Origin of the sequence: Halobacillus seohaensis, assembly GCF_042663045.1 — a bacterium.
In the GTDB taxonomy this organism is placed as follows: Bacteria; Bacillota; Bacilli; order Bacillales; family Halobacillaceae; genus Halobacillus_A; species Halobacillus_A seohaensis.
The window spans coordinates 1-115,343 of the sequence record NZ_JBHSZV010000013.1; the positions used below are offsets into that span (position 1 = coordinate 1).

A 115,343-nucleotide genomic window follows, 5' to 3' on the forward strand; every position below is an offset into this window, starting at 1 on the left:
GAACTGACTGATCGGTAATATTCGATGGCTCTCCATCTTTCCAAAGATCTAGTTTTTCATAGAGCTTACGTAAGAGATTCTCATACTCTTTTAGTTCACTATCATTAGCTTCCGGAGCTAAGAATCTATAGAATGTGGTTAGTTTAGATAAGTGCTGTGTAAATGACGTGTACTCGTCTTCAGCCGTTTGATAGACTTGCAAGGGATTAATGACTCCATCAGATCCATCTAGGGCAATTTGTTTTCCACCTAAGGCCTCCGTCAACTCCGCAAACTCTCCTGTTACATCAAACGTTCGCACTTTATAGCCTTTAATCGCGTTATCTAGCATAATTTTCTTGAGTGTCGTTGATTTCCCTGCACCCATGGCACCGACCATCACTCCATTAAAACTTTTTCGCTGCTGATCACGGTGAAACAAATCAAAAACAACATTACCTCCTGTCAGCGTGGTGCCATAAAAGGTGCCATAGGGATCGTTTAAACTCGTAAAATGGAAAGGAAAACCACCGGCTAATCCTAAAGCCGGAATCGGTTGTCCCTCCCGTTTGTTACGATAGGTAGATTGGTCACCATAACTAGATAGAAGCGCTTGCCATTCATACTCCTGTTCATTTAAGAAGATGGATCCTCGAAAGTTTTCATCTTCCAAGGTCGATAAGACTTCTTTCACTTTATCTTCTAATTCAGCTTTCGTTCGAGCGCTAACGTAATGCCGGAGATGCACACGCTTAATGATTTCTCCTTCCTCAGATACTTGGTTATAAAGTTCTCTCAAATCATCGTAATTGTTTTGGGCGTCGATAATCCCAGCGTTATCTTTTTCATTGATGATACGAGAGCTTTGTTCGGCCATGCCTTTATTTAAGCCATCACGTACTTTGTACCGATCATCTGATACAATATCCATCGTCGTAATCACATTCTCCATGTTGAAAATGGGCTCTAACCAAAAGTCCGATACGTTCTTCGGAAAAGAATACACATGGACGCATGCTTCATAACCGTCTCCTTTTTGAATGAAGGACTCTTGAAAGTTTAACCCTCCTTGTGGTTGTACATGAGCTAGTAAATACGGATTGTATCCCCTTGCCTTCGTTTTCTCTTCATCTGTTTTTGGTTTTAAAAATGAAAACAACGTCCCTTACCCCCTCTTTTCCAATTTAGAATTCTGATTGTGAAGCTTATACAGCAAACCCAATTTCTTTTCATCGGTTAATTCAATCATGGGTGCAACTCGTCCTAGATATCTTCGACAATTATTGCGGTATTCCGATAACTGTTTAAAACTTGCAGCATAAATATATAAATAAAACTCTCGGTTCGTTCGATGGGTTTCTAAAAACTCCAATTCATGACGTTTTTTTAGTAAAAATCGTTCATATAAAGGGGCTGTATTCTGAGAAATCTTATAATTAACGGCGTCCAATTGCTTTTGCATATCTACCGGGAAATTCATCGAAACGATTTTGATATCATGAGCGTACGATTGAAAGAATTTAGCCATCATCATGATGTCGTATTCTGTTTCCCGGGTAGAAGGTGAATAAATGTCTTTGCTTTGCAGCTGCATCACATCCAAATATCCCTTATTTTCTTGAAGTTCAAAGGAACCGTCAGCCGTCATCTCACGAATAGAAAGGATATCTGCCACAGAAGATTTGGCCATCGTTCGTTTTTTCTTACGTGGCTTCGACCCTTTGCATTTTCTTTTTCGTTTTGTAGATGATTGTTCCTCAAAAAGAGCTTGTTGTGCTTCATGATCTTCAGAAAACACAGGCCCACTACCTTGGTTTAAAGTCATTTTCAGACGCCCCTTTCTCTTTTTCCTCCGTGTCCATCGCGCAATAAGTAATCCGGTTCCGAGAGACAGCTAACATCAATGCTCTAGCCATGCGTAATTTCGGATTCGTCTTTGGACGGATCAACCAGGACACCATCAACACAACCCAAAAGATGGCGTAGTACCATACCAAAGAGGGGTGAACGACATAACGGAAGGTAAAACCAACACCTCCCAGAATTAATACAACAAGTAAATCTGTAAGGTAAAACAGACGATTGATCTTAAGTTCACTTCCAATTTCAGACGGGACTTTATAGTGCAAGGTCATCTCTCCTTTCCAAAACAAAAACGCGAACAAAGTTAAGACCTTCGTTCGCGTTGCTTCATTTTGCTATTACGGTTTTCAGTAGTATTGCGTGATAAATCGTAGGTCCGTTTGGCACCTTGAACCTTAGGGTTATGATCCAGACGATTCTTCGTCCGATCTTTCAGGTATTTTCCGATGGTTCGCTGTTCCGCGCGGTGCTGGTTCGGCATTTGCTCTTGGCCATTATGGAGAGAAGAAGATTGACTTGACTGTTGTCCCTGTTCCGTATCTTGCTTCTCTGTTTTAGGAGGTTGGCTATCTCCTTTCATAGACTGCATAGGACTCGGCTCTTGCCTTTGTTGTTTCTTCCCTTGATTCATGTCGCTTTTAGTAGGGCTAGGTGATTGTTTGTTTTGTTCTGACCCCTGTGACTTCCCTTTACCTCCAGCCATGCCGGCAACAGCACCAGCAGCACCTGCTCCCGTATTCATCACGGCACTTGTCCCTCCACTAGCTATAGCACCAGCAGCTTTCTTAGCAGGTGGTCCCAGCGTTTTAGAAGCTAGATAACCTCCCATTGCTACATGCCAAGCGTTTTTCAGTCCAGCATCAATACCAAAGAGTTTCTGGACAATGTTCGGTCCATCAATCACAGCTAAACTCCCAGCAATAAGAGCAACTAAATAACCAATCCCCTCTAAATTCTCGCTTATGAATGTCGTGTAAAACATATACACGCGTAAACTTAAGAAAATCATAATCAGCGAAGCAAATATACTTCCGATGTTTTTAATAATCATTTTCAAACGTTGTCCGGTAGATATATCTACATAAGCCATAATGAGCGCCACAATATGATTAAAGCCCAGTTCAAAACAAAGTTTGGCTATCTTAATGGAGATTAGGACCATTGTAAAAGCCATTACACCAAGCGTTACGATAGCCGTAAACCAATCGACATGCCATCGGTAATAATTTTCCGGTAAGAAATCAAACAGTCCACTTTTGCCCAACTCGACTAAACCTTCTTCTCCGTTCGATTCTATCCCAACTTTATTCATAATTATCTCTTTTCCTTCGGATGATAATTGATTACCGTTTGCTTTCTCAAATTCTCTAGTGATGGTCTCATTAATTGATATTTTATCAATATTGGTCGGACTGACGTGGTGTTGTTCTTTCACATCTGGGGTTTCCCACTGGTGTTCATCATAGATTGCAACATCCGTAATATAGTCCTTCATCACTCGATCAGAGGTTGTAAAGGATTCGGTGTCGACCTGAGCCACATCCACTGCCTCTTCTGTGAACTTATTGACTTGTCCCATTCCAAAAGTTAAAAGAGAAATAGTCATAATGGAAATGAAAAGGTTCATAGGAATATCAGCACGGTTCTTCTCTTTATTGAAGATCAATCGAAATCCAATCATGGCTAGTGAAAAAGCAAGCAATATATAGAGTACCGGTTGAATCGTATTGAGGAAGCTTTGAACTGGTGCACTCATAAAGAAATCCGTCAACGTCAACACGTTGTTCACCAATCCTTCTAAGCTATCAACAATCATTTTCAAGAATAATAGAATGCCCCACCCCATAATACGTAAGCCCGATATAAATATGTTGTTAGTTGTCAGTAGATCGGAAAACTGCAATAGTTTTTCTAAAAGCTCTTCATCTGACATGTTTCCCCTCCTTAAATAACCTATGCAAAGGCTTCCCCTGCTTCCTCTGAATTCATCATCTCTTGTTCCTCTCTTAATCTATCGATCTGTTTACGAATATGGTTATACACTTGTCGACTAATCTCCTGCCCCTCTCCAAGAAGTTGAAGAGTGTATAGAAAAGACTCCATAAGCTCCTTATTCATTTCTTCCTCACTATGCTCTAGAAGAGGAGCAATTTGCTGTTTAATCATATCAAGGGTACTCTTATCAAAAAATTGCCCCACTTTCTGTTGTTTCCATGTTTCCTTATCAAAGACTGGATTCTTGATAGATCCATCTTCCGATGGAAGAGTTTGAGAATCCAGCTTGTTTTCCTTCTCATTTATTAGTTGAGAAACATCTTGAAAGTCCATAACTAAATCCTTCGGATCAATATGGCGGTGTGGCGTGTCAATTTCTTCTTCGGTGATGGATCGACTGGTGTCAAAATGATGATTCAGATACGTATGAGCATATTTCATACTGTGTTTTCCAGTGTTGTAGATGGGAAATGCTCGGATCTTTCGTCCCTTCTTGTCACGACGCATCAATACACGCCGAACTACTGAATCCCCTTCATCCAATTCCTGGAGTTCATTAGCTGTGAAGAGATCTCGCCCTTCTGTACTCTCCGTCTTGGATTTATCTAACGAAAAGGTGGATCCCGAACGTGTTTGCGTATTTAACGTTTGTTTACCTAGCTTAGAAGAAAAATAGGAGGCCGAATCATAATCGGCACTTAAGATGTAAATTTCATTTCCACAGTTTCCACGGATGGTCGCTTGACCGTCTTCCCCATACAAGTCCTTCAATTGAGCATAGGATTGAACAACCAGGTGAAAACGAATGTTTCTTCCGAGACAGACCGTTATTTTATTATTCATATCAGCAATTCCTGGCATGTTCCCGAATTCATCCAACATAAAGACGACTTCACGCAAACATTTCTGCCCTTTGGCAATCGATGCGTTCTTCGATAACACGTAGTACAGCTGACTAACAAAGATCGACGGGATTGCGTGCGTCGAAGTGTCATAATCCGGGGTAACCATAAAGAGGGCAATGGGTTTGGTAAAGTAGCAAACCCTTTCCACAGTAAGATCACTTAAAAAATCTGGGGAAGTGGAAAAGTAAACCTCTCCGGATTCTTCATGGACTTCCTTCACTTGAATAAATAATTGACTCCTTTGTTTTTCTTCATGGTATTTCCTTTGGTCTTTCATTTGTTTCCATCTTTGTTTCGCGGATAAAGGCTCTTGATCTTGCACAATAGTTAGGATGTCTCCCTCTTTCAACTTTGAGGAAAAGTTAATTGTCCAGGTGCCACTCTCCCCAGATTGATTCGTTTCTGTTATACCGTCGGGAAACGTAACAAATACTTTCGAAAATGGAGTCCCTCGACCTTTAACGGATTGACCAAAGCCCACTTTTTTCAAATCCAATGAATTTTTCGCTGTCATCTTGGCCGTTTCACTCATCGTAAATTTCGTTAATCCATTCATGGCCGTCGTAAAAATACTAGATCGTGTATTTCCTTTGGAAAAGTTGCTCGTCGCATACTGTTCTTTGGCGACATGTGATTGAGGCAACTCCTGAAAATACTCATCCAAAGCATTGTACTCTTGTCCCTTTTCATCCACTTCATTTTTTGTTCCTAGTTCAGACAACATATTGGCGACAGTGTACATGGTGATTTTTTCTTCCGTTCCTTCTGTGATGCTTTTTTCCGTAATAGCAAGAATCATGGCGTTCACGAGAGATTTGGCTGAATCATCCCACATCGGCTCTTTCGCTTGTGGGTTGTGATAGAGCATATGGGTAATCGTTTCACACAATGTTTGGGCCGTGGAAAAATCGCCATCTTGATAGGATTGTTTGACAAGCTCTAGTAAATTAAAGCTCATGCTTTGCATTGGATTCATTAAATTGAGAACATCAACTTCATACCCTCGATTCTCAAGGGTTTCGCGACTGGAAGCGAATAACTCCCCTTTGGGATCGTTAATGACTAAAGAGGGCTGCTCCTCAGCACGAGAATAAGCATCGATGGTGGGAATCACATAGGTTTGACCTTTCCCACTTCGTGTCGTACCGATAATTAAATTATTTACGGGCGAAGGATCAATAAAAGCTTTCTCTCCCTTACGAGCTAATACAGGGCCACCCTGACCTTGGTAAGTATGTTTCCGATCAGGGATGGCTTTGTATTGTTGTTGAATTTCCTTGCGTGTTGCGAAACGCTGTGAACCTTTTTCATCCGTTCCAATTTGTTTAAAGTTGCTTTGCAGTTTATAGACCATGTGCGCGACACCCAGCAGACCGATAAAAACGACGATGCTATAAAACCACGGATACTCTTTCAATTGAAGGTCTGTAAAATAAGACGCTTGAATAATCAAAGGTTTACTAAAATCAGGGAATGTTTGAACCGTATCCCACATAGCAAAAACAACATTCAACATAAATGTGGCTATTAGCATCGTCGCCGTAAAAAAACAGATGCTTAATGGTATAAGCACCTGCTTTTTTGCGATCGTTTTCAAAATGGATCAACTCCCTTAAAAGTTATTTTGTTCTTTCTCTAAGGATTCTTTCTTCTCCTCTAATGAATTGATTTTATTCTGGTCCTTATCGTCTGACTTTTTCTCGGTTTCTATTTGGTTATTAAGCTTGGTCAGTCGTAATTTCAGTTCTTCATATTGGTTAATTTCATCATTCAACTCATCACTTTTGGCTTCGCTAGCCATTTTTTTCGCTTCCTCTGTTTGATTGAGTTTTAAATAGGCCCACCCTTTTTCTTTATAACGTTCTTGCGTCATAGGTACATCTTCCACGTCTAACGCTTTTTCGTAATCTTTTTTGTGATACGCCAGTTCAAACGCACCAGATGGGCTCGGGTAGTTTTCTTGAAATTTTTCCAGTTCATCGATTCCATGTATTTGCATCACCTGACTAGATAGGAAGGACACTCTTCCCTTTCCTAACTGATTCACAGCTTCTTCATAGTTCCTGTTCGACACAAGAAAATGAATCAACGCTTCTTGTTCCATCTTGCTAAGACTTTCTTTGTCTTGCAACTTCCCAATCGCTTCACTTTTTTCCCCAGTCATAGCCATTTCATATCCATGTTTTATGGTTTTCACCTCGTTCAGTTCCTGACTTCTCTCTTTCAATGCTTGCGATTGGTTAATCATTATCATAGCTAAAGCAATGGATGTAATGATAGCCACTACACCCAAGCTAACCAGAGAAACCGTGATTATCTTTCCCCGCTTGCTATACGACTTCCACCAGTAGGAGTTGTCTGTATCCTCTCTCGATAATTCCGTCAGGTCTATTTGATAAGACGTGGGTGTATGGGACGTTAGTTTTTGTAGGATAATATCGCGTTCCGTCTCTTGTTGTTGATCCTTCATGGGGATCTGTATAAGCTTCTGGCATATATGATCATAGATGTTAGTAGTTTCTCCCGCCCCTACAATATAGGTTCCGTTATACAGTTTATCGCCCTCTTCGTTAGAAACCATAAAGTCTAGAGCGACCGGCTCAGTGTTTTTCTTCTTCCATTTCGCGTCCAGCTCGGCTGTTTTTTCTACTACTTCATGAAAAGAGTAAGGATGAAAACTAGTAATCTCTCCTTCTAATTTTGAGGTAAATAATACTTTCATTCCTACATCGCTCCTTTAAAAGATCACCTGGTTGTCAATGTATTCGGCAATGGCTGTGGCACCCATCAAAACTACAAGGCCGACTGCACCTCCTATAAACCAAACAATGGAACTTTGACGCCCTCGAACGCCTCCCCATATAAGGTGGTAGGCTCCGATCCCGAAAGCGATAGCTGCTGAAATAATACCAAGTAGCTGCATCGCGGTCAGGATAGAAGCTCCTGTTGATTGTAAGTTACTAATTGCTGACAATAGGGCATAACCCTCTAAAATCCCCATCACACATACTCTCCTTTTAGTAATGTTTGTTTTCTTTTACATCATTCAAGCCTTTGTAATGCATGAGTGATTTCATTACAAAGGCTTGATTTTCTTTAATGTATTCCTGGTGTTTTTCGTGTAACCAATCGTTATAAGAAAGGTCTTGAATGGTTAAAAGTGTTTGAACAAGATCTTTGGATTGTTTGAGTTCACGGTTTTTAGCTCCCACTTTATCACCTCCCTCAAAGGAATTTAGACATAAAAAAAGAAGCGATCTTTTTAGATCACTTCGCTTAGGATGCTGTCTCATTAATAAATTCTTGAATTGCTTTCTCTTTTTCATCATCAGATGGATAGTCAACACTTCTTAAGGAGACATACTCTTTTAAAGTTCCATCTTTATACATTCCTAGAGTTTGAAATTGAATATCCTTTAAACCTAATTCTTCAGGCTTTAAGTTATTATCAATCATCTCCTTCGACTTAGCATTTATTTCTTTTATATTCATTGAATCAGTTTTTTCTTCAACTAGTTCTATATTATCTTTTCTCTCTTCTTCATCTTCAGTGTTATTAAGCAATATATAAGCTGTCTTTTTATCTTCGATGTGCTTTTTAATTTCATCTGGTGATAAAGACTCGACTTGACCTGTAACTCCCTGAGTTCCACAACCTGCAAGGATAAAAATCAATATTAATCCAGCCAAACCACCGATCCAACGTCTTTTCATCAGATCATTCCCCTCTAGAGTCGCTTTGTATAACGATTCTAACACCTACTCAAACAAAAATCCACATTTTGGCAGGGTATAATATCCGTCGCGCGTGTATATTATTAGAGATTGTTTATGGCTAGATACAATCAACCTTATGCAGACTGCATCATGTTAAACATGATGCTCTACAATGTACAACGTTTCTAGCATATACGAAGAACTTTATGTATCTAAGTCTACTTTTGAAAGTTTCTTCGGTAATTAACCTCACCTTCAACAAGCCCGCCATCATTGATACAACGCTTACCAGGTCACTAGATGCGTTTCACGTAACACGCATCGAACGATACTCGACCACTAGGAATGTTCTGCGACCTTTCCTAGCATAGATATGTGATTTTCAAAGATCAAAAGTGTGCTGTTTAAGCACGTCTTAGAATCGTTAAATCTTATACCACTTGTTGTAGGTCACTATTAGGATTTCGACGTTTGGCAATCGTCCTAAAATGTTCATCTTTCACGGTTCGAATACGATAATAAACGTTTGCCAATTTTTCAACATGGCCTTTTCTATCAACAGCCCAAAGACCATGAACATCATACCTTTTCCCTTCAAAGGTTTTTATGCTGTCAGCTTTAGAAGAAATGTCATAAAAAGCAAAGTGTTTTTTTGAATTCTTCATAAAATAACCTCCCTATATGGATTTAGTAACATCTAAGTGGTTTTATGGATCCCCTACTACCCTTAGTTCTGATTTAGACTGTAAGGCTTCTATCGCCGAAATCGATCCTTCATGAATCGCTTTAATGTCCTTACTAGATAAGTCATATCCATACCGATTCACGTCCAGAATATATTCCGGAGCCTTCTTTAACTTGATCCCCAAATCTATAATTCTAGCTACTTCCTCAAGACTTGGCTGTTTCTTTGGATCTTTATCTTTTGATTGCTGTTCACGTGTTTTAAACCACTCCGGCAAGATCTCTTGGTTATTTGAACGCTTGGAAAACGAATCTCTGCGATTCTGCTGCTGATTTTTTTTATATTCCACTTCTTCAGCCTTTGCCTGATCAATTGTTTGAATTCCTTTGTGGACCCATGACTGAAGAATGCTCTTCACATAGCCCCAGCTTAGTTTATTACGGTCCACGGAGCGTTTCATAGCTTCCATAGTCAATAAATCTCCAATTTCCTCTATCCAAGATATGATTTCTTCAGAAATTTGTGGTCGGATCACACCAAAGTTATTTTGATAAAATTGAATGGCCTCACTATTTGCTTGTCCAGAAATAGTAGAGGTAGTTATATATTCTTTTACATTCTTAACTTCTTTAAGTTCTTGTTCATTCTTGTATGTGTCTTTTTGCTGTCCTTCTGATGGTAAAGTGCTGTCTTTTTGTTGGTTATTTGTTGTCTCTTTGTTGTCGTATTGTTCTTCATTAGACTGATAGATCGCCCAATTATCAACGGATATAACACTATATTTGTTGGTGGAATAAGTAGTAATCACACCATCTTCCTGTAAGATTTTCAGATAATCTCGAACGGTCGATTCATTCATGTTTAACTCAGATGCAGCTTTCTTCCTCCCAAATATAAATTCACCTGGTTTCAATTGAACCTTTTGTCTTCCAACTCTTGCTTCTGCTTGTTTATGACTTGATTTTGTTAAGCAGTAAATAAATATCTTCAGCATCTTCTCATTATCAAATATTTCACTATGAAGAATCTTACGATGAAGCTTTACCCATCCTTGCATATATGTCCCTCCTTACTTCAGTAAATAACATTTATAATTACCTCCTTTTGCTCTATCAGGTCACATACCCTTTTGTTTTTAGTTCACATAGAGTAGACAAGTAAAGAGTTGAATCGTTCACCACATCAGCATATCTCTTGCAGACCGTTTAATGTATTGAATTTCCATAAAATGCATAAACTCTAGATTTTTACCTATTTACTCGAGTCAAGCGCTAAGTATGGGCATTATATTTCTAAATAAAATAGTAAATCCTGGTTGTATTTTTCTTTCCTTGCACTTGAGTGTTCTCGCTCTTGACTTCCAAATTGCCTGGGCACTCGATTATTCTTCATTCCCCCTTCCAAGTTACGAGTTAATAATCACGAAATATTGCTTCTTGTTCATCTAGCCACGTAATCAAAAATTCTTTTGTTTTCTGAGCCGGAAAATAGTATTTACCACCAACCTTTACTTTCGGAAAACGTTCATCAAAAAAGAATCGTTCCTTAATGGTGTTCCAACTCATACATGTTCTCCTTTTCAACTCATTGGTATCCCAAAAAACCAACTCGGTATCAAGGTTATTGACCGTTTCCTCAATCTCCCTTTTTAACATTGCTTTGACTTCCTGATCGTTGACATGAACACTTAGCATATTTCACCTACTCTCGCTTAGATTTTTCTTTTCCTTTATGGTTTTATCTGAGAAACTGCAACTACCTAACTCTCTAGTCGACATACAACCGTAAACCATATTATGTTTTAGTCATTTCCTAAGATAGCTTTTCAGTTATCCCCCTTTCTTTTAAGAACCCACGAATCACCCATATTTTAAAGAGTTAACTCTCTCCCGTTGTAATTTCTAACTTGTTAATGTGTTTAGGTCTATTTCCAGTTGATTGGTCACTTTTATTAGCGTTTCAAAACTAGGTGTGTATCTGCCGTTCTCTATATCTGATATATAGTTTCTGGAAATCCCTACTAGCCCTGATAGTTCCGACTGAGTGAGGTTTAAACCCGTTCTCGCTACTCTCAAAACATCACCAATTTTTTCTCTATCCATATTTTTCTACCTCCTTGGCAATAATATACTTGTATTTCCGTCATGTTGTAAAGTCTGATGAATGATCACTACAGATTATTTAGCTGAATTTTCAGTTTAATGCTTGTATTTACGTCTTATATCTACTTATTCCTGGTTTATACGTCAAACGAACATTGTATATCCGTACTTTTTTGGTTATACTGATCTGTAGAGTCGGATATACCGACTTTTAAAAGTCAAAGGAGGTGATTAAAATTTCCAAGAAAAATAACATTAAGTATTTTAGGAAAGAAGCTGGCTACACCCAGTCTCAGTTAGCAGAAAAGGCCAATTTATCAAGATCTTATTTGGGAGACATTGAAAATGAAAGATATAACCCTAGTATAGATACCTTAAGATCGATTGCTAGTTCACTTAATGTTTCACTTCAAAAGCTATTAGAAGATCCCACAGAGGAAGACGATTTAAACCCTAAATCTAAACAAATCATTGATAGTCTAGCTAGAGCTAAAGACCTTGACGATTCCGACTACGATCATATTGCAACTCATGTGGAGGCGTTGATTAGATATGCGAGAAGTAAAAAGAAAGATGATTCCTAAAAAACCTCGATTTAATTACAGTCGTTCAAAAGCAAAAAAATTCTTACTCAATAACACTAGTTTCACCAGTTTCCCTGTAGACCCTTTTCAGGTATATCGGGATCAGGGATGGCTACTGTTCACCTGGAGTGAGGCTAAATCAATATTAGGTAGTAACGACCCTTTAAAATTAAAAAAGACTGGTGCTGAAGCAAGAACTTCAATCACCAGAGGGGGAAACATCTATATAACTGTATACGATGATACAATCGTTCCTAAATCACGCGTGCGTTGGACAGCAACACACGAAATAGGTCATATTGTTTTAAATCACCTTATTGAATACGAGAAAACAGCTATTAATAGAGGTGGTCTATTTAAAGAGGAGTATAAAGTGTTAGAGGTAGAAGCAGATACTTTTGCCGCTGAAGTCTTAACACCTTTTGCCGTTCTTAAAGAAAGTGGTATTACATCAGCTCACAATATAAAGAAAATTTGTGATGTATCATCAAAGGCCTCATATTACAGAGAAACAACATTCAAAAAAGTGAAAAAGGAATTTGATATTTCTGATAGGAGACTAGTATCGAAATACAAATCCTTTATCCACGAAGTCTTACACGGTTAGACCAGTAATAACTGTGGGCCTGTTTTTGTCAATAAGAGTATTTTATCTTGTGTAGATCAAAGTACGTTTTTACAAAAAGATTTAGGGAGAGTACTGTATTGATTTACAATCACTTGATGTTGACAAACATATTAAAGCAAATATATGTCTACGGTGTGGAAACGAAAATACCCGTAGCGAGAACCGTTAAACATATGGCGCTTTATTGACTAACAGGTATTCAGGATATGGCAAAGGTATTCATTATGACGATGACGACCTTGTAATGAACAAATTGTATTGTGGGAAAAAACGGATTGGGACAACGAGTCTGTGCAAAGCGGAGAAAGTACGTACATTGTGTTCATTGCATCTCAATAACCACATCTACGGCCAAAGTTTCTTAAAAAGCCGATCCAACAAGAAACAATGTACGGTTAGGGCTGAAAAAGAGATAGCACTATTTATTATCGACAAACTAAATTTTAAAGAAAGGAATTATTATTATGGGAATTGGATATAGACAACACGGTAAGAAGAACTGGGAATACCGTATTCGATATAACGACCCCCTCTCAGGAAAGAATAAAGAGATGTCTAAACGGGGTTTTGAGACTAAGCCTCAAGCCCGTTTTGCTGCACAAGAAATGGAAAAACAGCTACTAAATAACTATGAATCAGCTACGGATACGACTTTATTGAAGGATTTTTTACAGGAATGGCTTCAAGATTATAAGAGAGATGTAGTTCGTAAAAATACTTACGAGCTGCATAGTAGAAACATTGAAAAACAGATCAAACCTTATTTTCAACAGATACTGTTAAAAAAGGTCAAACCTGTAATGTACCAGAAGTTTCTAAATCATCTCTTTGACCAGGGGTACAGTAAACGAACTAGAGAGATTATACACGGAACAATGTTTAACGCCATGGAAAAGGCATTACATCTCAATAGAATTGAAAGAAATCCGTGTACCGGAGCTACTATAAAAGGAAATTACCAAAAGAAAGATGTGTCGTTCATCGATTCCTCAGATATCCCGCTCTTTTTACAGGAAGCGTATTATTACGGGTATATCTACTGGATTTTTTTCAAGGTGATGATCGAAACAGGTATGCGCAAAGGGGAAGCAGCTGCACTTCAATGGAATGATATTGACCTAAAGCACAACACTATAGTTATTAAAAAAACGCTTGATTTCCAAGCGAGTGAAGATGATGATTTATTTGGTGATCCTAAGACATTTAATTCAAACCGTAAAATTACGATTAGATCTTCCTTAGCTAACGAATTGCATTTTCACTTAAAACAACAAAATCAAAATAAAGTTGCAGTCAACGAATTATATCACCACGATTTAGGATTAGTTTTATGCAGGAAAGACGGAAATTACTTACCTAAATCTAGTCTTTACAATGCATTTTCCAAGATATTAAAAAACAGTAATCTTCCATCCTTGCCTATTCATTCGCTAAGACATACACATGCTGTCCTATTAATGGAATCAGGAAACGAAATGAAATATATTCAGGAGCGTCTTGGGCATGGTAGTATCCAGATAACATCCGACGTGTATTCCCATATTTCAAAGAAGATCGATACCCAAAGCATGAATCGGTTTGAAAATTATATGAATAATATCTCCACTTAATTTTTTGGGGTGAATTTGGGGTGATAAGTAACACTGGTAAATACATTTAAAACACCCCATAAAACAAAACGCCCTGACGCTTAGAGCGCCAAGGCATTTAACAGTTAATAAGTTTGTAGATATTGCTCACGTTCCCAAGGGTGTACTTGTGTACGGAACATATCCCATTCAATTTCTTTCGCTTCAACAAAATGTTCAAAAAGGTGCTCCCCTAATGCTTTAACCATGATTTCGTCTTGTTGAAGAGTCTCTAAAGCATCATATAGAGTAGCAGGCAAGTCTTGAACGCCGTGTGCTTCACGTTCTTTTTTACTCATCACGTAAATATTACGGTCCACTGGAGACGGAGCTTCCAGTTTATTTTCAACACCATCAAGTCCTGCTGCAAGAAGAACAGCCATCGCTAAATATGGATTAGCTGCTGGATCTACACTACGTACTTCAATACGTGTACTTAAGCCACGAGAAGTAGGTACACGTACAAGCGGACTACGGTTTTGACCAGACCAAGCTACGTAACATGGAGCTTCATAGCCAGGTACTAGTCGCTTATAAGAGTTTACCGTTGGGTTGGTAACAGCAGTAAAGTTTGTTGCATGCTTAATAATACCAGCCGTAAATTGGTAGGCTACGTCTGAAAGTTGTTCTTTACCATTCTCGTCAAAGAATGCGTTTCCATCCTCGTTAAATAAAGACATATTGGCATGCATACCTGATCCGTTAACACCGAATAATGGTTTCGGCATGAATGTTGCATGAAGACCATGTTGGCGAGCGATGGTTTTAACAGCTAATTTAAACGTTTGTATATCATCACAGTGTTTAACAGCGTCAGAATATTTAAAGTCAATTTCATGCTGTCCTGGAGCTACTTCATGGTGAGAAGCTTCTATTTCAAAGCCAATTTCCTCCAGCTCTAGAACAATATCACGACGACAGTTCTCACCAAGGTCAGTAGGTGCTAAATCAAAATATCCACCTTTGTCATTTAACTCCATCGTAGGATTGCCTTTTTCGTCCAATTTAAACAAGAAGAATTCTGGTTCTGTTCCTATGTTGAATGCAGAAAAGCCAAGTTCTTCCATCTTCTTAAGGTTACGCTTTAAGTTATAACGAGGACAACCTTCGAAAGGTGTTTTATCCGGGTTATAAATATCACAAATAAATCTTGCAACTTTCCCTTTTTCTGAAGTCCAAGGGAAGACAACAAATGTATCAAGATCCGGTACTAAGTACATATCTGATTCTTCAATACGGACAAAACCTTCAATTGAAGAACCATCAAACATCATCATTCCATCAATTGCTTTATCTAGTTGACTTAAAGGAATCTCTACGTTTTTGATAGTACCTAACATATCAGTAAATTGCAGACGAATAAATTTTACATTTTCTTCATCAATCTTCTTGTAAATTGCTTCTCTAGTAAATCCCATCTAATTCCTCCTGTGTTACGACTATTAATGGAAAAATCTTGACATTTCTCCTTGTCTTAAACTCGCTTTACCTTGTCTTCCCGCGGTGAGTAATTCTTGCTGTAGCATACGACGAAGTTCTCGATCGGTAAGTTCATTATGCACTTCCTCGACTTCTTTTTCGTCATAATCCTCATTCTCCGGCTCATGGGTAATCGATAACACTTGCTTAATTCCAGCCATGTTGATCCCTTTTTCAATCAATGATTTAACCTCTAGAAGACGATCAACATCATTAAAGGAAAAGAGTCGACGATTGCCGTCAGATCTTGCTGGGTTTACGAGCTTATGCTGTTCGTAATACCTAATTTGCCGGGCTGAAAGATCAGTCAAGGATTGTACAATCCCCATCGGGAATAACGGCATGGAACGACGAATTTCATCACTCATCGATTTGCCCCCCCAATATAGAAATTCTAACTTAATTATACGATAAGCTAGCAATATGTCAACATATGTGACGAAAGTTTACATCGAAATATCCGACTATTTTCTAATTGGAACTATTTATTCGACCTACTGCTCTTGTAACTGCAAGCTTAACATGCGCATAAGTTAATCCACCTTGTACAAAGGCCGTGTAAGGTGGACGAAGAGGGCCGTCAGCCGTAAGCTCTAGGCTCGCTCCTTGAATAAACGTACCGGCTGCCATAATAACTTCACTATCGTAACCTGGCATAGGACTAGGATGAGGTTTTACATGTGAATTTATTGGGGAAGCAGACTGAATGGATTGGCAAAATGCAACCATTTGTTCAGCTGTACTAAAGTTAACAGACTGAATTAAATCTGTACGAAAATCATCATATTTAGGAGAGGTTTTAAAGCCTAATTCTTCTAAGAGTTTAGAAGTAAATATAGCTCCTTTAAGCGCTTCTCCAACAACATGTGGGGCAAGGAAAATACCCTGATACATTTCCTGAAGCATATTTAAGCTTGGACCTGTTTCTTTACCTAAACCAGGTGCGGTCAGACGATAACTACATAACTCAATTAAATCTGCCCTACCAGTGATATAACCACCAACTCGGGTAATGCCTCCACCTGGATTCTTAATTAGCGATCCAGCTATAAGATCTGCTCCTATTTCAGTAGGTTCTTTTAATTCTACAAATTCCCCATAACAATTATCTACAAAAATAATAACCTCTTGATTTATCGATCGGATAAATTCAATCGTTCGTTCTATATCATCTATTGGAATAGATGGACGGTCTTCATAACCTTTTGAGCGCTGAATAGCAATGACCTTAGTTTTTTCTCTCATAGCCGCCTTAATCCCTACATGATCCGTTTTGCCGTTCGACAAGAGAGAAATTGCATTATATGTAACTCCGAAATCATTTAACGATCCTGTATCTTTTTCACCTTCAGAGCCAATGACCTCTTCTAAAGTATCATATGGATCCCCTGTAATATAAAGTAATTCATCACGGGGACGTAATACGCCAAATAGCGCTGTAGTAATCGCATGAGTGCCTGAAATCAACTGAGGTCGAACAATAGCATCCTCCGCTCGGAAAATTTCTGCATAAAGAGCTTCGAGTGTATCACGACCAAAGTCATCATATCCATACCCAGTGGTAGGATTAAAATGCGAATCAGATATCCTCAATTTTTGAAATGCATTTAGTACTTTTTCTTGGTTCGCTTCTACAATAGTTTGTACATTTTGGTGGTAAGGTTGAATTACCTGTTCCACCTTATTTACGATTTCTTTCATTTTAACTAACTTCCTAACTTTGTATACTTAATCTCATCGGGTGATCAGGATGAATATAACCTTTGATGGCATAACTTTCATTTTCTTCTAAGAATTCCATTGTATCTATAATGGTTTGAGATTTGAGTCTTTGAAGTTTACCACCTTCTGAAGCATGTACGTGTATATGATAAGTGTGCCACTCTTCTTTTAGTACCTCCTCAACCTTGTTAGTGATTCGCTTATTATCAATTGGATCATGAACACTAACAGTAACGGATGGAAAGGTATGAGGTATAAAATCCTCTTCTAATAGATCCTTTTTATTATAGACTGTGATTGTCGGAAGTTGACTAGCATCTAACTCCTCTAATAAACGATTAACCGTTTTCTCTTGCTCTAAATGATCAGGGTGAGAGGCATCAACCATATGAAGAATAAAATCTGCTTCTGTCACCTCTTCCAAAGTGGAGCGGAAGGATGCAATTAGTGTTGTCGGTAAGTCTTGTATAAACCCTACAGTATCTGAGACCAATGATTGAAACCCAGAAGGTAAACTAATCTGCCTTGTTAAAGGGTCTAGCGTAGCAAATAGCAAGTTTTCTTCAAAGGAATGACTATCTGTTAACCGGTTAAAAAATGTAGACTTTCCTGCGTTAGTATATCCCACTATCGCAATCTGAAAAGCAAAGTTTTCTTCTCTACGTTTTCTGTATTGGTCCCTTTGTTTTACTACGTTCGCAAGCCTTCTTTTAATATCATCAATACGACGTCGAATATGGCGTCGATCCGTCTCAAGTTTGGTTTCACCTGGGCCTCTTGTACCAATTCCCCCTCCTAACCTCGAGAGTTCTGTTCCTTGCCCAACTAACCGTGGGAGTAAATACTGTAACTGAGCAAGTTCTACTTGCAGTTTACCTTCCTTTGTTCTAGCCCTACTAGCAAAAATATCTAGAATGAGCTGACTTCGATCAATTACTCTACGTTCCAAACGATCACTTATATTACGTAATTGACCGGCAGAAAGTTCACCATTAAAGATAATAAGTTGCGCATCTATTTGTTCAGCATCCTCTTTTATTTCCTCTAATTTCCCTTCCCCTAGATAGGTGGCTGGATGAATGTGGGCCCTGTTTTGGATTATCACTTTACTGACTTCCCCTCCAGCTGTTTCGGTGAGGGATTGAAGTTCTTCTAAGGAGGAGTTGAAACGAGCTTCATCTTGTCTCGGTTCTTTTCTCGCTACTAATATCACTTGTTCTTTTTGCAATTTAACAACCACCCTTTCCTCAATCATCGTTCACTCTTAATATTTTAGCAAACATATATGCATCATTATAAGTAGAAGTTCACTTTCTACCCTTTTTTGTCACTCAAAATGCAAGTCAGACGATTCAAGCATTATTAAGTCTGTTTTATCCCAGTCTTCCCTATCTGCTAAACGGTACGCATGTTTTCGGATAGCTTCTTCGATCACATTTCTTACATATCTCGCATTTGCGAAGTTTTTAGGCGGGTGATGACTGGCCAGAACCAGATGGTCATACAATTTTTTCTTCGATTGTGGGGTAAGGGCATAGTCTTTTTCTTGTATCATGACCTTAGCAATAGCTAACAACTCAGAAGCTGTATAGTCTTGAAAAGCAAGTTGTAATGGAAACCTTGAAGCCAAACCTGGGTTAATTTCCAAAAAATCATCCATTTCCAAGGGATAACCAGCCAAAATGATGATTAATTGATCATGATAATCCTCCATACATTTTACAATAGTATCAATTGCTTCCTTGCCGAAATCCTTATCTCCACCTCGAGCTAACGAATAAGCTTCATCTATAAATAAAACTCCACCTAACGCCTTCATAACCAAATCTTTTGTCTTCTGGGCGGTGTGTCCGATATATTCTCCTACTAGCTCACTGCGATCCACTTCAATAAAATGACCATTTTCTAAAACGTTCATTTCACGAAAAAGTTCTGCTACTTTCCTGGCTACCGTAGTTTTCCCAGTTCCAGGATTCCCTTTAAACACCATATGCAAGACTTGCCCGTTATTTTTCAGACCAAGTTCTTTTCTCTTTTGTTCAATTAACACTTGGGCATAGATTTCTTTAATTTGATGTTTTAAACCACCCAATCCAATAATATTTGAAAAATAATCATCAATAATCCGAAAAGAAGGGGCACGAGACTTTAGTTTAGGCTTCGCTGAAGCCGCAGCTTCACTTTTTCTGTACCCTTCTCTAAGAACAATGTTAATCGTGCCTTGGCGAGTCAATTTCGCTTGTTGATCCACAAAGATCCCTCCATTTCCATGTATCATACGCGCTTTTAGAAAAACCGTGACAAACGCCCAGGAAATAAGAAAAGAAAAAAACGAGCGCCAGGAGCGCTCGTTACTCTTTATCAAGCGTAATATTTTTCGCAGGGGCAAAAGTCGAAATTGCATGTTTAAATATTAGTTGCTGCTTTCCGTCTGTTTCAAGTAAAACAGTGAAATTATCAAATGCTTTAATGACACCTCTTAATTGGAAGCCATTAAGCAAAAACACGGTGAGTTGCATACGTTCTTTCCTTAATTGATTTAAGTAATTATCTTGAATATTGACTGACTGGGCCATACATCTTCCTCCTCTTTTCTATCTATATTAATACCATTCTAGCTTTCTTCGAGCATTCCTGCTAATTCTTGCAATATATTTTCAATTTTATCGTTTTTTTCCATAAGATTCATACTATACCAATGAACATTTAATTTGTTTTTAAAATAAGTGAACTGTCTTTTAGCATATCGACGCGAATTCCTCTTAAGAAGTTCAACTGCACGTTCATAACTATATTCTCCTTTGAAATAAGGGATGAATTCTTTATAACCAATAGCTTTCATCGACTGACAACCTTCTAAACCTTCATCATACAGAGAATAAACCTCTGCCAGTAAACCCTGATTTAACATTAAGTCAACTCGATCATTAATTCTCTTATATAACTGCGAACGATCCATCTCTAAACCAATTAAAATCGGTCGAAAAGCTGACTCTTCTTTTTGATCTTCTTTATAATCACTCAGAGTCTTTCCGGTTGTTTCGTAAACTTCCAACGCCCGCAAGACTCTTCTTTTATTATTAGGGTGTACTTTCTCTGCTTGCTTTGGGTCAATCGAAACTAACCTTTTATACAAAGCATCCATGCCTAACTCTTCTGCTTCTTTTTCTAATTTATCTATCACTAATTCATCGCGTTTATCATTCGAAAAATTATAGTCATATAACGTGGCTTGTATGTATAACCCAGTACCACCAACAATAACAGGCAGTCGGCCACGATCAGTTATATCTTTAATTAAAGCTCGCACTCTCTGTTGAAACTCAGCTACGGAAAACCCCTCGTAAGGTTCTTTTATATCGATCAAATGGTGGCGCACCCCATTCATTTCATGTTCTGCGACCTTAGCAGTACCGATATCCATCTTTCTATAAATTTGCATGGAATCACCGCTTATGACTTCTCCATTGTATTCCTTAGCTATCTCAATAGCTAAGTTAGACTTTCCAACAGCCGTTGGCCCGACAACACTAACAACAATCGGCTTCAAAAAAATCCCTCCCTTACTTATTCCATCCTCATTATACATGAAACGCTCTGGAATCATACATAACGCAGCAAAATAACGGAATCCGTTACACCTACTAACGATATCCGTTAGTATAACTAAAAGAATTCGTTAGTTTCTATATCGACATTCGTTAGTTATGTGCTAAAATATAGGAAAGGAGGAGTGAGAAGTGGTTAATCAACGAATTCGTTCCTTACGAAAGAAACGTCGCCTGACTCAAACGATGTTAGCAGATAAAGTCGGGGTGTCTGCTCAAGTCGTATCAAATTGGGAAAGGCAATATACCTCCCCGGATCTTGAGGACCTTTCAAAAATTGCTCACGCCCTTCATACTACGGCCGATTATTTATTAGGATTAAGTGATGAAATAGAAGATGAAATGAGAGAAATTAAACAATTCTTGAAAGATAAAGGATTTGATCGTTCTGTTATTTTTGATAAAGAGTCCTGGCTTCAAGTTCAGGCAGATGAGATCAATCAAATAGAGAATTATTTTCGGTTTCTTCTCCAGCAAAAACAACCATCGTAATTTAATTATGTTAACTATAAAAAGCATGCCCCCTATTTATAGGGAGCATGCTTTATTTCTTATCCTTATTTGTTTTTTACATGACGCGCTTAAACATTTTTTCCATTTCATATTCAGAAAAGAATACAATAATTGGTCTTCCATGCGGACAAGTAAATGGATCTGTTGAGGATCGTAAATCTTCAAGCAATCGGAACATGTCCGTTTGATTTAAATAGTGATTGGCTTTAATTGAGCGTTTACAAGACATAAGAATGGCGGCTTCTTCTCTTAATTTAGCAATACTGAGCTTATCTTCGTTCATCAATTGATCAATAATTTCTTGGATCACTTCTTCTTCAAATCCTTTAGGAAACCATTGGGGATGGGAGCGAACAATATAGCTTTGACCACCAAATGGTTCAAAGAACAGCCCTACTTTTTCTAATTCTTCTTTAAATTCTTCAATTCTTAAAGCTTCATGCCGTTGGAAATCAAAAGTCATAGGAACTAGTAACTCTTGTACTTCGTGTTCAACCAAACCTATTTGGTCACGAAAGAACTCATACTTTATTCTTTCTTGAGCCGCATGTTGGTCAACGATATACATTCCATCTTCATTTTGCGCAAGAATATACGTGCCATGCAACTGCCCAATTGGATGCATCGTGGGCACACGTTGATTTCCACTTTGTTGATTATCAACAAGCTTAATGTTTTCTTCTTGTAATTCAGCTACCTCGTCTTGTTCGCTTGGTTGCTCCATTCGCTCTAAAACAGAATATTGTGCCTCGTTATAATCATTTACCTCTTCATGATCGCTAGAAGGAGTAACCGATTCATAAGATGATGGAGCTGGAGACTTGTCACGTTGTGAATCATAAAGGTTTAAGCTTTCCTGACGATTATAAGTCTTTTCTGGCCTTTTATTCTTCTCTACCCTCGGGATAAGCGTTTGCTTTCTAAACGTTTCCCGAATGGTCGACTCGATTAACTCATACAATTCTTTTTCTTTACTAAACCTCACTTCTAATTTTGCTGGATGTACGTTAACATCCACTAAAATCGGGTCCATTTCTACTTTCAAAATAACAATTGGACTTTTTCCGATAGGCAACAATGTGTGATAACCTTGTTGAATCGCTTTATTTAAAGGAATATTACGGATATATCTCCCGTTAATTATTGTAGAAATATAACTTCTGGACGCTCGGTATACTTCTGGTTTGGCCACATACCCTTTTATTTTAAAATCCTTCGTTGCAGCTTCGATCGGAATCATGTTTCGGGCAACATTCATGCCATATATTTTTGCAATAACTTGCAGTACGTCCCCTCGACCATTCGTTCTAAATAATTCCTTATCGTTATGCCTACAGATGAATTTCATTTCTGGATTAGCTAATGCCATACGGTTTAGTACGTCAGTAATGTGCCCAAGCTCCGTATGAATCGTCTTCATATACTTTAATCGGGCAGGAGTATTAAAAAACAACTCATCTACTGTGATATCTGTTCCTTTTCGAGCGTCACTTTTATCCTCTTTTGTGATTTTTCCACCTTCAAGTTCAATCTTTGCACCAGCTACGGTACCCAGAGAAGTTTGAAGTGTTAATCGACTAACGGCCGCGATACTAGCTAAAGCTTCCCCCCTAAAACCAAGCGTGCGAACATGGAAGAGGTCATTTTCATCCTGAATTTTACTTGTTGCGTGCCTATGGAATGAGCGGATCGCGTCATCAGGATCCATTCCATCCCCATTATCTGTAATGCGAATCCTTTGTAATCCGGCTTCTTGCAGCTCAATCTCCACCCAAGTGCTATTGGCATCAATACTATTTTCAACTAACTCTTTCACTACTGATGCGGGGCGCTCGACCACTTCTCCAGCTGCGATCTTATTCGCCAAATGATCAGGCATTAAGTGTATGTGTGCCATACAAGGATCCTCCTTTACGATTTCATCTGCTTCTGTAACTGATAAAGTTCATTCATAGCATCCATAGGAGTCATCTCCATCAAATTTAAACCTGCCAAATGTTTTTCAAGTTTTGAATTTATTGCAGGAGTTGAAGGTTTCTCTTCCTCTACAAATAAACTTAATTGTTGTTCATTCGTTACACTTACTTCTTGGGAACCATTTTCCAACGTAGATAACAAGTAGGAGGCGCGTTCGATAAGCTCACTAGGTAGATTCGCGAGTTTTGCAACATGGATGCCGTAACTCTCGTCAGCAGCCCCGTCTTGAATTTGATGAAGAAAAATAACGTTCCCTTCATATTCCTCTGCCCGAACATGAATGTTTTTTAAACGAGCCAACTCTTCTTCGAGAGACGTTAACTCATGATAATGGGTGGAAAATAGTGTCTTCGCACGAATGTTCTCATGTATATGTTCTACGATGGCCTGAGCTAAAGCCATACCATCGTACGTACTTGTTCCCCTGCCGATCTCATCTAATAAAATTAAGCTATGCTCTGTAGCGTGACTAAGCGCATGATTAGCTTCTAACATTTCTACCATAAATGTACTTTGTCCTGACACCAGGTCATCAGCCGCTCCAATTCTAGTGAAAATTTGATCAAAGATTGGAAGAGATGCGGATTCACACGGAACAAAGCTTCCCATTTGAGACATAATCGACGTAAGAGCTAATTGTCTCATATACGTACTTTTCCCTGACATGTTCGGCCCTGTGATTAACAGAACATCTTTTGATTCATCCATAAAAATATCATTAGGAACAAATGATTCATTCCTCATTACTTGTTCCACCACAGGGTGCCGTCCTTGTTTGATATCTACTAATCGTTTCTCATTAAATTGCGGTCTTACATAACTTTGTTGATCAGCTGCTTGAGCAAACCCTTGCAATACATCAATTCGACTCATTTGTTCTGCCAGAAATTGTAACTTTTGAACATAATCTTTCACTTGTTCTCGAACTTCAATAAACAATTGATATTCTAATTCCACACTCTTATCTTGAGCTTCTAATATCAACGTTTCTTTTTCTTTGAGCTCTGGTGTGATGTAACGCTCAGCATTCGTTAACGTTTGCTTCCGTTCATAACGACCTTCAGGTAAATTAGGAATATTAGGCTTCGTTACCTCGATGTAATAACCAAACACTCGGTTGTAACCAATTTTTAACGATTTAATTCCTGTTGCCTGACGCTCTTGACCCTCTAACTCTGCGATCCACTTTTTCCCATTTATCGAAGCATCACGATACTCATCAAGCCCGGAATGATATCCATCACGAATCATTCCTCCTTCTTTGATGGTAATCGGAGCATCTTCACTCAAGCTTTGTTCCAATATTTCTCTCAGTTTAGGAAGAGGATCAATTGATTCATGTAATTTTCCGACCGAAGGATGATGAAATTGTTTTAATGTATTCATCAATTCCGGGATGGCTGTTAAGGAATGTTTGAGTTGTATTAAATCACGTGCATTCACATTACCAAAAGCTATACGACCAGCTAACCGTTCTAGGTCATAGACCATTGTCAATTGGTCTCTAAGTGTTTCACGTTCAAAAAATTGATCGAGCAACCCTTCTACTTGATCATGTCTAGATACAATCTCACTTTTGGATAATAACGGACGCTCCAACCATTTTTTCAGAGTACGAGATCCCATCGCTGTTATCGTTTGGTCGATGACGGAAAGTAAACTCCCTTTTTTACCTTGTCTTCTTAATGTCTCCACTAATTCTAGATTTCGTTTCGAATACATATCAAGAGACATATACTGCTTGAGTTCAATGGTGTTGACTGGACGCAGATGTTCGAGGGAGCGCTTTTGTGTCTGCTGGATGTAATGCAGTAAACGCCCGAATCCTGCTAAAAATTTATCAGAATGAAGATCTTCAACTAAATTGTGAAACTGTCCATCGATATCGGTAGTATTACTATAGGATACGGTAAAGCCTAGGCGTTCTTTAAACATCGTCTGCCTTTCTTCATCGAAGGCTTCGTCTATGACTACTTCTTTTACAGGACGATTAAATAATTCACTTAATACAGCTTCAAATCCTTCAGTAATAAGAGCAATGCTATTTTCGCCGGTGGTTAAATCATTATAACTAACCGTAAATGTTCCATCATCGAACTCACTAACTGAGGCTAAATAATTGTTTTCCTTCTCATCAAGCATACTCCCCTCCATGACGGTTCCAGGGGTAATAAGTTGAACGACTTCCCGCTTGACTACACCTTTTGATATTTTTGGGTCCTCTACCTGTTCACAAATAGCTACTTTAAACCCTTTTTCAATAAGTTGCTTTATGTAGTTTTCTGCCGAATGATATGGTACTCCACACATAGGAATCCGATCTTTTCCTCCACCATCACGGCTTGTTAAAGTTATCTCCAACTCTTTAGATGCAGCCAGAGCGTCATTAAAGAACATCTCATAAAAGTCACCAAGTCTGTAAAATAAAAATGCATCTTTTTGCTCGGCTTTAATTTTTAAATATTGCTGCATCATAGGTGTATATTCTGCCATTCTTAAATCCTCCAAAACGAACATAAATTGATGTATAGTATGAATAATCATTTCCGAAGCGAGATTGACCCAGAAGTGACATGCTCTCGGTTTTCCGTCCTTTGATAATCTTAACATCAGATAGAAATATTATATCACATTCATACTACTGGCTTGAATGAAAGGATCTTAAACAAAAAAAAGAATGCCCCGCTGAAACAGCAAGGACATTTTTATTAATCTTTATGATGACTACTGCTGCTACTGCTAGGCAAGAAATCTGTCTCGATTGCCGAAAAATCATCGGATGATAGCTCGTAATCAAAATCATCATTGTCGCACCCATTAGGGTCTACACGCACACATAATTTTGTTTCTCCAATCACATCTACCACAAACTCCCGTTCAACTTCTACGACGATCTTCTGACCTTGTGCTGCAATTTTACATTCTAAACAATTTGGTTGTTGGATTGCTTTTGCAACAACCTCAACTTCATCGTTAATACAGTTCTCATCTTTAACAACTAGTGGAACATGGTCACAATAATTCACGCGCTCTGTCACGACTTCAGTTTTCGTATTATCGTTATACGAATACCATACGTTAATGTCGTAACTGCCGGAAACTTCCACATTATCTCCTTTTTTCTTCGCATTGTAAATATGATTAATAACCCAACAACCTAGAATACTTGTTGGTCGATGCGAAGGACTAATAGTGTGGGTTGCTTCAATGAACTTCTTACCTTTTCCACAAACTGCTTTCGTAATAATTTCCCTGTATTCGCGTTCGAAAAATGACATAGGAAACACTCCTCCTTATTCTACCACCCATCCTATTCTAAATTGGGCAAATGGTGAACATAATCTAGATGACTTCAGGACGTTTGTATTCCATTCTATGCACCAGCCTATAAAATTGTACAAAAAAATCCGTTAGATAAAATTTTATCTAACGGATTCGTACAATTTATTAGCTACAAGCACTGTCACTTTTTTTGGATCCGGTCTCGCCATTAAGGATATCTCCGCCTGTTGAGCGAATCACTTCATTGGTAACTTCACGAGAAATTGTACTTGAAACCATTTGTAAAATATCATTAATTACCATTTGAGTATCTTTAAATTCAGCTACTACTGGAATACTATCCAGTTCATCCTGTAGATGGTCAATTTCTTTTTCAATTTTTTCTAAAGCTTCTGTTTTACCATAGGCTTGAAAATTAACAGCTTGTTTTTGAAGAGCTTTTATTTTTTTAATATAAGATTGAACTTTTTCGTTGTCGTTTAATTTTGCTTCAATTTGCTTAAAGCGATCGATCTCTTCAATATCTGCCATCATTTTGGCAAGCTTATGCGCTTCATCAACAACTTGCTTTCTAGTATATTGAGCCATTTATTTCACCTCTGCCGTTTCTTCAATCATTTCCCCGTTAAGAGACCAGGTTTTTGTTTCATTAATTTTCACTTTAACAAGATGACCAATTGATGAACGAGGTCCTGTGAAGTTTACCATTTTATTTCTTTTCGTGTAGCCAGCAAGAACATCTTTATTCTTCTTACTTTCACCTTCAACTAGCACTTCAACGATTTCGCCTTCATACTCTTTCATTGAGTCTGCAGACTGCTGATTTACAAGTTTATTTAAACGCTGTAAACGTTCCTTTTTCACTTCCATCGAGACATTATCGCTCATACGTGCTGCTGGCGTACCATCACGAGGAGAATAAATGAAGGTGTAAGCTGCCTCAAACCCTACTTCTTCGACTAATGTTAGCGTATCCTCAAACTGTTCATCCGTTTCGTTCGGAAAACCGACGATAATATCTGTTGTTAACGTAGCTTCAGGCATCGAAGTACGAATTTTTTTGACGAGATCTAAATATTCTTCACGAGAGTATTTACGTCCCATAATTTTAAGTACATCAGAATTTCCAGATTGTACAGGCAAGTGAATATGGTCAAGCATATTGCCGCCTTTTGCTATTACTTCAATTAGATGATCATCGAAGTCACGCGGGTGAGATGTTGTAAATCGAACCCGTGGAATATCAATGGTGCGTAATTCGTCCATTAAGTCTCCTAAACCATAGCCAATATCAAGATCTTTACCATAAGCGTTCACATTTTGCCCTAGTAAGGTAACTTCTTTGTATCCTTGTGCAGCTAAATGGCGAACTTCCTGGATAATGTCTTCGGGAAGACGACTTCTCTCTTTACCACGTGTATATGGGACAATACAATACGTGCAAAATTTATCACATCCGTACATAATGTTAACCCATGCTTTGATTTTTCCTTTTCGGGAGCGAGGAAGGTTCTCAATGATGTCCCCTTCTTTGGACCATACATCAATGACCATTTCTTTTCCAAACATGGCTTCTTTTACTAATTGAGGCAGTCGGTGAATATTGTGTGTCCCAAAAATCAAGTCGATAAATGGATGTTTCTGAAGAATCCGATTAACAACTGATTCTTCTTGTGACATACAGCCACAGATCCCGATAATTAAATCTGGATTCTCTAGCTTTAATGGCTTTAAGTGGCCGATCTCACCAAACACTTTGTTCTCCGCATTTTCGCGAATAGCACAAGTGTTTAATAGTATGATATCTGCTTCCTTTGTGTCGTTCGTTGAAACATAGCCCATTTCTTCAAAAATTCCGGCCATAACTTCAGTGTCGTGCTCGTTCATTTGACAGCCATACGTTCGTATCATGTATTTACGTCCGTTACCTGCCTGACTCATATCCTCAGGGATGGCAAAGTCATAATGTACCTTCACATCTTCTTTTCGACGACGCTGAGCTTTCCTAAGAGATGGAGGCTGGTAAGTCGTTTCAAAATATTGCATGAAGTCATCGCTTGTCTTTTCTTTAATTCTATCTAGGTTATCCTGGTCGGATTTTACGTCCGCTGGCTCTCCCTGTCGAATTTGTTGAGACATTTCATTTCGTTGTTGTTCGTTCATTTCGATCTCCTTTCAAAAAGAGCATGGTAACTGTGTCATTATATCAATTTTCTATCTGTTTTTTAAGAGAAAAGCAAAAATAATCATGATTGTCACACAATCCTCTTTTTTTATAGACTATATTATATCTTACTATTGATATTAAGATGTGAAAAATAGTAGCTTCTATATTTAGGGGATTGCTTCTCTTATTCAACATTCGCCCCTGATAAATAAGGATAGTTCAATGCCATATGAGAAGGGTGAACATAGTAGGACTTATGATTTATACCATTGATTAGCACTTCAACATAGTCGAATCTATAGTCGTTGTATTTGTTGCATGATGATAAAGCTATGAGTTTTGAAAGATATCTTATACTATATTCTGTTCTAAAGGTTTGGAATAAAATCATCTGTATATATTTTCACTCCTACATTCTTACTCTTCATTTGATAAATTTTCATAGTCATAGCTTATCACACTTCGATAGGATAGCTATCTAGCTACTGGGTCACTTTAATGCTTGATGATAGCTCTTTAAAGACATTTGTTCAAGGGAGAAAATATCAACATGATCGTTTAAGGTAACCTTTTTTATAAGAACAGCCACAATGATTTTTTCTATCATTGTGGCATGACCCATTTATATAATAGCTAGTTTTTTCCCGACAGTTTCAAAGGCATCTAAAGCTTTTTGTAATTCTTCTTGTGAATGTTCAGCTGTCACTATTGTTCGTATTCTTCCTTTACCTTTTTGTACGGTAGGAAAGACGATACCTTGCGCAAATACTCCTTCTTCAAATAGTTCATCAGAGAATTTATGAGTTAGAGCATCATCACCAATCATGACTGGAGTAATGGGTGTTTCACTTATGCCTATATCAAATCCAAGCGACTCAAGGCCATTTTTAAAGAATTTCGTATTATCCCATAGTTTATCAATCAATTCAGGTTCTTGAAGTAATACCTCTATCGCTGCCTCATTTGCTGCTGTTACCGCAGGCGGGTGAGAAGTACTAAACAAAAATGGACGGCCTTTGTGAATTAAATATTCTCTTAATGTTTTCGTACTCGCTACATACCCACCAAGCACCCCAATGGCTTTACTCAAGGTACCTACTTGAATATGAACACGTCCATCCAAATTAAAATGGTTGACGGTTCCGCGACCGTTATCACCTAACACACCACTCGCATGGGCATCGTCTACCATAATTAAGGCATCGTACTTTTCTGCTAGTTCAACGATTTGTGGAAGGGGTGCGATATTTCCATCCATAGAGAAGACGCCATCAGTGACAACAAGACGTGTACGGAAGTCAGAACTTGCCTGTAAAGCTTGTTCCAATGACTCCATATCTACATGCTTATATATTTTACGAGAAGCTTTCGTTAATCGAATGCCATCAATGATGGAAGCGTGATTCAATTCATCAGAAATGACGACATCTTGATTAGTCAAAATCGATGAGAGAATGCCTTGGTTCGTTGTGAAACCAGATTGAAAAACAAGAGCAGCTTCCGTGTGCTTAAATTCAGCTAACTTCTCTTCAAAGTTTTCATGCATTTGCAATGTACCTGCAATTGTGCGTACAGATCCTGTTCCAACACCATATTCTTCATTTGCTTTTTCCGCTGCTTCTTTCATTTTTGGATGTGATGTTAACCCTAGGTAGTTGTTGGATGAAAGCTGAATAACTTCTTTACCTTTAATTGTAACCTTAGATCCTTGAGCAGATTCAAGTGGAATTAATTTTCTAAACGTGCCTTCTTCTTTCATTTCGTCTAACTGTTCTTGTAAGTATTCAAAACCTTTCACGTGAAATCCTCCTTTTGTAATTTATGGATGTAATACTACTTTACCGCATTTACCTTCATTCATTAATTGAAAACCTTTTTCAAAGTCTTCTAGTTTAAAATGGTGAGTAATGATGGGCTTAACATCCACTCGGCCAGAATGGAGCAGTCGAGATACTTGTTGCCACGTTTCGTACATTTTACGACCCGTTATCCCTTGAACGTGAACCCCTTTAAAAACAATATCATTTGTCACATCTATAGTTACTGGGGTCGTTGGCAGACTTAAGATTGACACACGACCTCCGTTGGTAATCATTTTAAACCCTTGGTCCATAGCTACAGGATGACCACTCATCTCGCAAACGACGTCAAGCCCATGTCCATTAGTAAGTTTTTTGGCTTCCTCGACAGGATGGCTCACTCCTGCATCAATTGTTGATGTAGCTCCCATCTCTTCAGCAATCTTTAAACGATAGGGATTTAAATCGATGGCAATAACTTGAGAAGCACCTGCTGATTTAGCAACACCTACTGCCATTAACCCAATAGGTCCGCACCCTATAATCGCAACTGATTTGCCCGCCACATCTCCATTTAAGACGGTATGCACAGCATTTCCCATCGGCTCTTGTATAGAGGCGATATCTGTTGGAAGGTCTTTAGGATTAAGCCAAAGGTTGCTGGCCGGTAAAGCCACATACTCCGCAAAACATCCTTGGGTATCTACCCCTATAATTCTAGTATTCTCACAAATATGATATTGTCCAGTTAAACATTGAGGACAGTGTCCGCATATCAAATGGGTTTCAGCACTTACATAATCCCCAGTTTGAAAGTTGCTAACGTTATCTCCAATTTCTACAATCTCTCCGGAAAACTCATGACCAAAAACGTAGGGAGGATGAACTCGACTTGCTGACCAATTATCCCAATTATATATATGTAAATCCGTTCCACAAATAGATGTTGCCTTAACACGAATCAATACTTCATCTTCGCGAATGGCAGGAATCGAAACTTCTTGCAACTCTGCTCCTGGTCCCCGATGATGTTTGACTATCGCCTTCATACTTCCACTCACAGTGAACACCTCTTTTCCTTTTAAAAGTGAATTTAATAACATATTATCATGGATAATTTATTACGCAAGTATGTGTGTCTACTGTATAAAAACAATTGAACATCAAAAAAGCCGCATCCTTATTGTGAAGGAATACGGCAACTTTTAATTTTTATAGATTAAAGTTTAACGAGGTTCTATAATCAGCTTGATCGCTGTACGTTCCTCCTCATCAATCATAATATCTGTAAATGCAGGAATACAGATTAGGTCAATTCCACTAGGTGCTACAAATCCTCGAGCGATCGCAACTGCTTTGACTGCTTGATTTAAAGCACCCGCTCCAATGGCTTGCATCTCGGCTTTTCCCCGTTCTCTAACTACATTTGCCAAGGCTCCTGCTACTGAATTAGGTACGGATTTAGCTGATACTTTTAATACTTCCATTACTAGCTCCTCCTTCATTTACTATAGTTGTTCCATAACCACTATATTCTTGAAGTTGTAGAATATTCCCTTTTCATTATGAAGGAACTTTTTGCAAAATTCAAATAATCAGTCAAAAAACGGGCGATCGTCGTTGATCTGAACGCGTTGCACTTTTTTAGATTGACCGGTTTGATCGTCAATATCAACTAAGAAACCACTTAGTTGCTTCCTTCCCTCTTTTGGCACCTCAAATCGAACAGGTAAGTTTGTTAAAAAGCGCTTGATGACCGCTTCACGTTCCATTCCTAAGATACCGTCATAAGGACCGGTCATCCCAACATCAGAAATATATCCTGTACCCCTTGGTAATATTCGCTCATCCGCCGTTTGTATATGGGTGTGTGTCCCTACATTTACACTTACACGTCCATCGACATACCAGCCCATAGCTTGCTTTTCACTAGTAGCTTCTGCATGAAAATCTAGAAAGATGATAGGTGTTCTCTTTTTCGCTATTGCAATCAATTCATCTATTTTTCTAAACGGATCATCGTTCGGTGATAAAAAAGTTCTCCCCTGCAAGTTAATAACAGCTACTTCTGCTTTTGGTGTTTTAACAAAAGTGAGTCCTCTTCCAGGCGTGCCCTCCGGAAAATTAGCAGGTCGTACTAAATACTCTGCATCATCAATAAAATCAAATATTTCTTTTTTATCCCAAGCATGGTTTCCTAGCGTGACAGCTTGTGCACCTTTTTCTAAAAATCTACGATAAATCTTATCTGTGATTCCTTTTCCCGCTGCCGCATTTTCACCATTTACAATAGTTACAGAAGGTTGATATTTTTGCTTTAATTTTGGTAGATAGTCGTCTACCATTTCGCGGCCCGGGGCCCCTACGACATCTCCGATAAATAATATTCTCATGTAGAGTAAGCTCCTTTATATGATGTTAAGTTTTTTTAAATGAAAATGAAGCGGTCTCTTAAGACCGCTTCATTTATTACTTCGCATATTCCACAGAACGTGTCTCACGAATAACTGTGACTTTAATATGACCTGGATAATCAAGTTCATCTTCAATCCGATTTCGAATATTTCGAGCTAGACTCGTAGCTGATAAATCATCAATTTCATCAGGTCGAACCATTATACGGACTTCACGACCGGCCTGAATGGCAAAGGATTTCTCAACTCCGTCGTATGACTCAGAAATTTCCTCAAGCTTTTCTAAACGCTTAATATAGTTTTCTAATGTCTCACTACGTGCTCCAGGGCGAGCAGCTGACAGTGCATCTGCTGCAGCAACTAGAACCGCAATAATGGAAGTGGGCTCTTCGTCTCCATGGTGAGAAGCAATCGCATTGATAACAACATCATTTTCCTTGTATTTGCTACCAAGCTCTTTACCAATCTCCACGTGACTACCCTCTACTTCATGATCAATTGCTTTACCAATGTCATGGAGTAATCCAGCTCGACGTGCAAGATTTTCATCTTCTCCGAGTTCTGCAGCTAAAAGACCTGATAAGTAAGCAACTTCAGTAGAATGCTTCAACACATTCTGACCATAGCTTGTACGATATTTCAAGCGGCCAAGAATTTTAACTAGATCTGGATGGAGATTATGCACTCCAACCTCAAAAGTTGTTTCTTCCCCAACCTCACGAATGTGATCGTCCACTTCACGTCTCGACTTATCAACCATTTCCTCAATTCTAGCCGGGTGAATACGGCCATCCTGAACAAGTTTCTCCAAAGCCATTCGAGCTGTTTCTCTTCGAATTGGATCAAATCCTGATAGAATGACAGCCTCTGGGGTATCATCAATAATAAGATCAATACCTGTTAATGTTTCTAACGTACGGATATTTCGTCCTTCTCGACCGATAATTCGGCCTTTCATTTCGTCATTCGGCAAATTCACTACTGAAACTGTTGTTTCAGCTACGTGATCAGCAGCACAACGTTGAAGGGCAAGTGAAAGGATACTCTTTGCTTTTTTATCCGCTTCTTCCTTGGCACGATTCTCCGCTTCTTTAACCATCAGAGCTGATTCATGGGAAACTTCTTGTTCCACTCGTTCAAGAATCACTTGTTTAGCCTGGTCAGCAGTTAAGCCTGAGATGCGTTCAAGTTCTGTTTGTTGCTCTTGAACCATAGCTTCCACTTTGCTTTCCATTTCTTCAATTTGTTGTTGTCTCTCGGCGAGAGTTCCCTCTTTCTTTTCGAGTGATAAATCACGTTGATCTAATGTTCCACTCTTACGATCAAGATTCTCTTCTTTCTGTGTTAAACGGTTTTCGGTTTTTTGCAATTCTAATCGGCGTTCACGAATATCGCTTTCTGCTTCTTGACGAAACTTTTGATTCTCATCTTTCGCCTCAAGAAGTGCTTCTTTCTTAGCAGATTCCGCATTCCGATGACCTTCCTCAACAATTTGTTTAGAAAGCTGTTCGGCGCTGGAAATTTTCGCTTCCGCAATAGATTTCCGAATAAGATAACCAACAACAGAACCGACGATAAGGGCAAGCAAAATGAAGATGATGGATAACATATCCATAGTTTCACCTCCTCTTGCTATAAGCTGGTCCGTTTGTCGGCATGTACAAACGATTACGATTCATTTTCAGTTTCATTTCATTAAAATAAAAGGTATAAATATGAAAATGATACACATTCATTTTATGCCCGCCACAGCGTAATGTCAAGGAATCGTCAAATCTTGCCGACCTTTACACATAATATTTTTAATAATCTATATTTTAATATGAAAGTAACTCTAGTCTTTAAACAAGAAAAACCTCAAAATTTTATATAAAAAAGCAGAGTCTTTTATCAAAGAATACCTCCTAAGGTAACTCTAAAAATGACTCCGCTTCTTAGAATCATTAGACGTCTAATGATTCTTGATTTTCTGATTTCTTCTCTTCTTCTTCTTTTGCCGGGCCGTCCATATTGTAATGACTGCGAACTAGACCTTTAATTTCTTGATAAATCGCTTCATTGGTTTTTAAGAATTGTTTGGCATTTTCACGTCCTTGCCCCATTCTATCACTATTGTAAGAATACCAGGAGCCACTTTTTTGGATGATATCCAGGTCAGAGCCGATGTCTAGAAGTTCACCTTCTCTAGAAATCCCTACCCCATACATAATATCTACTTCCGCTTTTTTGAAAGGTGGGGCTACTTTGTTTTTGACTACTTTTAATCTCGTTTTATTCCCTACCATTTCATCTCCCTGTTTCAGGGTTTCAGCACGTCTCACTTCTAGTCTTACAGATGAATAGAATTTAAGTGCACGGCCACCTGGTGTTGTTTCAGGGCTTCCGAACATCACACCGACTTTTTCACGAATTTGGTTAATAAACATAGCTGTTGTTTTTGATTTACTAATCGCACCAGAAAGTTTTCTTAACGCTTGAGACATTAAGCGAGCCTGCAGACCTACGTGAGCATCTCCCATCTCACCCTCAATCTCAGCTTTAGGTACTAGTGCTGCTACAGAATCAATAACAACTATTTCAACTGCTCCGCTTCGAACAAGTGCTTCCGCAATCTCTAGAGCTTGTTCTCCTGTGTCAGGCTGTGATAATAGTAGTTCATCTATATCGACACCAAGAGCACGTGCATAAACAGGGTCAAGTGCGTGTTCGGCATCTATGAAGGCCGCTTGTCCACCTTGTCTTTGCGCTTCAGCGATAGCATGGAGAGCTACTGTAGTTTTACCAGATGATTCTGGTCCATATATTTCAACAATTCTTCCTCGAGGATACCCACCTACACCAAGAGCCACATCAAGGGCGAGTGATCCACTGGAGACTGTACTAATTCTTTGTTCCGCTTGTTCTCCCATTTTCATAATAGAGCCTTTACCGAACTGTTTTTCAATTTGTCTTAACGCCATATCTAAAGCTTGCTTACGATCGCTCATAATATTCCCCTTTCAAAATTACTATACCTATCATAACTTGTTTTTTTCATTTTGCCAACTAAATAAGCGAATAAACGTTCCCTTTTTCATCATAATTCAATAGGCAAAAAAAGAACCATATTCAAGGAAAAAAACTGTTTTCCCCCTTGAATATGGGGTCATTATTGCGATTTTAACTCATGAAAAAGTAGTTCATATCCTTTATTCACTGTGCGGCTACGAATTTTATCCCTGCTACCATCAAAATGGTAGTTTTTAACGATCGCCTCTTTTTCTCCTACCTTCAAACCAATATAAACAATTCCAGGAGGATGACCTTCACTATAATTTGGACCTGCTACACCTGTAAAGCTAATAGCAATATCAACTTTTAAAAGATGCTGTACTTGCTCAGCCATCATCTTTGCACACTGCGAACTCACAGTTCCATACTTTTCAATGAGCTGTTTGGGAACTTGAATAACTGACTGCTTAGCGGACGGTGTATAAGCTACTAGTCCACCTTCACAAACAGAAGAAGCCCCTTCTAGTTGAATCATTCGCTCTATAAACTTTCCACCCGTTAAACTTTCCGCCGAACCTAAGTTTTCTTCCCTCTGCGCTAAAAGATCCTGGACAGCTTCTTCGATAGTAATACTATCACTGCCGAAGTAATACTGTCCCACACGGCTTAAAATTTCTTTTTTAATAGAGGCTATTTTTAATGATGCACGGTTTCCTGATGCCGTTAAGCGAATGGCCACATCACCTTCACCTGCTAAAGGAGCAATCGTGGGATTTGTTTGAGACTCAACTAAATCAGCTAGTTCACTTTCTAAAGAAGATTCTCCAATACCAATAAAACGAAGCATTTCTGATTTGATCTCCGACTCTAACTTAAAGGTTTCTATTAAGTAAGGGAACACCCGATCATTCATTAAACGCTTCATCTCAGAAGGTACACCTGGTAAGAAGATAAACGTGACACCATTGTATTGAATTATTTGTCCAGGGGCCATCCCTTCATCATTTTCAATTACTTGGGCACTGGCTAAAACTAGAGCTTGTTTTCGATTGTTTATTGTCATCGTACGATTATTTTTATCGAAGTATCCTTGGATTTTATTCATTGTATGTTTATGCTCAACTAATTCATCATGAAAAAGCAGCTTAGCAGCATCTCTTGTTAAATCATCCTCCGTCGGACCAAGTCCGCCTGTGACAATGACTACGTCAGATCGTCTGCTTGCCTCGTCAAAAGTGTTAACAACTCTTTGTAGATTATCACCAACGACGCTGTGAAAATAGACAGACGCGCCATAATGCGCCAATTCTTTTGAGATCCACTGGGAATTTGTGTTTGCAATTTGACCTAATAAGAGTTCAGTTCCAACAGCAACTAATTCTGTTCTCATTTGGAATACCTCATTACGTGCCAATTTTTCACAAAATAATCATAACCAGAATAGACCGTAATGATTAATGCAGCATATAAACTAATCGTACCTAATGGTAGATCAATATAAGCTAATGGCCAGTTATGCAACAATAAGAGAGAGATAGCAACGATTTGAATCCACGTTTTTAATTTCCCCATTTGGCTGGCGGCCAGAACACTGCCTTCTCCTGCTGCAACAAGACGAAGTCCCGTGACTGCAAATTCCCTGCTAATAATGAAAATAACAATCCAAGCCGGAGCAAGACCAATCTCCACTAACACAATAAGGGCTGCACTAACGAGTAACTTGTCTGCTAAGGGATCAAGAAATTTCCCCAGATTCGTAACTAAATTGTATTTACGGGCAATGTAACCATCAATCCAATCCGTAGTTGAGGCTACAATAAATAAAATCGCACCCGCTAAATGTGCAATTGGAAGTTCTCTATCTCCCATTTGAATCTCGCCCCATTCAAATGGAGCACTCATTAAAATAATAAATATAGGAATTAAAAATATCCGAGACAGTGTAATCTTATTTGGTAAATTCATCGTATTGAACTCCTTAGTTACATATTTAAAGCTGTCCTCAGAGAAAAAGAAGAAATTTCTTCCTTATTCCCTTGGACAGCCTCTTTTACAGTGAATTAAATCTTATCGATAATTTTTGTGTTAAGTTATCAGTTGGAAACTCAATTTCTTCTCCATTCAGCTTCACCGTAATACCGGGTACAGAACCTGTACGGATATAAACTTCATCAAACTTGCTAATATCAACAATAATATCTTCATCTTCCGCAGTATATAGTCCTTCCGCGAGGCTTTCTCCACCTTCAGGAGCATTTACTGCAAGATAGCTTTCACCGTTGATTTCAATCGTTAACTCTCTTTCATCCGCTCCAGTGACTTCATATACATGTTCTGGAAAATCACCTGTACCAGTTTCTTCTAGTGAAGCTTCAAGCTCTTCCGATTCTTCACTGCCCGTTTCTTCTTCACGACTGTTCTCGTCTGAATCGTCAACACTTGGTTCTGTTTCCTCCTCAGATGAATTTGTTTGGTTCTCTTCTTCATCATCCGAAGGTTCGGTGACATTTACTTGGTCCTGGCTACTTTCTTCTTCATTCATATTGTTATTACTTTCAGGATTAGAATTTTGCGTTATAAAATACCAGACGACAAAGAGCAAACCTATAATAAGTACAATGGTTATCACAGTAGGAAAAACTTTTGAAAAACCTCCACCTTTTTTTGAACTACTGTCACTTTTAGACTTTTGTACACGACTATAATTGACTATCGGTTCTTCTTTATTTGAAGGCAGCTCATTTTCATGCTCTTGCATTATTTGTTCAGGGTCTAATCCTACTGCTGAAGAGTATTCCCTAATAAAAGCTCGGGTATAAAATTTACCTGGTAATACGCTAAATTCATTATTTTCAATAGCCTGGAGGTATCGCTTTTGTATTTTCGTCGTGCTCTGTACCTCGTCTAATGATAATTGTTTTGCTTCTCTAGCCTCTTTTAGGCGTGAACCTATCTCCATACTAACACCATCCATTATCTAAAAATCAAACATTGAGAAACCATCATTTGATTTCGCTTCTCTTTCGATTGTTTCATAAGTAATTACTTCATCTTCGTTATTTCTAAGTTCGATAATATAGTCAAAATCACCTAGTTTATATTCGGTTTCTTGAACGAAAATATCAGGATGCTCAATGACTTTCGTAACCGGAAGCCGCATAATTTCCCGAACTAACTGCCAATGCTTTTCACTGGCTCTTCGGGCGGAAACAATTCCATCTATAATATACAAGTTATCTTCGTTATATTCCTCTTCGATTAATTGACTTCTAACCGTCTGCTTTAATAAGGTACTTGAAACAAATAACCATTTTTTATTGGCACACACGCTTGAAGCTACGACAGACTCAGTCTTCCCAACTCGTGGCATTCCACGAATTCCAATTAACTTATGTCCTTCTTTCATAAATATTTCAGCCATAAAATCTACTAACAATCCTAAATCTTCACGATTAAAACGAAACGTTTTTTTATCATCAATATCTCTATGTATGTAACGACCATGCCTCACAGCTAATCGATCTCTTAATTTAGGTTTGCGCAACTTAGTGATTTTAATCGTATCCATCGTATTTAAAATAGAACGCAGTCTAATGATTTGGTCTTCACTTTTACAAAGCAAAAGCATGCCTCTGTGCGAATTTTCCACACCGTTAATTGTAACAATATTTATAGCCATCATTCCAAGTAATGAAGAAATATCTCCTAGGAGTCCTGGGCGATTGTATTGAATCTCATATTCTAAATACCATTCTTTTTTCTCCATAATCCATCTCCTCTGGAAAAATGTCGAATTTTACAGAAAAATTTAGATTAACTCTCTCTTTTTATATCATAAATGATTTTACCCTAATAAGAAAGGCTACAAACAGATTTAGTAAAAAAACCGTACAGGGATGTACCCTGCACGGTTTAATTTACTATTATGATTGTGTTCCTTCATTTTGTACAAGTTTTACCATCATATTAGCAATTGCATGTTGTTCCTCGGTATCAGCCACATTCCATAATTCTCTTAAAACGGCTTCTTGATCATTTTTTGCTTCTACTTCTGTAGCTAAGTAACCACCAATTTCAGTAGCTATTTCAGAGACAGCCTTCTGATTCATCCCTTGGCCTTCTGCCTGGTGCAAACGATCACCTAAAAAATCTTTCCACGATTCAAAATTATCAAGTACAGACATTACGTATACCTCCTCAGATGATTTTTCATCTTTAGTATGAGGCAAAATCATAATAATTATACAAACATTCCTTAAAACCAGCCGCCGTTTATCCGCAAAATATGTCCTGTGATATAACTGGATTGATCTCCTAATAAAAACGCCACTCCATTTGCTACTTCTTCACTTGTACCAGCTCTTCCTAATGGAATTTCTTCGAATATACTATTTGTTTCCCCTGAAGACAACTGGTGATTCATTTTTGTAGAAATAAAACCAGGAGTGACAGCATTGACTCGTATACCACTTGGGGCTACTTCTTTAGCTAGTGCCTTTACAAAACTAATTTGGGCTCCCTTAACCGTACTATACAATACTTCCATGCTGGCACCTTCTTCTCCCCATAACGAGGAGACAACTACGATTTTCCCCTGTTTATTTTGAATCATGGTCGGTAACAATGCTCGAGTAATCATCCACATTGCTTTAACATGAATGAAATAATATTCATCCATTTGTTCAGATGTTATATCTTGAAAAAGTTGAGTGGAATGATTTCCAGGAGCAAACACTAGCATATCCCAATCTTTAGGCATGGAATCTATAAATTCTTCAATCCCTTCCTCAGAAGATAGGTCTCCATAGTAAGAGCCAAGCCAACGACTTTGAGGTATATTAGCCTGGATATCTGAGTTTTTATCTTTATTGGTACGATAGTGAACAGCAACATCTATGTTAGATGCTGCCACTTTTTCAACTATCCTAGAACCAATATCACCACTACCACCAATAATTAAACAACGCTTATTCATTTGTCTGTGGTTTAACTTGGAACACTGAAATTCTTTCCTCTTTAATCCAATGCTCAACATATTGATCAACATCTGAGGTAGTTAAAGATTCAATAACTGGAAGTACGTCAAATAAATCGACGCCAAGCGTATGATAATGTGTGAATTGATTAGCAATAAACTCTAGAGAATTTAACGCTCTCATAAATTGACCAATTTTTTTCCGCTTCATTCTGGAAAAATCTTCTTCAGATATTTTCTGCTCTTTTAATGAATGAAGCATTTCTTTTAGTCTTTTAGCCAATTCATCAGGTTTTCTAGAATCCCCGCCTAGAATTGTAAACCCAAATTGACGGTCGAGCTCTGTTTCAAATTGAAAACTATCATCAATAAGATCCGCTTGATAAAGTTCCTCGTAAAATGCACCACTTTTGGAAAAATAGAAGTCCAAAATCATTCCTGATAATAATTCTGCGCAAAGTAAGTCTTCTCCTTTTAATGAAGAAACATCTTCTTTCACTCCAACCATTGCTTTGGCTGTCGTTACTGGCATCGTAATAGAATCTTCTGCTTTAGCTACCGCTTTAGACTCTTCTGGATAAGAACGTTGAATATCTGGAATTTCTTTAAATTCTTTCTTCGTTTGGTTCGTACGAATTTGGTCCATCATTTCTTCAGGTTTAATATTGCCGGCTACGAATAATACCATATTAGAAGGATGGTAAAACGTTTCATAACACGTATACAGATCATCTTTTGTAATTTCTTGAATAGAATCAACGGTCCCGGCGATATCAACTTTGACAGGGTGTTTCTCATACATACTTTGAATGGTTCCAAAGAATGATCTCCAGTCTGGCTGGTCATCATACATACGAATTTCCTGAGCAATGATACCTTTTTCTTTATCTACCGATTCCTTTGAAAAGTACGGATCTTGAACAAAGTCCAGTAATGTTTCTACGTTCTTCTCAATTTGACTCGTTGCTGTAAAGAGGTAAGCCGTTTTTGTGAATGAAGTGAAAGCATTGGCCGATGCCCCTAGTTTGGTGAAGTCTTGAAACACATCGCGATCTTCTTTTTCAAACAACTTATGCTCTAAGAAGTGAGCAATCCCTTCAGGTACGGTAACTTCTTCATTTTTTCCAATTGGAGTGAATGTTTGATCTATTGAACCATAATTCGTTGTGAAGATGCCAAAGGTTTTTGCCATTTCAGGCTTCGATAGCAAGAATACTTGTAAACCGTTGTCCATTGTTTCACGATAAACGGATTCATTTAACTGTTCATATACGAGTTCTTCCATTACTCTTCCCCTCCCTCTTGACTAGTTAAAAAGTAAATCGTATCTAACTCAATTTTATTAGCAACATTAATAACGTCTTCTTTTGTTACTTTACGAATATTATCCATAATATCTGCGGCAGGCATTTCTTTGCCTGAAAGCATCTGATGATAAAAGACTTCAATTAGTCCATTGGCATTGTCCATCGTTTCTTGCAACTGATTAATCACTTGTTCTTTCGATTCTTCTACTTGATCTAAAGTGAAGTCCCCGGATTCCATTGCATCCATTTGCTCTAAAATTATTGTTTTGGCTTGCTTATAATCCTTAGGGTCTACACCGCTAAATACAAGCAACAGCCCCTTATGACTTTCAAATCTCGACGCAGCATAATAAGCCAAACTATGCTTTTCACGAACGTTCATAAACAATTTTGAACTTGGAAAGCCGCCGAACAAGCCATTAAATACTTGTAACGCGAAATAGTCAGATTCTCCAAATTTAATGTTAGTTCTATAACCAATATGGAGTTTTCCTTGATTGACTTCCTCTCGTTCTACAATTTCATTAACTTCACGTTTCGTTGAAGGCTCTGAAACTTGATGGTCATCACTATTATCACTAGATGGTCGTGAGAAATATTGATCTGCCAGATGTTCCATTTCTGACTCATCAATATCTCCGATAATGTAAACATCCAGCAAATCACGATTAATCATTGAACGGTAATAATCATATAAGGTTTTTGCGGTAATATCCTTAAAATCCTCTAAATATCCATGAACGTGAAGAGCATAAGGTTCACTCTCACACATATGGTCAATTAACCTCATGTTAGCATAACTCATTTTATCATCTTTTATGGAAGTTATTTTTTGTTCCAGTGTCTGCTTCTCGCGATTGACAATCGATTCATCAAATGAATCCTGATCAACTTTGGGATCAAATAATACATCACTAAAAATTTGTAATGCTTGCTCTAGAATAGGTTCTTGGTTTGTTAAATAAGTTTCATTTACAACTTCCATACGAAAAGAAAGGACGTGATTTTCACCTTTTTTTGTTCCATCACTTGATAAACCCGTTCCATATAAGTTTTCAAGGGCAGATTGTAAAGATCTTACATCTGGATGTTTTTGCGTTGCTTTTTGTAATACATGAGAAATCAAAGCCCGTTCCGTAATTCCCTCTCTTTTTAACGGCGATTTTAACTTGGCAACGATTGATACGGTCTTATACTTTTTACTCGGTAAAATATGTAATCTGTATCCATTCTTATCATATACTTTTTCTTTAGAAATTTTCATTTTCATCCTCCTCTTTTGATATTTATTATGCACCTATTCACTTTTATTCATCCATTCAAGACTAATTATTATGCTACGTTATAAAAGTGAAAAAGTAAAAAAATAAAGCCCGGCACAATATGCACCGGACTTTTGACCTTAATTAACGGTTTCCTTTTACATAAGCCTCACCAAGAGATTTAGGAGCCTCTGCTCTTCCAATAAAGCCAGCAAGAGCAAGAATTGTCAATACATATGGCGCAATTAGTAAAAACACTTGAGGAACGTCTTCTAAGAGCGGAAAACTTGAACCTACCACACTTAAACTTTGAGCAAAACCAAAGAAGATCGCCGCCCCTAATGCACCTAATGGATGCCATTTACCAAAAATCACGGCTGCTAAAGCCATAAACCCTTGCCCTACGATGGTTGATTGAGAAAAGTTCATAGCAATCGTTAAAGCAAACACAGAGCCACCTAAGCCACCTAATGCACCAGATAACATAACAGCTGCATAACGCATTCCATAAACGTTAATTCCATTTGTATCCGCCGCCATCGGGTGTTCTCCTACCGATCTCAAGCGAAGTCCAAAGGAAGTTTTAAACAACACGAACCAAACAACAACTGCCAAAATGATAGCTAAGTAAGAAGTAAGATACATATTTGAAAAAAACATTTTACCAATAATAGGGATATCGCTTAGCAGCCAAATATCCTTCGTATAAAATGGTCGACTAATCATGTCTGTCTGACCTTTATCATACCACTGCTTCGTTAGGAACAAACCAATTCCTAGAGCTAAGAAGTTGACCGCAACTCCGCTAACCACTTGGTCAGCCCTAAATGTAATAGAAGCGATAGCATGTGTTAATGCAAATAAAGCCGAAACAATCATAGCTACAAATATAGATATCCAAGGGGTCCAGGTACCAAATACATCGGCAAAGGTAAGATTAAATACAACCCCAACAAATGCTCCCATGATCATTAAGCCTTCAAGTCCGATGTTAATGATTCCTGAGCGCTCACTGAACACTCCACCTAACGCTGTAAAAATAAGAGGCGCCGCAAAAAATAGTGCTTGCGGTATAATTGATTGTAAGATTTCTAAAAAGTTCATTTATTTCCCCTCCCTTATAAACCGCAGGATAAACCAGCGAATCATGTAGCTTGAGGCCACGAAGAAAATAATGAGTGCAATCACAATCTCAACCAACTCTGTAGGAACACCAGCAACTGTCGGCATGTTTAATGCGCCAATTTTTAAAGTACCAAATAGGAATGCAGCTAAAACAACTCCAATGGCAGCATTTGCTCCGAGAAGAGCCACAGCAATACCTTCGAAACCGATATTCGTAAATCCGGATTTGGTAGCAAAATATCCATATGTACCAAGTCCTTCCATTGCACCAGCCAGTCCAGCAAATGCACCGGAAATAACCATGGCTAGAACGATATTCTTTCCTACACTCATCCCTGCATAATTAGAGGCAAAAGGGTTGTACCCCACAGACCGAAGCTCAAATCCTCTAGTTGTTTTATTCAATATGAACCACATGAAGAAAGCCATAAGAAGAGCGATTAAAATTCCATAGTGCATACGAGAGTAAAAAGTCATTTCAGCAATCCATGTTGATGCTAAAGAAGCGGATTCTGCAATTCGTTCGGTTTGATCCTCATCATCAGTTATAACATGGCGGACGATAGCATTCGTTGAATAAAGAGCTATGTAGTTCATCATGATCGTTACAATAACTTCATGAACACCTAATTTAGCTTTTAAAATTCCAGGGATAAATCCCCAGAATGCACCAGCAGCGGCTGCAGCAAGAATCGAAAGCGGAAGATGAATAATCATCGGTAGATCAAACGCTACACCTACCCAAACGGATGCAAGCCAACCGACAAAAACTTGTCCTTCCACACCAATGTTTAATAGCCCTGTACGTAGGGCGAAAGCAACTGCTAATCCCGAAAGAATATAAGGCGTAACCATCCGTATAGTTTCCCCGAAAAAGTAACTATCGCCGAATGCACCATTCCATAGAGCTCCATATCCTGCAATCGGATTGTATCCAAATACAAGCATAATAACTGCACCTGAAATTAATCCTAAAATAACTGAAATGACCGGTATCAAAATGTTGATCATGCGATTTGAAAACATTACTCAACACCTTCTTTCTTATTCGAATTCCCCGCCATTAACAGACCGAGTTCTTGTTCGTTCGTATCTTCAGGTTGAAGCTCAGCACTAATTTGACCATCGAACATAACAGCAATCCGATCACTTACGTTTATTATTTCGTCTAATTCAAAAGAAAGGAGTAAAACGGCTCGACCTTTATCTCTCTCTTCAATTAGTTTTTCGTGAATAAATTCTATCGCTCCAACATCCAAACCACGAGTTGGTTGGGCGGCAACAATTAAGTCAGGTGATCGGTCTATTTCTCTTCCTATGATCGCTTTCTGCTGATTTCCTCCTGAAAGAGCACGAGCCTTCGTTAATTCATTAGGAGTACGTACATCATATTCTTCAATCAAGGATTTTGCTTTCTCATAAACCCGCTTAAAGTTCATCACGCCTTTATTTGAAAATGGTTTTTGATAATAGGTTTGTAAAACCATATTATCTGCGATTGGAAAATCCAGAACTAATCCAAATTTGTGACGATCTTGAGGAATATGAGAAATTCCAGATTCAGTTACTTTTCTCGTAGATAAGTTAGAAATCACTTTATCATGTAAGCTGATCGTGCCGGATTCTGTTTTTCTTAAACCTGTAATAGCCTCAATAAGTTCAGTCTGACCATTACCATCGATTCCAGCGATACCAAGAATTTCTCCAGCCCTGACCTCCAGATTTAAACCTTTGACCATATGAACATTTCTAACATCTTTCACATATAAATCCTTAATAGATAAATAGGTTTCTTGCGGATTGGCAGTCTTTTTCTCAGTTTTAAAGTTCACTTCACGACCCACCATTAAAGAAGCAAGATCGTTGGGATTTGTTTCGCTTACCTTTACCGTGCCGACCCCTTCACCTTTACGAATCACTGTACAACGATCACATACTTCCATTATTTCTTTTAATTTATGTGTAATTAAAATAATCGATTTGTCTTCTTTTACTAGATTTTCCATAATCGTAATAAGCTCTTTAATTTCCTGTGGTGTTAACACAGCTGTTGGTTCATCAAAAATTAGTATATCTGCCCCTCGATAAAGAGTCTTTAATATTTCAACACGTTGCTGCATACCTACTGTAATATCTCTAATTTTAGCTTTTGGATCCACATTTAACCCGTATTTTCGGGAAAGATCTAACACTTCTTGTTCAGCCCTTTTAATGTCAACTTTTACACCTTTACGCGGTTCACTGCCTAATACAATGTTTTCCGTGACAGTAAATGTGTCAACTAACATAAAGTGCTGGTGCACCATTCCAATTCCTAATCTGTTCGCTACATTAGGATCCGTTATTTTTGCTTTTTCACCACGAACCTTTATTTCACCATCTTCCGGCTGATAAAGACCAAATAGAACGTTCATCAAAGTAGATTTCCCTGCACCATTTTCTCCTAACAGTGCATGAATCTCTCCTTTTTCAACTTGAAGATTAATGTTGTTATTGGCTACAATACCTGGAAATTCTTTTCGGATATTGAGCATCTCGATAACGTAGTCCATTTATCCCATACATCCCTTCATAAAGGTACTTAATCTCTTAATATTTCCCTAAAAAATCATCAAATGAAGAGGTCCGGAGTCATCTCTTCATTTGATGATTTTCATAGATATATAGGGCTAGACTAAGCTAGCCCTATATCATGCATAGATTTAGATTTATAGTGAACTTTCGTATTCTTCTAGTTCTTCATGAGTACTAGGAACAGCGACGTCACCATTAGAGATTTTTTCTTTCCACTCGTCAACAGCTGTAACAATTTCCTCAGTCATTGCTTCTTCATTTGTTTTAGCAATACTTATTGCATCATCGTCTAAACCATACTCCATGACTTCTCCAGCTGGGAAGTTACCTTCCATAGCTAAAGTAGACACTTCATTAACCGCAACGTCTACTCGTTTAACCATAGATGTTAAAGTGACATTATCGTCCCCAATTTGTCCTTCTTCGTATTGGTCACGGTCCACACCAATCACCCATACATTTTCATCTGGATTACCTTGTTTCAAGTCTTTGGCTTGAGCAAAAACTCCATTACCAGTTGCACCAGCAGCATGATAGATCACTTCAATACCACTGTTGTACATATTGGAAGCAATCAATTTCCCTTTATCAGCTGCTGCAAAACTTTCTGCATACTGAACGTCAACTTCCATATCTGGATCTACAGATTTTACTCCAGCTACATAACCAGCTTCAAATTTATTAATTAAATCTCCATCTTCCCCACCGACAAATCCAACGGTGTCAGCTTCAGTTTTCAAAGCAGCTGCAACCCCTGCAAGGAAAGACCCTTCATGCTCTTTAAAAGTAATACTCACTATGTTATCACCTTCAGCTACAGAGTCTACTAGCCCGAAATTTGTGTCAGGATTTTGTGCAGCTACTTTTTCAAGAGCTGGCTGTAGTAAATATCCAATTCCAAAAATAAGATTATAATCTTGGCGAACAAGGCGACTTATATTTGTGTTATAGTCACCTTCACTATCAGACTGCGCGTAATCAAACCCTTCGCCCTCTTCAAGTCCGTTTTCTTCACCAAACGCTTGCAAACCTTCCCATGATGACTGGTTAAATGATTTATCATCTACTCCACCTACATCTGTAACCATAGCGGCTGAGAAGTCATCACCAGCTTCTCCTTCAGTTTCTTCTCCACCTTCAGCTGAATCTTCCTCACTATCTCCACCTGTTCCTTCATCCGAAGAACCACAAGCAGCTAAAACAAAACCAATAGAAAGCAGAAGTGCTAAAATCATAAGAAAACGACGATTTTTCAAAACGATAACCCCCTAAATTTGTTAAGTATTAAAAAAATTAAAACATCTAAAATTTTTTGGACTTTTCCTTTCCAGCCAGTCTCACCTCCTTAAAGTTCAAAAGAGCAATCCGTCCTTACACTCGTTTTCTTAATACGTGAAAGCTAAACTTGTCCGCACGAAAGTAATTAGAGGATAAAAGTACAGGTTCATCATCTTTTGTATAATGCATTTGTTTAAGAAGTAATAATGATTGGTCTGGTTCACAATTTAAAATGGGAGAAATCTTTTCGTGATACCCTATCGGTTCAATATCAGTTACAGCATAACTAATGGATTTGCCAGTATACCGTTCTATTATTCCAAACAAAGAGTCTGCTTCTCGAACTTGATCTAGTGGGATCAATCCTTCTGGAATTCGGTCCTTGCAATAAACTACAGGTTGATTGTCAGCAGTCCTTACACGTTCAACTTTTGCAAGTTCATGTAGTTCAATGGGTGAGAAGCGCTCGCGTTCATCTTCGGTAGGTTCAATGAGTTCGGCAGATAAATATTGAGATCCAGGTATCATACCTGATTTACTGATCATGCCTGTCACGCTATCCAACTCTTCAATACCAGACGTGAATACAGGTTTAGGATTTACAAATGTACCTACACCATGTCTTCGAGTTACAACATTCTCTTCCTCTAGGATTCGGAGAGCTTCTCTTAGAGTGGCTCTTGAAACACCTAAAGACTTTGAAAGCTGAAATTCGGAGGGTAACTTTTCTTTTTCTAAGTAAATGCCCGTTTCTATATCTCGTTTAATCTGCTCGATCACTTGTAAGTACAAATGGCGAGTATCTTGTTTTATCGACATAACGTTCACTCCAAGTCTATTAGCCTATAGGTAAGAGATCTGACATCTGACATTCGACACATCATATTGGTGAACAATATAACACTTTTAAAAGAATAAATAAATGGAATTAGGACATTTTAATTGAATTTTGCACATATTTCTTAAGTTTATATCTTGTATTTAATAAATTTATATAAAAAACTGACGCTATTTCTGCGTCAGTTTAACTTTCTTCCGCTACTTGGGAAATAAGTACCGTTCTAGGTTTACTTCCTTCATAAGGTCCTACCACTCCGTTATCTTCCATTGCATCTATTAGCCTGGCAGCACGTGTATATCCTACTCTGAACCTTCTTTGAATCATTGAAACACTAGCACTCTGCATTTCCATAACCATTTGAACCGCCTCAGGGTAGAGGTCATCATCCACTTCCTTTTTCACTTCACTTTCTTCATCAGGGATCATTTCTTCCTGATATTGGGCTTTTTGCTGTTCAACGCAGAAATTAACAATACGTTCAACTTCATCATCTGAAAGAAAAGCCCCTTGGACACGTGTCGGTTTATTCATACCAACTGGAGTAAATAACATATCACCTCGGCCTAATAATTTTTCAGCACCACCTGTATCTAAAATAGTCCGAGAGTCAGTTTGTGAAGAAACACTAAAAGCGATTCTTGACGGGATATTCGCTTTGATTACTCCTGTAATAACATCTACTGATGGACGTTGGGTCGCAATAATTAAATGGATTCCTGCTGCTCTTGCCATTTGAGCCAGTCGAGTAATTGCATCTTCTACATCATTTGAAGCGACCATCATTAAATCGGCAAGCTCATCAACAAGAACAATGATGTATGGTAAAAACGGTTGATCGTCTTCTTGCTCCCGATTATGTCTCTTAATATATTCATTATATCCTTCAATATTTCTCGTACCAGAATCTGAAAATAAATCGTAACGGCGATCCATCTCTGAAACTACTTTCATCAGGGCACGAGATGCTTTCTTAGGATCTGTTACCACAGGTGCTAATAAGTGAGGAATTCCATTATAGACATTTAACTCTACTTTTTTAGGATCAATCATCATCATTTTCACTTCATGAGGCTTAGCTCTCATGAGCACACTGGTAATGATTCCATTGATACAAACACTTTTTCCGCTTCCTGTGGCACCTGCAACGAGTAAGTGGGGCATTTTATTTAATTCAGCCATTACAGCTTCCCCGGAAATATCTCGTCCTAAAGCGAAGCTCAATTTTGCATCTGGATGAGCTTTGCCTTGTTCGAGAACTTCTCTTAATGAGACCATCGATACTTCTGTATTTGGTACTTCTATCCCTACAGCTGATTTCCCTGGAATAGGTGCTTCAATACGAATATCCTTTGCTGCTAATGCTAGAGCTAAGTCATCATTTAAGTTTACTATTTTACTAACTTTAACTCCGACATCGGGATACACTTCATACTTTGTTACCGAAGGACCTACGTGAACTTTCGTAATTTTAGCTTTAACACCGAAACTTTGAAACGTTCTCTCTAATTTTTTAACCGTTGCTTGTATATGAGAGCGTCCTTGACTTTGTGGAGTTGAAGCTGGTTCATCCAACAAATCTAGACCTGGAAGCTTATAATCCGGATTTTCTAATTCGGCTGTATTCATCGTTTTATCCAAGCTTTGCTCCTGTTGATTTGTTTGTTCTATTTCGTCGGACGAAACAGTTTGTTGATAAGCTTGTTCAGTAAAGTCTTGAATAATTGGTTCATATTCCTCTTCATTGGCAGTAGCTTGATTGCTCTCGACCTCTGATTCTAAGATAGGAATTTCCTTTACCTCTTGTTCATTTGCAGAATTATCTGCTTTAGTCTTAGATTGTTTCTTTTTTTCTTTGATATTGATCATACCAGCCTTAAGTTTATCACCAATATAAGTAAGGATGTCACCAATCGAGCGTTCTGTCATAACTAACCAACCGACAATAAGTAAAAAGATAGAAAATATAACAGACCCAGTAGCAGAAAATAAATAATAAGTTATAAGTAGAAGAAAAGCTCCTGTTACTCCACCACCAATACTAGCTGCTGATATTTCCCCTTTCATCATGCTCGTTAAACGGTCCCAAGTCAGCCCAAAGACTCCACCTTCATTATTTTGTAAGTCTTCTGCCAATGTTTGCACATGAGTAAAAAGTAATAAAGCAATAAACATAATGTAAATTCCAATCAGACGTTTATGTAAAAAGTTAGGCCATTGCCTTTTGATCATTAAATAGATACCCACGATTAAGAAAAAGAGAGAAGCTATAAAGTACCATACACCAAATAATACTTGCCAAACACGTTCCAGTCCACCTGGAATGGCTCCTTCGCTAATCATAGAAGCACCACTTCCGAAGACAGCAATAAATATAAAAAGAAGCCCAATCAATTCATATTTTACATGTTGTTTTAATGCTGCATTTTTTTTACTAGATTTAGACTTAGTTTTTTTCTTTTTTCCCATTAATTGCACCCCCTTGCTATCTTGAAAAGAATAGGATGTCGATTGCTGTTAAAAGCAAAGCGACATCCTAAAGCATAACTAATTCTATTATAGCATAGGGACAGACTCGTTAGTAGCCCAGCCATTGTCCTGGTTGCAAAGTTGGATCTAAATAATCCTTTGGATCTGTTGATACCAATTGAACGATTTGTTTTTTCCCATTTCCGTGATCTAAACATTTGAATTGTCTATGATTGTGAGATTCGTACACGATCGGTTTTTCTCCTTCGTTCTGAGGAAATATATCATACTCACTAAGAGGAGTATATAAAGTCATTGGATCACCTGCTGTTCATTTCCTTTATTTTCTTCTATTAACTCATTCAATTTACTCATAGCTTCTTTCACTCCGCCTACTGCATCGATCAACCCGCAATCCACCGCTTGCTGTCCAATCACGTTTGTTCCAATATCTCGAGATAAGTTTCCTTTATCAAACATCAATTCTTTAAATTTGTCCTCGTCAATGTTTGAGTGCCTCGTAACAAAATTTATGACACGATCTTGCATTTTATCCATGTATTCAAAGGTTTGAGGAACCCCAATTACTAAACCTGTTAATCGGATCGGATGAATAGTCATGGTTGCCGTCTGTGCAATAAAAGAATAATTAGAAGCTACTGCAATGGGAACACCGATGGAGTGCCCTCCACCTAAAACAATCGAGACGGAAGGTTTAGATAAGGAAGTAATCATCTCTGAGATCGCTAGGCCTGCCTCAACATCTCCCCCTACCGTATTTAATAAAACGACCAACCCTTCAATTTTAGGGTTTTGTTCAATTGCAATTAATTGAGGAATTAAATGCTCATATTTAGTTGTTTTATTTTGAGCTGGTAATTGAACATGTCCTTCTACTTGACCAATAATAGGTAAGACATGAATATTAGAATCTCCTGGTTGAGGAACATTAGATTGACCCAATTCCTGGATTTTATCAACGAGAGATGACTTTTCTTTCGATGTATCTTTAGATGGTTCATTTTGTGGTGAGTCATTTTTCATCTTAATTGTGCCCCTTTCCTACTTTATTTGTAGTATGAGGCAGAATTAAAGATTCATACAAAAAAACAGCAAAGGACCTTTGCTGTTTTTTTACAAACCATCTAATAATGTTTGAATATGGTGCCGTTGCTCAGAAGTTAAAGGAACAAGAGGTAAACGAACACCACCGGTATCTAGACCTTTCATCTGTAATGCTGTTTTGATCGGAGTTGGAGAAGGTGCACAAAACATACCGTTTATTAGTGGAATCAATTGACGATGCAGTTTGGCTGCTTCTTTTCCTTTTCCATCATCATATAAACGAAGCATCTCTTGAAGTTCCCTACCAATGACGTGGGCAGATACAGAAATAACCCCATTACCTCCAATTGCGTAGATAGGCAATGTTAAATTGTCATCTCCACTATAAAGTGAAAATGAATCATCTGTTTGTTCGATAATTTTAGCCATACCGTCTAAGTCACCAGTAGCTTCTTTTACAGAAACAATATTTTTCACTTTTGATAATTGCACAACAGTATCCACGTCGATCCGCACAGCCGATCGACCAGGAATATTATAAAGCATAACGGGTAACTCAACAGTATCTGCAATGGCTTTAAAGTGTTCATACAAACCACGCTGATTTGGCTTATTATAATAAGGGGTTACAAGCATTATGGCGTCCACGCCAATTTTCTCTGCTTTTTTAGATAGCTCAATGGAACTTTGTGTATTATTACTCCCTGTGCCTGCAATCACAGGGATACGACCATTAACAATTCTAACAACATGCTTAAAGAGTGCTATCTTTTCTTCCGAGGTTAATGTCGGTGATTCTCCTGTTGTTCCTCCAATGACTAAACCATCTGAACCATGACCTATAAGATACTCCACAAGTGTGGAGACTTTATTCAGGTCAATATTGCCATGGTTTTCAAATGGTGTAACCATAGCAGTTAATACTTTTCCAAAATCCACGACCTAAATCCCCTTTCATTGTTCTCCATTCAAATGAAAAATATCATGTAGAGCATTGACTGCTTGAACTAAGTCCTCATCTTTAATAAGCACCCAAATCGTTGTATGGGAATCAGCTGATTGTAAAATTTGAACCCCACCCTCAATCAGTGTTTGAACAATTTTTGCAGTCACACCTGGCACCCCTGTAATGCCTGCACCTACTGTGGAGACCTTTGCACATCCTTCTTTAACTTCTGGATCATAGCCAAGTTTTTCAAGAATGCCTACAGCTTTTTGTGTGTAAATACTGTCTATTGTATAGCTTACACCACTTGGTGAAATATTAATAAAGTCGACAGAGATGTTTGCTTCGGCCATGGATTTAAAAACTTCTGATTGTAGTTTTGATGGATCTTCTTTGGACTGCACTTTAATTTGTGAGAGCCCAGCCATATGAGCAATTCCAGTAACTAGTCGATCTGGTACATCATTTCCTGCCTCTCCTTCGATAGAAGCAGACACCAAAGTACCTGGATCATCCGAATAAGTTGATCTTACTCGCATAGGAACTTTCGCATGCATAGCAATTTCAACAGCCCTAGGGTGAATCACTTTTGCTCCTTGGTAAGCAAGATTACAAATTTCATTGTACGTAACAGCATTCAGAGCTCGAGCCGATTCTACAATACGTGGATCAGCCGTCATAATTCCATCTACATCAGTAAAAATATCAATGTATTCCGCTTTTAAAGCAGCACCAAGAGCAGCAGCACTTGTATCACTGCCACCTCGACCAATTGTTGTTGTATCTCCTAACTCCGTTTTACCTTGAAATCCGGCTACAACGACTACATCATTCGTTTGTAATTCTGAAAGTATACGGCTTGGATCCATACGTAATATTTTTGCTCGTGTGAAGTCATCATTGGTTAAAAAACCAGCCGCTGACCCAGAAAAACTAGTGGCAGGTACTCCAGATTCATTAAGTTCATGAGCAAAAACTACAGAAGAAATCGTTTCGCCACACGACATTAACATATCTTGTTCTCGATCAGATATTTTCGTTGAAGGAAATTGAACCAGATCTAATAACGTATCTGTAGCATATGGATCCCCCTTACGTCCCATGGCTGAGACAGTAACAACAACCTTATACCCCTCATTTATAGCTGATTGAATATGAGAAATTGCACGAGTTCTGCCTTCCAGATCACGTACAGAAGTTCCTCCAAATTTTTGTACAAGTAATTTCATGCTGCCACCTCCATTATTCTATTTTACAACCACTGATTAGCAATTACCCGCTCAGCGATTTGAACAGAATTCCAGGCAGCCCCTTTTAGTAAATTATCGGAAACTACCCAAAGGTGGAAACCATTTTCTTGATCAAGATCTTTACGAATACGTCCTACAAATACGTCACGCTTTCCTGCAGCACTAAGAGGCGTAGGGTACGTTTGTGTAGTAGGATCATCTTCAAGTAACACGCCTTCAGCTTCTCCTATTAGTGTTTTCAATTGATCGACAGTTACCCCTGCTTGATCTACTTCAACGTAAACACTCTCGGCATGAGATGTGAAAATTGGTAAACGTACACAAGTTGCCGCTACTTGAAGACTAGGACTATGCATGATTTTTTTGGTTTCATTAATCATTTTCATTTCTTCAAAAGTGTACCCATTCTCTTGGAATTTATCGATTTGAGGAAGAGCATTAAAAGCAATAGGATAGTGCTTTTCATCACCACCGACAGGCATTATATTAGCCTCTAGTTCTTCTCCATTTAAAAATGATTGTGACTGCTGACGCAATTCATCAGCTGCTTCGTTTCCAGCCCCTGAAACGGCCTGGTAAGTAGAAACAATCACACGGCTTAAGCCTAATTTTTGTCTAATTGGTTCAAGAGCTGCTACCATTTGAATCGTTGAACAATTAGGATTGGCGATTATGCCATTATGATCTTTAATATCTGCTTCATTCACCTCTGGAACGACAAGTGGAACCTTTTCATCCATCCGATATGCACTAGTATTATCAATGACAAGTGCTCCTCTTTTCACAGCTTCAGGGGCCAGTTTCTGTGAAATAGATCCACCGGCTGAAAAAAGAGCAATATCAATATTTTCAAAGCTTTCAGGAGTAGCCTCTTCTAGTGTATATTCTGTTCCTTTAAATATCATTTTTGTGCCTGCTGAACGGCTAGAAGAAAGCAACTTCAGCTCATTAATCGGAAATTTACGATCCTCTAAAGTTTCAAGCATTTTCTGTCCGACAGCTCCTGTAGCACCTACTACGGCTATGTTATAATGGTTTGTTTGTGTCATAAAGATATCCCCTCTCTGATAAATAATGAATAATAATCGCACTCACTATTTCGTATTTTACCATATTTAAAGTAGAAGCTGGTATCAAAAAGTAGATTTATGCTTGATATCTTTCGATTAATACAGGCTGTTTTTGTTTTCCCTCGATGGCTGATTCAATCGTTTCTGGTATAAGTGACATATCTGAAACAAGTGAATTTGGCTTTTTAAATGGATGGTCCTGACCAAAAGGAACAAAATAGATATTTTTGGTCGCCATTAATTTCATGACGTTTATCCCGTTTAATCCTAATGCATCATTTGTCGATATAGCGAGAACTACAGGTTTTTCATTTCTTAAGGTTGCTTTTGCGGCCATTAGTACAGGTGAATCTGTTAATGCGTTGGCAAACTTACTCGTAGAATTTCCTGTCATTGGTGCAATAACCATACAGTCCAGAGGTCGTTTAGGTCCAAGAGGCTCAGCGTCTGGAATGGTCATAATCATTGGTTCCCCCGTAATTTTTTCAATCGTTTTAACATGTTCTGCTGCTTCTCCAAATCGAGAATCCGTCTTTTGTACAGTATAAGAAAGTACTGGTACGATAGTCGCTCCTAAGTCTTTTAACCTTTGTAACACTGGAAATACTTCGTGATATGTGCAGTGTGATCCCGTTAGTCCAAAACCAATTGTCTTACCTTTTAAATTTACCATTATTCATCCGCCTTTCGATTTATTTCTTGTAGCTGTTTACAAATGACATTAGCTACAATCTTACCTGCGGTTTTAGGTGCAACAATTCCAGGTAATCCTGGAACTAAAATTGCTTTTATTCCGCGCTTTTCAGAATAGCGAAAATCTGTTCCCCCAGGTTTTGAAGCTAAATCTAAAATAAGCGCATGCTGAGGTAATTTTTTTATTACAGAAGCGTCAACGACTGGAGCAGGAACGGTGTTTAATAGGTAATCGCAGTTCATATCATAAATATCCATCTGCCTCATATCCATTGCTTTTAGCCCCATTTCATGCACTCTAGCAACTCCTCCAGATGTACGTACACCTACTGTAACGTTTGCTCCAAGCTGATCAAATGTCCGAGCTAAACTCATTCCCACTCTTCCTAAGCCTAAAATAATTACATTCGATCCATGAATCGTAAAATCAGTATGTTGAATTGCCATCATAATCGTACCTTCAACAGTCGGTATAGAATTATATATAGCAACATCATCTCGATCCATTAACGGTATAAGTTCTCTATCCGCTTCTTTAGCCATGTTCTGCAGTACCTTGTTAGCAATTCCTGAGTAAATTTGACAATGTTTTGGCGTTTTCTTTAGCCATTCAATTCTTAAATTTATGGTACGGTTAGTGAATATACCGTCTACGCCTCCATGGTCATCTGTTCCAGCGATAGGAAGTATAATGGCATCTAATTGTTGTACTTGTGGACCATCAAAGTCTAAATCAATACACTCCGTAAAACTGCCATTTAGTTGGTCAAATCCGGCTAAATAAACGTGTGCATCCCATTCATGTAATCTTCTAATGATTTCTATCTGTCGGGCATCGCCCCCTATAACGGCAACATGAAATCCAGTTAACATGCCGGAAAGTCTCCTTTTTATTAGGTTTCATCTCCTTGTATCGTATGCAAAATGAACACTTAAGTGTGTTCAAATATTCCCACTCTAAACAGCTTATGAAAGCATAAAAAAAGCTGTGACTCAAAGTCACAGCTCATTTATTAATTAGTATAGTATCTTCACCTATTAATTGTACATAACGCCAGTCGATCACTGTTTCAGATTTAGTTTGAAATAAACCTCTGTTCAAAATAATTAAAGACAGAATTTGTCCACTAGATGGATCAATTTTTAAATCAGCTTGACCGAGAACTCCTAATTTCTTACCTTCTTTTACATCAATCACTTCTTTTAAAGCTAATTGTTTGAGCCTCAAAGACAAGTCACCCTTTCACCGATTCTCATTAATTAATTGCGGGAAGTCAACAATTTGATAGCCCTCATTTTTAATAAGTACAATTAGCTGATCCAGACTGGAGGATGTACTTTCAGTCGGGTGCATTAAGATCGTTGCTCCATTATGCAACCTTGCTAATACCCTTTGTATAAGCACTTCTTGTGTAGGGTTTTTCCAATCAATGGTATCCACAGACCATAAAATAGTTTCCATATCAAGGGAGTCAGCAGCCTCAACTGTTTGACTAGAAAAGCTTCCAGCAGGAGGAGCAAATAAACGAATATCTTCTTCGGTAAACGCTTGGAGTATACTATTCGCTTTCTCTAGATTCTCTTTAGCAGTATTTCTATCCATTTTACTAAAATCGGGATGATTATAGCCATGGCTTCCAATCACATGTTGAGCTTCTTCAATCATCTGCACATGCTGTTTATTATTCTGAACAAATGCGCCGTCTATGAAGAAATTCGCTTTAATGTGATGTTTATCTAGAATCTCGAGTATTTGAGGAACAAATTCTTCGCCCCAGGACACATTAATTAGGAAGGTGACCTTTTGTTTGTGTTCGTTCCCTCTATAGATCGGGGAAGATGGCAAATCTTGCAGAGATACCTTTGGCGGGATTTTATCAAAAACTAAATCTTTTTCATTAAACTTATTTGATTTTTTCATATTTTGATAAGATTTCTCTACATTTATTTTTCTGCCATTTAAACCAGGAGTTTTTTTCCATACTTTATCAATTCTTGCATCTTGTGGGGCAATATAATATTGTTTTTGTTTAGCTTCAATTTCTTCATACAAAGAAGACGTTTTAGCCGTAGGCAATATCGCTTCATTATTTTGCACCGAAATAAAGATGACAACTAATAACATAGTTGCTATTAATTTAATAATGACTTGCATCGACATCACATTCACCCCTTATGAAGAGTGTATGCAATTTAGGACGACCATAGAATTCCATAAAAAAAGAAACTGGCTTCCCAGTCTCTGTTTTTACTCACTTATTTCTTTTTCTTGCTTTTCGTCTTCCAAAATGGCTTTATGAGATAAATTGATTCTACCTTGTTTATCAATTTCTTTCACTTTCACTTTAAGGGTATCACCAATTGCAACAACATCTTCTACTTTGCCAATTCGTTCTTCTGCCAGTTCCGAAATATGAACAAGACCTTCTTTACCTTTAAACAGTTCAACAAAAGCACCGAATTTCTCTACACGCTTCACCGTACCTTCGTATACTTCTCCAGCTTCTACATCACGAACAATATCTTCAATAATTTTCATTGCTACTTTGTTCATTTCTGCATCAGTAGAGGAGACAAATACTGTTCCATCCTGCTCTATATCAATTTTAACACCTGTATCTTCAATGATTTTATTAATTTGTTTTCCACTTGGCCCAATTACATCACGAATTTTATCAGGGTTAATCTTCATTGTCATGATCTTAGGTGCGTATCTTGAAAGTTCATTTCTAGACTCTGGCAGTGTAGCGAGCATAGAACTCAAAATTTCCATACGTCCTGATTGTGCTTGACCTAACGCTTCTTCAAGAATAGTACGAGATAGGCCTTCAATTTTTATATCCATTTGTAATGCAGTGATACCTTTCTCAGTACCTGCAACTTTAAAATCCATATCTCCTAAGAAATCTTCCATCCCTTGTATATCGGTAAGGATAGTGTAATCATCTCCAGATTTCACAAGACCCATAGCAATTCCGGCAACTGGTGCTTTCAAAGGAACTCCAGCATCCATCATCGCTAGTGTACTAGCACAAATACTAGCTTGGGAAGTCGATCCGTTCGATTCTAGAACTTCTGACACTAAACGAATTGTATACGGAAACTCTTTTTCAGATGGTATAACAACTTCAAGAGCCCGTTCGCCTAAAGCACCATGTCCAATTTCACGACGTCCTGGTCCTCTAATCGGTCCCGTTTCCCCTACTGAATATAATGGGAAATTATAATGGTGCATGAAGCGTTTGGATTCCTCAAGGTCCAATCCATCTAAGATTTGAACATCTCCAAGGGCACCTAATGTACAAATACTCAGAGCTTGAGTTTGCCCACGAGTAAATAATCCTGAGCCGTGAGTTCGCGGGAGAACTCCAACTCTTGAAGATAACTGGCGAATTTCGTCTACGCCTCTTCCATCAGGACGAATCTTTTCTTTAGTAATAAGACGTCGAACTTCTTCTTTGACGATGTTATCTAAAATAGAACCAACGTTCTTAAGAGTATCCTCATCTGCTTCTAATTCTTGATAAGACTGTATAACCGCATTTTTAGCTTCATCGATTGCGTCTTCACGAGCTTTCTTTTCCTGCTCTTTAATGGCTGTAGCTAGAGGTTCTCTTGCTTCAGCTTCAACTTTTCCTTTTAACTCTTCATCTAAGTCAAAAAGCTGAACTTCCATTTTTTCTTTCCCAACAGCAGCAATAATTTCTTCTTGAAAAGCTACGAGACGCTTAATTTCTTCATGTCCAAGCATAATAGCTTCTAACATATCCGCTTCTGAGACTTCATTAGCACCTGCTTCTACCATGTTAATCGCATCTTTTGTTCCGGCAACGATTAAATTAATATCACTTACCTCTTGCTGTTTAACAGTAGGATTTATAATGAATTCACCATTAACACGCCCAACCACAACACCAGCAATAGGACCACCAAAAGGAATATCAGAAATGCCTAGTGCAATTGAAGACCCTAGCATTGCTGCCATTTCTGATGAACAATCTTGATCAACACTCATCACCGTACTGATCACTTGCACATCATTTCTATATCCATCTGGAAATAAAGGTCTAATCGGACGGTCAATTAAACGAGAGGCTAGGACAGCTTTATCACTCGGACGCCCTTCTCGCTTTATAAATCCACCTGGAATCTTTCCAACGGCATATAAACGCTCTTCATAATTAACTGTTAGCGGGAAAAAAGGTAGATCTTTTGGCTTTTTAGATCCTGTCGCTGCAGAAAGAACAGATGTATCGCCATATTTAATCATAGCAGCTCCACTAGCCTGTTTAGCTAGCTCGCCCACTTCAACAGTGAACGTTCGATTAGCTACTTCAATCGAAAAAGTTTGATTTTCTTCTGCCATAAGTATTTAACTCCTCTCAAACACAATAATAGATATAGTCATCTATTTTACAGTTTACACTCTTTTTATGTAAACATACAGAAAAAGCGGGATTAACTCCCGCTTTTCTCATGCATTAGCGACGTAGACCAAGGCTCTTAATTAAGTCACGGTAACGTGTAATGTCTTTATTACGTAGATAGCTTAGTAAATTACGACGTCTACCTACCATTTTAAGCAATCCACGACGAGAATGGTGATCTTGCTTATGTGTACGCAAGTGATCGTTCAAGTTCGTGATTTGCTCTGTAAGAACTGCGATCTGTACTTCTGAAGATCCAGTGTCATTCTCATGAGTTTTATACTCATTAATTAGTTCATTCTTACGTTCTTGTGTGATAGCCATTATAGCTACACCTCCTATTATTAATATGATTCCCATTCCCCGAGCGGACGTCGGAGTTACGTACCGCCAAGCGAAGGTTCCATATTCAAGAGTACAATTTTTATGACTAAAATGCAAGTGTAAATTAAATCGTTGCTAAAACTTCGCGCGATCTTTTTTCATCCTGGTGCAACTGTACTTTCAATTGTTCAGCTCCATCAAACTTTATTTCATGCCGAATCAATTGATAGAAATAAACTGTGATCATCTCATCATATAAGTCATGATCAAAATCAAAAATATGAACTTCTAAATTTGATTGTTGACTGTTTTCATCAAAAGTTGGCTTAACTCCGAAGTTAGCCATTCCTTCTAAAAGCTCATTGTTACATTCCACTTTAACAGCATAAACCCCATCAGCCGGAGTATAATAAGCGCCATTTAATAAAATATTTGCTGTAGGATACCCGATCGTTCTTCCTCTTTGCTCCCCGCTAACAACCTTTCCATTCAAACTAAACGGACGGCTTAACAGATTTTCTACGCCAGAGACGTCTCCTTGATCAAGTAGTCTTCTTATACGTGTAGAACTTACCTTATTCTCCTCTTGAGTTACTTGTGGAATCGTTGTAGTTGTGAACCTTCCTTCAGCGTAAATGGGCAATAATTCCATAGACCCTTTACCCTTAAATCCAAAGCTGAAGTCAAATCCCGCAACCACATGAAGAACTTTTAAGTCAATGAAAAACTTTTCGACAAAGTTTTCGGGTGATAGTGAAGCTAAAGCTTGGTCAAAGTGAACCACATACAACGTATGTACTCCCATTCTTTTTAGAATCTGCTTTTTTTCGGGTAATGGCGTAATGTAACGAGCATGTTGAATACTGTTATTCAGTACGACGGATGGATGAGGATCGAAAGTCATAACTGCGCTTTCCACATCTAGTTCTTGGGCTTTTTTAATTGCCGTTGAAATGACTCGTTGATGACCTTTATGAATACCATCAAAAAAGCCAACAGCTAAGACACTTGGAGATAAACTTTCTATTTGAGTGGAGTCTCCTTCACTCAGATGAATCGTTCTCAATATACTCACCTGCTTTGGCTCAAAATACTCTTATCGGCTTGATTTTATCGGGTTTACTCGGATGCTGTTGGTAGATCGCCAACACCTCTTCTTTATATTTTACTACAAAAGGTTGATCCTTCACATATTCAGGCTTCGGTAACACTTGTCCATGTTCAAAAGCAAAACGATCATCTTCTTGGATAGTCATAGACTCTAAATGAGGCAACCCATTACTTATAGGTAAAATAATCTCATTTACGGAGTCGTTATCTACATATTGTTGTATTTCATCAAATGTATAACAGTCCTCTTTACGTATCTCACCTGTTTGCTTGCGAACCAGTGAGGACATATGAGCAGGGTATCCGAGAGCCTTTCCTAAGTCTACACACAAAGTTCTTATGTAAGTACCTTTTGAACAGATCACCTGTATAGAAAAAGAGAAATATTCATCGTCACGCTTCACTGAGGGGTTCAATAATTCGATTTGTTTAATCTTGACATTTCGAACAGGGCGTTCAACTTCTTCTCCATCCCGTGCATATTGGTACAAACGTTTACCGTTAACTTTCACAGCGGAATACATGGGAGGAACTTGGGTGATTTCACCTGAGAATTGCTGAAGTACCTGTAGAATGTCTTCTTCAGATGGTGGGTGACTCACAGTTTTTTTTTCAACAACGTCTCCTGAAGCATCTTCTGTCTCTGTTGTTGCCCCTAAAGATACTGTTGCTTCATATACCTTATCAGTATCTGTAAGAAAAGGAACGATTTTTGTAGCTTTTCCAATGCAGAGAGGAAGTACACCTTCCACGTCGGGGTCTAAGGTTCCTGTATGACCTATTTTTTTAGTTCTTAACATGCCCCGAGCTTTACTTACACAATCATGGGAGGTAAACCCTTTCTCTTTCCACAATGGAAGAATTCCATGCATAAGCGTAACTTCCCTTCTTTTTTCTGTTATAAAAGTAATTCATAAAAAATCCGTGCTAAAGTAGCACGGATTAAATGTTTATGCCCAGTCTTGCACCCAAACACTTAGAGGGTTACGATACGGGTTGTCTTCATTGCAAAAACATCATCCTGTGCCGTTTAACTTACCTCTAAGTGAAAGAGGGTCTTCCCTTGCTAGAAGATTCAAAAAAGCTCAATAATCAAGTTTAGAATAAGTTCGCAGAACATCTCGGATTAGCTTTCTGTATCATTTAAGTCTTTAAGAATGGTTTCAATTCGGTTACCATGCTCAATTGCTTCATCGAATTCAAACATAATCTCAGGTGTTTTACGTAAACGGATTCGTTGTCCTATCTCTGATCGTATAAATCCTTTAGCCTTTGCAAGACCCACAAGTGTATCATGCTTTTGCTTATCATCGCCTAAAACTGAGATGAAAACTTTGGCTTGCTGTAGATCGCCCGTTACTTTAACTTCTGTTATAGTAACAAATCCTACCCTGGGATCTTTAATCTTCTTACTAATAATATCGGTTAACTCTTTTTTCATTTGCTCCCCTACACGGTTTGCACGTAAATCGTTCATTTGATTTCACCTCTTCAACACCAACATTACAGCCACTCAATGACTGTATTTGTTCGTTCAATTTCAGGAAAAGAATCAATCAAGGCTAAAGCTTGCTGAATCGTTTGCTCACAGATCACTTTACTGCTTGCAACAGTGACTATCCCTATACATGTACGCTGCCAAAGGTCTTGAAAATCAAGTTCGCTGACAGCGACATTATATTGGTTGCTTAACCTTGTCTGAATTCTTTTAATAACTGAACGTTTTTCTTTTAAAGACTGGGCGTCATATATCATACACTCCACCTCAGCACTTAAAATCATGTGCGTTCAATCTCCTGCATTACGTAAGGTTCAATAACATCTCCAATTTTAAGATCGTTAAAGTTTTTAATAGTTATTCCACACTCATAACCTTTCGCAACTTCTTTAGCATCATCTTTGTAGCGTTTTAAAGCATCCATTTCACCTTCAAATATTACAACTCCATCACGAATTACACGAATTCCTGAATTACGAGTTACTTTACCTTCAGTTACATAGGATCCAGCAATTGTTCCAATTTTAGATACCTTAAAGATTTCCCGAACTTCCACTTGACCAATGATTTTCTCTTCAAATTCAGGATCAAGCATACCTTTCATGGCAGCCTCAATTTCTTCCATCACTTTATAAATGATGTTATGAAGACGAATTTCTACACTTTCGGACTCTGCTGCTTTTCTAGCATTCCCATCAGGGCGAACGTTAAACCCAATAATGATGGCATTAGATGCAGATGCTAATGTAACATCAGATTCCGTAATGGCTCCAACGCCTGTGTGAATGATTTTCACCTTAACGCCTTCAACTTCAATTTTTTGCAAAGATCCAGCTAATGCTTCAAGAGAACCTTGTACATCTGCTTTGAGGATTAAGTTAATGTCCTTAATATTACCATGTTTGATTTGTTCGAATAAATCATCAAGGCTAACTGTAGCAGTTGCACTACGATCTGCTTCTATTTGACGTTGCTGACGAGCTTCACCAATTGACTTGGCTTTTTTCTCATCTTTAAATGCTAGGAAACGATCCCCGGCTTGAGGAACATGGTTTAAACCTGTAATCTCTACTGGGGTCGATGGACCAGCCTCTTTAACTCTTCTACCAATATCATTAACCATGGCTCTAACACGGCCATAAGTACTACCCACAACGACAGCATCACTTACTTTTAAAGTGCCGTTTTGTACAAGCAAAGTAGCGACAGGTCCACGGCCTTTGTCAAGTTCAGCTTCTATTACTGTACCACTTGCTGGACGATCAGGATTCGCTTTAAACTCCTCTACTTCAGAAACAAGAACGATCATTTCTAGCAAGTCATCTATTCCCTCATCTTGAACCGCAGACATTTTGACAAAGATCGTATCTCCGCCAAAGTCTTCAGAAACGAGTTCAAATTCCATCAATTCTTGCATAACGCGGTCAGGGTTAGCCCCTTCTTTATCCATTTTATTAACAGCAACGATGATCGGTACTTCCGCTGCTTTAGCATGGTTTATTGCTTCACGTGTTTGTGGCATAACCCCATCATCCGCAGCTACAACAAGTACAGCAATATCAGTTACTTGAGCACCGCGAGAACGCATGCTTGTAAATGCAGCGTGTCCTGGAGTATCAAGGAAAGTGATTTTTTTGTTATTCTCCTCTACTTGATAAGCTCCAATATGTTGAGTAATACCACCTGCTTCGCCTTCCGTAACTTTTGTATGACGAATGGAGTCAAGTAATGTTGTTTTACCATGGTCAACGTGTCCCATAATTGTAACAACAGCAGGACGCTCTTGCTGATCCTCTTGATCGTCCTCATATATCATGCTTTCAATATCTGTTTCATCAACTATGACTTCTTGTTCCACTTCAACGTCAAATTCCGCACAAATTAATTCAATGGAATCAGCATCAAGATCCTGGTTTTTAGTGGCCATAACCCCTAGCCCCATTAGCTTCTTGATGATTTCTGCTGAGTCTTTTCTTAATTTTTCAGCAAGTTCTCCAACAGTTAAAGACTCAGAGTAGACAATTTTTTTAGGTGTATGTTTTTTTGGGCTTGGTTTTTTATTGCCTTGCCCCCCTTGGTTCTTATTGTTTTGATGACGGCTATTTTTTTGATTAGAATTAGGGCTATTCTTCCCTTTTTGCTTAGGATTGTTCTTTTGGTTTTGCTGTGGCTGTTGTTTATTTTGTTGGCCAGATTTAGAAGTTGTTTGGGCGTTCTCTGCTTTCTTCTGTCCGAAAGCCTCGTCCAATTTACCTTTAACATCATCTTCAATCGTTGACATATGGTTAGAAACTTCAACTTTTAAATCTTTTAATTTTTCAATTACCTGTTTACTAGATAGTTCATTCTTTTTGGCATATTCATATACGCGCATTTTACTCATTCTTTCACCCCCGAATAGATTACCCGAGTAGCGATTGCAACTTTTTCGCAAATCCTTGGTCCAAAACTGCTATCGCGACTCTCCCTGTCTGACCTATGGCTTGTGAAAGTGTTTCACGATCATCCACCATATAGCAGGGTATATTATAAAAGCTACATTTATCAGTAAGCTTCTTTTTTGTTTGTTTGCCTGTATCTTCAGCAATGAGAACGAGTTTGGCTCGTTTCTTCTGAATTTCTTTGACGATATGTTCTTCACCTAGCGTAAGCTTACCTGCTCGATGAGCCAGTCCAATGATATTCAAATAAGAACTCATGATGAAGAATCCTCCACAATCTTTCTTAAGTCATTATACACTGAAGCGTCAACCTTCGTATTTAGATGACGGTTTAATGCTTGCTGCTGTTCCGCTTTATCAATCACTTCCAGGCTTTTAGATAAATATGCTCCGCGGCCGTTTTGCTTACCTGTTGTATCAACAAACACTTCTCCGTCTTTATTACGCACGACACGGATGAGTTCTTTTTTAGACTTCATCTCCTGAGTAACTACACACTTTCTTAATGGTTGCTTCTTGGAACGGGCCATCGGCTCCCCCTCCTTACTCTTCCGTTGTATCTTCTAAGTCGATTTCATCTTCATCTTCGTCTTCAACAGATTGTTCTGTAATAATGCCTTCTTCAAGGGCTTCACTTTCACTTTTTATATCAATTTTCCAACCCGTAAGCTTTGCTGCTAAACGTGCATTTTGCCCTCGCTTACCAATAGCTAACGATAGCTGATAATCTGGAACAACAACAGTTGTAGCCTTTTCTTCTTCATCAACAAGTACTTGGACAACTTTTGATGGACTTAGAGCATTAGATACATACTCTACTGGGTCTTCAGACCATTGAACAATATCAATCTTTTCGCCTTTTAATTCATTAACAATAGCTTGAACACGCTGCCCCCGTTGTCCTACACATGAGCCAACTGGATCCACCTCTGGATCTTCGGCGAATACAGAAATCTTCGAACGATCTCCTGCTTCACGGGCAACCGAGCGTACTTCAACTGTTCCATCAAAAATTTCTGGAACTTCCATTTCAAATAAACGTTTAAGTAAACCAGGATGTGTTCTAGAGACGTAAATATGTGGTCCTTTATTGCTATTTTCTACCTTAGTAACGAAAACCTTAAGACGTTGATGAACTTCATAAATCTCCGCAGGCATTTGTTCACCCTCTGGTAGTCTAGCTTCAATTTTACCTAAATTAACATAAACAAAGCGCGGATCTTTTCTTTGAATAATCCCCGTCATTACATCTTCTTCTCGGTCGACGTACTGACCATAAATAATGCCACGTTCTGCTTCTCGAACTCGCTGGGTCACGACTTGCTTCGCTGCTTGAGCAGCAATACGACCAAAGTCCATTGGCGTGACCTCAACTTCAATAACATCTTCAATTTCATAGTTTGGACTTTTTTCTTTTGCTTCTTCAAGCGAAACCTCTTGATTTTGATCCATTACTTCTTCTACGACTACTTTTCTAGCAAAGACCTTCATATTACCTTCGTCTTCATTAATATCTACACGAACATTCGTAGCAGAATTAAAGTTTTTCTTATAAGCTGAAATTAGAGCGGCTTCTAATGCCTCTAACAATAAGTCCTTGTCAATGCCTTTATCTTTTTCTAAATAATTCATGGCATCAAATAGTTCACTACTCACCAGTATATCCCCCTTAGTTAAAAGTCACAGCCAAGTTTGCTTTGGCGATTTTGTTAAAAGGCACTTCTATTTGTTTCTTTTGTGCTTTTATGCGAATTTCAATAGTTGCCGTTTCGTCTTCAAACGACTGTAAAGTTCCTTCGAACTCTTTTTCGCCCTTAATAGGTTCATACAATTTAACAAAAATATGTTCTCCAACGTACTTATTAAAATCAGCCTGCGTTTTTAGAGGCCTTTCCGCTCCAGGAGAGGAAACCTCTAAAAAGTAGGCAGCGTCAACAGGGTCTGTTTCGTCTAGCTTTTCACTGAGCTGTTCGGAAACTTGACCACATTCTTCAATATCAACGCCACCCTGTTTATCAATAAAGACACGCAAAAACCAATTTTGACCTTCTTTTTTATATTCCACATCTACTAGCTCAAGGTTCATCTCTTCTAAAATGGGTAGTACTAGTTCTTCAGTAACATCTGTCACATTTTTACCCAACTGGAATCCCTCCCCGTACTTAATTTAAGATTAAGAGCTATTTAGCATTCATTTGGTCATCACAAATTAAAAGTCGAAATGAAACCGCTATGAAAAAATCATAGCGGCTTACTAATAAAATCGGTTTCATTCATAAATTGAAAATGATTGAAAAGTGAGCCTGAAATATAACGAAAGAGTGGGTTTCCCCACTCTTTCGGTCGTTCTTATCGCTCTTGTCCATAAAAAATATACCACAGTTTCCGAAATAATGCAATAGATCCTAGAACAGTGAAAGTTGGTTCTCATCAGGCATTCCTTCTAAGCAACCTTGATCGTCTAAATATTCAAGAACCGTTTTGGAAATACGACTTCTCTCCCGTAAATCCTGCTTCGAAAGGAACTCTCCATCTTTTCTTACTTTAACAATATTAATAGCAGCATTCGTTCCTAGCCCATCGACAGCATCAAATGGTGGAATTAACTCGTTCCCATCCACTAGGAAATCAGTTGCACTAGAATTATAGAGATCGACTGATTTAAAACCATAACCTCGTTCACACATTTCCAGGCAAATCTCAAGTACTGTCATTAAGTTCTTCTCTTTAGGTGTGGCATCTAGTCCTTTGGCCTGGATTTCTTCCACCCTCTTTCGAATTGCGTCAGACCCTTTGACCATTGTTTCAAGTTCAAAGTCTCCGGCCCTTACAGTAAAATAAGCGGCATAAAAATATATGGGATAATGAACCTTGAAGTAAGCGATACGAACAGCCATTAAGACGTAAGCGGCTGCGTGAGCTTTCGGGAACATGTATTTAATCTTTTTACAAGAATCAATGTACCAGTCTGGCACTTCATGTTTTTTCATCTCTTCAATCCATTCATCTTCCAACCCGCGTCCTTTTCTCACGAACTCCATGATTTTAAAAGCGAGTGAAGGCTCTAACCCTTTATGCATAAGGTAGACCATAATGTCATCACGACAACCAATAACTTCTGGCAACGTACAAATACCATCATTAATTAACTGTTCGGCATTCCCAAGCCACACATCTGTTCCATGTGAGAGGCCAGAAATAATGACGAGTTCTGCAAATGTTTTCGGTTTAGTATCTTCCAGCATTTGACGCACAAAACGCGTCCCAAATTCTGGCACACCTAGCGTACCCGTTTTACACATAATTTGGTCAGCTGTTAATCCTAAAGCTTCAGGACCACTGAAAATTTTCATCACTTCAGGATCATCAACAGGGATCTCTTTTTGGTCGATTCCACTTAAATCCTGAAGCATACGAATGACTGTTGGATCATCGTGACCAAGGATATCAAGTTTTAATAAATTGTCATGAATAGAATGGAAATCAAAGTGAGTCGTTTTCCATTCTGATTTTGTATCATCGGCTGGAAACTGAATGGGTGAAAAGTCATAGATATCCATATCGTCAGGTACAACGATAATCCCTCCAGGGTGTTGACCTGTTGTCCTTTTCACACCTGTACATCCTTGGACGAGGCGATCGATCTCCGCATTTTTATACTGCAATTGGTGATCTGCTGCATATCCTTTGACGTACCCATAGGCCGTTTTTTCTGCAATTGTTCCAATCGTACCCGCACGATATACATTATCTTCTCCAAAGAGAACTTTTGTATAATTATGGGCTTGGGGCTGATATTCTCCAGAGAAGTTTAAATCAATATCAGGAACTTTATCTCCTTTAAATCCAAGGAAGGTTTCAAACGGAATGTCTTGTCCATCTTTATTATAAGCCGTTCCACATTCTGGACAATCTTTCTCATCTAAGTCAAATCCACTTCCCACTGAACCATCAGTGAAAAATTGATGATGCTGGCAGTTAGGACAAGCATAATGAGGAGGAAGCGGGTTAACTTCTGTAATATCTGTCATCGTTGCTACGAAGGATGATCCAACAGACCCTCGAGAACCAACAAGATAGCCATCCTCTAAAGATTTTGTTACAAGTTTCTGAGAAATCAAATAAATAACAGCAAATCCGTGACCTATAATACTCTCTAACTCTTTTTCCAATCTCTTTTCAACGAGTTCAGGCAATTGTTCTCCATACAAGCTTTTTGCTTTATTATAGGACATCTCCCTAATCTCTTCATCAGCACCCTCAATATTGGGTGTATATAAATCATCTTTAATAGGTGTAATAACGTCTATTCTTTCGTTAATCACGTGTGTGTTCGTAACGATAAGTTCGTGAGCTTTACCCTTTCCTAAGAAAGAAAGCTCGTCGATCATTTCATTTGTTGTTTTAAAATGCACCTCTGGTAATGTCTGGCGATTTAATGGATTCCCATTTTGAGAAGAGATTAAAATTTGACGATATTGCTTTTCATGTGGTTCAAGATAGTGAACATTTCCTGAAGCCACTACAGTTTTACCGAGGCGTTCACCAATTTTCACTATTTTCTTTAATATGTCATAGATCTGTGCCTCATTTTGCACTAAATCTTTTTCTAGTAAGTGATAATAATTTCCTGGGGGTTGCACTTCAATATAATCATAAAATTCAGCAACTTTTTCAGCTTCCTCTTCTGATTTTTGCATCGTTGTTTCAAATACTTCTCCCTTATCACATCCAGATCCAACGAGTATTCCTTCTCTAAGTTTCGCTAAACGTGATCGAGGGATGCGAGGCACCCTGTAAAAATAGTTCATATGAGCTTCAGATACCAATCTGTAAATATTCTTTAAACCCGTAGTATTCGTCGCTAATAACGTTACATGAGAGGGGCGAGAACGCTGATATGCTTTCCCCTCCCCCATATAGTCATTCAAGTTTTTGTGATTAGTAATTTCTCTTTCTATCGCTTTTTTTACGAGCTTCCATAATAAATATCCTGTAGCTTCCGCATCATAAATTGCACGGTGGTGCTGTGTTAAGTCAATGTCGAAATGTTTACACAATGTATTCAACCGATGATTTTTTAGTTCAGGTACAAGAAATCTAGCAAGTTCAAGAGTATCAATCACAGGATTTTTTGCTTTATCATAATTAATTTGTTGAAAACCAGCATTTAAAAAGCCCATATCAAAGCTAGCATTGTGTGCAACTAAAATATCGTTTTCCATCCATTCATGGAAATCTTTTAAAACATCACCAATCTCCGGCGCATCCTTAACCATGTCGTCTGTAATACCTGTTAAATCAGTCGTTGTTTGTGATAAAGGATGATGGGGATTTGCGAATGATTCGAAACGGTCAATAATTTCTCCATCTTTTATCTTAACACCTGCTAATTCAATGATTTTGTCATATACGGCTGATAGACCTGTCGTTTCTACGTCAAAAACCACATAAACATCGTTCGCCAAATCTCTGTCTTGTTCTTGATAAGCAATGGGAACTCCATCATCAACTAAATTAGCCTCTACACCGTAGATAATTTTAACACCATGTTTTTGTCCCGCCGCATGCGCTTCAGGATAAGCTTGTGCTACAGCATGATCAGTAATCGCAATGGCTTCATGTCCCCATTTCCCAGCCTGAGCTACTAAACGGGAAGCGGAAACGGGCGCATCCATTTGGCTCATCGTCGTGTGTGCATGAAGTTCAATACGTTTATTGCCTTCTTCTGCTTCATCTTTTCTTAAATAAGGAGTGATTTCATTAATGTCATTAGCCATCATCGTTAATTCACTCGTGAAGTTATCCGTTTGAATACTTCCCCGGCCCTTAATCCATATTCCTTTTTGAACATGTTTAAAAAGCTCCGCGTGATCATCGCCACGAGAGAACATTTTGATAGAAAAAGAGTCTGTATAGTCTGTAGCTTTCAAAAGCAATAAATGTCGACCAGAACGTAATTCCTTAACCTCGACATCAAACACGTAACCTTGGATCGTTTTTCGTCGCTCTTCTTCTAAGATTGATTCCATCGGCTCAGGATCATCTTGAATTTTGTAACCAATCTCAAGCGGACCTTTTGGCTTGGAATCATCTTTGGATTTAGCACGTTCCTCTTGGTCTTTAACCGCTTGTTGCACAAGAATCTTATCCTCTTTCTGACGTTCTTCTTGGAATTTTTTTAGCTCCTCCTGTTCTTCTTTCACACGAGTATGGAGCATAAATGATGGCAAACCTGATTGCTGGCAAAAACTTTGAAAAGTGGATTCAAGTTTTTTCTTTACTGCATGACTTTCTGCTAAATTTCTGCAAGTTAACATAATCTTATTCCCGTTAATTTCTGGGATTTGTTCTATTAACAAGTCCTTATAACCAGGCGTAAGGTCGGTTAAGGATTGAATAAATCCTTGCCAGTACTCACTTATAGCTTCTGGAGTAAGAGACTTTTCTTTTGTTTCAATTGTCCAATCGATGACGGCAAGTGAACGGAAAGTAGCTTGTAGCTTACTCGTAAACAGTTGATAAACGGAAGGAGGTAGTGGTTGGTCCATGCAAAAATGAAAGTGCCACTTCTTATCCATTTTGTAAACAGTGAGTTTCTCAAGCGTACTGCTTTCAAAATGAGGATGTATTAAATCCTGAGGGAATTGGATTTGTTCCAATAAATAGTGCATTTTTTCTTGATTGTTCACATCCAATGTGATTCCTCCCTGGGGGCTAATTTATTCGTAAATATACCCTTGCTTAAGTATCGCGGCAAGGGTATAGGGGTATAACACTAAGCAGAAAACCATTGTTGGACATATTCTATAATTTTAGAATGCTCCTGTTCATCCTGCTCGCCAGAAACACGTTCTTTCACTTCGACAATTCCTTCGCCTGCACGTTTTCCTACAGTAATCCTTAACGGAATTCCAATAAGATCACTATCAGCAAATTTCACACCTGCACGTTCTTTACGGTCATCATATAACACATCAATACCAGCTGATTTCAACTGATCGTACAACTGATCAGCTAGCTGTTTCTGGTCTTCTTTTTTAGGATTTAAGGATAACAAATGAACTTGATAAGGTGCAATATTTGCAGGCCATGTTATTCCACTTTCATCGTGGTATTGTTCTACAATCGCTGCCACGGTTCTAGATACTCCAATTCCATAGGATCCCATAACCATTGTTTGAGATTTCCCCTGATCATTTAAATAACTAGCATTCATCTTATCCGCATAAAATTCACCTAACTTAAAGACATGTCCTACTTCAATTCCTCGTGCAAATTTAATCGTTCCTTGCCCATCAGGTGAAGGATCCCCTTCTTTGATAAATCGAAGATCTGCATACTCTTTCACTTCGAAATCTCTTCCCGGATTGACATTCACGTAATGATATCCAGATTCATTGGCTCCACTCGATACATTGACTAACTTTTCTACTGCTAAATCGGCAACGACTTCTATTTCCTTAGGTGTACCTACCGGCCCTAAAGAACCAAAACCTGAGCCCATAAGAGTTTGAGTATCCTGTTCGGTTGCAAGGTCAACAATATCAGCATCATATAAATTCTTAAGTTTTACATCATTGATTTCATGATCTCCACGGGTTACAACCATGACAAACTGATCGTCAACCTTGAACATAATAGCCTTTATCCCTTCAGCTAGTTCATGGTTTAAGTAGTTTGCTACGTCCTGCATTGTTTTTTGATTTGGAGTTGAAACCTTTTTGAGTGGTTTTGGCTCTTGATGGGAAATAGTGTGTTCTGCAACTACTGGTGCCATTTCGATATTAGCAGCATAGTCAGATGTATCAGAATAAGCAATCACGTCTTCGCCAACTTCTGATAAGACCATGAACTCATGTGTGTCTTTTCCTCCCATTTGTCCAGAGTCAGCAATAACTGCTCGAAAATCTAGACCACATCGTGCAAAAATATTGGAATAAGCCGCAAACATTTTCTCGTAACTTTCATCCAGACTTTCAAAAGATTCATTAAAGGAATAAGCATCTTTCATTAGAAATTCTCGGCCACGAAGCAATCCAAACCGTGGACGTTTCTCATCCCGGAATTTATTTTGAATTTGATAAACGGTAAGTGGCAATCGTTTATAACTTTTAATGGCATCCCGCACAAGACTAGTAATCACTTCTTCATGGGTCGCCCCAAGAGCAAACTCACGATCATGTCGATCATGTAGGCGCATCAATTCAGAACCATACGTACTCCAACGTCCACTTTCTTGCCAAAGTTCAGCCGGTTGCAATGCTGGCATCATCATTTCATGCGCACCAGCTTTGTCCATTTCTTCACGAACAATATCTTCTACTTTTCGTAATACGCGACGACCATTTGGTAAAAAACTATAAACACCTGAAGCAATCTGGCGTATGTAACCCGCTCGAACGAGAAGCTGATGACTTTTAATTTCAGCGTCTGCAGGATTTTCTTTCAAGGTTGGTATTAACATTTGACTTTGTTTCATTTTTACACCTCAGATTTCTGTTTAGATAAAAAGGAGCTGGAAGCAAGTATGAGAGCTGTCATCTCACAATTTGCTCCCAGCTCTTTCAATTATAGAAATAACCGTTGAATGTCATTCCATGTAACAACTAACATGAGCAGCATTAATAAAGCAAACCCAATAAAGTGCACAATTCCTTCTTTTTGCGGATCGATAGGTTTGCCTCGAACGCCTTCTAATCCTACAAAGATCAACCGTCCACCATCTAACGCAGGAAGTGGAAGTAAATTAATAATCCCTAAGTTTACACTTAGAATGGCTGTCCACATAACAAAGTTAGTGAATCCAGTTTGAACAACTTGGTCGGTTGCATCATAGATTCCAACAGGTCCTGATAACATATCAAGGGAAAATTGTCCCGTCACTAACATTCCAAGATTTGTTAAAATGAGTGTTCCCCAATCATACGTTTGCGTGAACCCAAAGGTAAGCTTTTTAACAAACGAATCCTCAAATGCTCGAGCGACACCGACCTGTCCAATTTCCATATCGCCTTCCTCTAAGCTTCTTGGAGTGACAGGCAGTTCTTGATTTTGCCCTTCGCGATTGACCGTAAGCGACACTTCTTCTTCAGGGTGTTCTCTTACAATAGTTGTGAACTCTTCCCACGAACGAACTGATTCATTATCAATGGCTACAACTTGATCCCCTGATTGTAAACCTGCCTGCTCAGCAGGTGAATCTGGTTGAACTTCACCAATTAATGCTTCTTCAGCAGGTACACCTTGAACGAATCCTAAGATCATAAATAAAATAATCGCTAAAACGAAATTCATGAGTGGCCCAGCAAACAATTGCATGGCACGCTGAGGCACTGTTTTTGAACCAAATTGACGATTGTAGGGAGCGATTTGTGTTTCTTTTTCATCCACTACAAACATGGCCTTTGGATCAATATCAAAGAATAGCTTCTCTTCTTCATCTATTTCATAGCCTTCAATCACTAATCGATGATCCAAGTCTGCTCTTTCTACTTCAATTACTCGAGCGTAAGGATGCTTGGATTTATTATTGACAATGATACGTTTCACATTACCTGCGTCATTAAATTCTAAGCCAATATGATGGCCTGCTTTCAATTCAATAATCTCCGGATCTTCACCCGCTACCCTGACATATCCACCAATAGGAAGTAGTCTGATAGTGTATAGCGTTTCGTTTCTCGTGAAGGCAAATATTTTTGGTCCAAAACCGATAGCGAATTCACGAGCAAGCATACCCGCTCGCTTTGCAAAAATAAGATGCCCCCACTCATGAACAAATACTAATAAGCCGAACATGAGTATAAATGCAATCACTGTAGTCAAATGAAGCACCTTCCTTTTAATTTAAATGGCTGCGGACTCGTTCTCTAGTCATCTTGTCTATAGATAGTATGGTTGATAAGTCAGGGGTATGAATACGTTGATGATTTGATAACTCTTTATCGATCAGTTTCTCAATGTCTAAGAATGATATTTTATCTTCCAAGAACATTTGAACCGCCTCTTCATTAGCAGCATTTAATACGGTTGTCATCGAACCACCTGCACGTCCCGCATCATAAGCCATTTGTAAACAGGGAAACCTTGTCATATCCATTTTTTCAAAATGTAGTGTAGCAATCTCTTCAAGTTCTAACTGTTTGGTCATGGTTAAATCAAGACGATCAGGATATGTTAAAGCATATTGAATAGGGACTTTCATATCTGGACTTCCAAGTTGTGCCATTACACTTCGATCTACAAATTCAACCATAGAGTGAATCACGCTTTCTCTATGAAGAATAACATGAATTTGGTCATAAGGCACATCAAATAACCAATGGGCCTCAATAACCTCGAGTCCTTTGTTCATCATAGAGGCGGAGTCAATAGTAATTTTAGCTCCCATACTCCAGTTTGGATGATTTAAAGCATCCTTAACCGTTACCCCTTCCAATTCTTCTCTCCTTTTATCACGAAAACTGCCACCGGAAGCTGTTATTATAAGTTTGTGAATATCTTTAGGGTTCTCACCATTTAAAGCTTGATAAATTGCTGAGTGTTCACTGTCAACAGGTAGTAACTTAACACCGTGTCGTTCAGCAGCATCCATTACTAAATGCCCTGCTGTAACTAATGTTTCTTTATTAGCTATCGCTATCGTTTTTTTGGCCTCAATCGCCTTTAACGTTGCGGGTAGTCCGATGCTTCCCATTACTGCGTTAACTACTACATCTACAGAATCGGCAACACTGGCTTCAATTAAACCTCCACTGCCACTTAAAATAAGTGAATGTTCAATTTCCCGATCTAGTTTTTCTTTCGTTATTTCATCTTGCACAACTACTATGGTTGGATTGAACTCTTGAATCAGCGGAATGGCCTCGGCAACATTTTTACCGAACGCCATAGCGTATAACGCAAACTCTTCTTTGTGTAGGCGCAATACCTCAAGCGTTTGCCTGCCGATCGAACCTGTTGCTCCTAAAAGTGCAATTTGTTTCATCATTACTCCCCCTCGATTACGCTGGAATAAAACCGATTAAATGCAAGATTGGCAGCATAAATATTAAGCTGTCAAAACGGTCAAGTACTCCACCGTGCCCTGGAAGAATTTTACCAGAGTCTTTAACGGCGTAATGCCGTTTAAAGGCAGACTCTACTAAATCCCCTACTTGACCTGCTATAGAAATTAGAACCGTAACGAGCAGGACAACTATCATAGAGGAGTGAAGCGGCTGTACTAACTGAAAAATAAAAGCTACGGCACACGCTAGTACAATACCTCCAACCGCACCCTCAATCGTTTTCTTAGGGCTGATTTGAGGCCATAATTTATTTTTGCCAAAGATTCGTCCGAAGATATAGGCACCTGTATCTGTAGCCCAAACGATAAATAATGCATAAAAAACATATTCTAAATTTGCATCTCTAGTTAAAATTAAATAATAGAAACCCATACCAATATAAATAGCTGATAATAAAAGAAATCCTGCATCATCAAAAGTGAACCGATTTTTAACGAGTACAGTGTAACTTAACAATAACAGAACAGCTAATAGAGTAATCTCTGATTTGGTGATAGGTAGATCGTACTCTCCAAACATCTCCTGCTTATACATTAAAGACCACATGAGGAAAAGTGTAATGGCTGAAGCTATTGAATACCTTGCGATTTTTTTCATACGCATAAGTTCAAATATTGCGATACTCGCTATTAAATAAACAAACAATTGAAAAGGCAAGCCGCCTAACATAACAATCGGTAAAAATATTAATGCCGCGACGACGGCTGTAATTGTTCTTTGTTTCATTATATATCCACACCTTATATCCCGCCGTAACGACGCTTTCGATTTTGGTAATCGCAGAGGGCTTTCTCAAAATGACTTTCATCAAAATCAGGCCAGAATACTTCTGTGAACCAAAACTCTGAATAAGCAAGCTGCCACAGCAAGAAATTGCTTAATCTTTGTTCCCCACTTGTACGAATGAGTAGATCAGGTTCTAGCAAATCAGATGTGTATAAGTGAGAAGAAAATAAATCCTCGTTAACCTCATCTGAGGAGATGTCACCCTTTTCAACTTTTTCAGCAATTTCCTTCACTGCATGAACCATCTCAAATCGACTACCATAATTTAAGGCGAAATTTAATATCAGCCCGTTATTCTTTGATGTTTTCTCAATCGCTTCATTAATTGCTTTTCTCGTATGGGGTGGTAATAAACTGACATCCCCTATAGTTTGCACTTGGACATTCCTTTCGATCAATTCCGGCAAATATGTACCTAAAAAGTCAACAGGAAGCTTCATTAGGAAATCTACTTCATTTTTAGGTCTCTTCCAATTTTCTGTTGAAAATGCGTAAAGAGTAAGAACATGTAAACCTAAATCTGAAGCATGACGAACAATCCTTTTCACGACGCTCATGCCCTCTTTATGACCTGCAATCCTTGGCATTCCTTTATTTTTTGCCCAACGACCATTTCCATCCATAATAATGGCTACATGCTTCGGAATATGATCATAGTCTAAGCCAAGAGTTCTATTTAATGTTTGTTTTTTACTTTTCGTAAATGGAAACTTGATTGGCATGAATAAATCCTCCAGTTCGATGGCTCCACTATATTATTATATACTATTATCCTACAACATGCCGCCATTCTCTTAAAGAGAAGAAAAGTGCCAGGGCTTGGTCAGCGACAATTAGTCTGTATTATACATAGTTTGCTTAACAACTGAAGTATGAAAAATAATCTGTTCGGCAAAACAAAAGCCGCACTGCCATACAGCAACAGTGCGGCTTTACAACCCTAAAGCATTTATACTTCCAACATTTCTGCTTCTTTATTTTTCGCTGATTTATCAATAGCTGCTATATTTTTATCCGTAACTTTTTGTACATCATCTTGAGATGCACGAAGGTCATCCTCTGTTAAATCTCCATCTTTTTCAAGCTTTTTCAATTTATCATTGGTCTCGCGACGAATGTTTCGAACTTGAACTTTTGCTTCTTCCGAATATTTACCTACTACTTTCACAAGTTCTTTACGACGCTCTTCCGTTAAAGCAGGAATGTTAATGCGCACTACGTTACCATCACTAGATGGAGATAGTCCTAAATCAGCCTTTTGAATCGCCTTTTCTATTTCAGAAATCGCTGATTTATCAAAAGGGGTGATCACTAATAATCTTGGTTCTGGTGCTGACACTTGAGCTAGTTGGTTAAGAGGTGCAGCTGCTCCATAATAATCAACATACACGCCATCTAATATAGCTGGATTCGCTCTTCCAGCTCTTACGGTTGCCAATTGACGTGAAAAAGCTTGAACTGCTTGCGTCATTTGCTGTTTTGTTTCATTAATAATTGAATCTGACATGATTATTTCCCCCTCACAATTGTTCCAATATTTTCGCCCATAACGGCTTTTTTAATATTACCTTCTTCTGTTATAGAGAATACCAGTAAATCGATGTCGTTGTCCATACATAATGAAGAAGCCGTTGAGTCCATGACACCTAATCCTTCATTAAGAACTTCCATGTAGGAAACTGTGTCGTATTTTTTAGCGTCTCCGTTAACCTTCGGATCATCAGTATAAACACCATCCACATTGTTTTTTGCCATGAGGATAACATCGGCTTCAACCTCAGCAGCTCTTAATGCGGCAGTAGTATCAGTTGAAAAATACGGATTGCCTGTTCCTGCAGCGAAAATCACAACTCGTTTCTTTTCTAAATGGCGAATTGCTTTTCTTCGAATGTAAGGTTCAGCTACCTGCCTCATTTCAATGGATGTTTGTACACGCGTCGGGATACCAATATTTTCTAAGCTATCCTGTAAGGCTAGTGAATTCATTACTGTCGCAAGCATACCCATATAATCTGCGTTAGCTCGATCCATTCCCATTTCACTACCTACTTTTCCACGCCAAATATTGCCACCACCGACAACTACGGCAATTTCGACACCTAATTCCGCCACTTCTTTTACCTGACGAGAAATTGAATGAATGATACTTGGTTCAATCCCAAATCCATCCTCACCACTCAAAGCTTCCCCGCTAAGTTTTAATACAATACGTCGATAGCGCGCTGTAGTCATAGAAACCTCCATTTACTCACTAATTTATATTCAAGCTACTCTTTTCATACTTCTATTTATGTAGCTAGCCTACAAATATATTCCTTATTCATGTTCTAAAATAGGGAACACGACGTGTCCCCTATTTTACTATCTATTATTTTTTAACTTGGCTCATCACTTCATCAGCAAAGTTTTCTTCACGTTTTTGCATACCTTCTCCAACTTCAAAACGCACAAATCCATTAATAGAACCACTAGCAGAAGCAATATATTGCTTCACTTTTTGATCTGGATCTTTTACAAAACTTTGTTCTAGTAGGCAAATTTCTTCGAAGAATTTATTCAGACGACCTTCTACCATTTTTTCTACAATGTTTTCAGGCTTTCCTTCGCTCAATGCTTGTGTTTTCAAAGTTTCACGCTCTGTATTAACTTCTTCTTCAGGAATCGCATCACGAGAAACATAGCGAGGATTAACCGCGGCTACGTGCATAGCAACATCTTTTGCTACAGCTTCATCAGTAGAACCTTCAAGAATGGTCAAAACGCCAATGCGGCCACCCATGTGAGTGTAAGCACCAAAAGCATCATTATCTGTTTTTTCTTTAATTTCAAAACGACGAAGAGAAATTTTCTCACCAATTTTTGCAGTGATATCAGTAATGTATTCGTTTAGCGTGCTTCCTTCACCATGAAGCTTTTCCTCAAGTGCAGATTCAACAGAAGCAGGTTTTTGGTTAATCAAATGCTTTCCAAGCTCTTGTAGAAGTGTTTTAAACTGATCATTCTTTGTAACAAAGTCTGTTTCACAGTTAACTTCAAACAAAACAGCTGTATTTCCTTCAACAACGATATGCGCTGCACCTTCAGCTGCAATACGATCGGCTTTTTTCTGCGCTTTAGAAATCCCTTTTTCACGCAACCAATCGATTGCTTTTTCCATATCACCATCAGTTTCAGTAAGTGCTTTTTTACAGTCCATCATACCAGCACCAGTTTTCTCACGAAGTTCTTTTACCATCTTAGCGTTAATCGCCATATTATTTGCCTCCTTAGTAGTCTGCTTTTATAGCTTTAAAAAAGGTGATAAAAGGTATACCCTCTTATCACCTCTCGAAACGTTAATTACTCTTCTACAGATTCTGCTTCCGCTTCTTCTGTTTCTTCAGTTTCTTCGCCTTGCTTAGCTTCTAGAACAGCATCAGCCATTTTAGCAGTTAACAATTTAACAGCGCGAATTGCGTCATCGTTTGCTGGGATAACATAATCGATTTCATCCGGATCACAGTTTGTATCAACAATACCTACCACCGGAATATTTAATTTATGAGCTTCCGCAATAGCAATGCGCTCTTTACGAGGGTCAACGACAAACATTACATCTGGAATAGAGTTCATATTTTTAATACCGCCTAAGAATTTGAATAGACGATCTTTTTCTTTAAGCATATCCACTACTTCTTTTTTAGGAAGCACTTCGAAAGTTCCGTCTTCTTCCATACGTTCAATATCCTTCATACGATTAATACGTTTACGGATTGTTTGGAAGTTTGTTAATGTACCTCCCAACCAACGTTGGTTGATATAGTACATTCCACAGCGGTTTGCTTCGTCACGCACTGTATCTTGTGCTTGTTTTTTTGTACCTACGAAAAGAACGTTTCCGCCATCTTCAGCAACCTCTTTAACGTAGTTGTACGCTTCATCTACCTTTTTAACTGTTTTTTGAAGGTCGATGATATAAATCCCGTTACGCTCTGTGAAGATGTATTTCTTCATCTTCGGATTCCAGCGACGAGTTTGGTGTCCGAAATGAACACCAGCTTCTAAAAGCTGTTTCATAGAAATTACAGACATTTGTTGTTCCTCCTGTTTTGGTTTTTTTAGTATCCTCCACCTTAATCATCTTTCCAATCAACTCTAACAATATAGAGCAACCTGACCGAAAATTAAAAGGTGTGTGTATTGACACCGTCAGTAAATATACCATAAGACCATCATTCAATCAAGTACATGGTTCTAATTTTTTTCTTGAAATTTAACAATAAGTTCTACTTCTGTTTTTCCCATACTTAGTTTTTTCGCAACAGTATCGACTGAATCACCATTTTTATACAACGTGATGATTTTTGAATGAATGGATGGTTCATAAGTTCCATCAGTTTCGACAGGTTGAGGTGGAGTATAAACAGCCTTTTTATTTTCTTCACTATCCTCTTCAGCAGATCGTACAGGTTCTTTCTCAGCTTCTCTTGAGTATTGTTGATCAATTTTAGATTCCAAGCGTCTATTTTCTTCCTTTATCTCTAAAAGATAAGAAGAAAATAAGTCTTCAATTTCTCCAGCTACTTCTTTTTGTCGTAATTCAAGTTCTTCTGCCTTTTTTACTCTTGTTAAAAGTGTAATCAATCCAATAATTAATACACCGTCAACAATGAAACTAATTACTAGCAAAAAATATACCATGTGTATTCTCACCCACTAATATCTAACATATTCCCTAAGTTAGGACTTTCTCTTACAATTTTCGCTTCAAAAATATATTCTAAACCTGCTACATAGTTTTGGCTTTTTGATTGTTTCTTATTTAACTTGTTCCTCTAGTAATCTTGCCCAGATAATACTTTGTATCTTCTATTGACCCGAAATCACAACCTCATTATCATCCAAAACAATCGTTACTTGATGATATTCTTGAAGAGATGTTCTTTGATATTTCCCAAAGGATAAATAGACATTAGAATAAAGCGTTCCGTTAACCTCTACACTAGCATCATCTAGATTTCCTAATAAAGACTCTAATTCTTCTAATTCTTCTGTAATCATATCAATTTCCTCATTTACATGTTGTAAAGAGTTTCGTTGCCTTAAGGCGGTAATTCTTTCTTTCGAGGATAAGCCGCTTGCGTTATCTCTCTTAGCATCTAAAAGCGTACCAATTCGTTCTAATTTTTGGACTTCATCCTCTTTTTTCTTGTGCTGGGCAATTAAACTTCTTCTCTTTTTTTCCACTTTCTCATTCATCCCTAAAGAAAGTGTAGTTAATGTACTCATACGATTCCCAACATCTTTTGAAATAATGGAAAAACCTGCCGAAATTGATCCACCAATAATATTTCCACTCTGACAGAACACGGAGTTTTTAACTACACACTGACTATGTAGTATAGAATTCTGCACAATAATGTCTTGTCCAGCCTCCACCTGAGCTTGATTAAGGTAACCAACCCGTATGTCACCACCAGCACTAATAAATCCTTTGTTCAGACCAACTATTCCTTCAGATATATGTATAGATCCACCAGCGCTTATTTCAGCTCCCTCAACTAAACCATGGATGGTGACATCCCCTTTAGCGTCAATCTTATAACCACTAGGTACATTTCCTCTAATAACGATCGAACCTACAAAATTCAAATTTCCAGTATGAAGATCAAGGTCACCTTGCACTTCATACAACGGCTGTATTTGTATTGTAGGTTTATTAAAATTTAATTGACCGCTAATCTTTGCATAAAAGCTAGAGTTTTTTCGTTTAAAGGTTACATTTTCACCAGCCTTCACCCTCGAAGGCTTTCCGTTGCTAGCAGGGATGTTTTCACCAAAAACATTTTTACCATGGGTGCCTTCCGTCGGTTCGATTATATAGGCTAAGCGTTCATCTTCTTCAACAGAGGGAATACGGAGAATATCTCTGAAATTCGTTTTTTCCTTGTTATCGACTGCATGTTGAAAATCAACTACAAATTTCACTTCACCATCTACACCATCTACAGGGTCTCTTCCAATAGCGATCACTTCAGGGAAATGACAAGAAGGCATATCATTCACTAAACGGTGGATAACCTCGTCATTAATGCCAAAAGAAACCTTGTTCTTTTTTAATAATGCACGAATATACTCATCGGTTAACTCACCAGTCGGTGTTTCGGATGGAATATCTATGTAGGCTTCCATTTTATCTTTTGAGATCTGAATTTGAAGTAGATCTAGGTTTTTTAATTGTTCCACCTGTATACCTCCCTTATTTTAAATGACGATGTCCATCAGGGAATGACGAAGTTTAAAAAGAGCCTTGGCATGGATTTGTGAGATGCGGGAAGTAGTTAACCCCATTATTTCTCCAATCTCCGTTAAAGTTACCTCTTCAGTATAAAATAAACTAACTACCAATTGTTCTTTCTCATTTAATTGTTTAATTTGTTCGGCTAATTCTTCATAGTTCTCTTTTTGAACAATGTTTTCGCTAGGTGATATCGATTCGATGTCGGGAATTGAATAACCAATTCCTTCTTTATTTTCATTGTTGCTATCTTTTGGTTTATCTTCCATCGAGAGGATATTAGCAAATAGTGAATCTTTCATAACTTCTTCCACTTCGGACCTATTCATTCCTAATTGATGAGCAACTTCTTCGGAGAAAGCGGGTCTTTGATAGTGTTGTTCTAGTTGCTCAGCGGCCTGTTCAATTTTTTTGGATTTATCACGTACTGACCTAGGCAACCAGTCTTCTTTCCTTAATCCATCAATAATAGACCCCTTGATACGAAAGGATGCATATGTATCAAATTTCAAATCTCTTGATATATCAAACTTTCTTAATGCATCGTACAAACCTAGTAAACCCAAACTTCTTACATCTTCCTTACTCACACTTTTAGGTAAGTGGGCAGATATTCTTTGCACATGAAAGCTAACTAGATAATCGTACAATTGAACCAACTCATTAGCTGCTTCACTATCTTGGTTATTCACCCAATTATCCCATAGCTCTTGTTCTTTTGAGGATTTAGAGCTACTCATCAAATTCCTCCTCGTCCTATTTTCAACCTACACTATTTGTTTTCTTTTAGTAGCGAACGGACCATTTCTGATGTTTCTTTGACCATAGTTTCTTCCTGTTCATCTTGTTCTTGTCCCTCTTCTGATTCTTCTTTGCTCTTTTCTTCACTGTTCTCCTTTGAAAGAGATTGTTCTGCTTGCTTAGATGCATGGGAGTCTTTAGCAATAAAATAGCTAATGACTCGAAATAAGTAGGCAACCAAAAAGAAAATCACAAAATAGAACAACCCTCTGTAGAGAGAGGTTTCCCAAGAATTTGTCGTTAAAGAAAATAAAAAAGTTATGAGGCATGCAAGTATCCCACTAGTTACGTTCCACTTAAGGGATCCGATCATATCATCTTCTCTCCTTTATGAACCGTTCGTATCCTTAAAACACTAGTCGCTGGATCGAATTCAATGGTTCGTCCATTCTTTCCCCCTACATCTTCCGCTTCAATAGGTATCTTAAGGTTTTGTAGTTTTTCCTTAACGGCTTTTATATTACGAGAGCCAATCCTCATCGTATCACTAGCAGTGTTAAACTGAAACATCTGAGCTCCACCAGCAATTTTAGCTTTTAGTCGATAAGAAGAGACGCCTTTATTGATTAACCTTCGTACTAATTCATCGATAGCTGTATCAGCATATTTTGCCAGATTTTCTGTTGATTTCTTCTCTACATTTGCACTGGGCAGCATGATATGTGCCATACCGGCAATGGAAAGCATTCGATCATACAAAATAATACCAACACATGATCCAAGTCCAGATGTTCGTAAAATCGATGGAGGGCAAGCTACATTTATATCAGCAATCCCTACCTTTATGACTTGAACTACTTCACTACTCATGATTAGAAATCCCAACAGATTGAAATAAAACATCATAAGATATCGGATCAGGGAATAAAAAGAAATGTCCCTTTATTTCTTCTTCATTACCTTCTTCTTGAAGAAGAGTCTCTATGACTATGGCTTGATCACTAATTTGTGAAAGCTCAATTAATCCATGGCTTAAAATAGCTCCAACCATATCCATTGCTAACAGGGGAACAGATGGGTACAAGTCTAGTTTTGTGAAATCCGATAAACTAGATAAGTAAGCACCTGTTACAATATTGCCAAGCTCTTGTAAAGCAGAACGATGAAATTCTGAATCTAGTAGTTGAGAAACGGAGTCGCTTGTTTGACCTATTAATTGGTTCACAAACTTCACCGCTTGTAAAGGAGACAGAATAAAAAACATACTGCCCGGCGCATCCCCTTCAATCCGTAACATAATACTTATTACTTCCGTTTCTGCACCACCAGCTAGTTCCATAACTTCATCAAATTCAATAAGCTGAACAGAAGGAACTTGCATATCTATTTTTCTATTTAATAATTTCGAAAGTGATGTTGTTGCATTTCCTGCTCCAATATTTCCTATCTCTTTAAGTACATCCAGATGCATGTGCGTAAATTGATCTTTAAAAGACATTATCCTATCCTTCTATTTCTTGTAATTCTTTTATTTCATCAGTTGATAGTACTTTACTTAAGTTTAATAAAATTAATAGCCGACGTTCAACTTTCACTACACCACTGATATAGTCAGCTTCAACAGAACCCACAACTTCAGGAGGAGGTTCAATAGCACTTTCCTCAAAATCCATGACATCATTCGCTGCATCTACGATTAATCCTACATTCATATCATCAATTGTAGCAATAATGATTCTTGTACTATCATCAAATTTGGAATTGGATAAGTCAAAACGTTTTCTTAAATCAATAATTGGTGTAATGACCCCTCTTAGATTAATAACGCCTTCCACAAAATTTGCTGTTCTTGGAACTCTTGTTATATGCATTACCCGCTCAATGGAACCTACTTGCTGTACAGGAATTGCATATTCTTCATTTTCTAATTGAAAGACAATTACCTTTGCCATACTTCCTTTATCATATGCCATAACAAAGCCTCCTTTTATTTAATTAATGCATTAGAATCTAATATTAACGCAACTTGTCCATCACCTAATATTGTTGCTCCAGATATAGCAAATACTCCAGAGAGATACTCACCCAACGATTTTAGAACCACTTCTTGTTGTCCTATAAATGAGTCAACAACTAATCCTGCCATTTTATCGCCTTTTCGAGTAATCACTAGAGAGTAGTAATCACTTTCTTCCAATTCTTCAGGCACCTCAAAGATATTTTTCAAAAACACAAGTGGTACCACGTTACCTCTAAAATCAATAACTTCCTTATTATGAGCACGCAGTATATCTTCTTTTTTGACAATGGCCGTTTCAATAATGGAAGACAGTGGGATTGCATATTTTTCCTTTTGAACCTCAACGAGCATCACAGAAATTATAGAAAGTGTTAACGGAAGTTGAATAGAGAACATGCTCCCTCGACCTAATTCAGAGTCTATTGAAATAGTACCACCCAAAGATTCAATGGTGTTTTTAACTACATCTAATCCGACACCACGTCCAGAAACATCTGAAATCGTTTCAGCTGTAGAGAATCCGCTCGACATAATTAGCTCGTAAACTTGTTTATCCGAAAGTTTTTCGGCTTGTTCTTCGGTTACTACTTGGTTAGATAATGCTTTTTTCAAAACTCGTTCTCGATCAATACCAGCACCATTATCAGTAATATCAATGATCACATGGTTCCCACTATGATACGCCTTTAATTCAATACTCCCTGTAACTGGTTTCCCTTTTTGTTCACGTTCCTCTGGATTTTCGATGCCGTGGTCAATCGCATTCCTAATTAGATGCACAAGAGGATCGCCTATTTCATCAATGACGGTCCGGTCAAGTTCTGTATCTGCCCCGACAATATTCAATTCTATATTCTTGTTCAAGTCTCTTGAAAGTTGGCGAACCATCCGTGGAAAACGATTAAACACCTGTTCGATTGGTACCATTCTCATATTGAGTATAATGCTTTGTAAATCACCAGATACTCTCGACATCCGTTCCACCGTGTCTTGAAGTTCAGAGTGATTCAATTCATTTGAAATTTGCTCTAAGCGCCCACGATCAATGACTAATTCCTCAAATAAGTTCATGAGTACATCTAATCGATCAATATTTACTCGGATCGTTTTATTGGCCACTTGTTTACTTTTCGAATCAGGTTTAGTATTCTCGGTCTCGCTTTTATTCTCAACCTTTTCGTTGTCCTCCTCTTTTGTTAGTGAATTGTCCTGAGGTTGATTTGAGTCAGTGAAATTGTCTAATTCTACTACAGACACTCCAACTGATTCGATTTCTGAAACTTTCATTATTTTAGCTCTTACGTCTTCTTGACTATCATTTGTCACGATTAAAACTTGAAAACTAGTTTCAAACTTCTCGTTCTCTAATTCATCGACAGGCGGAGTTGACTGCACCACTTCTCCAATATTTTCTAACACTTCGAAAACCATATATACTCTGGCAGCTTTTAATAAGCAGTCTTCGCGCAATGTAACTTGAACGCTAAAATTGTTTAGGCCTTGCTCACTAGACTGTTCAAGTACGGTACGAGTAAATTCATCCAATAACAATGTTGATTCACCGGAATCATTCGATGTACTTTCTTTTTCCTGTTTCTCATCAACGGAATCACCTAACTCAATGGCTTGCAAAAGCTCCACGACACGAGTTACATCCCGTTCACCTGTACCTCCTTCTGAAATGTCTAGAACCATAGCTTCTAAGTCATCCACAGAGTCAAATACAACATCAAGCATATCGGAATCCACGTGTATTTGTTCATTCCTTACCCCATCCAACACGTTTTCCATTTTATGGGTGAGATTGGATAAGTCTTGGTATCCCATAGTAGCGGACATTCCTTTTAAGGTATGTGCTGATCTAAAGATTTCCCCGACAACGGTTAGATCTTCTGGTGACTTTTCTAAATCTAGCAACCGATCATTAATCGATTGTAAATGCTCATTACTTTCGTCAATAAAAATTTCTAAATATTGATTTGTATCCATCCCATGTCCCCCTATATATAAATCGCTTTTAAAATGCTCTCACTTATTTTATCGACAGGAACTACTTCATTGGCAAGTTTTGATGTAATAACAGCTCTTGGCATTCCAAATACGATCGATGTTTCTTCTGATTCGGCTATAACATATGTACTTGATTCTTGATTTTTCAGTTGAATAAGTCCTTCAGTGCCATCAGCTCCCATACCTGTCATTACAACAGCGATGGTATACAAATCAAGAGTTGAAAGGGACTGATAGAGATGGTTAACAGACGGTCGATGTCCACTTTGAGGAGGACTTTGTTCTAGTTCTATCTTGAGATCGCCTGCTTCTTCTACTACTATTCCCATGTGGTAATCACCAGGAGCAATGTACGCAATCCCTTTTGTTAAGGGCTCCCCATGTTCAGCTTCTTTTACGGTAATCTCCGAAAGCTGATTGAGTCGATTAGCCAATGATTGAGTAAATCCCTTGGGCATATGTTGAACAATGACAACAGGAACACCTAGATCCTTAGGTAATGTAGTTAAAACAGCTTGCAAAGCACGAGGTCCACCAGTAGAAGTTCCTACCGCCACTACAGTTTTTTTATTCGTGGATTCTGTTCTAAGTGGTACTGGATTTACATTGGAATTCTTGTTACTGCTAAGACTCTTTAACACATTAGCTTTGCTTGCTATGATAATTTTTCGAACAATGACATGTTCCATTTTGTTTATATCAAGGGAAATTGAACCCGAGGGTTTTAAAATAAAGTCAACAGCACCGAGAGTTATCGCTTGAACCGTACTTTCTGCACCTTCACTTGTTAAACTCGACACCATCACTACAGGCATTGGTTTCTCTTTCATCAATCTTTCTAAAGCTTCTAAGCCATTCATCTTAGGCATTTCTATATCTAGTGTTACAACATCAGGTTCAAGTTCGATAGCTTTAGAAACTCCGTCTTCACCATTTCTAGCCGTACCCACAACATCAATGCGAGGATCATTGTTGAGAATATCAGATAGCACTTTCCTCATAAACGCTGAATCATCAACTACTAAAACTTTTACATTTTTCATCATGAATTCTACCTCTCTCGTACAAAACGCCTTAACTTTGATAGGAAAGATTCGTCTCTGCTTTGTTTTGGCTCATTTAAGTAACCTTCTACTATTGAATGAACCGCTTTACTTGCAGCACTTTTAGGATGACTTATAACAAAAGGAATTTGATTTAAAACCGATTCAAAAACCATTCGATCGTCAGGGATCGTTCCTAGGTAATGAACCCTTTTGTCTAAAAACTTATTAGCTACCATATTCAATCTTTCAAACGTATCTTTGGCTGACTGTTTACTAATCGAACGGTTGGTCAGAACTTGTATTTCCACCTGTGAATCATTGTTTACTAAATGCTTTAGCATTGCGTATGCATCGGTTATGGAAGTGGGTTCTGGTGTTGTTACTAGAACGACTTCCTCAGCAGCGCTCATCAGAAGTAAACTATCCTCTGTTGCACCTGCCCCCATATCAAAAAGAATATAATCATACATGGCGACTAACTGTTCAAATTGATAATGAAAATAGTGATATTTTTGCTCATCTAAATTGAAGATCTCTGATAATCCTGAACCGCCAGCAATATAAGAAAGATTATGGGGGCCCTCTTCAATAATGTCTTTAATAGAAGTATTCTGTTTAAACAAATCTACGAAAGAGTGATGTGGTGAAACTCCAAGTAGAATATCTATGTTCCCCATCCCGATATCAAAATCCATAATCAAAACTTTTTTTTGTTGTTCGATCAACTTTAAAGCAAAGTTAATCGTAAAGTTTGATTTTCCGACACCACCTTTTCCACTCGCAATCGCTATCGTCTTAGCTCTAGTGTGCGGCACGTGGTTTTTCAGGCGGTTCCTTAGTTGTTCAGCCTGATCATTCATAAGAGAATCCCTCAGTAACAGAGCGAATAAGCTTGCCGGAATCTGCTTGATCAATGTCATCAGGAACATCCTGACCGTAGGTAATATAGGCAATCCCGATATTGTTAGTAACCGCTAAACTTAAAGCGCCTCCAATCCTAGACGTTTCATCACTTTTAGTGAAAATTAGTCTTTCTATTGGAACTTGATTAAATTGATGGAAGATCTCTAGCATATCCTGATATTTTGATGTAAGTGAAAGCACTAAATAAGTTTCTGTGTTTTCGTTGAAATTGATCATTTTCTTGAGCTCACTTACATATTGGGAATCCCTGAAATTTCGTCCAGCCGTATCTATAAAAACAAGATCATAGTCATCAAATTTCGCTCGTGCTTCCATATAATCATCTAAGTTATAGGCTACTTCTAACGGAATATCTAGAATTTTTGCATAGGTTTTCAACTGATCAATCGCCGCAATTCGATACGTATCGGTAGTAATAAATCCGACCTTTAAATTCTTATTTAAAACAGCATCTGCAGCGAGCTTGGCTACAGTTGTTGTTTTTCCTACACCTGTAGGCCCTACAAGATGAACAAACTTCTTAGTAAAAGAGTGATCACCAATCGCTATATTTTCTAATTGCTTTATTAAGTGATTGTATGTGCTTAGATGGACCTGTTCTTCACTTAATTGCTCAAAGGAGAGTTCTGAAAATTCCCCTAATAATAAATGCTTTATATCTTGACAAATCTCTTCGTCTAACTCTTGATCTAGCAAATGTTTATGCATTCGATCTAAAGAAGTAGAGTCAGATTCCGAAGAGGATTGCTGTTGAATCATTGCCTTTAATTGTCTAATTTCCCGAACAACACCTTCACTTTCGCTACTAGTAAGTTGAGGTTCTCGTTTAGGTGATGTAGTTTCCAACTTTCCTTTATCCGGAACAGGGTCAATCGCCGCAATCACTTCAGTTTGCGTTTTTTTAAACATGCCTAGAAATCCACCAGTTTTAATTTCTTTAGAGTTTAAGATCACGGCATCATTCCCTAAATTCTTTTTGACTTTTTTCATAACTTCAGGCATCGAAGGTCCTTGAAACTTTTTTACCTTCATGTAACATTCACCACCCCTACACTTTCTACCTCTGCATTAGGATCGAGCTCATTGTAAGACAAGACCACAACTTGAGGAAAAAAACGATCTAGCAATTGCTTTACATACATCCTTACAGCTGGAGAACATAACAAAATAGCCATTTCCTCCTGTAGTGAAACTTGGTCCACTTGCTCTGAAACTGCTTTAATTATTGACTGTTGTGAATCAGGATCTAAAGATAAATAACTACCATGCTCTGTTTGCTGGACGTGATCAGCAATTAATTTTTCGATTTTACCAGAAACCGTGATCACCCTTAAGCTTTGGCCCTCATTTTGGTATTGATTGGTAATTTGAGAAGCCAGAGCTTGTCTAGCATATTCGGCTAATAAGTCCGTATCATTTGTCATCTTTCCGAAATCAGCTAAGGTCTCAAAAATGACCGGCAGATTTTTAACCGATACATTTTCTTTTAACAATTTAGCTAATACCTTTTGCACATCCCCTATAGATAAAGGCTCCGGAGTTACTTCATCTACTAAAATAGGATAAGATTCTTTTAAATGGTCAATAAGCTGTTGGGTTTCTTGGCGTCCTAATAACTGATAGGCATTCTTTTTTATGACTTCAGTTATATGAGTGGATACAACAGAAGGTGGGTCAACAACGGTATAACCAGAAAGCTCTGCTTCATCTTTTAAATCTTCTGTAATCCATTTGGCTGGTAAACCAAAAGCAGGTTCTGTCGTTTCAATGCCATCAATTTCATCATCTTCCATTCCCGGACTCATTGTTAAATAATGATCAAGGAGCAACTCTCCTTTAGCGACCTGATCACCTTTAATTTTTAAGCGATATTCATTAGGTCCAAGTTGGATATTATCTCGAATTCTTACAACCGGAATAACAATACCTAATTCAATAGCTAATTGTCGACGAATCATTACGATACGATCAAGAAGATCCCCACCCTGGCTCGTATCAGCTATTGGAATTAATGCATAACCAAACTCAAATTCTACAGGGTCCATACTAATTAAGTTAACGACATTATTCGATGATTTCATTTGATCACTTTCCGCTTCATCTACTTCTTCTGGCTCTTCCTCTTCAGGCTCTTCGTCAACCCTTGATAACCAATATCCACCAAATATTAAACCTGATGAGATTAAAGTTGTTAAGAAAAAAGGTATTGGCGTTAAACCTAATAAAAATATAGTACCTCCCGCGATGTACAAGAGCTTTGGATACCTTAACAGCTGACTGGTTACATCAGACCCAAGGTTTCCTTGTGAAGCCACACGTGTCACTACTATCCCTGTCGCGGTAGAAATTAACAGTGCAGGTATTTGGCTGACAAGTCCATCCCCCACAGTAAGTCTCATATATGTATCAATTGCTTCATTAAAGGACATTCCCATTTGGACCATACCTATAATTAAGCCAAAAATAATATTCATAAGTACAATAATGATTCCAGCTATTGCGTCCCCTTTAACAAACTTACTAGCACCATCCATGGCACCGTAAAAGTCTGCTTCGTTTTCAATCTTTTCTCTACGTTCTTTAGCTTGATGTTCGTTAATCATACCCGCATTTAAATCTGCATCTATACTCATTTGTTTTCCTGGCATAGCGTCTAGTGTAAAACGAGCAGCAACTTCCGACACTCTTTCGGCACCTTTTGTAATAACTAAAAATTGAATGATTACTAAAATAACAAAGACAACAAACCCAACAAGGGGATTACCTCCGATAACAAACGTTCCAAATGTTTCGACTACTCCTCCAGCATCCCCTTCGGATAAGATCGAACGCGTGGTTGAAACATTTAGACCTAGTCGAAATAAGGTAAGCAATAGCAATAATGTTGGAAATACAGCAAATTGCAGTGCTTCTTCCATATTCATAGTAACTAAAATAACAGTTAGTGCCAACGTTATGTTAATTAAAATTAAGAAACTAAGAAGCCACCCAGGCAATGGTATGACAAGCATTACAATAATTAAAATGACACCTAATAATACGGATAAATCTCTTGCTGACATGTGGGTCACTCCTTAGTTCTACACTTTTTTCTCTAATCGATAAACATAAGCTAAAATTTCTGCTACTGCTTTAAAAAACTGTTCATCAATGGGTTGGTCTATTTCTGACTCTTGATACAATGCTCTTGCTAAAGATCGATTTTCTACCATCATGACATCATTAGCCTTGGCCACCTCTTTGATCTTTTGTGCGATAAAATCGACACCTTTTGCAACAACAAGGGGAGCATCAGATTTTTCTTCATTGTATTTTATCGCAATCGCAAAGTGGGTAGGGTTGGTAATCACAACATCAGCATCTGGTACCTCACTCATCATCCGAGCTGCTGACATTTGCCTTTGCTTTTCTTTAATCTTTGATTTGATCTGGGGATCCCCTTCCATATTCTTATGCTCATCTTTAACATCTTTTTTTGACATCCGAATATTTTTTTCATGATCATATCGTTGATAAACATAATCAATCGTAGAAAGAAGTAAAAGGGCTAACCCTGATGCCAATCCCATCAAAATCGTAATATTCCCAAAAAAGACGAGAGCAACTTCGACCGATTTTTGCGACATTAACATCATTTGATCTTTATTCGCCCATATAATTGTAAATGTGATTACTCCAACAACTGAAATTTTCAGTAATGATTTAACTAGCTCAACGAGTGCACGAGCAGAAAATATCCGCTTTGCCCCTTTAATTGGATCTAATTTTTTTAAATCAAATTTCAAAGGTTCTCCGGTAAAAAGGATTCCTACTTGTAAAAGGTTAGAAGATATACCAGCTATCATGGCAATACCCATAATTGGAGCCATGACCATTGCCATCTCTGCCGTTGCTTCCAAAAACACAGTGGCCACATTATCGGTTGTTAATTCCCAGTGAATGTATTCCTGAAAAGATTTACTATACATATTCTTCATAGCATTTTTCAATTGCCCACCTAATAAATATAATCCGCCAAACACCATTAGCAACAGGAAACCAGTATTTACATCCTGACTTTTTGGTACTTGTCCCTTATTACGAGTGTCCTTTTGTTTCTTTGGCGTTGCTTCCTCTGTTTTCTCATCTGCAGCAAAATATTGTAGGTCTAGTGTGATCCAACGCATACGCTATCCCCCTCCAAATAACTGCATGAGCCCTTGCATTGTTTCTAACATGTTTTCAAATAAGTTTTGTATCAACATGATATAAAAGGTCATAGCAATGACTAAAACAAATAAAGCTACAAAGATTTTTAAAGGTAAACCGACGACAAACACGTTAAGCTGTGGAACAGTACGAGCAATAATGCCTAGCGCAACGTCAACTAAGAATAAACAACCAACAATTGGAGTAGCCATTAAAAATGCAATGATAAACATTTGATTAAATGAATCAATAATATATAAAATCCAGGACTCATCTTGTAGTGGAATCAGTTGGTCTATTGGAATCAATTCATAGCTATAAAAAACACCGTCTATCATCAGATGATGACCATTCACAGCTAAAATAAAGAGCATGGTAATTGTATACATGTATTGTCCGATTAAAGGGCTTTGAACCCCTGTTTGCGGATCTATGACATTAGCAATCGCAAATCCCATTTGGAAATCAATAAATCCACCAGCAATTTGTATAGCAGCCAAAATTATATAAGCCATTAACCCAACGGAAATTCCAATGGCAGCTTCTTTAAAAAGCAACAAGAAATAGTTCTCATCAACTGTAAGTTCAGGTATATCGATCGTAAAATACATTAGTGCAGCCAAAAAAAAGCTAAAGCCAATTTTGTGTTGTGTAGGTAGATTTCGATAAGAGAAAATCGGTAGGGTTACAAAAAAAGATGTCACCCTTACAAAAATAAGTAAAAATGCAGGCAAATTAATTTCGCTTATATAATTTAACATCTTTACCCAACCAACATGTTCAAGTTCTCAAACACATGAACTGTAAATTGCACCATAGTTGTTAACATCCAAGGACCAAAAAAAATCAGACCTATGAGCACAGATACAATCTTTGGAATAAAAGCTAGAGTTTGTTCCTGAATTTGTGTGGTTGCTTGAAATATACTAACAAGCAAACCAACAGCTAATGCTAGTATTAATAGAGGACCGGAAACGAGTAAAACAGTATAGATTCCTTCCTTCGCAAATGATAGAACTATTTCACTTGTCATGCCTATTGACCCCCTTACCCATTTAGAATCCTTCCAACAACGATTTGGAAATTAAGTACCATCCATCGACCAGCACGAAGAGCAAGATTTTAAATGGTAAAGAGATCATGACAGGTGGTAACATCATCATCCCCATCGACATAAGAACACTAGCTACTGCCATATCAATAACTAAAAAAGGAACAAATATCATAAAACCCATTTGGAAGGCTGTTTTTAATTCGCTAATTGCAAAAGCAGGCACAAGGGTTGTTAACGGAATATCCTGGACCGTTTCTGGCGCTTCCATTTCAGAGTAGCCCATAAACAATGACAAATCCTTTTGTCTGGTATGTTTTGCCATGAACTCCTTCATTGGTATACTCGCTTCTTCATAAGCTTCATCTAAAGTAATCTCTTCATTAAATAGTGGCGTTAAAGCTTGATCATTTACTTCTTGAAATGTCGGTGCCATTATAAAGAACGTTAAAAACAAAGCAATACCAACGAGCACTTGGTTTGGCGGCATCTGTTGAGTGGCTAAAGAAGTCCGTACAAAAGAAAGCACAATGAGAATTCTTGTAAAACTAGTCATTAAAATTAAAATTCCAGGTGCTAGAGATAATACCGTTAATAGCAACAGCAATCGAACGGATGTAGCTACGTCTTCAGGATTAGAGCCAGAGAAAATGTCAACAAATTCATTCAAGACTGATCATCCTCCCTCTTCACAATCCGCTGTCGTTTCTTTTTCATATCACTCAGTTGCTTTTCAAATAATTGTTGGAATTGTACGGTTGACGATTGGTTTATTGAACTATCATCTTGCTTTTTTTTCGGCCTAATTCGTTTAATGCCTTTATTAATAAAGTCCTGTTGTTCCTCTTGATTCATAAGACTTTCCTTTGTAGCGTCATCTGTAATTTCTGTAATCAATTCAACAGAATCTCCAACTCCAACAACAAATACTTTGTCACCAATTCGCACCGCTTGCATCGAGCGACTAGGTGCAAGTGTTATACCTCCTAGAGTTTCCATCGTTCGGTTTTTCTGAAAAACTTTATTTCTTTTATTAAAAAATTTAAGTAATCCATAAATAAGAGCTAAAACCAAAAGCAATGCAAATATAAGTTTTATAATATTCCAAAGCATAGAAGGGTTATCTCCTGAATCAGCCATTGGAACAGACTGTTCAGGAGAGGTTTCATTCTCGTTAGTAGATTCTTCAGAACTACACCCCTCTAACTCTGGATTTTCAGCACATTCAGTAACGGATGGGCTTGCTAAAGCGCTCGTTCCAAATGAAAAGATGAAGATATATGCAATTAATAGTGTGGCCGTCCATTGAATGGCTTTTTGTAACATTTAAATCCCTACTCTTTTAATTAAGTGCTTTTTGTATTGCTTCAATTACGCGGTCAGCTTGAAATGGTTTAACTATAAAATCTTTTGCCCCTGCTTGAATAGCATCAACGACCATAGCTTGCTGCCCCATTGCTGAACACATGATAATTTTAGCGTCAGGATAGTGAGCCTTTATTTTTTTCAATGCTGTAATGCCATCCATCTCCGGCATGGTAATATCCATTGTTACAAGGTCGGGCTCATGCTCTTTATAAAGTTCAACAGCCTTTTGGCCATCCTCTGCTTCTCCTGCAATTTCATACCCGTTTTTCGTTAAAATGTCTTTTACCATCATTCTCATAAATGCTGCATCATCAACAATTAAAATACTTTCTGCCATCGTTAATTCCTCCTAATTTAATAATTATAAATTTTTCAAACGATCTTTCGCATTTAAAATATCAGTTACCCTCACACCGAAGTTTTCGTCGATGACGACAACTTCACCTTTTGCCATAAGTTTTTCATTCACATGAATATCTACAGGTTCACCTGCTAATTTATCAAGCTCTACAACGGATCCAGAAGAGAGGTCTAAAATCTCCCTAATTGTCCGTTTCGTCCTACCTAATTCAACTGTCACTTTTAACGGAATATCCATTAACATATCAAGGTTCCGCTGTTCTTTACTACTTAATTGGATATTTTCAAAATTGGAAAATTGAGCTGATTGAACAGTTGAATTATCTAATTGTTGTCCACCAGCTCCTCCTAACAGTTGCGGATCTTTTTCTAATGAAGAGCTATCTTCCGTCTGCTGCTTGGACTCTTTTGAAGCAGTTGGTTTTTCTTTAGCTTGTGACTTAGATTCAACGGGTGGAGTCGATGGTTTTTCTTCTTCATTTTCTGGAGGATTTAATAACTCATCTACCATTTCTTTAGCAAATTCAACGGGCAAAAGTTGCATTATACTAGAATCAATTAACGATCCTACCCTTAAGTTGAACGAAACTTTTATCAGTACTTCATCCTCAGGAATTTGTTCCTGCCCCTCATCTTCTACTAAGTTAAGCACGTTAATAGTAGGAGGAGTAATATCCACCTTTTTATTAAAAACAGTCGACATGCTTGTTGCCGCTGAGCCCATCATTTGGTTCATAGCTTCTTGGACAGCGCTCAAATGGATTTCATTTAGGTCTTCAGAAGGACTTGTGCCATCTCCCCCTAACATTAAATCAGCAATTATTGCAGCATCCTGACTTTTAATAACAAGCATATTTTCACCTGAGAAACCATCAGTATAGTTTACGTTTATGGCTACATGAGGTTTAGGAAACTCTCCATTTAACTGTGGACGCTTAACAATAGAAATTGATGGAGTCGTTATTTCAACTTTTTGATTTAGCAAAGAGGATAAGGCTGTAGCTGAACTACTAAAAGAAATGTTGCCAATTTCACCAAGAGCATCCTCTTCTAGTTTCGAAATATAGTCTTCTATATTAATATTCGAAGGCTGTTCTTCTGTTTTATTAAGTTCACTATTGTCATTCTTGTTATCATTGTCTCCGCCTAATAGTGCATCTATTTCGTCTTGAGATAACATGTCATCACTCATCATATTCGGCACCCCCTTGGTATTCATTTAATACTTGCACAGCCAATTTATTATTTATTTTACCTGGCTGTATATGGAATTTCTCCTCTTCATCTACTCGCAGCGTCAGCGGATCATCAATCAATTGATCTAGTCGAATGACATCCTCTTGATTTAACTTCAAAAATTCCTCAATCGACATATCTGCCTCCCCAAGGATTGCTCGCACATCTACCTTTGCCTGTTTAATCGTATTCGATAAGGCCTTCAATTCCTCTGGGTCACTTTCCTTAGGCTGTTGGTTTTGCATCCAATAGTGGACAGAAAGTTTCGGGATAATTGGCTCTAACACAACATGAGGAATACAAATATTAATCATCCCACTAGCTTCACCAATCGAAGTATTTAACGATACAACTACTACTGTTTCGTTCGGTGAAACCATTTGTAAAAATTGAGGATTCACTTCTAACTCCTCAAGAATAGGATCAATATCAACAATCGACCCCCAGGCTTCCTGGTAATTCCCTAGAGCATTTTCAAAAAGTTGAGTCATGATCGTCGTTTCAATTTCTGTTAAATTCTCAACTTTATTAACACTGCTTCCTTTACCACCAAGGACACGATCTAACATCGCATACGCAATGTTCGGATTTGTCTCTAAGATAATTCGTCCATCTAATGGTGGAACACTAAAAATATTTAAAATCGTCATTGTTGGTATCGAACGTATAAATTCTTCGTAAGGAAGTTGGTCAACAGAAGCCACACTAATATTGACATACGTCCTAAGCTGAGCTGAAAAGTATGTCGTTAATAACCGGGCAAAGTTCTCATGAATTCTTGATAAACTTCGGATTTGATCTTTAGAAAAACGTAAAGCTCTTTTAAAATCGTAAACCCGAACTTTCTTTTCATTATCTTCAACTTTTAAATCCTCAGCATCCATTTCGCCTGTAGATATAGCAGAGAGTAACGAGTCTATTTCTGTTTGGGATAATACTTCTTCTGCCAAATTTTCACCTCCACCTGTAAACCAATCAATCTATAATTCAGAAAAAACATTACTGGAGTACTTTCTTAACGGTATATACATCCGTTATTTGTCCTTCACTCATAAACTCATTTAGCTTAAGTTTTAAGTCTGTTTCTACGTTATCCAGCCCCGTTTGGAAATCTTCTCCTTCCATAGAAGCAAGTTCCTTTATTAAAATATTTTTCATTTGAAAATCCCGTTTTTCCAACTCCTCAAGGGCCTCATTACTATTCGTAACAATTCGAAAGCTAATGCGGAGGAAATCGCCACTTTTAAGGTCTGTAGTGATTTCTTCTGTCGTCAATGATGCTTCACGGATTTCATCAATGCTACGTTCGCCTTCCGCTTCACTATCAGATAAGTTTAAAACGAGAACAAGTGCAACTCCACCTAAAATCGTTAACGTTCCAAGTACAATGAGCATCGTTCGAAATACATTATTTTTCATTCTCTTCACCTGCCTTGTTTACGATTCTCAACAAGCCTATTTCCCGATAAAACCGTTTCATATCCTTAATTACTTTCTCATGGTCATCTTTAACGACAAAGTTTTTCCCTTGAGTTGTCGTGATCGTCGTATCCGGATTACATTGAATTTTTTCTATGTATATGGGGTTAAACCAAAAGATCTCTCCATTTAGCCTCGTTAATGAAATCATATAGGTGTGGGAGAGCTCTCATACAAGAGCTCTCCTCCCTCCTTTATTATCGTTTTAAGTTCACTAGTTCTTGTAAAATTTCATCTGAGGTTGTAATAATTCTTGTGTTTGCCTGAAAGCCACGCTGTGCTGTAATCATCGATGTGAACGATTCGGCTAAATCTACGTTGGACATTTCTAATGCACCAGAAACCATTTGTCCGGTACCACTCTCACCCGCAGTAAAAAGCCCTAATGCTTCGAGAGCTCCAGCTCCAGCAGCATCATCGATCATCATCCCACCATTATCAGTGTTTTGAAAGGTGTTAGATCCTAATTTTTCTAAACCTCCCGGGTTAGAAAAATTAGCCAGTCTTACTTGTCCTGCTGTTTGAGGGTTTCCTTGGGCGTTTACAAATTGCACCGTTCCATCCGTTTGAATACTAAAACTTTGAGCACTCTCTGGGATGGTAATAACACCTGGCTCTTGTAATGAATAAGGATTAGTAATACGCATTGCATCCTCTTCATTAGTAACATTAGTATTATCGTCATCCTGAATAACGTCGTTACCGTTTTCCTCAAGATAATCACCATTATCATTTTGATTGTAACCATAAGATTCACCAACTAAATACTTACCATCAGCGTTCACAATCGCTCCATCATTATCTAAATAGAAATTACCAGCTCTTGTGAACGTTGTATTCAATTCGTCGATATTATCAAAAGCTTTTTCATTTGTATCAATTCCTGTATCTGCAGTACCTTCCGCCAGCATAAACATTCCGTCGCCTTCAAGCGATAAATCCAGGGGGCGATCTGTTGTTTGCCGATTTCCTTGCGTATGGATATTGTCAATCGTACCAATTTGTGAACCGAGCCCGACTTGTGAAGGGTTGATTCCTCCACGTAAATTCCCATCATCACCTTCAATGGCTCCTTGTGCACTTGAAACGGTTTGACTCATCATATCTTGAAAGGACACACGACCCTTTTTATACCCTGTTGTATTAACGTTTGCAATGTTATTACCAATCGTATCAAGTGATGTTTGAAAACCTTTCATTCCGGAAATTCCTGAATACATTGAACGTAGCATATTGCTATCATTCCTTCCTAATTAATTTAGCTTACATCAGTCAGTTAGTAAGCTTTATAGGCCTCCCTTTCATGGGTCCAGCCTAATCATCGAGAATAATGGTACCGTTGATATTCGTAAATATGTGTGAATTCGTGTCTTCCTTATTCATAGCCGTTACTACCATATTATTTTTTGTACTTACGACGAGAGCTGCATCTTTTAACAACACTAATGAATCCGTCACACCCTTGGACTTTGCTTCGGACATCTTACTAGAAATCTGTTTCCACTTTTGGTTATCTATATTTATGTTACGATCCCTTAACCTCTCTTGAGCGTGTTTGCTCACCTGTAACGCATTGGATTTAGCTTCATTAAAAGCTTCTTTAAATGAAGCTTCCTGACTTTGCTTAGCTTTTGTATGATGAGGTAAAGGTTGTGGCTGATGTAACTGATGAATACGAGGATTCATGACCACCACTTCTTTCTATTTTACTCGTTAGCTTCGGTTACTTTTGTTATCTCTTCGACCGGAATTTTCTTCTCATTATCTAATATAAGAAATGCTTCCCCGTTTTCTTGGCTGACAGATTTGACTTTGCCCTCTTGATGTTCTTCAACGATTCCTGTTTCTTCGTTATACACTGGGAAAGTTACTTCTTTTCCAATTAAGCCGCTATATTGGATGACTGGCATAGCACCTTGATTATTAGTGAAGTTTTCCATTATGGAGGACATATTGGTCATTTGTTCTAAACTAGAGAACTGAGCCATTTGAGAAACAAACTCTTTATCTTTCATTGGATCTAGAGGGTTTTGGTTTTGCAGCTGAGCCATTAAAATTTTCAAAAATTCGTCTTTGCCAAGATCACTACTTCCTGACTTTTGGGTTGATTGATTACTTAAATAATAGCTTGGATCAATACTCGTCAACTTACCTCACCTACGCTTTCTCATTGAGTAGTATTTCTTCAAACGACAGTTCATCCTCATCTTCTAAGGATTCATCTGAAGATTGTTCGTTATTTTGTTGTTTAGATGATTGACTTTGTTCTTCAGAGTTTCCTGTGTCCTTATCTTCTTGGGAAAATAAGTTTTGACCAGAGGCTAATTCAGTTTTGTCCACGACTACTTGCTGTGGTGAAAACATATGTCTCAACTGATTCATGTTACTTTCCAACATGTCTTTAGCGGCCTGGGATGTCACCATTAATTTCACAGTCATCTCTCCGTTCATTTGAACGAGCCTGACCGTCATATCGCCCAAATGTTGGGGTTTCAATCGAATATTCATTTCTGTTTGTCCCGCATTATTTTGGAACATCCGATTTGATTTAACCAATTGTTCTAATTGTTCCATCATTTGATTTTGCATCACAGGCTGTGACTGATTGGAGTTCATGTGAATCACATATTGTTCGACCTTAGCCATAGCTGATGAAAAATTAGTTGCTTGAGCTGTTGCAGACTGATCTCCCTGAGACGATTGTGTTAGGGCCTGAGAAACCCATTTTGAAATATCTTTACTACTAATAGGCATTTGTTGGTTATAACTTGCAGGCATAGACTTTCTATTTGAGAAGTTTTTCATTAAGCCGGAAAAGAGTTGCTGTTGTTCGGTGCTTCCTTGCTTGCTAATTTGAGCTAATGTTTCTTTAAAAGCACTTATATTTTTACTCTGGCTGGCTACCTTTGTCATTTGTTCTAAAACTTGCTTTAGCTGAAGCATTGTTTTTTGATCGAATGACTCTGATATCTTCTGTTGTTGTCCTGCAGTTTCATTAGTTAACCTGCCCGAAATTTGTTCGAATCTTTGCCATAGCTTTTGTAGTTGTTCTTTCATGGAAGAACCTTCTTCAATTTTCAGATTTTTAGCTGAATTGACATTTAAATCAATAGGTACGTTAGATAGATTCATTTGAATGACGTCCGTGTTTGATTTCTTCTGCATTTTCTCCAATTGCTGGATAATTACTTCTAAGCCTTCTGCTAATTTTTCCTTATCAGCTTCACTTATATTTAGTAATTCTTTCTGCTCTAATTGAAGTAAACTTTGAAGTTCCTCTGGTAGACCTTCACTTTTCCACCTCTCAACATCACTAGAATCAATCTGTTCCATTGCATTAAGAAGTTCTTTAGGTAGATCGTTGTTAAATTCTGTATCAACAATCTGTTCTAACCCTTGAAGAAGCTTTGCTAATTCGCCCTCTGAACTATTTTCATTAAGAGAGATTCCTAGATTTTTCAAAGCATCCTTTACTTCTGATAGCAATTTCTTAACATCAGTTGCTTCACCCAATTCTCCTTGCAATAAGTTTTCAAATGCTTTTACTAACTTAGCATCGTTGGTTATTTTCCCAGAAGCATTCCCTATCTGGCTAAGACCATTTTTAGGCGTTGAAGATAAAAGTTGCATCATGTCCATTAATTCTCACCTCCTTTCAAATAAGTGTTTTTAGTTAGTGTCAGTCATTAAACTTGTTAATCTCGCTGCAACCTCAGGGTCCATCACACCTAAAATTGCTCCACGTTCTTCACTTTTAATTTGTGCCAGAAGAGAAACAGCTAGTGTGTCCTCCATATTTTCTATGATAGGAGCCGCTTCTTCTTCATCCATTTCTTGAAAGGATTGAGCCATATCTGTAGCACGATTATCTTCACTATCAACGCTTTCCTCTACTTCCAATGCTGACTCAACCTCTGACTCAAGTTTTGCAATAGTTTGATTTAAGTCATCAATAGTTGCATCTTTATTATTAATTTCACTTTCTAACTGGTCGATCTCAGCATTATTATCTTCTATCGTCGCTTCTAATTGATCAGTTTCACGCTGGGCATCTTTTTCTTCTGAAGTAGATACTATACTTGAAACGCCAGGAATCTTATTAGCATAGTTCTCTGCTCTATCAAATACGTTAACCCCCATAAAAGTAAGAACAACGAGAGTTAGAGTGAGAGCGAATATTGTCGGAACAACAATGACTAGAAAAAACCATTGCATTCGATTACTCTGGTTATTTTTCTTCTTCTTTGCCATCTGATCACCTGTTCTTGTAATTTAAATACTGTCTTGTGGATAGCTCATCCATAGATTTGTTTTCTTCAGACTTCATCCACAACTCCCGTTTAACCCTTTTATTTTCAATCAATTTTTCATACTTTTTCACCTCAATATAAGCTGATGAAAAATTTTGATGAGCTTTTTCCATTTCACTTCTTGCTTGTTGAACCTTTGGCTGAAGTAAATTTATATTGTAATCTAGTTGTTCGATATATTGTTCATGTAATATAAAAGATTGGGCTTGGACTGTAGCTTTCTTAAGTTCTTCTTGAAACTTTTCCTCAGCCTTTTCTTTCTCTTTTAAGACTTCAAATAATTGTGTAGCAACCGTTTCGAATTGGTCTACTTGTTCTTGGTAGATCTTCTGCTTCGTTTTTTTTTCTCGATCTTGTAAATCTTTTATCTTATGGAAAGTTTGTAGGCTGGTCATTAATCAAAACCTCCTAAGAAAATAATTGCTTTAGGGATTCAACCGACTTTTCAAAGCTAGATTCTTCATGAACACCTTGTTTTAGAAAGTTAATGATCGAAGGGTAGTATTGGATGGCTTCATCAACCTCGCGGCTACTCCCTCGTTTATAAGCACCAATTTGTATCAATTCATTATTTTCTTCGTAAGTAGCTAATAATGCTCTTAGTTGTTCAGCGAATTGTTTGTGCTTTGAATCTGTAATTTGGTTCATTACCCTACTAATAGATTTCAGAATATTAATAGCTGGAAAGCGTCCTTGTTCAGCTAATTTACGGTCTAGAACAAAATGACCATCCAATATTCCTCGTACCGTATCTGAAATCGGTTCATTCAAATCATCCCCATCTACTAACACCGTGTAAAAAGCTGTGATTGATCCTTCTTTGCTTGTACCTGTGCGTTCTAGTAATTTAGGCAGTGTTGCAAAGACTGAAGGAGTGTAACCTTTCGTAGTCGGTGGCTCTCCTGTTGCTAAACCAATTTCTCGTTGGGCCATTGCGAATCTAGTAACGGAATCCATTAAAAGGTTGACGTTATAACCTTGTTCCCGAAAATATTCGCTTATGGCAGTCGCTGTGTAAGCCCCTTTCACTCTCATTAAAGCGGGCTGATCAGATGTAGCAACAATCACTACAGATCGTTTTAACCCTTCAGGGCCGAGATCGTTTTCAATGAATTCTCTTACCTCTCGTCCTCGTTCACCAATTAGTGCAATAACATTGACGTCTGCTGAACTATTTCTGGAAATCATACCAAGCAACGTACTTTTTCCAACCCCACTACCAGCAAAGATCCCAATACGCTGTCCTTTGCCAACTGTCAGCAGCGAGTCAATCGGACGTACCCCCACTTGAATAGGTTCCTTAATTGTAGGTCTTTCCAGTGGATTAGGAGGTTTTTGATCAGTTGGATGAGTTTTCAACCCTTTAGGTAATTTTTGCTCATCAAGTGGCTGTCCCATAGAGTTTAAAACTTGTCCGATCAAGCCAAGTCCTGCTTTAATTTGTAGCGGCTCCCCTGTAGCTTCCACTAAACTTCCAGGTCCGATTTCTTTAATTTCTAAATAAGGCATGAGCAACAAATTCTCATGATGGAACCCAACAACCTCAGCAGCAATTTTCTTATTCGATTCTGAAGGTGTATGAATAAAACACAAATCACCGATCGAAGCAACAGGGCCTTTAGATTCAATCATTAACCCCACGACACGATGGACTTTGCCATATCGTTTATATGTATCCGTTTCCTCAATAACATTTAAGTAGAGTTGTTTATTCATCCAACTTCTCCTCTTGCACCAACTGGTAAAGTTTTTCTCTTAGCTCTTGTAATTGAGGGCCAACCCCTGCATTGATCTGCCCAAAGGGGGATTCAATAATACAGCCGAATCTTTCTATGCTTTCTTTCATATAAATCCTTAGTGTTGAGTTGAATTCTGTGATTGAATCCAACTCACTTTTTTGTGAGTGGATAATCGGATAGTCCTCAGGATGTACATTAAGAACGATTTCAGGTTGTCCTTGCACTTCCTCAATAGCCTTTTTAACAACTTCAACCAAGGAAGTATGCACTGTTGTTAACTCATGGTTCAGAATTTTTTCAGCACTTTTCACCGCAATGTCCATAATAGTCTCTTCGCTTGAAGCTACAGTTGAATGGTAATCTTTAGTAGCCATAGCAATTAGATCATTGGCTTCCTCTAATTTATCGCTATATTGCTGAAAACCCTTTCGTTCGCCCTCTTGGAATCCTGCTTGAAATCCTGCTTCTTTTGCTTTTTCTTGCAACTCTTCTTTCTCTTGTTGCCAAACTTCTTTTTGTTGCTGAATCTCGCCTTGAGCTTCTTGTAATTTATGGGATGCCTTCGCCTCTACATCCTTAGCTTTTTCCTTGGCTTCATCTATCATTTTTTCCGCTAATTGCGACTTTTCCTCTAGGTCAACAACTTCAGTGTCTAGCTCTTCTTTAGGAAGATGAACAGGTTTAATTTCAATTAAACGGCTACTTGTATTAGTGCTGTTATTAGACAATGATGTCATCTCCTCCACCACGTGCTATAACAATTTCCCCCACATCTTCTAGTCTTCGAATAGTGGATACCACTCTTGTCTGCGATTCTTCTACATCACGTAAACGAACCGGACCCATTATTTCCATTTCTTCTTTAAATGTTTCAGACATTCTTTCAGACATATTACTGAATACTAGCTCTTTTACTTCATCACTGGAAACTTTAAGTGACAAGCGAAGATCCTCGTTTTCCACTTCTCGAATCACTCGTTGAATTGCTCGCTTATCAAGGGTGACAATATCCTCAAATACAAACATTCGTTTCTTAATTTCTTCTGCAAGTTCAGGATCCTGGATTTCAAGGGCGTCCAAAATCGTACGTTCTGTACTACGATCTACTCCATTTAGAACTTCAACTACAGCTTGAATTCCGCCAGTTTCTGTATAATCTTGAGTAACAGTTGTAGAAAGCTTTTTCTCTAATATGTTTTCAACTTGACTAATAATCTCAGGGGAAGTGGAATCCATAGTTGCTATTCTTCTGGCTACGTCAGCTTGCAACTCTTGAGGAAGCTCTGACAAGATTTGTCCTGATTGCGTGGCATCCAAATAAGATAGTACAAGAGCAATCGTCTGAGGATGCTCATTTTGAATAAAATTCAAAATTTGATTAGGATCTGCTTTACGAGCAAAATCAAAAGGTTTTACTTGTAATGATGATGTTAGCCTTCCAATTATGTTAGAAGCTTCTTGGTCACCTAAGGCTTTTTCTAAAACTGTCTTTGCGTATCCAATACCACCCTGGGATATATACTCCTGTGCAATTGCAATTTGATGAAATTGCTCTAAAACTTCTTCTTTTTGTTTAGCATCTACTTTTTGCACGGAAGAGATTTCTAATGTAAGTTGTTCCATTTCTTCTTCTGTTAAATGCTTATATACTTGGGCAGCGACATCTGGGCCGAGAGAGATAAGCAGAAGAGCTGCCCTCTGCTTTCCTGATAACCCCGCTTGTTGATAGGCCAATTAGGTCCCTCCTTTAATCCTCTGAAATCCATGAGCGCAATAATTTTGCAAAATCCTCAGGCTTTTCTTTTGCCATACGTTCAAGTTGTTTACGTTTGACGGATGACTCTGTTTCTTTTTCTTCAATATCTGGTACTTCAACAGGCCCTTCCTCTTCAACATCTTCAAAAAATTCTTCTTCATTATCTTCTTTTCTGCGTCTCATCAACATCCATGCTAGCAGTAGGACTAACAGTAGTAGTAGCCCGCCTACAACATACATCCAAACTGGGATACCCGCGGACTCAGTATCGAATGTAGTACCTCCATCAAATTCCTGAAATACAATAGACGCTTTTTCTTCTGAATCTATTTCCCCATAACTTCCATCTATTGAAGTTGTAATCATAGAATCAAGAATAGATTGAACACTTTCTTCCACTGAAGCTTGTTCTTGTTGAGTAAGTGTTACTATTTCTCCTTGCTCATTTTCACCTTTTGTATTATCAACAGCTACCTGAATACCAAGGTCACGAACTTTGAAAGGACTTTCTTCAATATTTCTATGAATCCTATTAAATTCGTTATTAACGGTTTCTTTAGACATTTCATAATCACCGTTACCTTCACCATCTTCGGCTTCATAACCCGGTACATCTTCATCACCAGCACCTGGAACACCCCCTACAGGTGTACCATCTTCATAAGCCTCTTCAATGCGTTCAACGCTTACAGGTAAACCTGCCATTGTTTCTTCATCGACTGGTTCGATTAAATCTTCTGTCCGATTTTCCTGTGTGAAATCAATATCTGCTGTTACTGTAGCAACAACCTTATTTTGTCCCACCATGGTACCTAGCATCTTCTGAACACGCTGTTGTATATCTCTTTCTATGTCCTCTTTCACGCTTTGCTGATATGTATAAGCGTCAGAACTATTAGCGATTTCTGAATTATTTATGTCAAAATAGTTAAAATTTTGATCCATGATGACGATATTATCTTTAGAAAGGTTCGGAACAGATTTAGAGGCTAAGTTGTACAATGTTTCAACCTGTTCATTTTGTATTTCATGACCAGGCTGGACATTTAATACAATGGAAGCAGAAGCCTCTTGATTAGTTTCTGACATAAACACTTCTTCCTCGGGCACATTAATCATCACTTTCGCGCCCTCTATTCCAGAAATACCCGCCATTAAGCTGGCAAGTTCAGATTGCATGGCATCTAATTTAATGACGTCAAATTCGTTATCCGTCATTCCCCACGAAACGTTACCACTAAAGAAGCTGTAATCAATGTTACCGCTATCAGGTAACCCCGCTGCTGCTAGGTCCACTAATAAGGATTCTGCGCGAGACTCGGGAACAAGAATGGTCGTTCCTCCTGACTCTAATTCATAAGGAACACCTCGTACATCTAACTCTTCTTTCACTTGTCCAACTTCCTGTAGTGAAATATCACGGTAAAGGGGCACCATGTTTGACTTTGTGGCAAAAATACTGGCTATAGATAGTAATAAGATAAATCCAATAATAGATCCCAGTAAGAGCCCTTTTTGTTTTGTACTACGCTCTTTCCAGAATGTCGTAGTCTTATTGATAAATAAATTAATTTTTTCTTTCATAATTGCCCCCAAAAAAAGCACAATTTAAGAGAATATATATAATAATTAAATTGAACTGTTGTTATACTTGCATCCGCATGATTTCTTTATAAGCCTCAACCACTTTATTTCGTACTTCTATGGTTGTTTGCATAGTGACGCTTGATTTTTCTGAAGCAATCATTACTTCATGAAGATTATCAACCTCACCATTTGCTAAAGCTTTGGTCATGTCATTAGATGTGTTTTGTGTTTCATTAACATTTTCAATTGCTTGCTTTAAGTTGGAAGCAAACTTTGAATGAGCTTCATTAGGTGTTACATCTTTTGCATGTTGTGCTACTGGTGGTTGAATAGCAGCATTATTCGTTATCGGTGTGATATTAACCATAATAGTGCCTCCTTATTTACTTCCCAATTTCTAAAGCCTTCATGAGCATTCCTTTTGATGCATTAAGAGCCGTTACATTAGCTTCATATGATCGTGTAGCACTCATCATGTCTACCGTCTCTTTTAAGGGGTCAACATTTGGCATTTCTACATAACCATTTTCATTGGCATCCGGATGGTTGGGATTAAAAACTTGTTTAAAAGGATCTTGATCTTCTTGGATTTCAGTCGCTCTCACTCCTCCAGTAGCACTGGATTGAGTAGAACCGTATTGTGCTTTTTCCAAAAAAGAACCAAAGGATTGATCCTTTGGTTGGAACTCGACCATTTTTCGGCGATATGGCTCCCATTCACCATTCTCGTTTTGAGTTGCTCTTGTTGAGTTAGCATTCGCCATATTAGAAGTGGCCACATCCATGCGAAGTCTTTGAGCAGTTAAAGCACTACCACTTGTATTTATAGAATTAAAGATACTCATCTCTAATTGCCTCCTCGAATAACACTTTTTATACTATTAAACTTTCCACTCATTCGATTAACTAAGGCTTGATACTGTATTTGGTTTTTCGCTAACTCGTTCATTTCTTTATCGATATCTACGCTGTTACCATTATGATTATATGTAGTGCCTTCATTAGTAACTGTTACAGAGTTAGATGTGCCTTGCCCCTCAAATGGCAAATGTCTTGAATTAGTTCTTTTCGCCTCAAAACTCCCCAGTTCATTCTGCAATACGTCTTTAAACACAACATCCTTAGATTTATATCCCGGGGTATCCACATTGGCTATATTATCTGAGATGGCTTCATTTTTTTTAGTGGAATGGTTTAAAGAGTTCTCCAGCGTAGTAAATGTGTCATTGAATAATTTCATTTGAACCCCCCCCTTTTTTTGACAATGCTAAAATTAGCACAAACTACATTCTAGGAAACTTTTATTAATCTGTCTATCGGAAATTTTTTGTTATCTTTTAAACAACAATCTTTTTTGATCTAGTAATATAATTTATAACTATACGTTTTTGGTTTGTCGAAAAAACTATTATAATGAACATTATTACACAATTATGTCATAAAATAAATTGAAATTTTCATGTATATTTAAAAAATTATGAAAAAAATATGATTACTAAACTTTCGCATCTGTAAATTGTTAAAAAAAGTAATATATTTAGGTATCATTACTACTATGAAACTGATTCCTGTATTACTCAAGATTTTGGTTTTCTGTCAAATATGGTGATTAAACTTGAGCCTTTCTAACCTCGTATCGCCACAATATTTCCTTTTTTAATCGTTCTATTATCTTTTTTCCGGGCTACGTTAAACGTTCTTTTCTTAAGATGACTGCCCCCCTAAAATATACTGCCTTTTTCAGACATAAAAAATAACCCCCTTCATAATAGACTAAAGTCAATGTTTCAGTGTCTATTATAGGGGATCACTTTAAAGTTGGAAGCTACTCTTTACGCTTAGTTGGAACGTAATTTTTGCAATTCGACTAAGAAATTATTGTTTAATACTTTAATATACGTCCCTTTCATACCTAGAGAACGTGACTCAATAACACCAGCACTTTCAAGTTTACGGAGTGCATTAACAATAACAGAACGTGTAATACCTACTCGATCCGCAATTTTACTTGCTACTAGCAGTCCTTCATTTCCCTCTAATTCTTCAAAGATATGTTCAATCGCTTCTAGTTCACTGTAGGAAAGAGAACTAATCGCCATTTGGACGACAGCTTTACTACGTGCTTCATGTTCAATTTCTTCAGTTTTTTCATGAAGAATTTCCATACCAACAACGGTAGCTCCATATTCAGCTAGTAGTAAATCATCCTCATTAAAACTCTCATTTAAACGACTCAGAATTAATGTACCAAGACGCTGACCTCCACCAATAATCGGTACAATAGTTGTTAAACCTTCTTCAAATAAGTCTTTGTTTTCTACAGGGAAAGCTGTGTAATCACTTCCAATATCAATATTAGGAGTGGTTTCCTGTATGTTGAATAAGTTTTGCGTGTATTCCTGTGGAAATTGACGGTCCGATAGAATAGCTTTCATTCTCTCGTTTTCGATTTCCTGTTTAATAGCAAATCCTAAGAGCTTTCCTCTACGGCTTAATACAAAGGTATTTGCTCCAATTACATCTCTCAATGTTGCAGACATGTCGTTAAAGTCCACCGATTTCCCTGTTGTCTTTTGTAACATTGCGTTAATTCTTCTTGCACGATTAAGTAATTCCATTATTGTTCCTCCTAGCAAAATTCGTTAAAGTATAAATCTGCTTAAATCTTTATTTTTAACAATAGTAGATAATTTGCTTTCTACATATTGAGGGGTTATTTCTATAGTTTCTAACGTGACGTCTGGCGCTTCAAAAGATAAGTCTTCCAATAGCTTCTCAAGAATAGTGTGTAGCCTTCTCGCTCCGATATTTTCGGTTTCTTGATTCACTTCATAGGCAATCTCGGCAATTCTATTAATAGCATCGTCAGAAAATTCGACCTTTATACCTTCTGTTTCCAGAAGTGCCACATATTGTTTCAATAAAGCATTAGAAGGCTCTACTAAAATATTTCTAAAATCCTCGATTGTAAGTTTATTTAACTCTACCCTAATAGGAAAACGACCTTGCAGCTCTGGTATTAAGTCGGATGGCTTTGCCATATGAAAAGCACCAGCAGCAATAAATAGTATATGGTCTGTAGATACTGGACCATATTTTGTCACAATGGTTGATCCTTCTATGATCGGAAGAATATCCCGCTGAACACCTTCTCTTGAAACATTTGCTTGATTGTCACCTTTAGCTGCTACTTTATCAATTTCATCAATAAAGATCATGCCTGATTGTTCCACTTTCTCGACAGCTTCCTGGCCGATTTCATCCATGTCGACGAGTTTCTGTGCTTCTTCCTGTGACAGCAATTTTCGAGCCTCACTAACAGGAAGTCTGCGTTTTTTCTTCTTCTTAGGCATGAATTGACTAAAGGCATCTTGCATGTTCATCCCCATCTGTTCCATACCTGATCCTTGCATCATATCAAACATGGATGACTGAGATTCCTCGATTTCAATTGTCACTGTTTGGTTTTCAAGCTCTCCTAAATCCAACTGATGCCTGATTCGGCTTCTTTTCGTCTCAATCTCTGTTTCTTCATCACTTGGGTCCTCCTGAGAGGGATCTTGTTCATTTTGTTGGAATAGCATTTCAAAAGGATTTTTCATAGAATTAGTTTGTTTTTTCTTAGAAGGTACAAGTAATTTTACTAAACGTTTATTTGCTTGTTCTTCTCCAGTGCTTTTTACATTTTCCATTTTTTCATCTTTAACCATACGAACAGCCATCTCAACAAGGTCACGTACCATTGATTCTACATCGCGACCGACATAGCCCACTTCCGTAAATTTAGTAGCTTCCACTTTAACAAATGGTGCTCCAACAAGTTTGGCTAACCTTCTGGCAACCTCTGTTTTCCCGACCCCAGTAGGACCCATCATCAATATGTTTTTAGGAACAATTTCGTTTTTTAAATGATCCGTTAATTGCATCCGACGATACCTATTTCGTAAAGCCACTGCAACGGACCGTTTTGCATTTGTCTGACCAATTATATATTGGTCCAGTCGCTCAACAATTTGTTTTGGAGTTAAATTTATAGACATGATGCAAACCTCCTTATTCTAAGACCTCTAGAGTTATTTGATCATTAGTAAATACACATATTTCTCCTGCTATTTCTAAAGCTGATTGAGCAATTTGTTTAGCTGATTGCCCAGGTGAATAACGCTTAAGGGCACGGCCAGCACTTAATGCATAGTTTCCCCCAGAACCGATAGCTAATATTCCATCGTCTGGTTCGATTACTTCTCCTGTCCCAGAGACTAGAAACATCTTCTCTTTATTCATCACAATGAGCATAGCTTCTAATTTTCTCAAAACCTGATCGCTCCGCCACTCTTTTGCTAACTCTACAGAGGCTCTAGCAAGATTTCCATCATAGGCTTCTAACTTTGCCTCAAATTTTTCAAAAAGCGTAAAAGCATCCGCAACAGATCCGGCAAAACCAGCTAATACCTGTTCATTATACAATCGACGAACCTTTACCGCTTTATGTTTCATGACCACTTGATTTCCTAGCGTTACTTGACCATCTCCACTCATAGCTGACTGCCCTTCATGTTGGACAGCAAAGATGGTTGTTGCATGAAATTGTTGATCCATTCGATCACCTCATTACTTATTTGCGCGCGGATGACTATTCATATAAACATTTCGAAGTCGATCCTTTGTAACATGTGTATAAATCTGCGTGGAAGATAGATGTT

At 38.0% G+C, this 115,343-nt stretch carries 118 protein-coding genes (1 of these 118 running past the window's edge); 4 read left to right on the top strand and 114 right to left on the bottom strand.

Going from position 1 to position 115,343, the window contains the following annotated elements:
• The 13 genes from ACFQIC_RS04475 to ACFQIC_RS04535 all read right to left on the bottom strand — a co-directional run.
• Positions 1-1,138: VirB4 family type IV secretion system protein (locus tag ACFQIC_RS04475; RefSeq protein ID WP_390216964.1), on the bottom strand; the 1,138-nt coding region annotated here is incomplete at its 3' end.
• 6 nt (positions 1,139-1,144) lie between these two features.
• Positions 1,145-1,804, bottom strand: a complete 660-nt coding sequence (locus ACFQIC_RS04480) for a hypothetical protein (RefSeq protein ID WP_204707704.1) — start codon at positions 1,802-1,804, stop codon at positions 1,145-1,147.
• On the bottom strand, positions 1,785-2,108 hold the full coding sequence (locus ACFQIC_RS04485) for a DUF5592 family protein (protein ID WP_204707706.1): 324 nt from the start codon (positions 2,106-2,108) through the stop codon (positions 1,785-1,787). The genes ACFQIC_RS04480 and ACFQIC_RS04485 overlap by 20 nt, the downstream gene beginning before the upstream one ends.
• Positions 2,109-2,146: 38 nt before the next feature.
• A complete protein-coding gene (locus tag ACFQIC_RS04490; protein WP_204707708.1) occupies positions 2,147-3,775 on the bottom strand; it encodes a pLS20_p028 family conjugation system transmembrane protein in 1,629 nt (542 codons plus the stop codon).
• A gap of 20 nt (positions 3,776-3,795) precedes the next feature.
• Positions 3,796-6,342, bottom strand: coding sequence for a VirD4-like conjugal transfer protein, CD1115 family (locus ACFQIC_RS04495; RefSeq protein WP_204708014.1), 2,547 nt, complete (start codon positions 6,340-6,342; stop codon positions 3,796-3,798).
• A gap of 12 nt (positions 6,343-6,354) precedes the next feature.
• Positions 6,355-7,464: a hypothetical protein gene (locus ACFQIC_RS04500; RefSeq protein ID WP_204707710.1), complete on the bottom strand. Its 1,110-nt coding sequence runs from the start codon at positions 7,462-7,464 to the stop codon at positions 6,355-6,357.
• A 15-nt stretch (positions 7,465-7,479) separates the two neighbouring features.
• Positions 7,480-7,743 carry a hypothetical protein gene (locus ACFQIC_RS04505; RefSeq protein WP_204707712.1) on the bottom strand — a complete coding sequence of 88 codons (264 nt, stop codon included), beginning with the start codon at positions 7,741-7,743 and terminating at the stop codon, positions 7,480-7,482.
• A 16-nt stretch (positions 7,744-7,759) separates the two neighbouring features.
• A complete protein-coding gene (locus tag ACFQIC_RS04510) occupies positions 7,760-7,954 on the bottom strand; it encodes a hypothetical protein (protein WP_204707714.1) in 195 nt (64 codons plus the stop codon).
• A 64-nt stretch (positions 7,955-8,018) separates the two neighbouring features.
• The gene (locus ACFQIC_RS04515) at positions 8,019-8,456 is read right to left on the bottom strand and encodes a hypothetical protein (protein WP_204707716.1); all 438 of its coding nucleotides are present in this window, start codon (positions 8,454-8,456) and stop codon (positions 8,019-8,021) included.
• 434 nt (positions 8,457-8,890) lie between these two features.
• On the bottom strand, positions 8,891-9,124 hold the full coding sequence (locus ACFQIC_RS04520) for a hypothetical protein (RefSeq protein ID WP_204707718.1): 234 nt from the start codon (positions 9,122-9,124) through the stop codon (positions 8,891-8,893).
• A 42-nt stretch (positions 9,125-9,166) separates the two neighbouring features.
• A complete protein-coding gene (locus ACFQIC_RS04525) occupies positions 9,167-10,201 on the bottom strand; it encodes a DnaD domain-containing protein (RefSeq protein ID WP_204707719.1) in 1,035 nt (344 codons plus the stop codon).
• A 355-nt stretch (positions 10,202-10,556) separates the two neighbouring features.
• On the bottom strand, positions 10,557-10,838 hold the full coding sequence (locus tag ACFQIC_RS04530; RefSeq protein WP_204707721.1) for a group-specific protein: 282 nt from the start codon (positions 10,836-10,838) through the stop codon (positions 10,557-10,559).
• A gap of 207 nt (positions 10,839-11,045) precedes the next feature.
• Positions 11,046-11,246: a helix-turn-helix domain-containing protein gene (locus tag ACFQIC_RS04535; protein ID WP_204707723.1), complete on the bottom strand. Its 201-nt coding sequence runs from the start codon at positions 11,244-11,246 to the stop codon at positions 11,046-11,048.
• A gap of 227 nt (positions 11,247-11,473) precedes the next feature.
• On the opposite strand from ACFQIC_RS04535, the gene ACFQIC_RS04540 reads away from it, so the two are divergent.
• The 3 genes from ACFQIC_RS04540 (at position 11,474) to ACFQIC_RS04550 (ending at position 14,068) form a co-directional block, all read left to right on the top strand.
• Positions 11,474-11,830 carry a helix-turn-helix transcriptional regulator gene (locus ACFQIC_RS04540; RefSeq protein ID WP_390216965.1) on the top strand — a complete coding sequence of 119 codons (357 nt, stop codon included), beginning with the start codon at positions 11,474-11,476 and terminating at the stop codon, positions 11,828-11,830.
• Positions 11,820-12,437, top strand: a complete 618-nt coding sequence (locus ACFQIC_RS04545; RefSeq protein WP_204707725.1) for an ImmA/IrrE family metallo-endopeptidase — start codon at positions 11,820-11,822, stop codon at positions 12,435-12,437. Before ACFQIC_RS04540 ends, ACFQIC_RS04545 begins: the two co-directional genes overlap by 11 nt.
• A 485-nt stretch (positions 12,438-12,922) precedes the next feature.
• A complete protein-coding gene (locus tag ACFQIC_RS04550; protein ID WP_204707727.1) occupies positions 12,923-14,068 on the top strand; it encodes a site-specific integrase in 1,146 nt (381 codons plus the stop codon).
• Positions 14,069-14,172: 104 nt separating this feature from the next.
• Here ACFQIC_RS04550 and glnA read toward each other — a convergent pair whose 3' ends face one another.
• The 7 genes from glnA to miaA all read right to left on the bottom strand — a co-directional run bounded on the left by glnA (position 14,173) and on the right by miaA (position 20,837).
• Entirely contained in the window at positions 14,173-15,504 is a 1,332-nt protein-coding gene (gene glnA / locus ACFQIC_RS04555; RefSeq protein WP_204707729.1) for a type I glutamate--ammonia ligase, read from the bottom strand.
• Between the two features lie 24 nt (positions 15,505-15,528).
• Positions 15,529-15,933, bottom strand: a complete 405-nt coding sequence (locus tag ACFQIC_RS04560) for a MerR family transcriptional regulator (protein ID WP_204707731.1) — start codon at positions 15,931-15,933, stop codon at positions 15,529-15,531.
• 103 nt (positions 15,934-16,036) lie between these two features.
• On the bottom strand, positions 16,037-17,266 hold the full coding sequence (locus ACFQIC_RS04565; RefSeq protein ID WP_204707734.1) for a methionine gamma-lyase family protein: 1,230 nt from the start codon (positions 17,264-17,266) through the stop codon (positions 16,037-16,039).
• A 13-nt stretch (positions 17,267-17,279) separates the two neighbouring features.
• On the bottom strand, positions 17,280-18,515 hold the full coding sequence (gene hflX / locus ACFQIC_RS04570) for a GTPase HflX (protein WP_204707736.1): 1,236 nt from the start codon (positions 18,513-18,515) through the stop codon (positions 17,280-17,282).
• Positions 18,516-18,614: 99 nt separating this feature from the next.
• Positions 18,615-19,538, bottom strand: coding sequence for an AAA family ATPase (locus tag ACFQIC_RS04575; RefSeq protein ID WP_390216966.1), 924 nt, complete (start codon positions 19,536-19,538; stop codon positions 18,615-18,617).
• Between the two features lie 100 nt (positions 19,539-19,638).
• Positions 19,639-19,863 (bottom strand): RNA chaperone Hfq, encoded by a 225-nt coding sequence (gene hfq, locus ACFQIC_RS04580; protein ID WP_204707740.1) that lies wholly within the window; start codon positions 19,861-19,863, stop codon positions 19,639-19,641.
• Between the two features lie 38 nt (positions 19,864-19,901).
• Positions 19,902-20,837 carry a tRNA (adenosine(37)-N6)-dimethylallyltransferase MiaA gene (gene miaA, locus ACFQIC_RS04585; protein WP_204707741.1) on the bottom strand — a complete coding sequence of 312 codons (936 nt, stop codon included), beginning with the start codon at positions 20,835-20,837 and terminating at the stop codon, positions 19,902-19,904.
• A 190-nt stretch (positions 20,838-21,027) separates the two neighbouring features.
• On the opposite strand from miaA, the gene ACFQIC_RS04590 reads away from it, so the two are divergent.
• On the top strand, positions 21,028-21,387 hold the full coding sequence (locus ACFQIC_RS04590) for a helix-turn-helix domain-containing protein (protein ID WP_204707742.1): 360 nt from the start codon (positions 21,028-21,030) through the stop codon (positions 21,385-21,387).
• Between the two features lie 76 nt (positions 21,388-21,463).
• On the opposite strand, the gene mutL is transcribed toward ACFQIC_RS04590, so the two are convergent.
• From mutL to xerC, 94 genes are all read right to left on the bottom strand, one after another.
• Positions 21,464-23,305: a DNA mismatch repair endonuclease MutL gene (gene mutL / locus ACFQIC_RS04595; RefSeq protein WP_204707743.1), complete on the bottom strand. Its 1,842-nt coding sequence runs from the start codon at positions 23,303-23,305 to the stop codon at positions 21,464-21,466.
• A 14-nt stretch (positions 23,306-23,319) separates the two neighbouring features.
• A complete protein-coding gene (gene mutS / locus ACFQIC_RS04600; protein WP_204707744.1) occupies positions 23,320-25,878 on the bottom strand; it encodes a DNA mismatch repair protein MutS in 2,559 nt (852 codons plus the stop codon).
• Between the two features lie 215 nt (positions 25,879-26,093).
• On the bottom strand, positions 26,094-26,663 hold the full coding sequence (locus ACFQIC_RS04605; RefSeq protein ID WP_204707745.1) for an outer spore coat protein CotE: 570 nt from the start codon (positions 26,661-26,663) through the stop codon (positions 26,094-26,096).
• 169 nt (positions 26,664-26,832) lie between these two features.
• On the bottom strand, positions 26,833-27,255 hold the full coding sequence (locus ACFQIC_RS04610; RefSeq protein ID WP_204707746.1) for a YlbF/YmcA family competence regulator: 423 nt from the start codon (positions 27,253-27,255) through the stop codon (positions 26,833-26,835).
• Entirely contained in the window at positions 27,256-28,830 is a 1,575-nt protein-coding gene (miaB, locus tag ACFQIC_RS04615; protein WP_204707747.1) for a tRNA (N6-isopentenyl adenosine(37)-C2)-methylthiotransferase MiaB, read from the bottom strand.
• 626 nt (positions 28,831-29,456) lie between these two features.
• On the bottom strand, positions 29,457-30,632 hold the full coding sequence (locus ACFQIC_RS04620) for a glycine C-acetyltransferase (protein WP_204707748.1): 1,176 nt from the start codon (positions 30,630-30,632) through the stop codon (positions 29,457-29,459).
• Positions 30,633-30,653: 21 nt separating this feature from the next.
• Positions 30,654-31,694 carry an L-threonine 3-dehydrogenase gene (gene tdh, locus ACFQIC_RS04625; protein ID WP_204707749.1) on the bottom strand — a complete coding sequence of 347 codons (1,041 nt, stop codon included), beginning with the start codon at positions 31,692-31,694 and terminating at the stop codon, positions 30,654-30,656.
• Positions 31,695-31,859: 165 nt separating this feature from the next.
• Entirely contained in the window at positions 31,860-32,120 is a 261-nt protein-coding gene (locus tag ACFQIC_RS04630) for a stage V sporulation protein S (RefSeq protein WP_204707750.1), read from the bottom strand.
• 108 nt (positions 32,121-32,228) lie between these two features.
• Complete coding sequence (locus ACFQIC_RS04635; protein WP_204707751.1) at positions 32,229-33,026, bottom strand: TIGR00282 family metallophosphoesterase; 798 nt, start codon at positions 33,024-33,026, stop codon at positions 32,229-32,231.
• Positions 33,027-33,102: 76 nt separating this feature from the next.
• Entirely contained in the window at positions 33,103-34,662 is a 1,560-nt protein-coding gene (gene rny / locus ACFQIC_RS04640; protein ID WP_204707752.1) for a ribonuclease Y, read from the bottom strand.
• Between the two features lie 328 nt (positions 34,663-34,990).
• Complete coding sequence (gene recA, locus ACFQIC_RS04645) at positions 34,991-36,034, bottom strand: recombinase RecA (protein ID WP_204707753.1); 1,044 nt, start codon at positions 36,032-36,034, stop codon at positions 34,991-34,993.
• Between the two features lie 161 nt (positions 36,035-36,195).
• The gene (locus ACFQIC_RS04650) at positions 36,196-37,428 is read right to left on the bottom strand and encodes a competence/damage-inducible protein A (RefSeq protein ID WP_204707754.1); all 1,233 of its coding nucleotides are present in this window, start codon (positions 37,426-37,428) and stop codon (positions 36,196-36,198) included.
• Positions 37,425-38,003 carry a CDP-diacylglycerol--glycerol-3-phosphate 3-phosphatidyltransferase gene (gene pgsA / locus ACFQIC_RS04655; protein ID WP_204707755.1) on the bottom strand — a complete coding sequence of 193 codons (579 nt, stop codon included), beginning with the start codon at positions 38,001-38,003 and terminating at the stop codon, positions 37,425-37,427. Before pgsA ends, ACFQIC_RS04650 begins: the two co-directional genes overlap by 4 nt.
• An 85-nt stretch (positions 38,004-38,088) precedes the next feature.
• Complete coding sequence (locus ACFQIC_RS04660; protein ID WP_204707756.1) at positions 38,089-38,997, bottom strand: helix-turn-helix domain-containing protein; 909 nt, start codon at positions 38,995-38,997, stop codon at positions 38,089-38,091.
• 18 nt (positions 38,998-39,015) lie between these two features.
• Complete coding sequence (locus ACFQIC_RS04665) at positions 39,016-39,804, bottom strand: DUF3388 domain-containing protein (RefSeq protein ID WP_204707757.1); 789 nt, start codon at positions 39,802-39,804, stop codon at positions 39,016-39,018.
• Positions 39,805-39,961: 157 nt separating this feature from the next.
• Positions 39,962-40,222: a DUF3243 domain-containing protein gene (locus ACFQIC_RS04670; RefSeq protein WP_204707758.1), complete on the bottom strand. Its 261-nt coding sequence runs from the start codon at positions 40,220-40,222 to the stop codon at positions 39,962-39,964.
• 71 nt (positions 40,223-40,293) lie between these two features.
• Complete coding sequence (gene ymfI / locus ACFQIC_RS04675) at positions 40,294-41,013, bottom strand: elongation factor P 5-aminopentanone reductase (RefSeq protein ID WP_204707759.1); 720 nt, start codon at positions 41,011-41,013, stop codon at positions 40,294-40,296.
• Positions 41,006-42,298, bottom strand: coding sequence for an EF-P 5-aminopentanol modification-associated protein YfmH (yfmH, locus tag ACFQIC_RS04680; protein WP_204707760.1), 1,293 nt, complete (start codon positions 42,296-42,298; stop codon positions 41,006-41,008). Before yfmH ends, ymfI begins: the two co-directional genes overlap by 8 nt.
• On the bottom strand, positions 42,298-43,584 hold the full coding sequence (yfmF, locus tag ACFQIC_RS04685; protein WP_204707761.1) for an EF-P 5-aminopentanol modification-associated protein YfmF: 1,287 nt from the start codon (positions 43,582-43,584) through the stop codon (positions 42,298-42,300). Before yfmF ends, yfmH begins: the two co-directional genes overlap by 1 nt.
• 142 nt (positions 43,585-43,726) lie before the next feature.
• Entirely contained in the window at positions 43,727-44,686 is a 960-nt protein-coding gene (locus ACFQIC_RS04690; RefSeq protein ID WP_204707762.1) for an ABC transporter permease, read from the bottom strand.
• A complete protein-coding gene (locus ACFQIC_RS04695) occupies positions 44,687-45,733 on the bottom strand; it encodes an ABC transporter permease (protein WP_204707763.1) in 1,047 nt (348 codons plus the stop codon).
• Entirely contained in the window at positions 45,733-47,259 is a 1,527-nt protein-coding gene (locus ACFQIC_RS04700; RefSeq protein WP_204707764.1) for an ABC transporter ATP-binding protein, read from the bottom strand. Before ACFQIC_RS04700 ends, ACFQIC_RS04695 begins: the two co-directional genes overlap by 1 nt.
• A 156-nt stretch (positions 47,260-47,415) precedes the next feature.
• Positions 47,416-48,537, bottom strand: coding sequence for a BMP family lipoprotein (locus tag ACFQIC_RS04705; RefSeq protein WP_204707765.1), 1,122 nt, complete (start codon positions 48,535-48,537; stop codon positions 47,416-47,418).
• Between the two features lie 115 nt (positions 48,538-48,652).
• Entirely contained in the window at positions 48,653-49,378 is a 726-nt protein-coding gene (locus tag ACFQIC_RS04710) for a GntR family transcriptional regulator (protein ID WP_204707766.1), read from the bottom strand.
• 205 nt (positions 49,379-49,583) lie between these two features.
• Positions 49,584-51,866, bottom strand: coding sequence for an FtsK/SpoIIIE family DNA translocase (locus ACFQIC_RS04715; protein ID WP_204707767.1), 2,283 nt, complete (start codon positions 51,864-51,866; stop codon positions 49,584-49,586).
• Positions 51,867-51,975: 109 nt separating this feature from the next.
• Complete coding sequence (locus ACFQIC_RS04720) at positions 51,976-52,182, bottom strand: YlzJ-like family protein (protein WP_204707768.1); 207 nt, start codon at positions 52,180-52,182, stop codon at positions 51,976-51,978.
• Complete coding sequence (locus ACFQIC_RS04725) at positions 52,179-52,910, bottom strand: ClpP family protease (RefSeq protein ID WP_204707769.1); 732 nt, start codon at positions 52,908-52,910, stop codon at positions 52,179-52,181. The genes ACFQIC_RS04720 and ACFQIC_RS04725 overlap by 4 nt, the downstream gene beginning before the upstream one ends.
• 90 nt (positions 52,911-53,000) lie before the next feature.
• Positions 53,001-53,870: a 4-hydroxy-tetrahydrodipicolinate synthase gene (gene dapA, locus ACFQIC_RS04730; RefSeq protein WP_390216967.1), complete on the bottom strand. Its 870-nt coding sequence runs from the start codon at positions 53,868-53,870 to the stop codon at positions 53,001-53,003.
• Positions 53,871-53,885: 15 nt separating this feature from the next.
• Positions 53,886-55,106 (bottom strand): aspartate kinase, encoded by a 1,221-nt coding sequence (gene dapG / locus ACFQIC_RS04735; protein WP_204707770.1) that lies wholly within the window; start codon positions 55,104-55,106, stop codon positions 53,886-53,888.
• Positions 55,107-55,129: 23 nt separating this feature from the next.
• Positions 55,130-56,176, bottom strand: coding sequence for an aspartate-semialdehyde dehydrogenase (gene asd, locus ACFQIC_RS04740; protein ID WP_204707771.1), 1,047 nt, complete (start codon positions 56,174-56,176; stop codon positions 55,130-55,132).
• Between the two features lie 97 nt (positions 56,177-56,273).
• On the bottom strand, positions 56,274-56,870 hold the full coding sequence (locus ACFQIC_RS04745) for a dipicolinate synthase subunit B (protein WP_204707772.1): 597 nt from the start codon (positions 56,868-56,870) through the stop codon (positions 56,274-56,276).
• Positions 56,870-57,763, bottom strand: a complete 894-nt coding sequence (gene dpaA / locus ACFQIC_RS04750; RefSeq protein ID WP_204707773.1) for a dipicolinic acid synthetase subunit A — start codon at positions 57,761-57,763, stop codon at positions 56,870-56,872. The genes ACFQIC_RS04745 and dpaA overlap by 1 nt, the downstream gene beginning before the upstream one ends.
• A 133-nt stretch (positions 57,764-57,896) precedes the next feature.
• Positions 57,897-58,118, bottom strand: coding sequence for a YlmC/YmxH family sporulation protein (locus tag ACFQIC_RS04755; protein ID WP_204707774.1), 222 nt, complete (start codon positions 58,116-58,118; stop codon positions 57,897-57,899).
• Between the two features lie 15 nt (positions 58,119-58,133).
• Positions 58,134-59,051, bottom strand: coding sequence for a polysaccharide deacetylase family protein (locus ACFQIC_RS04760; protein WP_390216968.1), 918 nt, complete (start codon positions 59,049-59,051; stop codon positions 58,134-58,136).
• An 87-nt stretch (positions 59,052-59,138) separates the two neighbouring features.
• Positions 59,139-61,256, bottom strand: coding sequence for a polyribonucleotide nucleotidyltransferase (locus ACFQIC_RS04765; RefSeq protein WP_204707775.1), 2,118 nt, complete (start codon positions 61,254-61,256; stop codon positions 59,139-59,141).
• A gap of 115 nt (positions 61,257-61,371) precedes the next feature.
• On the bottom strand, positions 61,372-61,641 hold the full coding sequence (rpsO, locus tag ACFQIC_RS04770) for a 30S ribosomal protein S15 (RefSeq protein ID WP_204707776.1): 270 nt from the start codon (positions 61,639-61,641) through the stop codon (positions 61,372-61,374).
• A 124-nt stretch (positions 61,642-61,765) separates the two neighbouring features.
• Entirely contained in the window at positions 61,766-62,707 is a 942-nt protein-coding gene (locus ACFQIC_RS04775) for a bifunctional riboflavin kinase/FAD synthetase (RefSeq protein ID WP_390216969.1), read from the bottom strand.
• A 19-nt stretch (positions 62,708-62,726) separates the two neighbouring features.
• Positions 62,727-63,623, bottom strand: coding sequence for a tRNA pseudouridine(55) synthase TruB (truB, locus tag ACFQIC_RS04780; protein WP_204707777.1), 897 nt, complete (start codon positions 63,621-63,623; stop codon positions 62,727-62,729).
• 254 nt (positions 63,624-63,877) lie between these two features.
• Positions 63,878-64,228 carry a 30S ribosome-binding factor RbfA gene (gene rbfA, locus ACFQIC_RS04785; protein ID WP_204707778.1) on the bottom strand — a complete coding sequence of 117 codons (351 nt, stop codon included), beginning with the start codon at positions 64,226-64,228 and terminating at the stop codon, positions 63,878-63,880.
• 26 nt (positions 64,229-64,254) lie between these two features.
• Positions 64,255-64,533 (bottom strand): DUF503 domain-containing protein, encoded by a 279-nt coding sequence (locus ACFQIC_RS04790; protein ID WP_204707779.1) that lies wholly within the window; start codon positions 64,531-64,533, stop codon positions 64,255-64,257.
• On the bottom strand, positions 64,530-66,632 hold the full coding sequence (gene infB, locus ACFQIC_RS04795; RefSeq protein WP_204707780.1) for a translation initiation factor IF-2: 2,103 nt from the start codon (positions 66,630-66,632) through the stop codon (positions 64,530-64,532). Before infB ends, ACFQIC_RS04790 begins: the two co-directional genes overlap by 4 nt.
• A 19-nt stretch (positions 66,633-66,651) precedes the next feature.
• On the bottom strand, positions 66,652-66,948 hold the full coding sequence (locus ACFQIC_RS04800) for a YlxQ family RNA-binding protein (protein WP_390216970.1): 297 nt from the start codon (positions 66,946-66,948) through the stop codon (positions 66,652-66,654).
• Positions 66,945-67,220, bottom strand: a complete 276-nt coding sequence (gene rnpM / locus ACFQIC_RS04805; RefSeq protein WP_204707781.1) for an RNase P modulator RnpM — start codon at positions 67,218-67,220, stop codon at positions 66,945-66,947. The genes ACFQIC_RS04800 and rnpM overlap by 4 nt, the downstream gene beginning before the upstream one ends.
• Positions 67,221-67,233: 13 nt before the next feature.
• Positions 67,234-68,346, bottom strand: a complete 1,113-nt coding sequence (nusA, locus tag ACFQIC_RS04810; protein WP_204707782.1) for a transcription termination factor NusA — start codon at positions 68,344-68,346, stop codon at positions 67,234-67,236.
• Between the two features lie 13 nt (positions 68,347-68,359).
• The gene (gene rimP / locus ACFQIC_RS04815) at positions 68,360-68,833 is read right to left on the bottom strand and encodes a ribosome maturation factor RimP (protein ID WP_204707783.1); all 474 of its coding nucleotides are present in this window, start codon (positions 68,831-68,833) and stop codon (positions 68,360-68,362) included.
• Positions 68,834-69,095: 262 nt separating this feature from the next.
• The gene (locus ACFQIC_RS04820; protein WP_204707784.1) at positions 69,096-73,388 is read right to left on the bottom strand and encodes a PolC-type DNA polymerase III; all 4,293 of its coding nucleotides are present in this window, start codon (positions 73,386-73,388) and stop codon (positions 69,096-69,098) included.
• An 80-nt stretch (positions 73,389-73,468) separates the two neighbouring features.
• On the bottom strand, positions 73,469-75,172 hold the full coding sequence (locus tag ACFQIC_RS04825) for a proline--tRNA ligase (RefSeq protein ID WP_204707785.1): 1,704 nt from the start codon (positions 75,170-75,172) through the stop codon (positions 73,469-73,471).
• An 89-nt stretch (positions 75,173-75,261) separates the two neighbouring features.
• Complete coding sequence (gene rseP / locus ACFQIC_RS04830) at positions 75,262-76,518, bottom strand: RIP metalloprotease RseP (protein ID WP_204707786.1); 1,257 nt, start codon at positions 76,516-76,518, stop codon at positions 75,262-75,264.
• Positions 76,519-76,534: 16 nt separating this feature from the next.
• Positions 76,535-77,680 (bottom strand): 1-deoxy-D-xylulose-5-phosphate reductoisomerase, encoded by a 1,146-nt coding sequence (gene dxr, locus ACFQIC_RS04835; protein ID WP_204707787.1) that lies wholly within the window; start codon positions 77,678-77,680, stop codon positions 76,535-76,537.
• Positions 77,681-77,696: 16 nt separating this feature from the next.
• Positions 77,697-78,488: a phosphatidate cytidylyltransferase gene (locus ACFQIC_RS04840; RefSeq protein ID WP_204707788.1), complete on the bottom strand. Its 792-nt coding sequence runs from the start codon at positions 78,486-78,488 to the stop codon at positions 77,697-77,699.
• A 14-nt stretch (positions 78,489-78,502) separates the two neighbouring features.
• On the bottom strand, positions 78,503-79,270 hold the full coding sequence (locus ACFQIC_RS04845; RefSeq protein WP_204707789.1) for an isoprenyl transferase: 768 nt from the start codon (positions 79,268-79,270) through the stop codon (positions 78,503-78,505).
• A gap of 227 nt (positions 79,271-79,497) precedes the next feature.
• Positions 79,498-80,055 carry a ribosome recycling factor gene (frr, locus tag ACFQIC_RS04850; RefSeq protein ID WP_204707790.1) on the bottom strand — a complete coding sequence of 186 codons (558 nt, stop codon included), beginning with the start codon at positions 80,053-80,055 and terminating at the stop codon, positions 79,498-79,500.
• A 2-nt stretch (positions 80,056-80,057) separates the two neighbouring features.
• Entirely contained in the window at positions 80,058-80,780 is a 723-nt protein-coding gene (pyrH, locus tag ACFQIC_RS04855) for a UMP kinase (RefSeq protein WP_204707791.1), read from the bottom strand.
• Between the two features lie 136 nt (positions 80,781-80,916).
• Complete coding sequence (gene tsf, locus ACFQIC_RS04860; RefSeq protein ID WP_204707792.1) at positions 80,917-81,801, bottom strand: translation elongation factor Ts; 885 nt, start codon at positions 81,799-81,801, stop codon at positions 80,917-80,919.
• An 86-nt stretch (positions 81,802-81,887) separates the two neighbouring features.
• Positions 81,888-82,619 carry a 30S ribosomal protein S2 gene (gene rpsB / locus ACFQIC_RS04865; protein WP_204707793.1) on the bottom strand — a complete coding sequence of 244 codons (732 nt, stop codon included), beginning with the start codon at positions 82,617-82,619 and terminating at the stop codon, positions 81,888-81,890.
• 162 nt (positions 82,620-82,781) lie between these two features.
• Positions 82,782-83,228: a DUF6115 domain-containing protein gene (locus tag ACFQIC_RS04870; RefSeq protein ID WP_204707794.1), complete on the bottom strand. Its 447-nt coding sequence runs from the start codon at positions 83,226-83,228 to the stop codon at positions 82,782-82,784.
• A 168-nt stretch (positions 83,229-83,396) separates the two neighbouring features.
• Positions 83,397-84,773, bottom strand: coding sequence for a DUF342 domain-containing protein (locus ACFQIC_RS04875; RefSeq protein ID WP_204707795.1), 1,377 nt, complete (start codon positions 84,771-84,773; stop codon positions 83,397-83,399).
• An 18-nt stretch (positions 84,774-84,791) separates the two neighbouring features.
• Positions 84,792-85,565 (bottom strand): FliA/WhiG family RNA polymerase sigma factor, encoded by a 774-nt coding sequence (locus ACFQIC_RS04880; protein ID WP_204707796.1) that lies wholly within the window; start codon positions 85,563-85,565, stop codon positions 84,792-84,794.
• A 32-nt stretch (positions 85,566-85,597) separates the two neighbouring features.
• Positions 85,598-85,939, bottom strand: coding sequence for a hypothetical protein (locus tag ACFQIC_RS04885; protein WP_204707797.1), 342 nt, complete (start codon positions 85,937-85,939; stop codon positions 85,598-85,600).
• The gene (locus ACFQIC_RS04890; protein ID WP_204707798.1) at positions 85,936-86,436 is read right to left on the bottom strand and encodes a chemotaxis protein CheD; all 501 of its coding nucleotides are present in this window, start codon (positions 86,434-86,436) and stop codon (positions 85,936-85,938) included. Before ACFQIC_RS04890 ends, ACFQIC_RS04885 begins: the two co-directional genes overlap by 4 nt.
• Positions 86,429-87,064, bottom strand: coding sequence for a chemotaxis protein CheC (locus ACFQIC_RS04895; RefSeq protein ID WP_204707799.1), 636 nt, complete (start codon positions 87,062-87,064; stop codon positions 86,429-86,431). The genes ACFQIC_RS04890 and ACFQIC_RS04895 overlap by 8 nt, the downstream gene beginning before the upstream one ends.
• 4 nt (positions 87,065-87,068) lie before the next feature.
• On the bottom strand, positions 87,069-87,539 hold the full coding sequence (locus ACFQIC_RS04900) for a chemotaxis protein CheW (protein ID WP_204707800.1): 471 nt from the start codon (positions 87,537-87,539) through the stop codon (positions 87,069-87,071).
• Between the two features lie 14 nt (positions 87,540-87,553).
• A complete protein-coding gene (locus ACFQIC_RS04905) occupies positions 87,554-89,575 on the bottom strand; it encodes a chemotaxis protein CheW (RefSeq protein WP_204707801.1) in 2,022 nt (673 codons plus the stop codon).
• Positions 89,576-89,586: 11 nt separating this feature from the next.
• Positions 89,587-90,639 carry a protein-glutamate methylesterase/protein-glutamine glutaminase gene (locus ACFQIC_RS04910; RefSeq protein ID WP_204708020.1) on the bottom strand — a complete coding sequence of 351 codons (1,053 nt, stop codon included), beginning with the start codon at positions 90,637-90,639 and terminating at the stop codon, positions 89,587-89,589.
• Between the two features lie 8 nt (positions 90,640-90,647).
• Positions 90,648-91,562 carry a MinD/ParA family protein gene (locus tag ACFQIC_RS04915; protein ID WP_390216972.1) on the bottom strand — a complete coding sequence of 305 codons (915 nt, stop codon included), beginning with the start codon at positions 91,560-91,562 and terminating at the stop codon, positions 90,648-90,650.
• Complete coding sequence (gene flhF / locus ACFQIC_RS04920; protein WP_204707802.1) at positions 91,495-92,598, bottom strand: flagellar biosynthesis protein FlhF; 1,104 nt, start codon at positions 92,596-92,598, stop codon at positions 91,495-91,497. Before flhF ends, ACFQIC_RS04915 begins: the two co-directional genes overlap by 68 nt.
• On the bottom strand, positions 92,595-94,628 hold the full coding sequence (flhA, locus tag ACFQIC_RS04925) for a flagellar biosynthesis protein FlhA (RefSeq protein ID WP_204707803.1): 2,034 nt from the start codon (positions 94,626-94,628) through the stop codon (positions 92,595-92,597). Before flhA ends, flhF begins: the two co-directional genes overlap by 4 nt.
• 18 nt (positions 94,629-94,646) lie before the next feature.
• Positions 94,647-95,732 (bottom strand): flagellar biosynthesis protein FlhB, encoded by a 1,086-nt coding sequence (flhB, locus tag ACFQIC_RS04930; protein ID WP_204707804.1) that lies wholly within the window; start codon positions 95,730-95,732, stop codon positions 94,647-94,649.
• Between the two features lie 3 nt (positions 95,733-95,735).
• Positions 95,736-96,515, bottom strand: coding sequence for a flagellar biosynthetic protein FliR (gene fliR / locus ACFQIC_RS04935; RefSeq protein WP_204707805.1), 780 nt, complete (start codon positions 96,513-96,515; stop codon positions 95,736-95,738).
• Positions 96,516-96,517: 2 nt separating this feature from the next.
• Positions 96,518-96,787, bottom strand: a complete 270-nt coding sequence (fliQ, locus tag ACFQIC_RS04940) for a flagellar biosynthesis protein FliQ (protein ID WP_204707806.1) — start codon at positions 96,785-96,787, stop codon at positions 96,518-96,520.
• Positions 96,788-96,809: 22 nt separating this feature from the next.
• Positions 96,810-97,475 (bottom strand): flagellar type III secretion system pore protein FliP, encoded by a 666-nt coding sequence (gene fliP, locus ACFQIC_RS04945; protein ID WP_204707807.1) that lies wholly within the window; start codon positions 97,473-97,475, stop codon positions 96,810-96,812.
• Positions 97,472-98,131, bottom strand: a complete 660-nt coding sequence (locus ACFQIC_RS04950) for a flagellar biosynthetic protein FliO (protein WP_204707808.1) — start codon at positions 98,129-98,131, stop codon at positions 97,472-97,474. Before ACFQIC_RS04950 ends, fliP begins: the two co-directional genes overlap by 4 nt.
• Positions 98,132-98,147: 16 nt before the next feature.
• Complete coding sequence (locus tag ACFQIC_RS04955; RefSeq protein ID WP_204707809.1) at positions 98,148-98,510, bottom strand: response regulator; 363 nt, start codon at positions 98,508-98,510, stop codon at positions 98,148-98,150.
• Positions 98,511-98,534: 24 nt separating this feature from the next.
• Complete coding sequence (gene fliY / locus ACFQIC_RS04960; protein WP_204707810.1) at positions 98,535-99,728, bottom strand: flagellar motor switch phosphatase FliY; 1,194 nt, start codon at positions 99,726-99,728, stop codon at positions 98,535-98,537.
• Positions 99,718-100,719 carry a flagellar motor switch protein FliM gene (gene fliM, locus ACFQIC_RS04965; protein WP_204707811.1) on the bottom strand — a complete coding sequence of 334 codons (1,002 nt, stop codon included), beginning with the start codon at positions 100,717-100,719 and terminating at the stop codon, positions 99,718-99,720. Before fliM ends, fliY begins: the two co-directional genes overlap by 11 nt.
• Positions 100,720-100,768: 49 nt before the next feature.
• Positions 100,769-101,188 carry a flagellar basal body-associated protein FliL gene (fliL, locus tag ACFQIC_RS04970; protein WP_204707812.1) on the bottom strand — a complete coding sequence of 140 codons (420 nt, stop codon included), beginning with the start codon at positions 101,186-101,188 and terminating at the stop codon, positions 100,769-100,771.
• A complete protein-coding gene (locus tag ACFQIC_RS04975; protein ID WP_204707813.1) occupies positions 101,178-101,399 on the bottom strand; it encodes a flagellar FlbD family protein in 222 nt (73 codons plus the stop codon). Before ACFQIC_RS04975 ends, fliL begins: the two co-directional genes overlap by 11 nt.
• 46 nt (positions 101,400-101,445) lie before the next feature.
• Positions 101,446-102,480, bottom strand: coding sequence for a flagellar hook-basal body complex protein (locus tag ACFQIC_RS04980; RefSeq protein ID WP_204707814.1), 1,035 nt, complete (start codon positions 102,478-102,480; stop codon positions 101,446-101,448).
• Positions 102,481-102,562: 82 nt separating this feature from the next.
• Positions 102,563-102,934, bottom strand: a complete 372-nt coding sequence (locus tag ACFQIC_RS04985; protein WP_204707815.1) for a TIGR02530 family flagellar biosynthesis protein — start codon at positions 102,932-102,934, stop codon at positions 102,563-102,565.
• Positions 102,935-102,954: 20 nt separating this feature from the next.
• Complete coding sequence (gene flgD, locus ACFQIC_RS04990; RefSeq protein WP_204707816.1) at positions 102,955-103,395, bottom strand: flagellar hook assembly protein FlgD; 441 nt, start codon at positions 103,393-103,395, stop codon at positions 102,955-102,957.
• A 10-nt stretch (positions 103,396-103,405) separates the two neighbouring features.
• Positions 103,406-104,887 (bottom strand): flagellar hook-length control protein FliK, encoded by a 1,482-nt coding sequence (locus tag ACFQIC_RS04995; protein WP_204707817.1) that lies wholly within the window; start codon positions 104,885-104,887, stop codon positions 103,406-103,408.
• A 30-nt stretch (positions 104,888-104,917) separates the two neighbouring features.
• Positions 104,918-105,499: a MotE family protein gene (locus ACFQIC_RS05000; RefSeq protein ID WP_204707818.1), complete on the bottom strand. Its 582-nt coding sequence runs from the start codon at positions 105,497-105,499 to the stop codon at positions 104,918-104,920.
• Between the two features lie 4 nt (positions 105,500-105,503).
• On the bottom strand, positions 105,504-105,953 hold the full coding sequence (gene fliJ / locus ACFQIC_RS05005) for a flagellar export protein FliJ (protein WP_204707819.1): 450 nt from the start codon (positions 105,951-105,953) through the stop codon (positions 105,504-105,506).
• Between the two features lie 13 nt (positions 105,954-105,966).
• The gene (gene fliI / locus ACFQIC_RS05010; protein WP_204707820.1) at positions 105,967-107,274 is read right to left on the bottom strand and encodes a flagellar protein export ATPase FliI; all 1,308 of its coding nucleotides are present in this window, start codon (positions 107,272-107,274) and stop codon (positions 105,967-105,969) included.
• Positions 107,267-108,025, bottom strand: coding sequence for a flagellar assembly protein FliH (gene fliH / locus ACFQIC_RS05015; RefSeq protein ID WP_204707821.1), 759 nt, complete (start codon positions 108,023-108,025; stop codon positions 107,267-107,269). Before fliH ends, fliI begins: the two co-directional genes overlap by 8 nt.
• Positions 108,018-109,031 (bottom strand): flagellar motor switch protein FliG, encoded by a 1,014-nt coding sequence (fliG, locus tag ACFQIC_RS05020; protein WP_204707822.1) that lies wholly within the window; start codon positions 109,029-109,031, stop codon positions 108,018-108,020. The genes fliH and fliG overlap by 8 nt, the downstream gene beginning before the upstream one ends.
• A gap of 13 nt (positions 109,032-109,044) precedes the next feature.
• Entirely contained in the window at positions 109,045-110,637 is a 1,593-nt protein-coding gene (fliF, locus tag ACFQIC_RS05025; RefSeq protein WP_204707823.1) for a flagellar basal-body MS-ring/collar protein FliF, read from the bottom strand.
• Positions 110,638-110,698: 61 nt separating this feature from the next.
• Entirely contained in the window at positions 110,699-111,007 is a 309-nt protein-coding gene (fliE, locus tag ACFQIC_RS05030; protein WP_204707824.1) for a flagellar hook-basal body complex protein FliE, read from the bottom strand.
• 16 nt (positions 111,008-111,023) lie between these two features.
• On the bottom strand, positions 111,024-111,485 hold the full coding sequence (flgC, locus tag ACFQIC_RS05035; RefSeq protein ID WP_204707825.1) for a flagellar basal body rod protein FlgC: 462 nt from the start codon (positions 111,483-111,485) through the stop codon (positions 111,024-111,026).
• Between the two features lie 2 nt (positions 111,486-111,487).
• Positions 111,488-111,880, bottom strand: coding sequence for a flagellar basal body rod protein FlgB (gene flgB, locus ACFQIC_RS05040; RefSeq protein WP_204707826.1), 393 nt, complete (start codon positions 111,878-111,880; stop codon positions 111,488-111,490).
• Positions 111,881-112,478: 598 nt separating this feature from the next.
• Entirely contained in the window at positions 112,479-113,258 is a 780-nt protein-coding gene (gene codY, locus ACFQIC_RS05045) for a GTP-sensing pleiotropic transcriptional regulator CodY (protein WP_204707827.1), read from the bottom strand.
• A gap of 24 nt (positions 113,259-113,282) precedes the next feature.
• On the bottom strand, positions 113,283-114,680 hold the full coding sequence (gene hslU, locus ACFQIC_RS05050) for an HslU--HslV peptidase ATPase subunit (RefSeq protein ID WP_204707828.1): 1,398 nt from the start codon (positions 114,678-114,680) through the stop codon (positions 113,283-113,285).
• 13 nt (positions 114,681-114,693) lie between these two features.
• Entirely contained in the window at positions 114,694-115,239 is a 546-nt protein-coding gene (gene hslV / locus ACFQIC_RS05055; RefSeq protein ID WP_204707829.1) for an ATP-dependent protease subunit HslV, read from the bottom strand.
• A 12-nt stretch (positions 115,240-115,251) separates the two neighbouring features.
• Positions 115,252-115,343: the end of a tyrosine recombinase XerC gene (xerC, locus tag ACFQIC_RS05060; RefSeq protein WP_204707830.1), read on the bottom strand. 817 nt of this gene lie beyond the right edge of the window; only the last 92 of its 909 coding nucleotides appear in the window; its start codon lies off the right edge, out of view; it ends in the stop codon at positions 115,252-115,254.

What these genes read in the sequence shown, in the direction of transcription:
- ACFQIC_RS04480 (WP_204707704.1), bottom strand. Translation starts at nt 1,804, where the DNA reads ATGACTTTAAACCAAGGTAGTGGGCCTGTGTTTTCTGAAGATCATGAA.
- ACFQIC_RS04490 (WP_204707708.1), bottom strand. Translation starts at nt 3,775, where the DNA reads ATGTCAGATGAAGAGCTTTTAGAAAAACTATTGCAGTTTTCCGATCTA.
- ACFQIC_RS04500 (WP_204707710.1), bottom strand. Translation starts at nt 7,464, where the DNA reads ATGAAAGTATTATTTACCTCAAAATTAGAAGGAGAGATTACTAGTTTT.
- ACFQIC_RS04505 (WP_204707712.1), bottom strand. Translation starts at nt 7,743, where the DNA reads ATGGGGATTTTAGAGGGTTATGCCCTATTGTCAGCAATTAGTAACTTA.
- ACFQIC_RS04515 (WP_204707716.1), bottom strand. Translation starts at nt 8,456, where the DNA reads ATGAAAAGACGTTGGATCGGTGGTTTGGCTGGATTAATATTGATTTTT.
- ACFQIC_RS04520 (WP_204707718.1), bottom strand. Translation starts at nt 9,124, where the DNA reads ATGAAGAATTCAAAAAAACACTTTGCTTTTTATGACATTTCTTCTAAA.
- ACFQIC_RS04525 (WP_204707719.1), bottom strand. Translation starts at nt 10,201, where the DNA reads ATGCAAGGATGGGTAAAGCTTCATCGTAAGATTCTTCATAGTGAAATA.
- ACFQIC_RS04530 (WP_204707721.1), bottom strand. Translation starts at nt 10,838, where the DNA reads ATGCTAAGTGTTCATGTCAACGATCAGGAAGTCAAAGCAATGTTAAAA.
- ACFQIC_RS04535 (WP_204707723.1), bottom strand. Translation starts at nt 11,246, where the DNA reads ATGGATAGAGAAAAAATTGGTGATGTTTTGAGAGTAGCGAGAACGGGT.
- ACFQIC_RS04545 (WP_204707725.1), top strand. Translation starts at nt 11,820, where the DNA reads ATGATTCCTAAAAAACCTCGATTTAATTACAGTCGTTCAAAAGCAAAA.
- ACFQIC_RS04550 (WP_204707727.1), top strand. Translation starts at nt 12,923, where the DNA reads ATGGGAATTGGATATAGACAACACGGTAAGAAGAACTGGGAATACCGT.
- glnA (WP_204707729.1), bottom strand. Translation starts at nt 15,504, where the DNA reads ATGGGATTTACTAGAGAAGCAATTTACAAGAAGATTGATGAAGAAAAT.
- ACFQIC_RS04560 (WP_204707731.1), bottom strand. Translation starts at nt 15,933, where the DNA reads ATGAGTGATGAAATTCGTCGTTCCATGCCGTTATTCCCGATGGGGATT.
- ACFQIC_RS04565 (WP_204707734.1), bottom strand. Translation starts at nt 17,266, where the DNA reads ATGAAAGAAATCGTAAATAAGGTGGAACAGGTAATTCAACCTTACCAC.
- hfq (WP_204707740.1), bottom strand. Translation starts at nt 19,863, where the DNA reads ATGGCCCAGTCAGTCAATATTCAAGATAATTACTTAAATCAATTAAGG.
- mutL (WP_204707743.1), bottom strand. Translation starts at nt 23,305, where the DNA reads ATGGCACACATACACTTAATGCCTGATCATTTGGCGAATAAGATCGCA.
- mutS (WP_204707744.1), bottom strand. Translation starts at nt 25,878, where the DNA reads ATGGCAGAATATACACCTATGATGCAGCAATATTTAAAAATTAAAGCC.
- ACFQIC_RS04605 (WP_204707745.1), bottom strand. Translation starts at nt 26,663, where the DNA reads ATGTCATTTTTCGAACGCGAATACAGGGAAATTATTACGAAAGCAGTT.
- ACFQIC_RS04610 (WP_204707746.1), bottom strand. Translation starts at nt 27,255, where the DNA reads ATGGCTCAATATACTAGAAAGCAAGTTGTTGATGAAGCGCATAAGCTT.
- miaB (WP_204707747.1), bottom strand. Translation starts at nt 28,830, where the DNA reads ATGAACGAACAACAACGAAATGAAATGTCTCAACAAATTCGACAGGGA.
- ACFQIC_RS04630 (WP_204707750.1), bottom strand. Translation starts at nt 32,120, where the DNA reads ATGGAAGTATTAAAAGTATCAGCTAAATCCGTACCTAATTCAGTAGCA.
- ACFQIC_RS04635 (WP_204707751.1), bottom strand. Translation starts at nt 33,026, where the DNA reads ATGAGAATATTATTTATCGGAGATGTCGTAGGGGCCCCGGGCCGCGAA.
- rny (WP_204707752.1), bottom strand. Translation starts at nt 34,662, where the DNA reads ATGGATATGTTATCCATCATCTTCATTTTGCTTGCCCTTATCGTCGGT.
- recA (WP_204707753.1), bottom strand. Translation starts at nt 36,034, where the DNA reads ATGAGCGATCGTAAGCAAGCTTTAGATATGGCGTTAAGACAAATTGAA.
- ACFQIC_RS04650 (WP_204707754.1), bottom strand. Translation starts at nt 37,428, where the DNA reads ATGAGAACAGAATTAGTTGCTGTTGGAACTGAACTCTTATTAGGTCAA.
- pgsA (WP_204707755.1), bottom strand. Translation starts at nt 38,003, where the DNA reads ATGAATTTACCAAATAAGATTACACTGTCTCGGATATTTTTAATTCCT.
- ACFQIC_RS04660 (WP_204707756.1), bottom strand. Translation starts at nt 38,997, where the DNA reads ATGGAGATAGGTTCACGCCTAAAAGAGGCTAGAGAAGCAAAACAATTA.
- ACFQIC_RS04665 (WP_204707757.1), bottom strand. Translation starts at nt 39,804, where the DNA reads ATGGAGAAAAAAGAATGGTATTTAGAATATGAGATTCAATACAATCGC.
- ACFQIC_RS04670 (WP_204707758.1), bottom strand. Translation starts at nt 40,222, where the DNA reads ATGTCTGTACTTGATAATTTTGAATCGTGGAAAGATTTTTTAGGTGAT.
- ymfI (WP_204707759.1), bottom strand. Translation starts at nt 41,013, where the DNA reads ATGAATAAGCGTTGTTTAATTATTGGTGGTAGTGGTGATATTGGTTCT.
- yfmH (WP_204707760.1), bottom strand. Translation starts at nt 42,298, where the DNA reads ATGGAAGAACTCGTATATGAACAGTTAAATGAATCCGTTTATCGTGAA.
- yfmF (WP_204707761.1), bottom strand. Translation starts at nt 43,584, where the DNA reads ATGAAAATTTCTAAAGAAAAAGTATATGATAAGAATGGATACAGATTA.
- ACFQIC_RS04690 (WP_204707762.1), bottom strand. Translation starts at nt 44,686, where the DNA reads ATGAACTTTTTAGAAATCTTACAATCAATTATACCGCAAGCACTATTT.
- ACFQIC_RS04695 (WP_204707763.1), bottom strand. Translation starts at nt 45,733, where the DNA reads ATGTTTTCAAATCGCATGATCAACATTTTGATACCGGTCATTTCAGTT.
- ACFQIC_RS04700 (WP_204707764.1), bottom strand. Translation starts at nt 47,259, where the DNA reads ATGGACTACGTTATCGAGATGCTCAATATCCGAAAAGAATTTCCAGGT.
- ACFQIC_RS04710 (WP_204707766.1), bottom strand. Translation starts at nt 49,378, where the DNA reads ATGTCGATAAAACAAGATACTCGCCATTTGTACTTACAAGTGATCGAG.
- ACFQIC_RS04715 (WP_204707767.1), bottom strand. Translation starts at nt 51,866, where the DNA reads ATGGGAAAAAAGAAAAAAACTAAGTCTAAATCTAGTAAAAAAAATGCA.
- ACFQIC_RS04720 (WP_204707768.1), bottom strand. Translation starts at nt 52,182, where the DNA reads ATGACTTTATATACTCCTCTTAGTGAGTATGATATATTTCCTCAGAAC.
- ACFQIC_RS04725 (WP_204707769.1), bottom strand. Translation starts at nt 52,910, where the DNA reads ATGAAAAATGACTCACCACAAAATGAACCATCTAAAGATACATCGAAA.
- dapG (WP_204707770.1), bottom strand. Translation starts at nt 55,106, where the DNA reads ATGAAATTACTTGTACAAAAATTTGGAGGAACTTCTGTACGTGATCTG.
- asd (WP_204707771.1), bottom strand. Translation starts at nt 56,176, where the DNA reads ATGACACAAACAAACCATTATAACATAGCCGTAGTAGGTGCTACAGGA.
- ACFQIC_RS04745 (WP_204707772.1), bottom strand. Translation starts at nt 56,870, where the DNA reads ATGGTAAATTTAAAAGGTAAGACAATTGGTTTTGGACTAACGGGATCA.
- dpaA (WP_204707773.1), bottom strand. Translation starts at nt 57,763, where the DNA reads ATGTTAACTGGATTTCATGTTGCCGTTATAGGGGGCGATGCCCGACAG.
- ACFQIC_RS04760 (WP_390216968.1), bottom strand. Translation starts at nt 59,051, where the DNA reads ATGTCGATGCAAGTCATTATTAAATTAATAGCAACTATGTTATTAGTT.
- ACFQIC_RS04765 (WP_204707775.1), bottom strand. Translation starts at nt 61,256, where the DNA reads ATGGCAGAAGAAAATCAAACTTTTTCGATTGAAGTAGCTAATCGAACG.
- rpsO (WP_204707776.1), bottom strand. Translation starts at nt 61,641, where the DNA reads ATGGCTATCACACAAGAACGTAAGAATGAACTAATTAATGAGTATAAA.
- truB (WP_204707777.1), bottom strand. Translation starts at nt 63,623, where the DNA reads ATGCATGGAATTCTTCCATTGTGGAAAGAGAAAGGGTTTACCTCCCAT.
- rbfA (WP_204707778.1), bottom strand. Translation starts at nt 64,228, where the DNA reads ATGAACGATTTACGTGCAAACCGTGTAGGGGAGCAAATGAAAAAAGAG.
- ACFQIC_RS04790 (WP_204707779.1), bottom strand. Translation starts at nt 64,533, where the DNA reads ATGATTTTAAGTGCTGAGGTGGAGTGTATGATATATGACGCCCAGTCT.
- infB (WP_204707780.1), bottom strand. Translation starts at nt 66,632, where the DNA reads ATGAGTAAAATGCGCGTATATGAATATGCCAAAAAGAATGAACTATCT.
- ACFQIC_RS04800 (WP_390216970.1), bottom strand. Translation starts at nt 66,948, where the DNA reads ATGAGTTCTTATTTGAATATCATTGGACTGGCTCATCGAGCAGGTAAG.
- rnpM (WP_204707781.1), bottom strand. Translation starts at nt 67,220, where the DNA reads ATGGCCCGTTCCAAGAAGCAACCATTAAGAAAGTGTGTAGTTACTCAG.
- ACFQIC_RS04825 (WP_204707785.1), bottom strand. Translation starts at nt 75,172, where the DNA reads ATGAAACAAAGTCAAATGTTAATACCAACCTTGAAAGAAAATCCTGCA.
- dxr (WP_204707787.1), bottom strand. Translation starts at nt 77,680, where the DNA reads ATGAAACAAATTGCACTTTTAGGAGCAACAGGTTCGATCGGCAGGCAA.
- ACFQIC_RS04840 (WP_204707788.1), bottom strand. Translation starts at nt 78,488, where the DNA reads ATGAAACAAAGAACAATTACAGCCGTCGTCGCGGCATTAATATTTTTA.
- ACFQIC_RS04845 (WP_204707789.1), bottom strand. Translation starts at nt 79,270, where the DNA reads ATGCCAATCAAGTTTCCATTTACGAAAAGTAAAAAACAAACATTAAAT.
- frr (WP_204707790.1), bottom strand. Translation starts at nt 80,055, where the DNA reads ATGTCAGATTCAATTATTAATGAAACAAAACAGCAAATGACGCAAGCA.
- pyrH (WP_204707791.1), bottom strand. Translation starts at nt 80,780, where the DNA reads ATGACTACAGCGCGCTATCGACGTATTGTATTAAAACTTAGCGGGGAA.
- tsf (WP_204707792.1), bottom strand. Translation starts at nt 81,801, where the DNA reads ATGGCGATTAACGCTAAGATGGTAAAAGAACTTCGTGAGAAAACTGGT.
- rpsB (WP_204707793.1), bottom strand. Translation starts at nt 82,619, where the DNA reads ATGTCTGTAATTTCTATGAAACAGCTTTTAGAAGCTGGTGTTCATTTC.
- ACFQIC_RS04870 (WP_204707794.1), bottom strand. Translation starts at nt 83,228, where the DNA reads ATGGTATATTTTTTGCTAGTAATTAGTTTCATTGTTGACGGTGTATTA.
- ACFQIC_RS04880 (WP_204707796.1), bottom strand. Translation starts at nt 85,565, where the DNA reads ATGAGTAGCTCTAAATCCTCAAAAGAACAAGAGCTATGGGATAATTGG.
- ACFQIC_RS04885 (WP_204707797.1), bottom strand. Translation starts at nt 85,939, where the DNA reads ATGATCGGATCCCTTAAGTGGAACGTAACTAGTGGGATACTTGCATGC.
- ACFQIC_RS04890 (WP_204707798.1), bottom strand. Translation starts at nt 86,436, where the DNA reads ATGAGTAGTGAAGTAGTTCAAGTCATAAAGGTAGGGATTGCTGATATA.
- ACFQIC_RS04895 (WP_204707799.1), bottom strand. Translation starts at nt 87,064, where the DNA reads ATGTCTTTTAAAGATCAATTTACGCACATGCATCTGGATGTACTTAAA.
- ACFQIC_RS04900 (WP_204707800.1), bottom strand. Translation starts at nt 87,539, where the DNA reads ATGGCATATGATAAAGGAAGTATGGCAAAGGTAATTGTCTTTCAATTA.
- ACFQIC_RS04905 (WP_204707801.1), bottom strand. Translation starts at nt 89,575, where the DNA reads ATGGATACAAATCAATATTTAGAAATTTTTATTGACGAAAGTAATGAG.
- ACFQIC_RS04910 (WP_204708020.1), bottom strand. Translation starts at nt 90,639, where the DNA reads ATGAAAAATGTAAAAGTTTTAGTAGTTGATGATTCAGCGTTTATGAGG.
- ACFQIC_RS04915 (WP_390216972.1), bottom strand. Translation starts at nt 91,562, where the DNA reads ATGACATTGATCAAGCAGATTCCGGCAAGCTTATTCGCTCTGTTACTG.
- flhF (WP_204707802.1), bottom strand. Translation starts at nt 92,598, where the DNA reads ATGAAGGTAAAAAAGTTTCAAGGACCTTCGATGCCTGAAGTTATGAAA.
- flhA (WP_204707803.1), bottom strand. Translation starts at nt 94,628, where the DNA reads ATGTCAGCAAGAGATTTATCCGTATTATTAGGTGTCATTTTAATTATT.
- flhB (WP_204707804.1), bottom strand. Translation starts at nt 95,732, where the DNA reads ATGCGTTGGATCACACTAGACCTACAATATTTTGCTGCAGATGAGAAA.
- fliR (WP_204707805.1), bottom strand. Translation starts at nt 96,515, where the DNA reads ATGTTAAATTATATAAGCGAAATTAATTTGCCTGCATTTTTACTTATT.
- fliQ (WP_204707806.1), bottom strand. Translation starts at nt 96,787, where the DNA reads ATGACAAGTGAAATAGTTCTATCATTTGCGAAGGAAGGAATCTATACT.
- ACFQIC_RS04950 (WP_204707808.1), bottom strand. Translation starts at nt 98,131, where the DNA reads ATGTTACAAAAAGCCATTCAATGGACGGCCACACTATTAATTGCATAT.
- ACFQIC_RS04955 (WP_204707809.1), bottom strand. Translation starts at nt 98,510, where the DNA reads ATGGCAGAAAGTATTTTAATTGTTGATGATGCAGCATTTATGAGAATG.
- fliY (WP_204707810.1), bottom strand. Translation starts at nt 99,728, where the DNA reads ATGATGAGTGATGACATGTTATCTCAAGACGAAATAGATGCACTATTA.
- fliL (WP_204707812.1), bottom strand. Translation starts at nt 101,188, where the DNA reads ATGAAAAATAATGTATTTCGAACGATGCTCATTGTACTTGGAACGTTA.
- ACFQIC_RS04975 (WP_204707813.1), bottom strand. Translation starts at nt 101,399, where the DNA reads ATGATTTCATTAACGAGGCTAAATGGAGAGATCTTTTGGTTTAACCCC.
- ACFQIC_RS04980 (WP_204707814.1), bottom strand. Translation starts at nt 102,480, where the DNA reads ATGCTACGTTCAATGTATTCAGGAATTTCCGGAATGAAAGGTTTTCAA.
- ACFQIC_RS04985 (WP_204707815.1), bottom strand. Translation starts at nt 102,934, where the DNA reads ATGAATCCTCGTATTCATCAGTTACATCAGCCACAACCTTTACCTCAT.
- ACFQIC_RS04995 (WP_204707817.1), bottom strand. Translation starts at nt 104,887, where the DNA reads ATGGACATGATGCAACTTTTATCTTCAACGCCTAAAAATGGTCTTAGC.
- ACFQIC_RS05000 (WP_204707818.1), bottom strand. Translation starts at nt 105,499, where the DNA reads ATGGCAAAGAAGAAGAAAAATAACCAGAGTAATCGAATGCAATGGTTT.
- fliJ (WP_204707819.1), bottom strand. Translation starts at nt 105,953, where the DNA reads ATGACCAGCCTACAAACTTTCCATAAGATAAAAGATTTACAAGATCGA.
- fliI (WP_204707820.1), bottom strand. Translation starts at nt 107,274, where the DNA reads ATGAATAAACAACTCTACTTAAATGTTATTGAGGAAACGGATACATAT.
- fliF (WP_204707823.1), bottom strand. Translation starts at nt 110,637, where the DNA reads ATGAAAGAAAAAATTAATTTATTTATCAATAAGACTACGACATTCTGG.
- fliE (WP_204707824.1), bottom strand. Translation starts at nt 111,007, where the DNA reads ATGGTTAATATCACACCGATAACGAATAATGCTGCTATTCAACCACCA.
- flgC (WP_204707825.1), bottom strand. Translation starts at nt 111,485, where the DNA reads ATGAGTATCTTTAATTCTATAAATACAAGTGGTAGTGCTTTAACTGCT.
- flgB (WP_204707826.1), bottom strand. Translation starts at nt 111,880, where the DNA reads ATGAAATTATTCAATGACACATTTACTACGCTGGAGAACTCTTTAAAC.
- codY (WP_204707827.1), bottom strand. Translation starts at nt 113,258, where the DNA reads ATGGAATTACTTAATCGTGCAAGAAGAATTAACGCAATGTTACAAAAG.
- hslU (WP_204707828.1), bottom strand. Translation starts at nt 114,680, where the DNA reads ATGTCTATAAATTTAACTCCAAAACAAATTGTTGAGCGACTGGACCAA.
- hslV (WP_204707829.1), bottom strand. Translation starts at nt 115,239, where the DNA reads ATGGATCAACAATTTCATGCAACAACCATCTTTGCTGTCCAACATGAA.